General features: G+C 62.8%; 108 protein-coding genes and 2 pseudogenes (2 of these 110 running past the window's edge). 41 read left to right on the top strand and 69 right to left on the bottom strand.

Translation table 11 applies throughout. The annotated features are described in order from the left end of the window. Positions 1 to 47, bottom strand: the beginning of a protein-coding gene (locus AYK65_RS23765; protein WP_046117368.1) for an MFS transporter. Its footprint begins 1126 nt before the window's first position; the window shows 47 of its 1173 coding nt (coding positions 1–47); the start codon lies at positions 45 to 47; its stop codon lies beyond the left edge, outside the window. A gap of 48 nt (positions 48 to 95) precedes the next feature. Here AYK65_RS23765 and AYK65_RS23760 point away from each other — a divergent pair, with 48 nt between their 5' ends. Then, entirely contained in the window at positions 96 to 626 is a 531-nt protein-coding gene (locus AYK65_RS23760; protein WP_026615651.1) for an Lrp/AsnC family transcriptional regulator, read from the top strand. A 99-nt stretch (positions 627 to 725) separates the two neighbouring features. Here the strand turns inward: AYK65_RS23760 and AYK65_RS23755 are convergent, their stop codons facing one another. From AYK65_RS23755 to AYK65_RS23740, 4 genes are all read right to left on the bottom strand, one after another. Beyond that, entirely contained in the window at positions 726 to 1688 is a 963-nt protein-coding gene (locus AYK65_RS23755; protein ID WP_046117369.1) for a dihydrodipicolinate synthase family protein, read from the bottom strand. Between the two features lie 114 nt (positions 1689 to 1802). Further along, positions 1803 to 2507, bottom strand: coding sequence for a GntR family transcriptional regulator (locus AYK65_RS23750; RefSeq protein WP_046117370.1), 705 nt, complete (start codon positions 2505 to 2507; stop codon positions 1803 to 1805). A gap of 101 nt (positions 2508 to 2608) precedes the next feature. After that, positions 2609 to 3190, bottom strand: coding sequence for an alpha-ketoglutarate-dependent dioxygenase AlkB (locus AYK65_RS23745; RefSeq protein ID WP_046117770.1), 582 nt, complete (start codon positions 3188 to 3190; stop codon positions 2609 to 2611). Between the two features lie 91 nt (positions 3191 to 3281). Continuing rightward, positions 3282 to 4199, bottom strand: a complete 918-nt coding sequence (locus tag AYK65_RS23740) for a LysR family transcriptional regulator (RefSeq protein WP_081161266.1) — start codon at positions 4197 to 4199, stop codon at positions 3282 to 3284. A gap of 123 nt (positions 4200 to 4322) precedes the next feature. Here AYK65_RS23740 and AYK65_RS23735 point away from each other — a divergent pair, with 123 nt between their 5' ends. The 4 genes from AYK65_RS23735 to AYK65_RS23720 all read left to right on the top strand — a co-directional run bounded on the left by AYK65_RS23735 (position 4323) and on the right by AYK65_RS23720 (position 8445). Further along, entirely contained in the window at positions 4323 to 4934 is a 612-nt protein-coding gene (locus AYK65_RS23735) for a glutathione S-transferase family protein (protein ID WP_046117372.1), read from the top strand. Positions 4935 to 4946: 12 nt separating this feature from the next. After that, the gene (locus tag AYK65_RS23730) at positions 4947 to 5891 is read left to right on the top strand and encodes a pyridoxamine 5'-phosphate oxidase family protein (RefSeq protein WP_081161264.1); all 945 of its coding nucleotides are present in this window, start codon (positions 4947 to 4949) and stop codon (positions 5889 to 5891) included. A gap of 179 nt (positions 5892 to 6070) precedes the next feature. After that, the gene (ftsH, locus tag AYK65_RS23725) at positions 6071 to 7915 is read left to right on the top strand and encodes an ATP-dependent zinc metalloprotease FtsH (RefSeq protein ID WP_081161261.1); all 1845 of its coding nucleotides are present in this window, start codon (positions 6071 to 6073) and stop codon (positions 7913 to 7915) included. 167 nt (positions 7916 to 8082) lie between these two features. Further along, positions 8083 to 8445 carry an SPW repeat protein gene (locus AYK65_RS23720; RefSeq protein ID WP_046117374.1) on the top strand — a complete coding sequence of 121 codons (363 nt, stop codon included), beginning with the start codon at positions 8083 to 8085 and terminating at the stop codon, positions 8443 to 8445. 220 nt (positions 8446 to 8665) lie between these two features. Here the strand turns inward: AYK65_RS23720 and AYK65_RS23715 are convergent, their stop codons facing one another. Then, positions 8666 to 9382: a Crp/Fnr family transcriptional regulator gene (locus AYK65_RS23715; RefSeq protein ID WP_026615659.1), complete on the bottom strand. Its 717-nt coding sequence runs from the start codon at positions 9380 to 9382 to the stop codon at positions 8666 to 8668. Positions 9383 to 9687: 305 nt separating this feature from the next. Between AYK65_RS23715 and AYK65_RS23710 the strand changes: the two genes are divergently transcribed. Further along, the gene (locus tag AYK65_RS23710; protein WP_046117375.1) at positions 9688 to 9894 is read left to right on the top strand and encodes a hypothetical protein; all 207 of its coding nucleotides are present in this window, start codon (positions 9688 to 9690) and stop codon (positions 9892 to 9894) included. Positions 9895 to 10033: 139 nt separating this feature from the next. On the opposite strand, the gene AYK65_RS23705 is transcribed toward AYK65_RS23710, so the two are convergent. The 3 genes from AYK65_RS23705 to AYK65_RS23695 are packed head-to-tail and all read right to left on the bottom strand — an operon-like array spanning position 10034 to position 14162. Further along, entirely contained in the window at positions 10034 to 12274 is a 2241-nt protein-coding gene (locus AYK65_RS23705; RefSeq protein ID WP_081161258.1) for a xanthine dehydrogenase family protein molybdopterin-binding subunit, read from the bottom strand. Continuing rightward, entirely contained in the window at positions 12274 to 12774 is a 501-nt protein-coding gene (locus AYK65_RS23700; RefSeq protein ID WP_026615662.1) for a (2Fe-2S)-binding protein, read from the bottom strand. The genes AYK65_RS23705 and AYK65_RS23700 overlap by 1 nt, the downstream gene beginning before the upstream one ends. Further along, the gene (locus AYK65_RS23695; RefSeq protein WP_081161256.1) at positions 12774 to 14162 is read right to left on the bottom strand and encodes a c-type cytochrome; all 1389 of its coding nucleotides are present in this window, start codon (positions 14160 to 14162) and stop codon (positions 12774 to 12776) included. Before AYK65_RS23695 ends, AYK65_RS23700 begins: the two co-directional genes overlap by 1 nt. Positions 14163 to 14360: 198 nt before the next feature. Between AYK65_RS23695 and AYK65_RS23690 the strand changes: the two genes are divergently transcribed. Continuing rightward, on the top strand, positions 14361 to 15161 hold the full coding sequence (locus tag AYK65_RS23690) for a class I SAM-dependent methyltransferase (protein WP_081161253.1): 801 nt from the start codon (positions 14361 to 14363) through the stop codon (positions 15159 to 15161). A 35-nt stretch (positions 15162 to 15196) separates the two neighbouring features. Here the strand turns inward: AYK65_RS23690 and AYK65_RS23685 are convergent, their stop codons facing one another. Genes AYK65_RS23685 through AYK65_RS23660 form a run of 6 tightly spaced genes read right to left on the bottom strand, consistent with a single transcriptional unit; the run spans position 15197 to position 21875 of the window. Next, positions 15197 to 15577 (bottom strand): hypothetical protein, encoded by a 381-nt coding sequence (locus AYK65_RS23685; protein WP_081161251.1) that lies wholly within the window; start codon positions 15575 to 15577, stop codon positions 15197 to 15199. A 7-nt stretch (positions 15578 to 15584) separates the two neighbouring features. Beyond that, positions 15585 to 18107, bottom strand: coding sequence for a cytochrome c oxidase subunit I (gene ctaD, locus AYK65_RS23680; protein ID WP_081161249.1), 2523 nt, complete (start codon positions 18105 to 18107; stop codon positions 15585 to 15587). Further along, the gene (locus AYK65_RS23675; protein ID WP_081161246.1) at positions 18107 to 19180 is read right to left on the bottom strand and encodes a sodium:calcium antiporter; all 1074 of its coding nucleotides are present in this window, start codon (positions 19178 to 19180) and stop codon (positions 18107 to 18109) included. Before AYK65_RS23675 ends, ctaD begins: the two co-directional genes overlap by 1 nt. Before the next feature lie 6 nt (positions 19181 to 19186). Further along, positions 19187 to 20173, bottom strand: a complete 987-nt coding sequence (locus tag AYK65_RS23670) for a cytochrome c oxidase subunit II (RefSeq protein ID WP_081161244.1) — start codon at positions 20171 to 20173, stop codon at positions 19187 to 19189. Next, the gene (locus AYK65_RS23665; protein WP_081161241.1) at positions 20170 to 21297 is read right to left on the bottom strand and encodes a c-type cytochrome; all 1128 of its coding nucleotides are present in this window, start codon (positions 21295 to 21297) and stop codon (positions 20170 to 20172) included. Before AYK65_RS23665 ends, AYK65_RS23670 begins: the two co-directional genes overlap by 4 nt. Next, positions 21288 to 21875 carry a cytochrome c oxidase assembly protein gene (locus tag AYK65_RS23660; protein ID WP_081161239.1) on the bottom strand — a complete coding sequence of 196 codons (588 nt, stop codon included), beginning with the start codon at positions 21873 to 21875 and terminating at the stop codon, positions 21288 to 21290. Before AYK65_RS23660 ends, AYK65_RS23665 begins: the two co-directional genes overlap by 10 nt. 261 nt (positions 21876 to 22136) lie before the next feature. Here AYK65_RS23660 and AYK65_RS23655 point away from each other — a divergent pair, with 261 nt between their 5' ends. The 4 genes from AYK65_RS23655 to AYK65_RS23640 all read left to right on the top strand — a co-directional run bounded on the left by AYK65_RS23655 (position 22137) and on the right by AYK65_RS23640 (position 25241). Then, on the top strand, positions 22137 to 22586 hold the full coding sequence (locus tag AYK65_RS23655; RefSeq protein WP_046117385.1) for a DUF2231 domain-containing protein: 450 nt from the start codon (positions 22137 to 22139) through the stop codon (positions 22584 to 22586). Then, entirely contained in the window at positions 22583 to 24118 is a 1536-nt protein-coding gene (locus AYK65_RS23650; protein WP_081161236.1) for a PQQ-dependent sugar dehydrogenase, read from the top strand. Before AYK65_RS23655 ends, AYK65_RS23650 begins: the two co-directional genes overlap by 4 nt. Before the next feature lie 101 nt (positions 24119 to 24219). Next, positions 24220 to 24720: a hypothetical protein gene (locus tag AYK65_RS23645; RefSeq protein WP_026615672.1), complete on the top strand. Its 501-nt coding sequence runs from the start codon at positions 24220 to 24222 to the stop codon at positions 24718 to 24720. 68 nt (positions 24721 to 24788) lie between these two features. After that, positions 24789 to 25241, top strand: a complete 453-nt coding sequence (locus AYK65_RS23640; RefSeq protein ID WP_081161234.1) for a DUF421 domain-containing protein — start codon at positions 24789 to 24791, stop codon at positions 25239 to 25241. Between the two features lie 68 nt (positions 25242 to 25309). Here AYK65_RS23640 and AYK65_RS23635 read toward each other — a convergent pair whose 3' ends face one another. After that, complete coding sequence (locus AYK65_RS23635; protein WP_081161231.1) at positions 25310 to 26557, bottom strand: arginine deiminase; 1248 nt, start codon at positions 26555 to 26557, stop codon at positions 25310 to 25312. Positions 26558 to 26578: 21 nt separating this feature from the next. After that, the gene (locus tag AYK65_RS23630) at positions 26579 to 28006 is read right to left on the bottom strand and encodes a basic amino acid/polyamine antiporter (protein ID WP_081161229.1); all 1428 of its coding nucleotides are present in this window, start codon (positions 28004 to 28006) and stop codon (positions 26579 to 26581) included. Positions 28007 to 28253: 247 nt separating this feature from the next. Here AYK65_RS23630 and AYK65_RS23625 point away from each other — a divergent pair, with 247 nt between their 5' ends. Both AYK65_RS23625 and AYK65_RS32595 read left to right on the top strand, forming a co-directional pair. Then, positions 28254 to 28967, top strand: a complete 714-nt coding sequence (locus tag AYK65_RS23625; protein ID WP_046117394.1) for a DUF6065 family protein — start codon at positions 28254 to 28256, stop codon at positions 28965 to 28967. 154 nt (positions 28968 to 29121) lie between these two features. Beyond that, a complete protein-coding gene (locus AYK65_RS32595; RefSeq protein ID WP_046117395.1) occupies positions 29122 to 29538 on the top strand; it encodes a hypothetical protein in 417 nt (138 codons plus the stop codon). Here AYK65_RS32595 and AYK65_RS23615 read toward each other — a convergent pair. Next, a complete protein-coding gene (locus tag AYK65_RS23615; RefSeq protein WP_046117396.1) occupies positions 29528 to 30310 on the bottom strand; it encodes an anti-sigma factor family protein in 783 nt (260 codons plus the stop codon). The two genes, AYK65_RS32595 and AYK65_RS23615, sit on opposite strands and share 11 nt — an antisense overlap. Beyond that, positions 30307 to 30849, bottom strand: coding sequence for an RNA polymerase sigma factor (locus AYK65_RS23610; RefSeq protein WP_026615679.1), 543 nt, complete (start codon positions 30847 to 30849; stop codon positions 30307 to 30309). The genes AYK65_RS23615 and AYK65_RS23610 overlap by 4 nt, the downstream gene beginning before the upstream one ends. 139 nt (positions 30850 to 30988) lie before the next feature. Between AYK65_RS23610 and AYK65_RS23605 the strand changes: the two genes are divergently transcribed. From AYK65_RS23605 to AYK65_RS23590, 4 genes are all read left to right on the top strand, one after another. Next, positions 30989 to 32368: a S8 family serine peptidase gene (locus AYK65_RS23605; protein ID WP_081161224.1), complete on the top strand. Its 1380-nt coding sequence runs from the start codon at positions 30989 to 30991 to the stop codon at positions 32366 to 32368. Positions 32369 to 32556: 188 nt separating this feature from the next. Next, entirely contained in the window at positions 32557 to 33543 is a 987-nt protein-coding gene (gene nuoH / locus AYK65_RS23600) for an NADH-quinone oxidoreductase subunit NuoH (protein WP_081161221.1), read from the top strand. 52 nt (positions 33544 to 33595) lie between these two features. Beyond that, positions 33596 to 34162, top strand: coding sequence for an NADH-quinone oxidoreductase subunit I (locus tag AYK65_RS23595; RefSeq protein WP_081161219.1), 567 nt, complete (start codon positions 33596 to 33598; stop codon positions 34160 to 34162). Positions 34163 to 34207: 45 nt separating this feature from the next. Beyond that, positions 34208 to 34648, top strand: coding sequence for a CBS domain-containing protein (locus tag AYK65_RS23590; RefSeq protein WP_026615683.1), 441 nt, complete (start codon positions 34208 to 34210; stop codon positions 34646 to 34648). Positions 34649 to 34659: 11 nt separating this feature from the next. On the opposite strand, the gene nuoG is transcribed toward AYK65_RS23590, so the two are convergent. The 15 genes from nuoG to AYK65_RS23515 all read right to left on the bottom strand — a co-directional run bounded on the left by nuoG (position 34660) and on the right by AYK65_RS23515 (position 51077). Next, entirely contained in the window at positions 34660 to 37257 is a 2598-nt protein-coding gene (gene nuoG, locus AYK65_RS23585; protein WP_081161216.1) for an NADH-quinone oxidoreductase subunit NuoG, read from the bottom strand. Between the two features lie 32 nt (positions 37258 to 37289). Continuing rightward, complete coding sequence (nuoF, locus tag AYK65_RS23580; protein ID WP_026615685.1) at positions 37290 to 38555, bottom strand: NADH-quinone oxidoreductase subunit NuoF; 1266 nt, start codon at positions 38553 to 38555, stop codon at positions 37290 to 37292. 4 nt (positions 38556 to 38559) lie between these two features. Further along, positions 38560 to 39072, bottom strand: coding sequence for an NADH-quinone oxidoreductase subunit NuoE (gene nuoE / locus AYK65_RS23575; RefSeq protein ID WP_081161215.1), 513 nt, complete (start codon positions 39070 to 39072; stop codon positions 38560 to 38562). Between the two features lie 17 nt (positions 39073 to 39089). Next, the gene (nuoD, locus tag AYK65_RS23570) at positions 39090 to 40304 is read right to left on the bottom strand and encodes an NADH dehydrogenase (quinone) subunit D (RefSeq protein ID WP_026615687.1); all 1215 of its coding nucleotides are present in this window, start codon (positions 40302 to 40304) and stop codon (positions 39090 to 39092) included. Between the two features lie 28 nt (positions 40305 to 40332). After that, positions 40333 to 40869: an NADH-quinone oxidoreductase subunit C gene (locus AYK65_RS23565; RefSeq protein WP_026615688.1), complete on the bottom strand. Its 537-nt coding sequence runs from the start codon at positions 40867 to 40869 to the stop codon at positions 40333 to 40335. After that, positions 40866 to 41369 (bottom strand): NuoB/complex I 20 kDa subunit family protein, encoded by a 504-nt coding sequence (locus AYK65_RS23560; RefSeq protein ID WP_026615689.1) that lies wholly within the window; start codon positions 41367 to 41369, stop codon positions 40866 to 40868. The genes AYK65_RS23565 and AYK65_RS23560 overlap by 4 nt, the downstream gene beginning before the upstream one ends. After that, positions 41357 to 41722, bottom strand: coding sequence for an NADH-quinone oxidoreductase subunit A (locus tag AYK65_RS23555; RefSeq protein ID WP_081161212.1), 366 nt, complete (start codon positions 41720 to 41722; stop codon positions 41357 to 41359). Before AYK65_RS23555 ends, AYK65_RS23560 begins: the two co-directional genes overlap by 13 nt. Positions 41723 to 41919: 197 nt before the next feature. Further along, the gene (locus AYK65_RS23550) at positions 41920 to 43707 is read right to left on the bottom strand and encodes a methyl-accepting chemotaxis protein (protein WP_081161210.1); all 1788 of its coding nucleotides are present in this window, start codon (positions 43705 to 43707) and stop codon (positions 41920 to 41922) included. Between the two features lie 174 nt (positions 43708 to 43881). Beyond that, the gene (locus AYK65_RS23545) at positions 43882 to 45321 is read right to left on the bottom strand and encodes an NADH-quinone oxidoreductase subunit N (RefSeq protein ID WP_081161207.1); all 1440 of its coding nucleotides are present in this window, start codon (positions 45319 to 45321) and stop codon (positions 43882 to 43884) included. Then, positions 45318 to 46793, bottom strand: coding sequence for an NADH-quinone oxidoreductase subunit M (locus AYK65_RS23540; RefSeq protein WP_026615693.1), 1476 nt, complete (start codon positions 46791 to 46793; stop codon positions 45318 to 45320). The genes AYK65_RS23545 and AYK65_RS23540 overlap by 4 nt, the downstream gene beginning before the upstream one ends. Before the next feature lie 9 nt (positions 46794 to 46802). Then, a complete protein-coding gene (locus tag AYK65_RS23535) occupies positions 46803 to 48563 on the bottom strand; it encodes a Na(+)/H(+) antiporter subunit D (protein ID WP_081161206.1) in 1761 nt (586 codons plus the stop codon). Continuing rightward, on the bottom strand, positions 48556 to 48810 hold the full coding sequence (locus AYK65_RS23530; RefSeq protein ID WP_026615695.1) for a hypothetical protein: 255 nt from the start codon (positions 48808 to 48810) through the stop codon (positions 48556 to 48558). The genes AYK65_RS23535 and AYK65_RS23530 overlap by 8 nt, the downstream gene beginning before the upstream one ends. After that, complete coding sequence (locus AYK65_RS23525; protein ID WP_046117402.1) at positions 48807 to 50270, bottom strand: monovalent cation/H+ antiporter subunit D family protein; 1464 nt, start codon at positions 50268 to 50270, stop codon at positions 48807 to 48809. Before AYK65_RS23525 ends, AYK65_RS23530 begins: the two co-directional genes overlap by 4 nt. A gap of 4 nt (positions 50271 to 50274) precedes the next feature. After that, positions 50275 to 50577 (bottom strand): NADH-quinone oxidoreductase subunit NuoK, encoded by a 303-nt coding sequence (nuoK, locus tag AYK65_RS23520; RefSeq protein WP_081161203.1) that lies wholly within the window; start codon positions 50575 to 50577, stop codon positions 50275 to 50277. Then, entirely contained in the window at positions 50577 to 51077 is a 501-nt protein-coding gene (locus tag AYK65_RS23515) for an NADH-quinone oxidoreductase subunit J family protein (protein ID WP_026615698.1), read from the bottom strand. Before AYK65_RS23515 ends, nuoK begins: the two co-directional genes overlap by 1 nt. 292 nt (positions 51078 to 51369) lie before the next feature. On the opposite strand from AYK65_RS23515, the gene AYK65_RS23510 reads away from it, so the two are divergent. Further along, positions 51370 to 52095: a class I SAM-dependent DNA methyltransferase gene (locus AYK65_RS23510; protein WP_081161201.1), complete on the top strand. Its 726-nt coding sequence runs from the start codon at positions 51370 to 51372 to the stop codon at positions 52093 to 52095. Positions 52096 to 52159: 64 nt separating this feature from the next. Here AYK65_RS23510 and AYK65_RS23505 read toward each other — a convergent pair whose 3' ends face one another. After that, entirely contained in the window at positions 52160 to 53326 is a 1167-nt protein-coding gene (locus tag AYK65_RS23505; RefSeq protein ID WP_081161198.1) for an acyl-CoA dehydrogenase family protein, read from the bottom strand. A 176-nt stretch (positions 53327 to 53502) separates the two neighbouring features. Between AYK65_RS23505 and AYK65_RS23500 the strand changes: the two genes are divergently transcribed. From AYK65_RS23500 to AYK65_RS23490, 3 genes are all read left to right on the top strand, one after another. After that, positions 53503 to 54195, top strand: a complete 693-nt coding sequence (locus AYK65_RS23500; RefSeq protein ID WP_026615701.1) for a winged helix-turn-helix transcriptional regulator — start codon at positions 53503 to 53505, stop codon at positions 54193 to 54195. 243 nt (positions 54196 to 54438) lie between these two features. Continuing rightward, complete coding sequence (locus AYK65_RS23495; protein ID WP_081161196.1) at positions 54439 to 55176, top strand: response regulator; 738 nt, start codon at positions 54439 to 54441, stop codon at positions 55174 to 55176. Then, on the top strand, positions 55176 to 56495 hold the full coding sequence (locus tag AYK65_RS23490) for an ATP-binding protein (protein WP_026615703.1): 1320 nt from the start codon (positions 55176 to 55178) through the stop codon (positions 56493 to 56495). Before AYK65_RS23495 ends, AYK65_RS23490 begins: the two co-directional genes overlap by 1 nt. 170 nt (positions 56496 to 56665) lie before the next feature. On the opposite strand, the gene AYK65_RS23485 is transcribed toward AYK65_RS23490, so the two are convergent. From AYK65_RS23485 to AYK65_RS33725, 7 genes and pseudogenes are all read right to left on the bottom strand, one after another. Further along, positions 56666 to 57331, bottom strand: a complete 666-nt coding sequence (locus tag AYK65_RS23485; RefSeq protein ID WP_081161193.1) for a VOC family protein — start codon at positions 57329 to 57331, stop codon at positions 56666 to 56668. Between the two features lie 137 nt (positions 57332 to 57468). Beyond that, positions 57469 to 57885 (bottom strand): organic hydroperoxide resistance protein, encoded by a 417-nt coding sequence (locus AYK65_RS23480; protein WP_081161190.1) that lies wholly within the window; start codon positions 57883 to 57885, stop codon positions 57469 to 57471. Positions 57886 to 58243: 358 nt separating this feature from the next. Next, entirely contained in the window at positions 58244 to 59290 is a 1047-nt protein-coding gene (locus AYK65_RS23475) for an alpha/beta fold hydrolase (protein ID WP_081161188.1), read from the bottom strand. 151 nt (positions 59291 to 59441) lie between these two features. Continuing rightward, positions 59442 to 60389, bottom strand: a complete 948-nt coding sequence (locus AYK65_RS23470; RefSeq protein ID WP_081161379.1) for a GlxA family transcriptional regulator — start codon at positions 60387 to 60389, stop codon at positions 59442 to 59444. 123 nt (positions 60390 to 60512) lie between these two features. Continuing rightward, a complete protein-coding gene (locus tag AYK65_RS23465) occupies positions 60513 to 61313 on the bottom strand; it encodes an SDR family NAD(P)-dependent oxidoreductase (RefSeq protein ID WP_081161376.1) in 801 nt (266 codons plus the stop codon). Between the two features lie 355 nt (positions 61314 to 61668). Beyond that, positions 61669 to 63438, bottom strand: coding sequence for a cytochrome c biogenesis protein DipZ (locus AYK65_RS23455; RefSeq protein WP_081161185.1), 1770 nt, complete (start codon positions 63436 to 63438; stop codon positions 61669 to 61671). Positions 63439 to 63628: 190 nt separating this feature from the next. Continuing rightward, positions 63629 to 63724 (bottom strand): annotated as a pseudogene (locus tag AYK65_RS33725) (type 1 glutamine amidotransferase domain-containing protein); the annotation flags it as partial. A 4-nt stretch (positions 63725 to 63728) separates the two neighbouring features. On the opposite strand from AYK65_RS33725, the pseudogene AYK65_RS23445 reads away from it, so the two are divergent. Together AYK65_RS23445 and AYK65_RS23440 are read left to right on the top strand one after the other, a co-directional pair. Next, positions 63729 to 63967: pseudogene (locus AYK65_RS23445) on the top strand (hypothetical protein); the annotation flags it as partial. A 52-nt stretch (positions 63968 to 64019) separates the two neighbouring features. Beyond that, positions 64020 to 64394, top strand: a complete 375-nt coding sequence (locus AYK65_RS23440; RefSeq protein ID WP_026615711.1) for a YbaN family protein — start codon at positions 64020 to 64022, stop codon at positions 64392 to 64394. A gap of 27 nt (positions 64395 to 64421) precedes the next feature. Here AYK65_RS23440 and AYK65_RS23435 read toward each other — a convergent pair whose 3' ends face one another. From AYK65_RS23435 to AYK65_RS23370, 14 genes are all read right to left on the bottom strand, one after another. After that, positions 64422 to 65954, bottom strand: a complete 1533-nt coding sequence (locus AYK65_RS23435; protein ID WP_210190423.1) for an amidase — start codon at positions 65952 to 65954, stop codon at positions 64422 to 64424. Between the two features lie 132 nt (positions 65955 to 66086). Beyond that, positions 66087 to 67079 (bottom strand): YihY/virulence factor BrkB family protein, encoded by a 993-nt coding sequence (locus tag AYK65_RS23430; RefSeq protein WP_026615712.1) that lies wholly within the window; start codon positions 67077 to 67079, stop codon positions 66087 to 66089. Between the two features lie 231 nt (positions 67080 to 67310). Further along, the gene (locus tag AYK65_RS23425) at positions 67311 to 69320 is read right to left on the bottom strand and encodes an AI-2E family transporter (protein WP_051440551.1); all 2010 of its coding nucleotides are present in this window, start codon (positions 69318 to 69320) and stop codon (positions 67311 to 67313) included. Between the two features lie 346 nt (positions 69321 to 69666). After that, a complete protein-coding gene (locus AYK65_RS23420) occupies positions 69667 to 70944 on the bottom strand; it encodes an L-fuconate dehydratase (protein WP_026615713.1) in 1278 nt (425 codons plus the stop codon). A 26-nt stretch (positions 70945 to 70970) separates the two neighbouring features. Continuing rightward, the gene (locus tag AYK65_RS23415; protein ID WP_026615714.1) at positions 70971 to 71816 is read right to left on the bottom strand and encodes a fumarylacetoacetate hydrolase family protein; all 846 of its coding nucleotides are present in this window, start codon (positions 71814 to 71816) and stop codon (positions 70971 to 70973) included. Between the two features lie 21 nt (positions 71817 to 71837). Then, complete coding sequence (locus AYK65_RS23410) at positions 71838 to 72572, bottom strand: SDR family oxidoreductase (RefSeq protein WP_081161176.1); 735 nt, start codon at positions 72570 to 72572, stop codon at positions 71838 to 71840. 23 nt (positions 72573 to 72595) lie between these two features. Next, positions 72596 to 73048 (bottom strand): MaoC family dehydratase, encoded by a 453-nt coding sequence (locus tag AYK65_RS23405; protein ID WP_046117411.1) that lies wholly within the window; start codon positions 73046 to 73048, stop codon positions 72596 to 72598. Between the two features lie 19 nt (positions 73049 to 73067). Continuing rightward, positions 73068 to 74141 (bottom strand): Gfo/Idh/MocA family protein, encoded by a 1074-nt coding sequence (locus AYK65_RS23400; protein WP_046117412.1) that lies wholly within the window; start codon positions 74139 to 74141, stop codon positions 73068 to 73070. Beyond that, positions 74134 to 74463: an L-rhamnose mutarotase gene (locus AYK65_RS23395; protein WP_081161174.1), complete on the bottom strand. Its 330-nt coding sequence runs from the start codon at positions 74461 to 74463 to the stop codon at positions 74134 to 74136. Before AYK65_RS23395 ends, AYK65_RS23400 begins: the two co-directional genes overlap by 8 nt. A gap of 11 nt (positions 74464 to 74474) precedes the next feature. Further along, complete coding sequence (locus AYK65_RS23390) at positions 74475 to 75584, bottom strand: mandelate racemase/muconate lactonizing enzyme family protein (RefSeq protein ID WP_081161172.1); 1110 nt, start codon at positions 75582 to 75584, stop codon at positions 74475 to 74477. A gap of 1 nt (position 75585) precedes the next feature. After that, the gene (locus AYK65_RS23385) at positions 75586 to 76683 is read right to left on the bottom strand and encodes an ABC transporter ATP-binding protein (protein WP_081161169.1); all 1098 of its coding nucleotides are present in this window, start codon (positions 76681 to 76683) and stop codon (positions 75586 to 75588) included. Between the two features lie 3 nt (positions 76684 to 76686). Then, positions 76687 to 77553 carry a carbohydrate ABC transporter permease gene (locus AYK65_RS23380; protein ID WP_081161167.1) on the bottom strand — a complete coding sequence of 289 codons (867 nt, stop codon included), beginning with the start codon at positions 77551 to 77553 and terminating at the stop codon, positions 76687 to 76689. Between the two features lies 1 nt (position 77554). After that, positions 77555 to 78460 carry a carbohydrate ABC transporter permease gene (locus AYK65_RS23375; RefSeq protein WP_081161164.1) on the bottom strand — a complete coding sequence of 302 codons (906 nt, stop codon included), beginning with the start codon at positions 78458 to 78460 and terminating at the stop codon, positions 77555 to 77557. A gap of 120 nt (positions 78461 to 78580) precedes the next feature. Beyond that, complete coding sequence (locus AYK65_RS23370; protein WP_081161161.1) at positions 78581 to 79897, bottom strand: ABC transporter substrate-binding protein; 1317 nt, start codon at positions 79895 to 79897, stop codon at positions 78581 to 78583. Positions 79898 to 80044: 147 nt separating this feature from the next. On the opposite strand from AYK65_RS23370, the gene AYK65_RS23365 reads away from it, so the two are divergent. Both AYK65_RS23365 and AYK65_RS23360 read left to right on the top strand, forming a co-directional pair. Continuing rightward, the gene (locus AYK65_RS23365) at positions 80045 to 80830 is read left to right on the top strand and encodes an IclR family transcriptional regulator (RefSeq protein ID WP_026615724.1); all 786 of its coding nucleotides are present in this window, start codon (positions 80045 to 80047) and stop codon (positions 80828 to 80830) included. A gap of 72 nt (positions 80831 to 80902) precedes the next feature. Then, the gene (locus AYK65_RS23360; RefSeq protein ID WP_081161159.1) at positions 80903 to 81739 is read left to right on the top strand and encodes an amidohydrolase family protein; all 837 of its coding nucleotides are present in this window, start codon (positions 80903 to 80905) and stop codon (positions 81737 to 81739) included. Positions 81740 to 81771: 32 nt separating this feature from the next. On the opposite strand, the gene AYK65_RS23355 is transcribed toward AYK65_RS23360, so the two are convergent. Beyond that, positions 81772 to 82911 (bottom strand): extracellular solute-binding protein, encoded by a 1140-nt coding sequence (locus AYK65_RS23355; RefSeq protein WP_081161156.1) that lies wholly within the window; start codon positions 82909 to 82911, stop codon positions 81772 to 81774. Beyond that, positions 82908 to 84068, bottom strand: coding sequence for a CaiB/BaiF CoA transferase family protein (locus tag AYK65_RS23350; protein ID WP_081161153.1), 1161 nt, complete (start codon positions 84066 to 84068; stop codon positions 82908 to 82910). Before AYK65_RS23350 ends, AYK65_RS23355 begins: the two co-directional genes overlap by 4 nt. A 193-nt stretch (positions 84069 to 84261) precedes the next feature. Between AYK65_RS23350 and AYK65_RS32065 the strand changes: the two genes are divergently transcribed. After that, positions 84262 to 84438 carry a hypothetical protein gene (locus AYK65_RS32065; RefSeq protein WP_139793324.1) on the top strand — a complete coding sequence of 59 codons (177 nt, stop codon included), beginning with the start codon at positions 84262 to 84264 and terminating at the stop codon, positions 84436 to 84438. 360 nt (positions 84439 to 84798) lie between these two features. Here the strand turns inward: AYK65_RS32065 and AYK65_RS23345 are convergent, their stop codons facing one another. Then, positions 84799 to 85818 (bottom strand): Gfo/Idh/MocA family protein, encoded by a 1020-nt coding sequence (locus tag AYK65_RS23345; RefSeq protein ID WP_081161151.1) that lies wholly within the window; start codon positions 85816 to 85818, stop codon positions 84799 to 84801. Positions 85819 to 86008: 190 nt separating this feature from the next. Here AYK65_RS23345 and uxaC point away from each other — a divergent pair, with 190 nt between their 5' ends. The 8 genes from uxaC to AYK65_RS23305 are packed head-to-tail and all read left to right on the top strand — an operon-like array spanning position 86009 to position 93081. Beyond that, the gene (uxaC, locus tag AYK65_RS23340) at positions 86009 to 87418 is read left to right on the top strand and encodes a glucuronate isomerase (protein ID WP_026615728.1); all 1410 of its coding nucleotides are present in this window, start codon (positions 86009 to 86011) and stop codon (positions 87416 to 87418) included. Positions 87419 to 87448: 30 nt separating this feature from the next. Then, positions 87449 to 88426, top strand: coding sequence for a TRAP transporter substrate-binding protein (locus AYK65_RS23335; protein ID WP_081161149.1), 978 nt, complete (start codon positions 87449 to 87451; stop codon positions 88424 to 88426). A 52-nt stretch (positions 88427 to 88478) separates the two neighbouring features. Then, the gene (locus tag AYK65_RS23330; RefSeq protein ID WP_026615730.1) at positions 88479 to 89039 is read left to right on the top strand and encodes a TRAP transporter small permease; all 561 of its coding nucleotides are present in this window, start codon (positions 88479 to 88481) and stop codon (positions 89037 to 89039) included. A gap of 4 nt (positions 89040 to 89043) precedes the next feature. Further along, the gene (locus AYK65_RS23325; protein ID WP_081161146.1) at positions 89044 to 90327 is read left to right on the top strand and encodes a TRAP transporter large permease; all 1284 of its coding nucleotides are present in this window, start codon (positions 89044 to 89046) and stop codon (positions 90325 to 90327) included. 7 nt (positions 90328 to 90334) lie between these two features. After that, entirely contained in the window at positions 90335 to 91096 is a 762-nt protein-coding gene (locus tag AYK65_RS23320; RefSeq protein ID WP_026615732.1) for a FadR/GntR family transcriptional regulator, read from the top strand. 29 nt (positions 91097 to 91125) lie between these two features. Next, on the top strand, positions 91126 to 91974 hold the full coding sequence (kduI, locus tag AYK65_RS23315) for a 5-dehydro-4-deoxy-D-glucuronate isomerase (RefSeq protein WP_081161143.1): 849 nt from the start codon (positions 91126 to 91128) through the stop codon (positions 91972 to 91974). Beyond that, positions 91971 to 92735: a 2-dehydro-3-deoxy-D-gluconate 5-dehydrogenase KduD gene (gene kduD, locus AYK65_RS23310; protein ID WP_081161141.1), complete on the top strand. Its 765-nt coding sequence runs from the start codon at positions 91971 to 91973 to the stop codon at positions 92733 to 92735. Before kduI ends, kduD begins: the two co-directional genes overlap by 4 nt. Positions 92736 to 92742: 7 nt before the next feature. After that, positions 92743 to 93081, top strand: a complete 339-nt coding sequence (locus tag AYK65_RS23305; RefSeq protein ID WP_026615735.1) for a cupin domain-containing protein — start codon at positions 92743 to 92745, stop codon at positions 93079 to 93081. 338 nt (positions 93082 to 93419) lie between these two features. On the opposite strand, the gene AYK65_RS33275 is transcribed toward AYK65_RS23305, so the two are convergent. The 8 genes from AYK65_RS33275 to AYK65_RS23265 form a co-directional block, all read right to left on the bottom strand. Then, positions 93420 to 94217 carry a helicase gene (locus tag AYK65_RS33275; protein WP_077068139.1) on the bottom strand — a complete coding sequence of 266 codons (798 nt, stop codon included), beginning with the start codon at positions 94215 to 94217 and terminating at the stop codon, positions 93420 to 93422. 54 nt (positions 94218 to 94271) lie between these two features. Further along, positions 94272 to 95510: a coiled-coil domain-containing protein gene (locus AYK65_RS23295; RefSeq protein WP_244560096.1), complete on the bottom strand. Its 1239-nt coding sequence runs from the start codon at positions 95508 to 95510 to the stop codon at positions 94272 to 94274. A gap of 881 nt (positions 95511 to 96391) precedes the next feature. Further along, positions 96392 to 97360: a zinc-dependent alcohol dehydrogenase family protein gene (locus AYK65_RS23290; RefSeq protein WP_081161139.1), complete on the bottom strand. Its 969-nt coding sequence runs from the start codon at positions 97358 to 97360 to the stop codon at positions 96392 to 96394. 14 nt (positions 97361 to 97374) lie between these two features. Beyond that, on the bottom strand, positions 97375 to 97827 hold the full coding sequence (locus AYK65_RS23285; protein ID WP_172402063.1) for a cyclophilin-like fold protein: 453 nt from the start codon (positions 97825 to 97827) through the stop codon (positions 97375 to 97377). Then, positions 97824 to 99014, bottom strand: coding sequence for an MFS transporter (locus AYK65_RS23280; protein ID WP_081161137.1), 1191 nt, complete (start codon positions 99012 to 99014; stop codon positions 97824 to 97826). The genes AYK65_RS23285 and AYK65_RS23280 overlap by 4 nt, the downstream gene beginning before the upstream one ends. 219 nt (positions 99015 to 99233) lie before the next feature. Next, complete coding sequence (locus AYK65_RS23275; protein WP_244560097.1) at positions 99234 to 99599, bottom strand: c-type cytochrome; 366 nt, start codon at positions 99597 to 99599, stop codon at positions 99234 to 99236. 5 nt (positions 99600 to 99604) lie between these two features. Then, positions 99605 to 101845 carry a xanthine dehydrogenase family protein molybdopterin-binding subunit gene (locus AYK65_RS23270; RefSeq protein WP_139793323.1) on the bottom strand — a complete coding sequence of 747 codons (2241 nt, stop codon included), beginning with the start codon at positions 101843 to 101845 and terminating at the stop codon, positions 99605 to 99607. Between the two features lie 15 nt (positions 101846 to 101860). Next, on the bottom strand, positions 101861 to 102307 hold the full coding sequence (locus tag AYK65_RS23265; protein WP_081161131.1) for a (2Fe-2S)-binding protein: 447 nt from the start codon (positions 102305 to 102307) through the stop codon (positions 101861 to 101863). Between the two features lie 159 nt (positions 102308 to 102466). On the opposite strand from AYK65_RS23265, the gene AYK65_RS23260 reads away from it, so the two are divergent. The 4 genes from AYK65_RS23260 to paoC all read left to right on the top strand — a co-directional run bounded on the left by AYK65_RS23260 (position 102467) and on the right by paoC (position 107436). Beyond that, positions 102467 to 103363, top strand: a complete 897-nt coding sequence (locus tag AYK65_RS23260; protein ID WP_026615744.1) for a LysR family transcriptional regulator — start codon at positions 102467 to 102469, stop codon at positions 103361 to 103363. A 284-nt stretch (positions 103364 to 103647) separates the two neighbouring features. Continuing rightward, positions 103648 to 104283 (top strand): aldehyde dehydrogenase iron-sulfur subunit PaoA, encoded by a 636-nt coding sequence (gene paoA / locus AYK65_RS23255; protein WP_026615745.1) that lies wholly within the window; start codon positions 103648 to 103650, stop codon positions 104281 to 104283. After that, the gene (locus tag AYK65_RS23250) at positions 104280 to 105230 is read left to right on the top strand and encodes an FAD binding domain-containing protein (RefSeq protein WP_081161129.1); all 951 of its coding nucleotides are present in this window, start codon (positions 104280 to 104282) and stop codon (positions 105228 to 105230) included. Before paoA ends, AYK65_RS23250 begins: the two co-directional genes overlap by 4 nt. Before the next feature lie 4 nt (positions 105231 to 105234). Continuing rightward, complete coding sequence (paoC, locus tag AYK65_RS23245; RefSeq protein WP_081161128.1) at positions 105235 to 107436, top strand: aldehyde oxidoreductase molybdenum-binding subunit PaoC; 2202 nt, start codon at positions 105235 to 105237, stop codon at positions 107434 to 107436. Positions 107437 to 107509: 73 nt separating this feature from the next. On the opposite strand, the gene otsA is transcribed toward paoC, so the two are convergent. Together otsA and otsB are read right to left on the bottom strand one after the other, a co-directional pair. Beyond that, a complete protein-coding gene (gene otsA, locus AYK65_RS23240) occupies positions 107510 to 108895 on the bottom strand; it encodes an alpha,alpha-trehalose-phosphate synthase (UDP-forming) (RefSeq protein ID WP_026615747.1) in 1386 nt (461 codons plus the stop codon). Then, on the bottom strand, positions 108888 to 109664 hold the full coding sequence (otsB, locus tag AYK65_RS23235) for a trehalose-phosphatase (protein WP_046117778.1): 777 nt from the start codon (positions 109662 to 109664) through the stop codon (positions 108888 to 108890). The genes otsA and otsB overlap by 8 nt, the downstream gene beginning before the upstream one ends. 339 nt (positions 109665 to 110003) lie before the next feature. Here otsB and AYK65_RS23230 point away from each other — a divergent pair, with 339 nt between their 5' ends. The 3 genes from AYK65_RS23230 to AYK65_RS23220 all read left to right on the top strand — a co-directional run. After that, the gene (locus AYK65_RS23230) at positions 110004 to 111104 is read left to right on the top strand and encodes a glycosyltransferase family 4 protein (protein WP_026615749.1); all 1101 of its coding nucleotides are present in this window, start codon (positions 110004 to 110006) and stop codon (positions 111102 to 111104) included. Between the two features lie 25 nt (positions 111105 to 111129). Next, complete coding sequence (locus AYK65_RS23225) at positions 111130 to 113343, top strand: amylo-alpha-1,6-glucosidase (RefSeq protein ID WP_026615750.1); 2214 nt, start codon at positions 111130 to 111132, stop codon at positions 113341 to 113343. Between the two features lie 144 nt (positions 113344 to 113487). Then, on the top strand, positions 113488 to 113745 hold the 5' portion of the coding sequence (locus AYK65_RS23220) for a hypothetical protein (protein WP_026615751.1). The gene runs 48 nt beyond the window's last position; only the first 258 of its 306 coding nucleotides appear in the window; it begins with the start codon at positions 113488 to 113490; its stop codon lies off the right edge, out of view.

Genomic DNA, 113745 nt, shown 5'->3' with positions numbered 1-113745 from the left:
GCCCTCTTGGCAGATACGGTCGGAATGGATTGATCTATGTTCGTCATTTCTGCATAATTGCAGAATTACATTCGGCAACAAGAGGAAATATCGGAATGGATCAAAATACAGATGACGTTCGGCGGAAGCGCCCGTCCGACCGTGACCTAGACGCGATGGACCGAAAGCTATTAGGCGTCTTGGTAGAGGATGCAACCACGAGCTATGCCGAACTCGGCGAACGGGTCGGGCTTTCGCCGCCGGCCGCGCACGAGCGCGTGAAGCGCCTCAGGCGCTCCGGCGCGATCCGTCGCGTAGCGGCGCTGGTCGATCCCGATATCCTCGGGAAAACGCTCCTCGCCTTCGTTCACGTCGACACCACCGGCTGGGGCAAGACGCCGGCTCTGCTTGCGGTCGAGGAGTACCCGGAAGTGGAGGAGATCCACTCGGTCGCGGGCGACACCTGCATGCTACTCAAGGTCCGCACTGAAAGCACCCATGCACTCGAAGGGCTGTTGGCGCGCCTTTATGATACGCCCGGCGTCAAGGCGACGCGCAGCTACGTCGTATTGTCGACCTACCTGGAACGACCGGTGCAGCCGGGCACGACGAGCGAATGGCCGACCCTGGTGAAGGGTCATGAATGAAGCCACAAAAGCGGCTCCCTGGACCCGACATCAGATTTCGAGACTGGGGCCTATTAAGCAGAAGGCCCTCCGGCGGGAGGGCCTTCTACTTCGACGTGATTAGGCCTTATACTTCTCAACGGCGCCGGGGAGCTTGCTCCACTCAGCATACCAGGTGTTGAAGAGCTTGAACTGCGCCTCGACATAGCCGCGCTGGCTTTCGGTGAGCGCATCGGTTTCGTTGAAATGGAGCGTGTATTCCTTGTCTCCCTTCAGCACCATCATGTGCTTGAAGTAGAGAACGAGGTCCGGACCCTCGTCGAAGGAGGAGAGGACGGCAAGGGCCTGTTCCAGCTCCTGGGCGCGCTGGCGCGCATCGACATCGCCGCGGGCGGCAGCCTGCGACAGATTGCAGAGGTGGATCACCTCCTTCGGCAGCACATTGCCGATGCCGGTGATTGCGCCGGTCGCGCCGCAGTTGACGAAGCCGTGGAAGACGGCGGTGTCGACGCCGATCATTAGCGACACGCCGTCGTCACGGCTCGTAATGTTCTCGGCCGCGTAGCGCATGTCGGCCGGGCCGCCGAATTCCTTGAAGCCTACGAGGTTCGGATGCTCGGCGCGCAGCGCGAAAAACAGATCGGCGCGGGTGGCGAAGCCATAGTAGGGGCTGTTGTAGATCACTGCCGGAAGATCCGGCGCGGCCGACAGGATCGCCTTGAAATGCGCCTTCTGCGCAATGAGGGAAGGTCCGCGCGACAAGACCCGCGGAATCACCATGAGGCCCTGAGCGCCGACTTTGTGGGCATGCGCCGCATGGGCGACGGCTGAAGCGCTGTTGATAGCGCCAGTGCCGACGATGACCGGCACGCCGGCCTTCACCAGGCGCTCCACTCCTTCCATGCGCTGCGCGTCGGTCAGGAGCGGCCAGTCGCCCATGGAGCCGCAATAAACGACTGCCGACATACCGTCGGCGATCAGCTCCTTGCCTTTGCGGACAAGAGCATCGAAGTCGGGGCTGCGGTCTTCCTTGCAAGGGGTCATCAGCGCGGGGATCACGCCGGAGAAAATCTTGGCCTTCATGTCAAACTCCTGTTGGCCTGTGGGTCGGACAGAGACGCCGCGCCATCGCCGAGTCTCTGATCTCGACCTATAATACTCGTTGTATTTTATTTGTCGACAATAATCGACAGCAAATCACAGGGCGATATCCAGCCGCCTGTCGCGGGAGAAAAGCATCTGAATCTGATGCACGATCTGCTCGGCATGCACCCTTGCCAGGCGATCCGCTTCTTCGGCATCGCGAGCCGCAATGGCGGCAATCATATCCTCGTGCTCATCGACGAAGCGCTGCGGCAACCGGTCGTCATAGGACTGGTAATAGAGCCGGAGAATCCGCCGACCCTCGTCGAGAAGCCGCTTGAACAGGCCCGTGAAATAGGAATTGCGGCCCGCTTCGGCGATCGCCAGGTGCAGCGCCGCATTGGTGGCGATCATCGCCAGCGCATCCTGCGCCTGGACCGCGGCGGCGAACTCGGCCTGACGGGCCCGGATCACCTGCAGATCCTCAGTGCGGTGATGTTGAGCCGCGAGCCGCGTGGTGACTCGATACATGAGCACCAGTGCGTCGAAATAAGTGTTCATGTTGATGAAATCGATATTCGACACCATGGTCGATCGGTTCGGCAGCGTGTCGATCAGCCCCTCGCCCGCAAGCCGCACCAGCGCCTCGCGGATCGGCGTGCGCGACATCTTGAAACGTTCGGCTAGTTGCGCCTCGTCGATCGGGCTGCCGGGAGGCAGGACCAGATCGAGGATCTCGTCGCGCAGAAGGTCGTAGACCATCTTCACGCCGGAGCCTCGCTTGCGTTCTGGAATGGAACTGTTGTCGGTATCGGTCATCTGGCAATCCTCTTGTCGACAAGAGAAATACTTCCCCCCGCTAATCGGATCAACAGTTTCCCGAAACCCGTCGCGTCAGAGCGCGGAAAAGCCGACGCAAGTCATCGCCTGCCCTCTTTTGTGCGCAACTCCCGAAATGTAATTGAATATCTCAGCCGATCCACCGGCGGAATGGAATGTTCCCATTCGGTTCTGGCAGGACCGGAGAGGAGATATGCCGAGCCAGGCTGAAGCACGATCGAGGCGCGCTCCCATTTTGCGGCGACCTTTCGGCGCAGCCGGAACGTACAAGAGGAAAGAAGCGAGACTCCGATGACGGCGCCGAAAACCGCTTTATCCCTGTGCCAACCGATCGGCGCGCCCTTTTCATATTCGGTGACCAGCGCCTGTTCGAGCCTCTCCGTCGGCAAGCCGGCGAAATCGGCCGCAAGCTCGCGCAGAGGCAGGAGCATCGGCGGAATGGCGTCCCCCTTGCGAAGCGACTCGGTGCTGAAGTCATACTTCCAGCCGAAGGAGATCACCCGTCTCTTGCCTTGGAAGCCGTGGAAATCGAAGGCCTTGAAGGGAAGCTGCGGTATCGCCTCAAGAAGTGCCTCTTGAAGCTTAAGCGGTACGATATCCGGCGCGTAGCGAAAACCCTGAGGCAGATTACCCGCCGGTTTTCCGAACAGATCTTCCTGCATGAGCACCTCGCCAACGCTGTCGGCCTCTTGGGCGTCGACCCGACCTCGTCCGAAACGGCAACGGGTGGCCACAGGTTCCTGATGATCGCGTTCACGCGCCTTGCCAAAGCTGCGCATTCACACCCGCGCGGCGCCGAAGGCGCTCGGCGGCGAAATCGACGAAGGCGCGCACCCGGGCCGAAACCATGCGACCTTCCGCGTGCACGATGTGGATCGGCACCGGCTCACGCTCGTAGTCTGCAAGCACGATCTTCAGCCGCCCGGCCTCGATGTCCGGTGCTACCTGATAGGATTGGAAACGGGAAAGGCCCCAGCCGGCAACCGCGGCGGCGATGGCCGCGTCATTGGTATTGCAGATGAGACGGGCGCTGATCGGGACGCGAATACTGCTGTCGCGCCCGAAGAGCCATTCCGAATGGCCGTAGAGACCTTCACGTCCGATCATGCGGTGATGGACGAGATCCTCGGGAGCCTCAGGCTCGCCGAAACGGGCGAAATAATCCGGCGAACCGCAGAGCACCTGCCTTATCGAGCCGACACGGCGGGCAATGAGACCGGACGCGGGGAGCGCCGCGATACGTATCGCCACGTCGAGGCCTTCCTCGACCAGGTTCGTCACACGATCGAGGAAGACGGTCTTCACCTGCATCTCCGGGTAGTGGTGAAGAAAGTCGAGAACGACCGGAAGCACATGGATGCGCCCGAAGAGCGCAGGCGCCGTGACCGTGAGCAAGCCCGCGGGCTTGGTGAAGCTGCCCGCCGCGTTGTCCTCCGCCTCCGCGATCTCCGCGAGAATGCGCCGGCAATCGGCCACGTAGCCTTCGCCCGCCGCCGTCATTTTCAGCGAACGGGTGGTGCGAACGAGGAGCCGCGTGCCGATCATCTCCTCCAGCTTTGCGATCGCCCGCGTGACCGATGGAGGGCTCATATGCAGCACCTTGGCGGCAGATGCAAACCCGCCGCTTTCCACCACCTGCACGAAGATCCGCATCGCCTGCCAGCGATCCATCGAGCCCTCCGATGGAAGCATTATTGCGTCATGTGAAATGGTCTAGTGTATCCAGAGAGGCTTATCAAGCGCTGAAGCAATAATCATTCTTGCGGCTGTTCCAATCTTCTGCAGGAGGCAAGAATGAAGCTCTACTATCATCCCCTGTCCGGCCATGCGCATCGCGCCCGGCTCTTTCTCTCGCTGCTCGCGATCGAGCATGAGCTCGTACTCGTCGATCTTGCCAAGAGAGAGCACAAGCAAGCGACGTTCCTCAAGCTTAACCCCTTCGGCCAGGTTCCCGTGCTCGATGACGCCGGCACGATCATCTGCGATTCCAACGCCATTCTCGTCTATCTCGCGAAGAAGACGGGCCGCACGGACTGGCTGCCGGAAGACGCCGAAGGCGCGGCGGCTGTTCAGCGCTGGCTGTCGGTTGCCGCGGGCCAGATTGCCCATGGCCCGGCGCAGGCGCGCCTCATCAACGTGTTCAAGGCGCCCTACCGGCCGGAAGAGGTCATTCCGCGTTCCCATGCGATCCTGGAGCTGATCGAGGCGGCGCTGGAAAACCGAAGCTGGATCGCCGCCGACCGGCCCACGATCGCCGACGTCGCGCTTTATAGCTACGTCGCGCGTGCCCCCGAAGGCGACGTCGATCTTCAGCGTTATCCGAATATTCGCGGCTGGCTCGAGCGCATCGAGGCGCTGCCGGGCTTTGTCGATTTCCAGAAGACCGCGGTCGGTTTGGCAGCCTGAGGAGGCATTGTCATGGACGCTCCCGCTCCTTCGCCCTGGCATCAGGGCGAGATTGCCCTGCAAAGGCTGCTCGGTGTCGATGTTCGCATGGACGAGGTCGGGCGCCGAGTCCTGCGCGATCACCTGATCGATCAGCATCGGGAGTTCTATCCCCTTCTGCCGATGGTGGTGCTGGGGGCGGTGGACCGGGAGGGCGATGTCTGGGCGACGCTAAGGGCGGGACGTCCCGGCTTCCTCCATGCGCCGGATGCTCTGAGGCTCACCGTCGAGCTAGCGCGGGAACCGTCAGATCCTGCCGAGGCGGGTATGGAGGATGGCGCCTCCCTCGCCCTCCTCGGCATCGATCTCGGCACGCGTCGCCGCAATCGGCTGAACGGCACGCTCAGCCGCCATGCGCGCGGTTTCGATCTCGAAGTGCACCAGAGCTTCGGCAACTGTCCGAAATATATCCAGCTCCGGCAGGTCCGTGTCGTGCGCGATCCGTCGGAGCCGCCGGCGATGCCTCCGATCGTGAGCAGGGGACTCGACGACGCCCAGCGCGCGCTCATCGAACAGGCGGACACGTTCTTCGTCGCCACCTATGCCGACCTCCCCGGTGGGCGACAGGTGGACGTCTCCCACCGCGGTGGCCGCGCGGGATTCGTGCATGTCGGCGAAGACGGCTGGCTGACGATCCCGGATTTCCTTGGCAACCGCTTCTTCAACACGCTCGGCAATATCGCACTCAATCCACGCGCCGGGCTTGTCTTCCCAGACTTCTCGACGGGTGGCCTTCTGCAAATGACCGGAGAGGTCGAACTCCTGTCCGATCGACCGGAAGGCAAGCACCTCGAAGGCGCCGAACGCTACTGGCGCTTCCGCCCGCACCGGATCGTCTGGCGCTCCGACGCGCTGCCGATCCGCTACGATTTCACCGAGTGGTCACCCTTTGCACTCGCGACCGGCACTTGGCGGTAAGTCACTAGAAAGAGCGTCGGCGAAGGGCCCGCATCGCTCGCGCCCTTCGCCGGCAGAACACGACATCACTTAAGGGAACTGCCTGGAGCCGGCGGCGTTCTTCCGTGGGGAAGCAGATGGCTTTTTGGGACTGGAACCGCTGAGACGGCGGCCGCCGCCAGCCAGACACGGTCGTTACGATGAACAAGCTGACGAAGTTCAACATCTGGTACTGGGTCGCGGCCTTTTTCGTCCTGATGCTGTTCCAATATATCTTTACGACCGCAACCCAGGTCGCGCAAATACCTTACAGCCAGTTCGAAACCTACCTCGCCGAAGGCAAGATCGCGGAGGTCGCGGTCTCCGACCGCTTCATCCAGGGCACCTTCAAGAGCCCGCAGGACGGCAAGCCGATGTTCATCACCACCCGCGTCGAGCCGGACCTTGCCCGGCAATTGCAGGAGCGCGGCGTCGTCGTCACGGGGCAGATCGAGAACACCTTACTGCGCGACCTCCTCTCCTGGGTGCTTCCGGCGATCATCTTCATTGGCCTCTGGATGTTCATGCTGCGGCGCATGGCGGGCGGGATGGGCGGCGGCCTGATGCAGATCGGCAAGTCGAAGGCGAGAATCTATGTCCAGATCGATACCGGCGTGACGTTCAAGGATGTGGCCGGGGTTGACGAGGCCAAGGACGAACTGAAGGAGATCGTCGACTTCCTGAAGGAGCCGAAAAGCTATGGCCGGCTCGGCGGCCGCATGCCGAAGGGCGTGCTGCTCGTGGGGCCGCCCGGCACCGGCAAGACCCTGCTTGCGAGAGCCGTCGCCGGTGAAGCCGGAGTGCCGTTCTTCTCCATCTCCGGTTCGGAGTTCGTCGAGATGTTCGTCGGCGTCGGCGCCGCGCGCGTGCGCGATCTCTTCGAACAGGCTCGGGCGAAAGCACCCGCGATCATCTTCATCGATGAACTCGACGCGCTCGGTCGCGCCCGCGGCATCGGTCCGATGGCGGGCGGACACGACGAGAAGGAGCAGACGCTCAACCAGTTGCTGGTCGAGCTCGACGGGTTCGACCCCTCGACCGGGCTTGTGCTCATTGCCGCCACCAACCGGCCGGAGATCCTCGATCCGGCGCTGTTGCGCGCCGGACGCTTCGATCGCCAGGTCCTTGTCGACCGCCCCGACAAGCAGGGACGCGTCCAGATCCTGAACGTGCATCTTAGAAGGGCCAAGCTCGCGCACGATGTGCAGCCGGAGCAGATCGCAGCGCTCACCCCCGGCTTCACCGGAGCGGATCTCGCCAATCTCGTCAATGAGGCGGCGCTGCTTGCGACGAGGCGCAGGGCCGATGCCGTGACCATGGACGACTTCAACAACGCCATCGAGCGCATCATTGCGGGATTGGAGAAGCGCAACCGGCTGCTCAATCCGCGGGAGCGCGAGATCGTCGCCTATCACGAAATGGGCCATGCGCTCGTGGCGATGGCGCTGCCGGGGGCCGACGCGGTGCACAAGGTCTCGATTATCCCGCGCGGCATCGGCTCGCTCGGTTATACGATCCAACGGCCGACGGAGGACCGGTTCCTGATGACGAAGGAGGAACTGGAGAGCAAAATGGCCGTGCTGCTCGGCGGGCGCGCCGCCGAATGGATCGTCTTCGGCCATCTTTCGACGGGAGCCGCCGACGACCTCGTCAAGGTCACCGACATCGCGCGTGCGATCGTCGCGCGTTACGGAATGACCGAGAAGCTCGGCCATGTCGCACTCGAGCGGGATCGCCGATCGATGCTGACGCCCGATCCGCTCTACTATGGGCCGAGCGAGCGCGACTATTCCGAAGACACCGCCGCGATCCTCGATGAGGAAGTGCGCCGGATCGTCGACGACGCGTTCGAGCGTACCGTCGCCCTGCTCAAGGACCGCCGGCCCATCCTCGAGCAATCGGCGAAGCTTCTTCTGGAGCGGGAGACGATCACCGAAGCCGAGTTGCGCGCCATAGTCGAAGACCGCGAGCGCGACACCCCCAAGACCGCCGCGCGTCGGACCTGAGCGGCCGCGCCCTATCCACTCCTCCACTGACGAAAGCCGTCCCCCTTTTCACTAAAGGAGCCTCTATGCGTTTGCGCCCGGGTATTGAACGTCACTATGCTTTAATTATCTGAATCTGGCGCGCATCGCGCGCATGCTTTGTTCAAGCTTCATCCGTGGAGGTTGTCATGGCAAATGCGCTGATGGAAAACAAGAAACCGCAAGACTGGATGAACCTCATCCTCGCCGTCGCTCTTTTCGTCTCGCCTTGGCTTCTGGGCTTTGCGACGGAGTCCGTGCCCGCCTGGAGCGCGTGGATTGGCGCCGTTGTCCTGGGTGCCTTGGCACTCGCGACGCTGACCGTGTTCTCGGAGTGGGAGGAATGGGCGAACATGGTGTTCGGGATGTGGCTTGTCGTTGCGCCTTGGCTGCTTGATTTCGCCACCAATGTCAACGCCCGATGGACACATGTCGTCCTGGGTCTGCTGGTTGCAGCGATATCCGCTTGGGCCTTGTGGGACGAACGACAAAATCCTCATGTCCAGGCCTGACGGGACCGATGCCCGCCGCACTGACGGCGGGCAAAGGACAAGCGAGAGCTAGGAGCGTTTCGTCCGCTATCGTACGCAAATGTGAGGCGGCTGGATCAATCGGCACGGCCGCCCTATCCTCGCAACCCCGCACTTACGTGGCTTGCACATCAAGGCTTGGCTCCTCCTCTTGCAATCGCCTGGAGGGGCCTTCTTTTTTTGCGAGAGCGAGACCTCACGCTCAGAAGAGCCCAGTCATCAGCCGCCGGTATTCCTGCTCGGGCTTGCCGTAAGCATCCCGAGCGAATTCCTCGAGAGCCTCCCTGTTGCGGATGGTGATGTGCCCCCTTACCGAGCGGATGAACCCGTTTCCTTCGAGAACATGCAGCGATGTCGTGACACTTGGGCGGCGAACGGCGAGCATCAGGGAAATGAACTCGTGCGTCAGAGGAATGTGGTTGCCTTCTACCCGGTCGTGGCACATCAGCAACCAACGGGCGAGTCTCTCGTCCACCCCGTGCACCGCATTCGAAACCGCGGTGTAGGTGAGCTGAATCGAGAAGGCCTCGATGCATCGGATCATCACCCTTCCAAAACTCCTGTTCTCATCCATCCACTTCCGGAATGCACCGAATGCCATCCGGTAAGCGTCTCCGTCGATCTGCATGATAACGTCGTAGACGCTGAGCTCGACACCCATTGCAGCGGACGTCGGGACGTAACCTTCATTCCCGAAGATGCCAGCCTCGGCTTTGTTGCCCTCGGGTGTGGAGGCGACAAGGGAGCCTATGCCGGACGTGAGGTAGTAGACATGCTCTATCGCTTCATCGGCTTTGGCCAGGAGCAATCCCCTTGGCAGCTCGACATATTCGAGGTCAGGCGCGATCTGCCGATAGTCGGCCTCAGGGAGGATCGCCAGCAACTGATTGCGCACGGAGCTCGGAAAAGAAACGGCCACAGGCTTCCTCCTGCGAAATGAGCAAGAGGACCCCTCGACCCTCTCTCCGACCGCTCCGGCATGTGCGGCCAGCCAGTCACAATAGCACAAGCAACAATTCAGGTCGTTCTAATATGAGTGATCCGAACCCGCTTGCGACGAAGGAGATTGTCGTGCTCGGAAGATCACCGCTGTCGCGGACATGCTTCGTACGGTATCAGACCCACAGTCCCTTCGCCGCTGTAATGACTCGCCATCTCCATCAAGCAGCGTAGATTTCTCTCCGTGGAGCTGGACCTGGCGCTGTCCGGCAAGGAAGGAACCTCATGAGCCCCGTCAAAGACTTCAAATGGGATCCAATCGGTCCCGACGAACTGGAGATGATCCAACGGGTCTTCCAGAGCGAGTTGCGAATACGCGCCTTGTCGTCGAAGTGTGAAGAAGCTGAAGCGCTGGCCGCAAAGTTGATTAGCGCCTACCAGTCTGGAACGCGCGACGCCGCAGGCTTAGCCGCAGTGGCGAAACGGCTTTGACGCACACTCAAGCTCGGCGCCACGAGCGAGCCCCGGGGCGTATTTCCCATGTCTCGATGGTTTCGATTAATCGCGCTATAGACCCCCGCCGGAAAACTGCGCCCGAGCATACCGGCGTGTTCCCGTCGGCTAGCCGCGATCAAGCGTGTCCGACGGCGCTTCGCACTCGATCTCTGGTAAACGGCAAATCGTAGAGCCGTTTGCCGATAGCGTTTCGGATCCCATTGGCGACAGCCGCGGCCGCAGGGCCTTGGGCCGCCTCGCCGGTGCCGAGGAAAGGTTCACCGGGGCGCTCGATGATATGCACTTCGACACTGTCGGGAACACTCGCGAAACGAAGGATCGGATAGCTCGACCAATCGGTGCTGGTGATCCTCGTCCTGTCGAAGGCCACCGCCTCGTAAAGCGTCCAGCTTATCGATTGCAGGATGCCGCCTTCCGTCTGGTTGCGGATTCCGTCCGGGTTGACGATCTCGCCGCTGTCGATGGCCGAGACGGCGCGCACCACGCGCACACGTCCGGTTTCCCGCTCGACTTCCACTTCCATCGCCACCGCCAGATAGGCGGCGAGATTCTTGTAGCGGGCAAAACCGAAGCCACGCCCGCGATTCTTCGGCATTTGCGGGCCGTTCCAGCCGAAGCGCTCGGCAGCCAGTTCGATGACGGCACGCGCGCGCGGATCCTCCATGTGGTGCAGCCGGAACTCGACCGGATCGACCGCCGCCATCAACGCCAATTCATCGATCGTGCTCTCGATGGCGAAGACATTCGCATAGGCGCCCAGCGCCCTCAAGGCCGAGACGCGGAGCGGCATGTCGGGCAGGAAATGCCAGAGCACACGCTTGTTCGCGATGGCGTAGAGCGGATTGGCGTTCCGGTCACCGTTGCCCGACGGGGTGATGTTGAGCTCGGGCGGCTTCGGCTGGAAAGGCTGCGACTTGTGGCGTGCGGCGAGAAGCGCGCCGGCACCGCCGGGGCGGGTCGAGTGGGTATTGCTCCAGACGTCGTAGGCCCAGCTCGCTATCCTGCCCGCACGGTCGAGCGACGCATTGACCTTCATGAGCATCGCCGGGCCATAGGGCTCCCAGCTATGCTCTTGCTCCCGCATCCATTGGACGCGAATGGGTCTGCCCGGAACCTTGGTCGCAATGAGGGCGGCATCCGCCGCCGCATCGTCGGCGCCGTTGTGTCCGTAGCATCCCGATCCCTCCATGTGGATGACATGGACCTTCTCTTCCGGCATCGCCAGCATCTCGGCGATCGCGGCGCGGTCGGGATAAACGCCCTGCGTGTGGGACCAGACGTCCAAGCTTCCATCGGCTTTCATCTGAGCGACCGCGCAGGAGGGCCCGATCGAGCCGTGGATCTGATAGGGCCGCATAAAGGTCGCCTCGAATTGATTGTCCCCGGACGAGAGCACGCCGGCTTCCGCTACGGTCCCGACCTCGCGTTCCAGCCTTTGCAGCTCCGCCGGCAGATCGGTCTGGTCCGGAAGCGACTCCCTTTCCTGCCATCTTGCCGTCGCCGCCAGAGTGCGCATGGCGTTCACCGTCTGAAATTCCTTCTCCGCAACGACGGCGAGGAAATTGCCGTCGCGCACGACCGAGACGACACCCGGCATCGCCTCGGCAGCACTCGCATCGACTTCGCTGAGCTCCGCCGCCGGGCTCGGCGGCAGCACGACACGCGCATGCAGCATGCCGTCGAGGCGCAGATCGTGCACATAAGCCTGACCGCCCGTCACCTTCGCCGGTATGTCGACGCGAGGCAGGGACTTGCCCATGACCCGCAACGCACCAGGATCTTTCAGCGTCGATTGCGGCTGAGCTTCCACGTGCAGCATCAATTCCGAGACGAGCTCGCCATAGGTCAGGCTTCTCCCGTCCTTTGCCAGCACGGTCCTGTTTTCGCTCTTGAGCTCCGCGGGAGCCACGGCGAAGCGCTTCGCCGCTTCCGAAAGCAGCAGCGCGCGAACCTGCGCGGCGGCGTTCCTGATGGCAGTGCCACTGTTCTGCATGGATTGGCTGCCGGCGGTGAAGCCTTCGTTCGGCGTACGGCCGGTATCGGCCGTGACGAGCACGATATCCTCGGGCTTCACGTCCAGCTCTTCGGCAGCGACTTGCAGAAGTGCCGTGCGGATGCCCTGGCCGAGCTCCGCCTTGCCGGTGAAGACGGTTATCGAATTGTCGGCATCGATCCGGATCCAGGAATCGAGGAAACGTTCATCGTCCAGGCTTCCCGGCAAGGTCACGGGTGGCGTCAAAGGTGTCGCCGGCGGCAGGTCCTGAGCAAATGCGCGGGCGAGTGAGAAGCTGACGACGAGCGCCCCGGTACCGGCGATCACACCACGACGGGTGACCTCTTCTTGAAGAATGCTCATCAGCCTGTCCTCCCTTCATCGGGACCGGGCAAAGAGGCGGCCCGCATCAGCTCTCCAGCTCGGCGGATGGCCGCCAGGATCCGCATATGGGTTCCGCATCGACAGAGATTGGTCGTCAGCGCTTCCCGGATCTCTTCCTCGCTCGGCTGCGCCTTTCTGCGCAACAGGGCATGGGCGCTCATCATCATGCCTGGAATGCAGTAGCCGCATTGCGCCGCCTGCAGCTCGATAAACGCCTGCTGTAACGGGCCGGGCTCGTCGATGGTGCCCAGACCCTCGACCGTGGTGACCTCGCGCCCTTCAAGGAGCATGATCGGCACCATGCAGGAAAGCACGGCTTCGCCATCGACCACGACTGTGCAGGAGCCGCACTGCCCGAGGCCGCACCCGTATTTGGCGCCGTTCAAGCCCAGGTCATCGCGCAAGACGTAGAGCAGAGGTGTCGCCGGATCCGCGTCGATCGCATGCGAGCTGCCGTTGACCGTCAGCGATATGGTCATCACTCCTCCTCGGCGCCGACATTGTGCGGCGCCCTCTCTATGCCGTCCGACGGCCGGATTGTTACCTTGTACGCGCCGGAACGGGTGTTCGCGACCTGCTCGACGAGCCCGCTCCAGGCCGGCTCATCGGAAAAACTTTCGCGCATGTAAGCGAGCAGGTCGGCCAACTGCTGGTCGCTGAGGATATGCCGGAACGCAGGCATCACCGCGCTCGCCTCGCCGTCGGCAGGCGGCAGCCCGAACAGCACGACATTCACGATGTTCTGCGGGTTCGGCGCATTGACGGCAGTGCTGAGCTCGAAGTTAAGGCCTCCGAATGGCTGCCGCCGCGCGCCCTGGTGGCAATTTGCACAGGCGGCCAGATAGAGCGTCTCTCCGGCCTGGCCGCCGGAGGCAAGCGCAACGGAACTCTGGCTGTCGGCTGTCTGCTCCAGCCGATCCGCTTCGAACTGCTCGCGCAATTCTGCTGCTCTTTGCGCCCGCTCGGGCGTCGGATCTCCCATGACCGAAACGACGTAGGTGGCGATCGCCGCGATGTCGCTGTCCGGAAGGAGCGAAAGATTGCCGGTTACCTCGGCCATCGGTCCGCGGGAAACGCCGTGGAACTCGTGCCAGCCGTTGCGAAGATAGAAGGCGAGGCTCTGCTCATCCCACGGTATCGGAGCCTTGGAATCCGGATTGATCGCATAGGCTTGCCAGCCTTCGGCCTCGCCGCCGCCGAAGTGCCGATCCCGGTCTTCGGCACCGAACGCATTGCGCGGCGTATGACACGCGCCGCAATGGCCGAGACCCTCGACGAGATAGCGCCCGCGGTTCCATTCCTCGCTCCGAGCCGCTTCCGGCTCCACCTCGCCCTGGCGAAGGAAAAGCAGTTTCCACCCTGCGAGGAGAGGACGAAATTCTAACGGGAATGGCAGCTCGTTTTCCGTAGCCTCCGCCTTGACGGCTGCGCGGGTCATCAGGAATGCGTAAAGTGCGCGATTGTCCTGCGCGGTGACGCGGGTGAAGTGATCATAGGGAAAGGCCGGATAGAGGTGGTTTCCCGCCCGGTCCACCCCTTCGCGCATTGCCCGCTCGAATGCAGCCTCGTTCCAGCCGCCAATGCCGGTGTCCCGATCGGGGGTAATGTTGGTGGAGTATATGGTGCCGAAGGGCGTCGGCACTGCGAGGCCTCCGGAAAACGCGGGTTTGCCGGGCACGGTATGGCAGGCTATGCAATTGCCGACCGCCGCCAACTGCGCGCCCCTCGCGACAAGCTCAGGAGCGAAACTCGCTTCTCCAGCCGTAGCATCTTCGGGAATTTCTGATCTCCAGGCGAAGACCAAGAAAGCGCCCGCGGCCAGAAAAATGGCCGCCACGAAAACGATCGCCGCCTTCAAGGCCCACATCGCAGATCTCCGCCCGTCACGCAAAACGCCGCAATTGCCGATCTGTTCCAAGCTGGGAGCGACGTCGCATTATGCGCACGGTCCGAAAGTTGGGCCTCCGTCCGGCAAGGCTGATCCGGCGATCGCGTCCGTTCTCGTGCCTTGGCAAGAACCACCACGCGATCTACTCTAGGATGCGCTGAGCTCAGGGAGGCTTCGATGACGTCAAGCTTCAACGTCCACAATGCGGCAGGCTATGAGCAGCTGATGGGCCGCTGGAGTCAAAGGTTAGCAACCCCGTTCATCGACTTCGCCGGGCTTGCCGATGGCGAGAAGATCCTCGACGTCGGCTGCGGTACCGGCAGCCTGACCTTCGCGCTCGCCAAGGCCGCCGATCTCAGCGAGGTCGCCGCGATCGACTATTCGCCCGTCTTTGTCGAGGAGGCGACCCGGCGCAACACCGATCCGCGCATTAACATCCGCCAGGCGGATGCCTGCGCCTTGCCCTTCGCGGACGGCGCGTTCGACCGCGCCTTGGCGCTGCTGGTGCTGCACTTCGTGCCGGAGGCGGGCAAGGCCGTGGCCGAAATGCGCCGCGTCGTGCGGCCGGGCGGCGTGGTCGCCGCGGCCGTGTGGGATCATCTCGGCGGCATGCCCGGCATGCGCATGATGGTCGACACGGTGGCGGCACTCAGCGAAGGAGGGCGGCAACTGCGCGCCCGCTATTGTTTTCAACCGATGATGCGACCGGGCGAAATGAAGCGGACTTTTGTCGAAGAGGGTCTCGCGGACGTCACGGAGACGCAGTTGATGATCCGCATGGACTACCGGAACTTCGACGACTACTGGGCGCCGATTGCCGCCGGCGAAGGGCCGCTCGGCAAATATGTGGCGACGCTCGATGCCGCCGGGCGCGCCCGCGTCGACGCTGCCATGCGCGACGCGTACGAGGCCGGCCAGCCCGACGGCCCGAGATCCTTTGCGAATGTCGCCTGGGCTTGCCGGGGGATCGTTCCCTGACCCGATGGCGGGCGCCGGAGAAGCCGCTCAATTCTTCATCGCAGCCGGCCGCATGCGTCGAGCGCAAATGCCGCCGAGCCGGTCCACAGGACACCCGTGAGCGACAGGACGCTCAGCAGCCGCGAGACGGCTCTCAAGAAGGTCTGGTTCTCGCCTCTTTCGGATCGATACCGCGTGAGCCTCCCGGGAGCCCATATGGCGACGAGGAGGACCATCGCCGCGACAAGCGTCGCCAGGGCAACAAATGCCGGAATGACCGTTGCCGCCGACGGGAACGCGCCGATGGCGCATGTCACCGACTGAAACGCATAGACGAGCGTCAGATGTCCCGCCCAAAGAATCGGTCCGGTCAGCAGGAACAGAATGGCGCTGGCGACCGGCGGTTCCCTGACAGGCTGTGGGGCGGGTTCCTTCATGATGCACCTATCCGATCAGCCGCGGAAAACCATGGATCAGCCCAAGCCCCAGCAAAGACTGGGCGACGGTGTAGTGATAAAGCAGCATGTAGTTGTCGAAGGTCACGCGGCGTACCGCATCGAGCTTGCCGGCCACATGCCGTGCTATGGTGAACGGCCCCATGACCACCAGAGCGAGGACGAGCTGTCCGAAAAGGACGACGCCGAGGTAGACCATCGCGCCATAGGCATTGTCACCGGGGCGCAGGCCCGTCGTCAGATGCCCCTCGACCTCGAGCGCAAGCGAAGCAACCAGGCAGGCGAGCGACAGAAGGAGCACAGCCGCGACCAAAACGCGCGAGGCGGCGACCTTCTCCAGCTTTTGGCTGACGAGCCATACGATCCCCGATCCCGCGAGCAGCAGAGCGCCCGCAGAAAGCGGCCATCGACTAGATGGCGGCGACGGAGACCCGGCCGGTGCCCAGACCTCCGGCGACACGACCCAGAGGAACAGGTAGGAGAAGATGTAGGCAATATAGAGGGACCCTGCCACGAACATCAGAACGACCATGGCCCACCAGGAATGCGATGTCGGTCCACTCATATAGGTTGGCAGGCGTACGCCTTTGGCGACCTGGATCACGCCCTTTGAGGGCCCGGGGTCCAGGCCCCAGGCCCAGACGAGACAGAACACGACGGCAATCACCCCGCAAATCGTCGCGATCGTGACTAGCTTCACGGTCAGCAGCAGGAAACAGGCGGCCGTGAAGATTGCGGCGAGGAAGGGCGGCCAGCCCGGTCCCGGCATCTGGATGACATATTGCGGGCGGGCATGGATCGGCGAGGTGACGATGGTCTCTCGCCCGCCGGTCGGAGCATTGGGCAGGTAATGATGCCCCTCCTGCACCTCCTGGGGCAGGCTCGGCCTGTCCCAGAGGGGCTCACGACTGGTGACATAGGGAATGCTGCGGGTGGAGTAGACGTCGTTCGGGAGCCATTCCAGCGTCCCCGCCCCCCACGGATTTTCGACGCCGCCTTTCCCGATGCGGAAGTTCGCGGCCAGGTCGATCAGGAAAAGCAGGACTCCCGCCCCCAGCACGAAGCTCCCTGCGGTGGAAACGGCGTTCAACAGATCCCAGCCTAATTCACCCGGATAAGTCCAGACGCGCCGCGGCATGCCCCTGAGCCCCGTCAGGTGCATCGGCAGGAAGGCGAGGTTGAAGCCGATGAACATCAGCCAGAAGACCCACCGGCCGAGCCTCTCGGAGAGGGGCCTCCGGCTGAAGAGCGGCGCCCAGTAGTAGAAGGTGGCGAACAGCGGGAACACGAACCCGCCGATCAGCACATAGTGGAAATGCGCGACGACGAAATAGGTGTCGTGCACCTGATAGTCGAACGGCACCATCGCCACCATGACGCCGGTGAGCCCGCCGAGCGTGAAGATGAACAGAAAGCCGAGAACAAACAGCGACGCCGTCGTCATGCGGAGCCCCTCTCGGCCGGCTGCGATCGTCGCGATCCAGGCGAAGACCTGAATCCCCGAGGGAATGGCGACCGTCATGCTGGCCGCCGAAAAGAAGGCAAGGCTCAGCGCCGGAATGCCGGTCGTGAACATGTGATGCACCCACAGCCCGAAGCTGAAAAATCCGATGCCGATCAGCGCCACGACAATCAGCCGATAGCCGACCAGAGGCGTGCGCGCCATGGTCGGCACGATCATCGAGACGAGCCCCGCGGCCGGAAGGAAGATGATATAGACCTCCGGATGCCCGAAGAACCAGAAGAGGTGCTGCCAGAGCAGCGGATCGCCGCCGAGCGCGGCGGTGAAGAAGGGCCAGCCGAACGCCCGCTCCATCTCGAGCATCATCGTCGCGAGGATCACCGCGGGAAAGGCGAACATGATCATGCTGGCGAAGATCAGCATCGTCCAGGCGAAGATCGGCATCTTGGAAAGCGACATGCCCGGCGGCCGGGTTCTGAGCGCGCCGACGACGATCTCGATCGCACCGGCAATGGCCGATATCTCGATGAAGCCGATACCGAGCAACCAGAAATCGGCGTTGTCGCCCGGGGAATATTCCGTGAGCGTCAGCGGCGGATACATGAACCAGCCGCCTTTCGGCGCAAGATCGTAGAAAATGGTCGAGAAGAAGACCAGGCCACCGACCACATAGGCCCAGATCGCAAAGGCGCTGAGACGCGGAAAGGGCAGGTCGCGAGCGGCGAGCATCTGCGGCAGCAACATGACGCCGAGCGCCTCCATCGCCGGCACCGCGAACAGGAACATCATCGTCGTTCCGTGAACGGTGAACATCTGATTGTAGAGGTCTTGGCCGATGAGGCGATTGTCGCCGACCGCCAATTGCGTGCGCATGATAAGCGCCAGCACGCCCGCCATCAGGAAGAAGAGGAACGCCACGCCGAGATAGAGGAGGCCGATGATCGTGTTGTTCACGGCCGTGACCAACCGCCAGCCGCGCGGCGTCGCCCATATGCGCTCGAGCTCGCGGACCTCTCCCTCAGGCCGGGGATCGGGGTTGGGAAGCTCCATCATCCGCCTCCGCCGCTCGTGTCACGCAGGAAATAGAGGGCCACCAGGCCGGCCAGATAGATGATGAGGACCGCGAAAGAATCGTAGCCCATCCTCAAAACCGTGCGGTCCCGCCGCTCGACCAAGCCGATGAAGAAGATCGCCGTCACGGTGATTGCGATCAGCGCGGCGAAAGCCTCGAAGCGACCTGCGCCGTTCATGACCGCATCGGCGCCGCCGGTGATATCGATAACGAAAAGGAAGGAGAGATCGATGAGGTTCGTGCCGAAAATGTCGGACATCGCCATGGTGTAGAGGCCCGCCCGCGTGGCGGCGAAGACTGTGCTCACTTCGGGAAGCGACGTTGCGATCGCCACGAGCACCGCGCCGACGAAGCTCTGGCCGAGGCCGCTCACTTCGGCGATCGCGTCGCCCGTGCGCGACAGCAGGTAGCCTGCGACCACGATGACGCCGCCGCAGACGACCGCGGCCGAAGCCGCCGTGCTCAGGGATTGCGTCTTGCTCTCCTTGGCCTCCTGCCGCGCTCGCTCCTCCTCGTTTTCCCGCGTCACCTCCTCGTCATTGGCGATCCAGGGCCTGCCGTGCTGCGCCCGCGACAGGACCCATAGCGCGAGGCCGGTCACCGTGGCGAGCAGCCACATCCAAAGGCCGGTGGACAGAACCGCAACATCGCCGACCACGATCGAGGCGGTGACGATCGACAGGAGCAGGATCTTGAAACCGCCCTGCAGCATCACGACCGGATCGGGAATGACGGACGTCAGAGCCTTCCGGCCGATCAGGGCGTCGGCGAGTGCAAGGATCGCCACCTGCATGGCGATGCCGCCGAGGATGCTGTTGACGGCGAGGCTGGCGTCGCCGCTGAGCGAGGAAGTCACCGCCACCGCCAGTTCCGGCAAAGACGTGATGCCGCCCAGAAGCGCGACGCCGATGAATGCCTGCCCGACGCCTGTCTTCTCGCTGATGACATTGGCATGACCCGTGATACGGACGCCCGCCATCCAGACCGAGACAGCCGCTCCGGCGAAAATCGGCAGGTTCAGCCACAGGCCAAGGCCGGTGAAATCAAGCATCGGCTGTCACCTCAGTTGGTCCAGATAGGAAGAGAGCTGCGCCAGCTCGGCTTCCGTGAAGATGTCGTATGGCGGCATGAGGTTTTCCGGCTTCACGTGCTCACCGTCGCGGATCCAGCGGGCAAAGGCCGAGACGTCGTTCTCCAGTGTTGCGGCGGCCAGTGAATGCCGGCTGCCGACATGCGTCAGGTCCGGGCCTATCGTGCCCCGCGCCTCGGTTCCGCGCACGCTGTGGCATGCGATGCAGCCCGACGACAGGAACAACGTCTGCCCCGCGGTCTCGTCCGCGCCGGTCGGAATCTGTGCGTCGCCTGCCTCCTGCTCGAGCCAGGCGGCGAATTGGTCTTCGGGCATTGCGATCACATAGAAGGACATGAAGGCATGCGCCCCGCCGCAATACTCGGCGCATTGGCCACGGCTGATTCCCGCCTTCGTCGCTTGAAGCGTCAGGCTGTTGGTTCGGCCCGGGATCATGTCGAGCTTGCCGGCGAGGCGCGGGACCCAGAAGCTGTGGATCACATCGGCCGAGGTCAGTTCGACTCCTACCGGCCGCCCAACGGGCAGGCGGATCTCGTTGGCGCTTTCTACCCGTCGACCGCTCTCGTCGACATAGGTCACGCGCCACCACCAGCGTTCGCCCACGACCTCGACCCGCAATCGCCCGTCCGCCCGTCCCGCCGGCGAGCCGGGTCCCATCAGGTAGAAGCCGTAGCTGAGGAGAATGCTGAGGACCAGGATCGGAAGAACCAGACCGCCTCCGATCACCAGCCTTTCGCCGGAAATGCGGGCGCGCCAGCGCTCGCTGCCGAAAAGCGCACCGGCCGTGATGAGGCAGACCGCAACGAGAACCGCGACCGACGACAGGATCAACAGCCAGCTTAAGACGTTGATGCGCTCGGCCTCCGCGCCGGATGGATCGAAGGCCGACTGGACGCCGGCGCAATCTTGGAGCGTGAGAAGGGCGAGCGGGGCGAACGGCCTGGCGCACCTCATCGGCTCACCTCCGCCATCGGTTCCGGAGGCGCAGCACCCGGAGGCAGGGACGCCAGATAGGCGGCGACGTCCTCGATCTGCTCGGCGCTCAGAGCCCCGGCGACTACCGCCATGATTCTTCCGTAAGCCGTGCCGACGCGACCTCCTCGCTGCCAGAGCCGCAATTGCTCGGCGATATAGGCGGCATGCTGGCCAGCGAGCGTCGGAAAATAGGATGACTGCCGCCCGGAATGACAAGTCAGGCAGGCCGGCACCCCATGTCGCGGAATACCGCGTATGGCGATGGCTTCTCCGCGCCGAAGCCGCTCCGGGTCGGGCGCGACGGTCGTTTTGGGCGCAACCGGCCGAAGCGCCGAATAGTACGCCGCGAGCTCCCGCATCCGGCCGTCATCCAAGAGGTCGGCGACCGGCTCCATGGCGCCGCTCGCGCGGGTTCGCTCGGCATATTCCCGCAGACTGCGAAGCAGATAGGCTTCAGGTAGTCCCGCAAGTCGGGGGATGCGATTGCCATTGGTGCCTGTGCCCTCGCTTTCATGACAGCGGCCACAACGGGTGAAGGTGCGGCCGTTCGCCAGCCCTTCGTGCTTGTCGCCGCCGCCCCGGGCGAGGCCCGCAAAGTCCGGGTAACCGCTTACCGCGCCCGGAAGGGTGGCGAGGAATGCCGTGACCGCCCAAACCTCGTCGTCGCGCCCGGTATTCGGCCATGCCGGCATCCCGGTATATTTGAGGCCATGCATGACGATCCAGAAGATTTCCTCCGGAGGGCGCCGCTTGCCGACCTCGGTCAAATTCGGCGGCGGGGGCAGCATGCCGCTCACGATCGGGTTCATTTCCTCGCCCGGCCGGCCGTGACAGGGCACGCAGCCGCCTTCGTAATGGGCGGCGCCGAGGCGGATCATCCCATCATCGTCGATCGGCGGAACCTCGATCGGAAAGCTCCGCATGTCGATCGAACGCTCGCGGACCATGGCGAGGAGCCAGGTCGTGATCCGAAAATGGCCGCTGGAGGCAGCGACATTGTAGATGCCGGACGACACGAAAATGGTGCCGGCGAGTACGAGCCCCGCGGCACCCATGCCGAGCACCGCCGCAACCGTCGTCCAGTGCAGCTTCTTCAACTCCACGCTTCTTCACCCGGGTTGACGTCCGGCTGGGGCTTGCCGGTTTCCATCGCAAAGAGCCATCGCGCGCCGATGGCGATAGCGGCCAGGACGTAAGTTGCCGGGCAGGCGGCCAGCATGATGAGCCCCGCGAGCTGCTGGTCAGCCAAGATTGCGTTCAAAACCGGAGCGCCGTCGCTCGGATGGGCGTGGGCGATGTTCGGATAAAGCGCTCTCGGCGCGAAGACGAAAAGCACGGCCAGCAAGCAATAAAGCTTGCTGGTGATGAGGAGAGCAACGATCGGCTGCCAGCAGCGCTCCCGACGGAAGCGGAAGACCGTCCACCAGAACAGGACAGCAGTGAGAAACAGGCTGCCATACATCAGCAAATGGACCGAAGGGAATTCGAGCGCCCGGTTAAGGAGGGGCGGTGCATGCCAGGTCCAGAGGGCGAGGAGCTGCGCAAGGGTCGCAAGCCACAGCATGGATGCAGCGACCTCCTGCCCCTCCTGCCGAATTCGCGATGTTCCGAGTGCCGTCAGCGGCGCGACGAGGTTCATCAGCAGGATGTGCACGCCCATGTGCATCGCCAACGGCCCCATCGTTCCTCCCTACCCTCTGAGCGGCGGAGCTGCTCCGTTATGATCCCATGGTCGCGGCCGCGAGCGGTTCCGGCCGGCGCAACGATCTATACGGTGCTCGGCATCAACCTGCTGCGTCGAACCTGAAACTGATTGGACGCCCCATGGTTCCAGTCCGCCACCTCCTCTGGGTTGCGGGGCCCCTCGTCTCGCCGGAGAATTCGGTGAAGGAACAAATGCGCGAGCCCGAGGTTTCAAGCCGCGACCGAATAGGAGGCACCGATGAGCCTGAACTCTCCGTCGACTGCCGCGACCGTCACCAGCCCGATCCATTCGTTGTTCGCGCCGTTCCCAGTCGTCTGCTTCACGCTCGCCCTTCTGACCGACATCGCCTTTTGGCAGACCGGATATGGCATGTGGCAGAACTTCTCTGCCTGGCTGCTCTTCGCCGGAATGGTTTTCGGCGTCGTAGCGGCCCTGGCCGGCGTGGCGGAATTCCTGTTTCGATCGAAGCGTCGCGCGCCGGCGGCGATTTGGCTCCACACGGTCGGCTATGTGGTCGTCCTTGGCCTCGCCTTCGTCAACAATCTCGTCCATGCCGCCGACGGCTGGAGGGCAGTCGTCCCCTACGGGCTGATCCTCTCCGCGGCGACGGTGCTTCTCATCATCCTCATCGCTTTGCTTGACCGCGCGATGCTCCATCGAACGCATGTCGGAGGGGGATACTTATGAGCAGCTCCGCCTTGTTTCGTGCAGCCGCCCTCGCCGGAAGCTGCCTCCTTCTCCTGGCGCTTGCCGCCTGCAGCGACGACGGCACCGATTTCGACATCTCCCAGCAGATCGGCCCCGATCCGGTCTTGCCGGAGCCCATCTCGGAGCTTTTGCCCGACATGAAAGTCGCCGAGGTCGTCGGCTGGAGGGACGGCGAGACGCCAACCGTGCCCGAAGACCTCACCGTTACCGCCTATGCGACGGACCTCGCCAATCCACGCACGGTCCATACGCTGCCGAACGGCGACGTGCTCGTCGTCCAGTCGCGCGAGCCTCCGGGCAAGCCGATCTCGCGGCCCAAGGACTTGATCCGCGGCTGGATCATGTCGATGGCCCGTAGCGGCGGCGACGAACCGGAGAAGGAGAGCAATCTCATTACGCTGTTGCGCGACACCAATCGTGACGGGCAGGTCGACGAACGCCGTGATCTTCTGACCGGTCTCAACTCGCCCTTCGGAGTCGCGTGGTACGGCGGAACGCTCTACGTGGCGGCCGCCGACGCGATCCTTGCCTATCCTTATCCGCTCGGGCAAACGGAGATCACGGCGCAACCGACCGTGCTGACGCCGCTTCCCGGCGGTCCGATCAACCATCATTGGACCAAGGACCTCGCGCTCAGCCCCGACGGGCGATATCTCTACGCCTCGGTCGGCTCCAACTCCAATGTCGCAGAACATGGACTCGAAGCCGAAAAGGGCCGCGCGGCCATATGGCAGGTGGACCGGGAAACGGGCGCTGCCCGCGTCTTTGCATCGGGCCTGCGCAATCCGAACGGTCTGATCTTCCATCCCGAGAGCGGCGCCCTCTGGACCGTCGTCAACGAGCGGGACGAACTTGGGCCAAACCTCGTGCCGGACTACATGACCTCGGTGCAGGAAGGCGGTTTCTACGGCTGGCCGTGGAGCTACTTTGGCGATCATGTGGACGAACGGGTCCACCCGCCCCGCCCGGACATGGTGGAGAAGGCGATCGCCCCCGACTACGCGCTTTCGAGCCATGTCGCCGCACTCGGCCTCGTCTTCTCGAACGGCTCCGCCCTGCCGGCGCCCTATGCCAACGGCGCCTTTATCGGCGAGCACGGCAGTTGGAACCGCGATGAATTCAATGGCTACAAGGTTGTCTATGTGCCGTTCGAGAACGGCAGGCCAGCCGGAAAGGCTCAAGACGTGGTGACCGGCTTCATCGAGGGTGACCAGGCGCGTGGCCGACCGGTCGGCGTTGCGATCGACGGCACCGGCGCACTCCTCATTGCCGACGACGCCGGCAACACCGTATGGCGCGTCGCGGCCGCCGATGGTTCGGTGACGCCAGGCCCGATCGGCACGGACGGACAGAGAAGTCCGGCGATCACCAGCGATGCCGGCCAAGCGCCACGTCCGGCCGGAGCCGTGGCCGGTGAGCCGGCCCCCTCCCCCGCCGGCGGCTCGCAGCCTCCGAGGCCATCGCAGATGGAGATCGCACCGGTAGTCGGACCCGGTGACGCGCCGCAGTGAGGGGAGCGCGCGAGCGGCCCGGCCGGAGTCGTCGAGCCTCCGTACGAACTGGAACATTCCTCCGATCCGAAACGTTGAACCATGCTTCATGGAGGTACGCCTTGGATCAACCGCCGGTTCGCGACGATGGACTGCAACTTGAGGAGCATCGAGAGTTCCAGGAGTCGTTCTGGAGGGTGGAACGGATCGCCTGGATCGGCTTCGGCTGTATTCTCCTTCTGGCAGTTCTCGGCCTGACCGGCTCCAGTGGTTACTTCGCCCGACAGGCGCTCGCCTTTGAAGGCGGCCTCGTCGAGATTCCTCGATTCAGCCGCTGGCAAGCATCGGACACGCTGCACGTGTCGCTGGCGGCAGGCGATGGAGACAAACGTCTTGCTTTGACCTCCGCGTTCTTCCAGACCTTCCAAGTGGAAGACATCGAGCCGCCGCCACTCTTTACCGAAGGAGAGGGCGACGGGACCGTTTACCACTTCAAGTCCCCTACGCCGCAACCCCTCGCTCTGACCGTTCACGTGCGCTCCCAACGGCCCGGCAGCGTTGTCTACAAGGTCAGCGTCAACGGGGAGCCAATGCGATCAGTGCGAACGATCGTCTGGCCCTAGCCGAGTTGAGGAAAGGACATGCGCGCTGCCTTCCGGCCCGAAATCATCATGACTGAGGGAGGAATTCGATGGAATCCGTAGCTCGCGGCATCGCCGTCTACTTCGTCCTGCTGATCGTTCTGCGCCTCTCCGGAAGGCGGACGGTCGGGCAGATGACGCCTTTCGATTTCGTGCTGTTGCTGATCATCGCCGAAACGACCCAGCAAGCGCTGCTCGGCGACGATTTTTCGATCGTCAACGCCACACTGCTCATCCTCACCTTGTTCAGCGTCGATATCGTGCTTTCCTACTTCAAACAACGGTCGCCCAAGGTCGCACTGCTCCTCGACGGCACACCGACCGTTCTCATTGCGGACGGCGAAATCGATGATCAGGCGCTAAGAAGAGCGAGGGTGAGCATAGACGACATATTGGTCGCCGCGAGAGAGCAACAGGGTCTCGCCCGCCTTGAAGAGATCAAGTTTGCGGTTCTCGAGGCTGATGGCGGAATAAGCATCATACCACGACGAGACACAGCCTGAGGAAACGACAGCGCCTCGTGGAGGCTTGCTTCGGGTGACAATGCAACGAGAACAGCGCGTCCGCTTCATCAGTAGTCGACGGCGTCCCGCACGATGGGGCAGGTCATGCAATGGCCACCGCCGCGGCCACGCCCCAGTTCCGCACCGGATATGGTGATCACTTCGATGCCCTGCTTTCGCAACAGCGTGTTTGCATAGGTGTTGCGATCATAGGCGAAGACGACGCCGGGCGAAGCGCAGACGAGATTCGCACCGCTGTCCCATTGCGTTCTCTCGCGCATGTAGTCGGTACCTCCCGTCTCGACCACGCGCATCTCTTTGAGGCCGAGCGCATCTCGAACGGTTTCAACGAAGCTGCCTTCGTCCTTGTGTAGGTCCACCGTTCCCGGCTTTGATCCGGGGCGGTAGGAGAAGGCTGAAATGGCGTTGACGATATCGGGATAGATCAACACGCAGTCCCGGTCGGCAAAGGTGAAGATCGTATCGAGATGCATGGCGGCGCGCAGCTTCGGCATGGCCGCGACGATGACCCGTTCGGCGGCACCCTGCGCGAAGAGCCGGGCGGCGAGCTGGCTGATCGCCTGCCGGGACGTTCGCTCGCTCATGCCGATCAGAACGACGCCCTTGCCGATCGGCATGACGTCTCCGCCCTCCAGCGTGGCAAGGCCCCAGTCCTGGGTGGGGTCCCCCCACCAGACCTTGACCTTTCCCGCGAAGTCCGGGTGAAAGCGATAGATCGCGCTGGCGAGCAATGTCTCTTCGTGTCGCGCCGGCCAGTAGAGCGGGTTCAGCGTGACGCCACCGTAAATCCAGCAGGTGGTGTCGCGCGTATAGAGCGTGTTTGGCAGGGGCGGTAGCAGATATTCCGCGACTCCAGCCGCCTCCCTTATCAGCCTGAGCGTCTCTCCGCCGATGGCGTCGGGGAACTCGAGCGTGGAAAGGCCGCCAATGAGCGTCTCGGCAAGCTCCCGGTCGGGCAGCCCTTCGAGATAGCTTCGGATCTCCGCGACGAGTTCGAGACCGACCTGGTTGGGAACGACCTGCTGATCGAGAATCCATGCCCTCGCTTCCGGAATGGCCACGGTCTGGGCAAGCAGGTTGTGCATCTCGAGGACCTCGATGCCGCGATCACGCATCTTGTTCATGAAATCGAAGTGATCGCGCTTCGCGTTGTCCACCCACAGGACATCGTCGAAGAGAAGAGCGTCGCAATTGCTTGGTGTCAGACGCTGATGGGCGCGGCCGGGCGCGCACACCATCACCTTTCGCAACTGACCGACTTCAGAATGAACACCGAGTTCTTGTGAGGACGACATGGTGTACCCCCTTTTCACGGTTCAGATGACAATGCTGCCGGATGCCAATCCGTATATGCCGAAGATGCAACCGGCGACCGCGGCGACAAAAATCACGAGCTCCACGGGTGTGAAGAGTTTTTCCCCGCGCTCGCGGCGGGCCCAGATGTAGAGGATTGTCCCCGGCGCATAGAGAATCGCCGAGAGGAGGACGAACTTCAGCCCTCCGGCGATGATCATGAAGAGCGTGTAGGCGGTCGCAATCCCGGCCATCACCAGATCGCGCCGCCTTTCTTTCGGCCGCACCTCGTAGCTCTCGCCCCGCCTCGCGATCAGCACGGCGAAAGCTGCGACGAGGAGATACGGGATAAGCGACATCGAGCTGGTCAGATTGATCATCAACGCGAAGGCGTCCTGCGACCAGTAGGTGGAAATAACGAAGAGCTGGACGATGATATTGGTGAGCCAAAGCGCGGCGACCGGAACGCGGTTGGCGTTCTCCTGGGCGAATACGCGCGGCATGTCGTCCGTCTTCGCCGCGGTGAAGAGCACTTCCGCGCAGATGAGTTGCCAGGCGAGATAGGCGCCAAGCACCGATATGAGCAGGCCGAGGCTGACGAAGACCGATCCCCACGGTCCGACGACCGCCTCGAGCACGGAAGCCATGGAAGGCTGTCGCATACCGGCAATCTCAGCGCGCGGCAGGCCCGCGAAGGGGAGCAGCGTCACGAGCACCATCAGTCCTGTGACGCCAGTGAAACCCAGGATGGTCGCCCTGCCGACGTCTGAGCGCCTTTCGGCATAGCGGGAGTAGACGCTCGCTCCCTCGATCCCGAGAAAGACGAAGACCGTAACCAGCATGGTTGCCCGCACCTGTTCGACGAGGCTCGTCTCCGGCATCCCTGTGCCGCCCCAGAAGTTCTCCTGGAACTGTGACAGCTCGAAGGTGAAGATCAGGATGAGGATGAAGACGATAATCGGAACGATCTTCGCAATCGTGACGATGGTGTTGACCCCCGCGGCCTGCTGGATGCCCCTGAGGATCATGAAATGGAAGAGCCAGATGCCCACGGATGCGACGGCAATCGCCACCACCGTATTGCCGTCGCCGAAAACCGGAAAGAAGGCTCCGAGCGTCGATTTGATGAGCACCCAGTAGGAGACATTGCCGATGCAACTGCCGATCCAATAACCAAAGGCGGAAAGAAAGCCGGGGTAGTTGCCGAAGCCCGCCTTGGCATAGGCATAGACGCCTGCGTCGAGATCGGGCTTGCGTTCGGCGAGCGCCTGGAAGACGCGGGCGAGCGCATACATCCCCCCGCCGGCGACACACCACGCGATAATGGCCCCGAAGGGGCCTGTGGCGGCACCAAAGGTCCGGGGAAGCGAAAATATGCCCGCTCCGACCATGGAGCCGACCACTAGCGCGGAGAGCGAAACGAGCGAAAGTTTCTGAGCAGTGCTGGTCATGCGGCCTCCGACTGGGAACGGTTGCCTCGGCGATCGAAAAGCACTTACTGATTAGCCCACCTTGAGTAGTGGCGCGGAAACCTTGCACCCTTTGTATTAAAACTTCAAGCTGTAAGCTTGTAGGGGCTGTGACAACCCCGGCCCCCGGTCCTGCGCGCCTCTACCGAATCCCTCGCAATCGCAGTCGCGGACGGAATAGAAGTCGCGCCGGCCCGTTTCTCCCGTGCCATTCAAGAGGAGAACCGGGATGTTTCATTTTCTGCAGAAAGAACCGCGGGCGATCCGCTTTCTCTGCCAGCCGGAGGATAGCGGCGTCATCGCGCCGCCGGTCCCGGCGAAGGCGGTCCTGCCGGACTGGTTCCGCAAGCTGCCCGCTGTCGATCAAGCGCACCTGTCTACCACCAACAACGGCCTGACGGTCAAACGCTGCATGCCCTTTCTCGACGCAATGACGACCGGCTGGATCCTGCCGATCGCCGCAACCGTGAGGCTGGAAATCAAGGACAACGGCCGCAGTGTCGAGGCGGGCTGGGAGTTCGACAGGGTCATGGTCAGCAACCACGGCGCCCACCAGGTGGCTGGAAATCCGAGGGAGCCCGCCCCGCCCTGCAAGTTTCATAACTATTGGTCGATCCGCACGCCGCCAGGCTGGAGCTGCCTGTTTCTGCCGCCGCTCAACCGTCCGGGGCAGCCGTTTGAATGCGTTGCAGGCATCGTCGATACCGATACCTATGCCGCGCATATCCATTTTCCATTTTTCGCGACGGCGCCGGATGGCCTCTATAGCGTCGAGAAGGGCACGCCGCTCGTGCAGGTCATACCGTTCCGCCGCGATGCTGCGGCCGTCACCGCGGAGATTCGCGCCGAGACGCGCATGGAAGCCACGGAACGCGAGGCGGTCCATCGCAACACGATTGCCGGCCAGGGCTGGTACCGCAAGGTGGCACGCGCTTCTCGCTGAAGCTCCGCAAGGCGCAAAAAGAGCGGGGGCCGGATCGACGTCCGGCCCCCGCTTCATTTCGCTAGATCATTTCATTATATCATTGAAACGGCCTCAGCGTGTGCGCCACAGGCTGCCGGCACGATAGCTCCGGTCGGAGCCGTTCGAGCTCGAGTTGGATGAACTGTTCGAGGACGAGTTCGAGCTCGAGTTCGAAGAGCTGTTGGAAGATGAGTTCGAGCTCGAATTCGAGGAACTGTTCGAAGACGAATTGGAACTGGAATTACTCGACGAGTTGGAGCTCGAGTTAGACGAACTGTTCCCGGCCACGATGATCTCGCCATCGCTGCGCCCGGTCGTCCGGACCGATTGTTTGGACAATCTCTCCCCATCAGCTAACGAGGGGTGTTCCCTTGCCTCGGCGGCGGAGCCTACGAATGCCGCGAGACCCGCTGCAAGGGCTGTAGTCATCCACTTCTTCGTCATGCCAATTACTCCTCTTCAAAACCGGACCTGTTCTTCGGTCCGGTGGAGTAACGGACGATGCGCGACTCTATTCCATCATGAGGATTGCGTCAGCGTCATTGCCTGACTTCGCGGAGATCGGCCAGGGCCTTCGCCTCTTCCCCGGCCTCGAGCGGCGGCCCGGCGTCGATCGCCGTCAGGTAAGCGTCGAGCGTTTCGGTCGAGGACGCTGGGGCATAGCCGCCGCTGCCGCCGGGCGCAGCGACAGCGAAGGTCACGCGCCATTCGGATCCGGCACGGCAGGCAACCGAAACGACGGTCGAGCGGTCGGCCGAGTCCAGTTCGAATTCACGGCAGAGCGCCTGCGCACTGTCCCGAAAAGTCGCGATCGCCCGAAAGCGCTGGTTGGAAGCCAGCAATTGTCTTTCCTCGCCGGAGGCAACGGTCGCTAGCGCCTCGGCAAGCGCAGGGCTGCTGACGGCCGCGAGCGGCAAGGCGCCCCCGGACGGCGGCTCTCCGCGTCCGCCCAACCAATACCCGCCGAGGCCGGCGAAGACGGCCGCAAGCGAGGCGGCGGCAACGAGCCAGCGGCTTGCCCGTCGATCGTTCGCGGCGCGCCGCGGGAAGGCCAGAACGCTGGCGCTGGGCGCACTCTGGGCAGACGTCTTCTCGGCGACCATTCTTCCGACGGCCGCCTCGAGCTCCGCCGGCAGCGGTTCATCGAGAAGCGACTGCATGGCCGCCTTCGCGGCCTGACGCGTTTCAATGAAGAGCCCCACGCGCGAGACCAGCTCGTCGTCCGTCTCCATTGCCCGCTCGATCTCGGCGGAGGTCTCGGCATCGAGCTCGCCGTCGGCGAAGCGCATCAGTATGTCGTCGGAGAAATCCGCTCTGGTCATTCATTCACGCCCTTCATCACCTGAGAACGTCCCGTCGCCCCCGTTATTCCCGTGGCCTCGGCCAGGCTCTTGCGCGCCCGCGCCAGCCGGCTCATGACCGTTCCGATAGGCACGTCGAGCACATCGGCCGCCTCGCGATAGGACAGCTCCTCGACGCAAACGAGAAGCAGCACCTCACGCTGCTCGTCCGGCAAATGGTCGATCGCGTCGGCCACGGTCTTGAGGGTCAACCGCGCTTCGGCTTCGCGGTCGCCGGATGCGCCGGCGATGTCGTGACGTTCGGAAATGTCGTCCTGCACGCCCGCGGTCTTCTGCCTGCGCACCTGGTCGATCCAGAGGTTGCGGAGAATGCGGAACATCCATGCATCGAAGCGCGTGCCCGGCTCGAAGCGCTCGGCACTGGCGAGCGCCCGTTCGCAAGCCGCCTGCACGAGATCGTCGGCGATGTCGCGCGTGCGGCACAGCGAGATGGCGAAGCGGCGAAGATTGGGCAGGAACGCTATCAGGCGTTCGCCGACCTCTTTTACCGCATCGCTCATGCCCCAAAACTCCGCAATTTGAGCTAGAAATGAATAAGTGGACGACTCGACCGTTTCCGTCCAGTCTACAGGCACTCGCCAGTGCGTCCAAGGAATGCTCCGCGGTCCCTGGCACGGCCAAGCCGATCGAGGTTCTCAGATGGCGACCACGCTCAGACTTGCCCTGATTGGACCCCTTGCTGCAATCGCGCTCGTGGCGGGCGACATCCTTGTCCCCCGAAACACGATCTCGCCTGAACTGCTGGGCGCGAGCGAAGCTTTCGCCGACGATGACGACGATGATGGCGGCGGCTCCTCCTCCGGGCGCTCCGGCTCCTACGGCGCCGGAGCGGGATGGCGCGGCGGCAGGAGCCTGTTCCCGTTCCGGGCGCTGCTGCCGCGTCGAAGCACTCCGCGGCGCTCACAGGCCGTCGCGCCCGCGCCGATCCGGGCACGCGACGAGATCGTTGGACTGGGCCTCGGCCCGGCACAGATCGAGCAACTCACGGCGTCGGGCTTCGAAGTCCTCGAACGCGCCACGATGGCGACCTTCAATTCCGAAGTCGTCAAGCTCCGCATCCCCGCGGGAGTGACACTCGACGCTGCGAGGGAGCAGGCAAGAACTGTCGCACCTGAGGCAACCATCGACTTCAATCATTATTTCCGGCCGGAACAACGCGCTGAGACGCCCTGCCCCGGGACCGACTGCCTGGCCCGCAGCGTGATCGGCTGGCCCGCCGCGCAAGACTGGGCGGGCGCCTGCACCGGCGGCACGACGATCGGTCTCGTCGATACGGCGATCAACCCCGAACACGATGCCTTCGAAGGCAGCAGCATCGAGATCATCCGCCTCAGCGATAGAAAATTGCCCGAATCCGGCAAGCAGCACGGCACTGCCGTCGCGGCCCTGCTCGTGGGCTCCGCGACTAGCCGCACGCCGGGCCTGATCCCCGGCGGCAAACTGATCGCCGTCGACACGTTTCACCGCGCCGGCCGGCAAGACGACCGCTCCGGTGCCTTTGATCTCGTGCGCGCGCTCGACCTCCTCTCCAACCGTCAGGTACAGGTCATCAATCTCAGTCTTGCCGGCCCGCCCAATCTGCTCCTCGAAGAGACCGTCAAGAAGCTCGGCGGAGGCGGCATCATCATGGTTGCAGCCGCCGGCAATGACGGACCCAAGGCCGAGCCGGTCTATCCGGCGGCCTATGAAGAGGTGATCGCCGTCACCGCGACCGACAAGCGCAAGCGGCCCTACCGACGCGCCGGGCGCGGCGAGCACATCGATTTCGCGGCGCCGGGCGTCGCGGTCTGGACCGCGGCCTCGATCAGCGGCGCGCGTCCGAAGACGGGCACATCGTTCGCCGCGCCTTTCGTGACCGCGGCAGTGGCGCTGATGAAAGCGTCGGAACCGGCGCTCGCGCCCGAGCAGATCCGCAATGCGCTGACCGGAAATGCGGAAGACCTCGGCGATCCAGGCAAGGACCCGATATTCGGCTGGGGCCTCTTGAACGCGCGATCGATCTGCAAGACCGAACCGTGAAGCGCAGGGACCGCCCGAACTTCACGCGGCATTGCAAGCGGCGCGTCACCGCTGTACCGTGAAACATCGACTAAGCACACGAAGTGCCTAGATCATAAGAAGTTAGAGCGGGATGCGGGCGGAAAACGCGCACACTCTTCCTCATCCCGCTCTAATGGTTTCAAACCGTTGCATAAGCAGCGTGGATCATGGAACTTATCGTCGCCCTCGGCCTCATCGTCTTCAAGGTCGCGTTGCTGATCGCGATCTTGCTGCTGCTGCCGTTGCCGCTAACCTGGCTGGAACGCAAGATCGCCGGGCACATGCAGCAGCGGATGGGGCCGATGCGTGTGGGCTGGCACGGGCTGCTGCAGCCGGTGGCGGATGGCATCAAGCTCTTGACCAAAGAGGACCACATCCCGGCCGACGCCGATCGCTTCCTGTTCAAACTGGCGCCTATTCTGGCGCTCGCGCCGCCCTTTGTGGTGTTCGTCGCGATCCCCTTCGGCGAGTCCGTTTCGGTCCTCGGGAACGAGATCACGCTCTACGTCTCCGATATGAATGTGGCGCTCCTTTTCGTCTTCGCGGTGATCGGGATCGAGGTTTATGGCGTCATCTTTGGCGGCTGGGCCGCCAACAGCAAATACTCTCTGCTCGGCAGCCTTAGGACCTGCGCGCAGATGATCAGCTACGAGATCCCGATGGGTTTCGCGGTCATCGGCGTGGTCATATTGGCGCAATCCATGAGCCTGCTCGACATCGTGCGGGCGCAGGCCGATGTCTGGAACATTGTCTACCAGCCCGTCGGCTTCTTCGTGTTCTTCGTCGCCGGGCTGGCCGAGGCCCAGCGCATTCCCTTCGATCTGGCGGAAGCGGAAGGCGATTTGGGGGCCGGGTTCCATACCGAATACAGCGGCATCCGCTTCGCGTTCTTCATGGTCAGCGAATATGTCATCATGGTGCTGGTGTCGGTCCTCACGGTGATCCTTTTCTTCGGCGGCTGGAACGGCGTGCTGATCCCCCTGCCGCCGGTCCTCTGGTTCCTGCTCAAGGTCGCCTTCTTCGTCTATTTGTTCATGTGGTTCCGCTTCACTTTCCCCCGCTACCGCTACGATCAGCTGATGGCAATCGGATGGAAAGTCTTGCTTCCTCTGTCGCTGGCGAACATAATCATAACCGGAATTGCTTTCTCCTAGTGCATGTCGCCCAAAAGTGTGGAGAACGACGTGCGTGGAAAGCGGGGCGGCGATGTCGCGCGCATTTGATAGAATCGGAACATGGATCGGTTGGGCGTTCTTCGCCGATCTGGCGAGTGGCTTGACTCTGACCTTCGGTTACATGTTCTCCAGACCCGTGACCATGGAGTATCCGGACAAGGAGAAATGGCTGCCCTATTCGCGCTACCGCGGGCATCACTTCCTGAAGCGCGACGCAGAGGGCGAGATCAAGTGCGTGGCCTGCGAACTCTGCGCGCGGATTTGTCCCTGCGACTGTATCGAGGTCGTCCCCTACGAGGACGAGAAGGGCAACCGTCGCCCAGCCAAATTCGAGATCGACACGGCCCGATGCCTGTTCTGCGGCCTATGCGAGGACGCCTGCCCGGCGGATGCCATTGCGCTTGGCCAGCAGTACGAGTTCTCGAGTTTTTCCTCCCGCGATCTGGTGATCGGGCGGGACGACCTGCTTGGTAAGCCGGGCAAGGCGACAACCGGCGGCGGCGTGGTGGCCGCGCGCCTCAACACGAAGAAAGACGTGCTGGTCGAGACGAACGAGCCGCAGGGCTATAACTGGTGGCGCAATATTCGGCGAACGTGAACGCGCGCCAGCTGTCAAACCGAGCGCTCGGGATAGGAGGCTTAGATGTTTGTCGGCGAAATCGTGAAGAACAAAGGTGTCGGAGTCATCGCGGTCAGTCCCGATCTGACAATGGTGGAAGTCCTGCGGCTGTTTCGTGAGAACAATATCGGCTTCGTGGTCGTCAGTGGTTCGCCAGGCATGTATCTGGGCACTCTGTCGGAGCGGGACTGCTGCAATGCGGTGGCGGAATATGGGGCCGAGGCGGCGGCGATGCGAGCTTCCGATATCATGAACCGCGGTGTGCCCACCTGTTCGACCGAGGATCTGCTGCCAGTGGCGATGGCGATCATGACGGAGCGGCGCACGCGCCATGTGCTTGTCAAGGATGGCGATTCCGTTATCGGCGTGGTCAGCATCGGCGACGTCGTCAAGCACAGGCTCGAGGAGGCACAACGCACGGAGCAGGATTTGCACGATTACATTTGCGGGACCCATTATCACTAAGCCGAACGAGATCACGCCGGCGGCATGCCTTGGCCGAGGCCATCAGCTCTCGCCGCGGAACCGTTGAACGGGCCGACTTCGTCGGTCGCTCTGGCTTTGTGAACCTCCACCGGACATGGATATTCACCCCGCCGCATCAGGCTGTTGAGGCGGAGCGCTTTGTAGTTTTCGGGAACGAAAACGAGGCCCTTGGGAAAGCGCCTGTTGACCTTGAGCTTCGCCGTCAGCTCGCCCTGAGCGGATCGCACGACGACGTGCTCGCTGTCTGAAACACCAAGCCTGGCGGCATCCTGCATGCTCATCTCGACATAAGGGTCTTCTGCGACGGTATTCAGTATCTCCGAGTGTTCGGACAGATACCCGTTGTGGAAAAGACAGTTGCCTGTGACCAACAGGAGCGCATTTGTTGCACTGGCAACAGGCGGAGCAGCGAAGAACTCGCCGGCCGGTGGCGAAAGGGCCGCCGTGGTGAATGCGCCGTCGGGACCAAGCTCTTCCTGCTTCAATCCTTGGTAAGCGGGAATCAGCCGGGCAATCTCGTCGAAAATCTCGCCTTGAGTGGATGGCTGCTGCGCCTCGCCGCAGAGCGCTGCGACGAAGTCGAAGATCGCCAGATTGCCCCGCGCCTCGAAGACGGGCTCGCGGAATTTGCGGACCTTCTGGGCCCGGCCCTCGTTGTTGGTGAAGATGCCGGTTTCCTCGCCGTAACCGGCCGCAGGCAACACAACATCGGCCAAGCCCGCCGTGTCCGTGAGGAACGCGTCCTGCACGATCAGGAGATCGGCAGCCTTCAGCGCCCGCTCGACAAATTCCCGGTCGGGATAGGACAGAAGCGGATCAGTTCCGACGACATAGAGCGCGCCCATCCGCCCGTTGACGCAAAGTTGCAGCATGGCGTCGAGATCAGCGCCGGGTTCTGAGGGGATTTCGGCGCCCCAGGCCTGTGCGAAAGCTGCGCGGGTCTGAGCATCGACGACCGGACGCGGGCCCGGCAGAGCTCCCGCCATTACACCCATGTCCCAGGCGCCCATCTGGTTGGCACGGTCGAAGAGGAACTGCAGCGCCGGGGCCTTGCCGAGCACGTATAGAATTTGCAGCAGGTTGCTGAGCTGCTGCAACGTCGCGCGCGCCAGCGGCGATCTGAGGACGTCGACGCTGACGAGCAAGGTGACGCTTCGGCCCTCCATCAGCGCGGCGGCCAGAGCGTTCGATTGGTCGCTGTCGGTCGCTGCTGGCAGCCGCCCGATATCCGCAAAAAGGTCGCCGGGCAAAACCGGGCCAGCCGCCGACACGAGCCCGGCAGCCACCGCCGCAAGGCTCGCCGCTTCTCCGCCCGGCGGCACGCGAACGACCGCCCGGGCATCGGAGTCCAGACGGGACGGCCGCGCCGAGAGCATAAGCAAGCCTGTCTGCTGCCGCCGCGCTGCGTCACGCAGCAGATACTCGGTGACTGGATTTTCCTCGGTTACATTGCCCCCAATGACCAGCACGCAATCTCTGCCGATCACTTCCTGGAGGGGTGCGCGGGTGTGGAAGCTGGCCAAGAGCGGGCCTAGCGCGTCGACAGGCGTGGACCAGCGCGACGAGCAGTCGATGTTGTTGGTGCGGAGTACCGTGCGCATCAACTTCTGGAACTGATAAAGCACCTCGTTAGGCAGCCGCGGCGAGATGAGCCCGCCCGCGACCTTGCCCTTCACTGCCGACAGGCGCCGGCTGAGATAGTCGCCCGCCTCCTCCCAGGAAACCGGCGTGAGCGCGCCGTCGCGGCGGATCATCGGCCGTTTGATGCGATCCCGGCTCTCGATGAAGTCTAGGCCGAAGCGGCCCCGCACGCAGAGCGTCTCTCGGTTGACTCCATGCTCCCAGTCCGAGCGGACCCGCATGAACTCGCCCTTGCGCGCTCCAACGGTGAGTTGACAGCCGGTACCGCAATGCGGGCAGATCGTGTCGGTTTCGTTGAGGTCCCAGGGGCGTGCCTTGTAGCGATAGGGGAAACTCATCAGCGCCCCGACCGGACAGACCTCGATGCAGTTGCCGCACTGGTCGCAGCTTGCCAGGCTACCCTCGAAACCGGTGACGGCGGTATCCATGCCCTTCTCGACCGTACCCAAGGCAACCGCGCCGACGACCTCCTCGCACATCCGCACACAGCGTTGACACTGGATGCAGCGGTTGACGTTCATGATGACGACCGGGCTCAGGCGAATATCCTTCGAGTGGAAAACACGCTTGGCGTCGCGGAACCCGCTTTCGCGCGGACCATATGCCATCACCATGTCCTGAAGCTCGCACTCGCCGCCCTTGTCGCAGATCGGGCAATCGAGCGGGTGGTTGGCAAGCAGCATGTCGAGCATGGACGAACGCGTTTCCTCGATCAGCGGCGTATTCGTCCTGACCACCATGCCCTCCGCAACAGCCGTGGCGCAGGCGGGCTGCAGCCTCCGCAGCCCCTCGATCTCCACCAGGCACATGCGACAGGAGGCAAGTGGCGGCAGCCGCTTCCAATAGCAGAAGGTCGGGATCTCGATGCCCAGGCGCTCGGCGGCGGCGAGCACCGTGGAGCCAGCCTCGACTTCCAGCTTATGTTCGTCGATCGTGACGCTAACCATACTTCCTCCCAGCCCGTCTCGAATGCAGGTTTTCAGTGAAACGGGCACCTCCGCTCCTCGATATGGGCGACGAATTCGTCGCGGAAATGCTTGAGTGCGGCCCGCAAGCCCATCGCGGCGCCGTCACCCAGGGCGCAAAAGGTGTTCCCGAAAATGCCCTTGCAGAGCATGTCCAATTGCTCCAGATCGCCGGGTGCGCCCTCGCCGGCCTCGACCCGGCGCAGCACCTTCACGGCCCAGTTCAGTCCTTCCCGGCATGGCGTGCACTTGCCGCAGGATTCATGGTGGAAGAACTCGATGATCCGGGTGGCGACCTTGACCATGCAGGTCGAGTCGTCGATCACGATCACGCCCGCCGAACCGAGCATCGAGCCGGCTGCGGCGAGCGAGTCGAAATCCATCCCGATCTCAAGCCCGGGCTCCGGGATGACCGGTGCCGAGACGCCGCCCGGGATCACCGCCTTGACCTTTCGTCCCGGCAGCGGACCGCCGGCGTGATCCTCGACCAATTCACGCAGCGGTATGCCCATCGGCAATTCGTAGAGGCCGGGTTTGCGTACCTGCCCGCTCACGCAGTAGAGCTTCGGACCGGGGCTTTTGTCGGGCCCGATGCCGCGGAACCAGGCCGGACCCCGCATGACGATATGCGGCACGCAGGCAAGCGTCTCGACATTGTTGATCACCGTGGGGCTGGCGTAGAGCCCGGCCACGGCCGGGAACGGCGGCTTCAATCGCGGCTGCGCCCGCTTGCCCTCGAGCGACTCGAGCATCGCGGTTTCCTCGCCGCAGATATAGGCGCCGGCGCCGCAGTGAATATGCACGGCGAAATTGAAATCAGAGCCGAGAACGCCTGTTCCGAGATAGCCCTTTTCGTGCGCCTCGGCGATCGCCTGCTCCAGGCGGCGGATTGCCGTCACATATTCTCCGCGGACGTAAACATAGGCGACTTCGGCCCCGATCGCGTAGCCGCTCACCGCCAGCGCCTCAATGAGCTGGTGCGGGTCACGCTCCATGATGATCCTGTCCTTGAAGGTGCCCGGCTCACCCTCATCGGCGTTGCAGCACAGATATTTCGGCCTGTCGGTCCGCTTCGGTACGAAACTCCATTTCATGCCGGTAGGAAATCCGGCGCCGCCACGGCCGCGCAGGTTGGACTGCTTGACGAGCTCGACGACCTCGTCGGGCGTGCATTCGCCGAGCACCTTCCTGAGCGCCTGATAGCCGCCGCCGGCTTCGTAACTCGACAGCAGATGACCGTCCGGCAAGTCGACATTCTTGAGGAGTACCGGCTCGAACATGGCGCTACTCTCCAGGCTGTGGTGCGGAAGCGTGCTCGACCCTCGCAAACCGCCCCGCCGCAGCGCGGAGACTGTCCAGGAGCGCGTCTAGCCGCACGACATCGAGGTTGCCGTGGTAATCGTCGCCCACCTGCATCACCGGAGCCATTTCGCAGGCCCCGAGGCACTCGACAGTCGAAAGGGTGAACAGCCCGTCCGGGGTGGTCTCGCCCTTCTTTATCCCGAGCCTCGCTTCCAGATGCGTCAGCAGGTCCTCGGATCCGCACAGCATGCAGGAGACATTGTCGCAGAGCTGCAGGTGGAACATGCCTATGGGCTCGGTATGGAACAGCGTGTAGAAGGTCGCGAGCTCATAGACCCAGATCCGCTCGACGCCGAGAATATCGGCAACCTCCTCCAGCACCGGACCCGGCAGATGGCCGTGCTCCCTCTGCGCGATCAGCAGCGCGGGCATGAGCGCCGAACGCCGGTCGGGATACCGTGCCGCCGCCGCCTCGATCTCTTCGCGCATGGTCATCGCGTCCGAACCTCCTCTTATTTATCCACCTCGGCCATCACGGGATCGAGGCTGCCGAGCACAGCGATCATGTCGGCCAGGTACCGTGCATTGCTCACCCCGAACAGCGCCTGGAGGTTCACGAACGAGGGTGCCCGCACTTTCATGCGGAACGGTTTCGGCGATCCGTCGCTAATGATGTAGAACCCCAATTCACCCTTCGGCGCCTCGATCGCCGAATAGACCTCGCCCGCGGGCACATCGAAGCCGTAGGCCGACAGGTCGAAATGCTGGATCAGCGCCTCCATCGAACAATGCACTTTGTCCTTGTCCACGGGGAACGCGATCGTCGGCATGTCGATCTGGAACGGTCCTTCCGGCATCTGCTCCATGCATTGTTCGATGATGCGGATGCTTTCGCGCATCTCGTCGACCCGACACTGCCAGCGGGCGAAACAATCGCCCTCTTGGCGGGTGATGACGTTGAACTCGAGCCGGTCGTAAATTTCGTAGGGTTCGTCGCGCCGTATGTCCCAGTCGACACCGGAAGCACGCAGGTTGGGACCGCTCAATCCGAGATCGATGGCGTCCGCGGGGGAGATCACGCCGATTCCTTGTGTGCGATTCAGGAACACCCGGTTGTTATCGAGTAGGCGCTCGTAGTCGCGGATCCGGTTGGGGAAGACCTCGCAGAACTCCCTAATCTTGGGGAAGAATTCGTCCGGCAGGTCCTCGCGCACCCCGCCAACCCTGCAGTAGGACGTGTGCATGCGCGCGCCGGTGATCATTTCCAACAGGTCCATGATCATCTCGCGCTCGCGCATGACGTAAAGCAGCGCGGTCATGGCGCCGAGATCCATTGGCAGCGCGCCGGTGATCAGGAGATGACCGGAAATCCGTGCGAGTTCCGCCATCATCACACGGATATATTGCGCCCGGATCGGCGCCTCTATGCCGAGGAGCTTCTCCACCGCCAGAGCGAAGGCCAGGTTGTTTGACGGCGGACAGAGATAGTCGAGCCGGTCCGTGAGCGGGAAGATCTGAGTATAGGTGAAGCTCTCCGCGAGTTTCTCGGTGCCGCGGTGGAGATAGCCGATATGCGGGTCCACGCGCTCGACATATTCGCCGTCGAGCTCGAGGACGAGCCGAAGAACCCCATGGGTGCTGGGATGTTGCGGGCCGAGGTTGAGAAGCACTTCCTTGGTATTGAGCGCTTCGCCTTCCGGCCTCGTGAGCTCGGTGACTTCGGTCATCTCGACTCTCCAGCGTCAACGGCCTCCTTTAAGGAATCTCCCTCGTGGCGAGGTCGGGCTGCGTCGGCGGCGGACCTTCGGCACCGAAGGGATTGAGCTTGTCCTTGTAGCCCCTCAAGGGGAAGTCCTTGCGCTGGGGAAAGCCCTCGAAGCCTTCCCACATGTAGATGCGGCGCAGATCCGGGTGACCTTCGAAGCGGATGCCGTACATGTCCCAGGCCTCGCGCTCATGCCAGTTGGCCGTGCGCCAAACGCCCGTGACCGAGGGCACCTCGGGGGGATCGCCAAGCCGACACTTGATGCGTAGCCGCCATTTGTTGGGCAGCGAATAGAGATGGTACACCGCCTCGAAACGCGGCATTTCGGGATAATGATCGACACCGCAGATATCCGAGAGAAAATTGAACTCAAGCGCCGGATGTTCTTTCAGGAAGCGGCAGAATTCGACGATCCTCTCCGGCGGAACAGCAAAGGCGCGAATGCCGTGCGCGGCGCCGAGGTCCTCGACCGCTTCGCCGAAGCGCTCGATGATCCGGACTGGATCGAAAAGCCGCTCCACGGTCATGACGCTGCAATCCGATCGAGAGGCGTTCCGGCGAGCGCGCGGGACCTCTTGATCTTCTCCTGAAGCAGCAGAAAGCCGTGCATCAGCGCCTCGGGCCGCGGCGGACAGCCGGGCACATGCACGTCGACGGGCACGAAGGTCTCCGATCCCTGAACCACGGCATAGGTGTTGTAGACACCGCCCGAAATAGCGCAGGTGCCCATTGCGATCACCCAGCGCGGTTCCGGCATCTGGTCATAGAGCCGCCGCACCACGGGCGCGAATTTCCTGGTCACTGTACCGGCGATGATCATCACGTCGGACTGCCGCGGCGAAGGGCGGAACACCACGCCGAACCGGTCGAGGTCATAGCGCGCGCAGCCGGCCGAGATCATCTCGATGGCGCAGCAGGCAATGCCGAAGGTCTCCGGCCACAAGGCCGACCTCCGGCTCCAACTGATGACGCTATCGGCGGTGGTGAACAAAACGCTGTCGCGGATCGCGTCGTTTACTCCTCCCATTCCAACGCTCCCTTCAGCCAGGCGTAGGCGAAACCCACGAGCAGCAGCACCATGAAGACGAACATTTCGATATAGCCGATGAGCCCGATCTCTTTCAGCACGACGGCCCAGGGAAAGAGGAACATCGCCTCGACATCGAAGACAACCAAAAGGATCGCGAGAATGAAGAACGGCACCCGGAAGCGCCCGCCGGCGGCCTCGCCCGCAGGGTCCATGCCGCATTCATAGGGCATGTTCTTCGCGCGATAAGGGTTGGACGGGCGCAGAAGCGAGGAGACGAAAAGCGTCGCCACTGCCACCAAGACTATCCCGGCGACCATGATAAGAACCGGCAGGAACTCCATTGCCATCATGTCGTAACGCCCCGGCACGCAACAAGGGCTTTGCTCAGGTCGCCACCAAACCAGTTCGGGGCCGAAGAAGCCGTCGCCCCGAGAAGCGACTTGGGCAATCCTTTTCTGAACTCAGACTCTATTCCGTTGAACGGATCATTGCAAATCCAATCAATTAGAGCCTTTCATAACGCCGTTGCCATAGGGGAGCGCCGCGATCAGAAGTCTTCCCATTCACTGGCGGCGATCGCGGCGTTGCCGTGAAAGGCCGCAGCCGCTTTCGTTGTCCGGGCCGCGGCCGCGACGGGCGTTGAACCAGCGCTTGCGGCGGCGGCATGCATTTTGCCCGATACCGTGCCCTTTCCTATGTTGAACTGACCGAGCAATCTAAACAGTGCTTCGGCCTCCCTCGCGAGGCTGTGAGCAGCGGCTGTTGATTCTTCGACCATGGCTGCATTCTGCTGCGTGCCCTGATCCATGGTGTTGATCGCCTCGTTAATTTCCTTGATCCCCGTCGCCTGCTCTCGAGCGGCCTCCACGATCGCCTCGACATTCCCGTTGACCTGCTGGACCTGCGACACGATGGTGTCGAGCGCACTGCCAGTCTGGCCAACCAGAGTCACGCCATCCTTTACGTGAGCGTTTGAATCGGTGATCAGATCCTTGATCTCCTTCGCAGCCTTGGCCGAGCGCTGCGCGAGTTCCCGCACTTCCTGCGCGACGACGGCAAAGCCCTTTCCGGCCTCGCCTGCGCGTGCTGCCTCGACTCCCGCGTTCAGTGCCAGAAGGTTGGTCTGGAAGGCGATCTCGTCGATGACGCCGATAATCTTGGATATCTCCAAGGACGAATTCTCGATTTTGCCCATAGCCTCGATGGCGCTGCGCACAACCGCACCGGAGTGCTCGGCATTCTCGCGCGTCTTGCGGACAAGTTGCCCTGCCTCTTCCGCACGGTGGCTGGAGTCGGCCAGCGTTGTGGTGATCTCTTCAAGGGCGGCGGCTGTTTCTTCCACCGAGGCGGCTTGCTGCTCGGTTCGTTTCGACAGATCGTCAGACGCCGACCGTATCTGTTGCGCACCGGCGGCGATGGCGCCGGCATTCTCGGCCACCGCCTGCATGGCTTCACGCAGCTTTTCGCTTGCGCCGTTGAAGTCGGTGCGAAGCTTTTCCAGCGTGGGAATGAACGGAGGGTTCAGCTTCTGCGTCAGATCACCATCCGATAGTTTATTCAGCGCATCTGCCAGGCGATCTACGTTGTTCACCCGAGCGGTGACGTCGGTCGCGAACTTGACGACCTTGAAGACCTTGCCGCTCATATCGAAGATCGGATTGTAGGAAGCTTGGATGTAGACCCGTTTCCCGCCCTTGCCGATGCGCAGGAATTCGTCAGTCACGAACTCGCCGCCAGAGAGACGCTGCCAGAAGCGTCGGTAATCGTCGCTCGCCGTATAGGCAGTCTCACAAAACATCGAATGGTGGCGGCCTTGGATTTCCGACAGCTGATAGCCAAGGGTCGAGAGGAAGTTCTGGTTCGCCGTCAGGATGTCACCGTTTGGCGTGAATTCGATGACCGCCTGGGCGCGGGAAAGTGCATCGAGTTTCCCGGCATCCTCAGCGCTCTTCAGCTTTTGCTCTGTGATGTCGGTTGCGAACTTGACAACCTTGAAGGGCTTTCCTCGCCTGAATACCGGATTGTAAGACGCTTCAATCCATATCTCCCTGCCGCCTTTGCCGATGCGCTTGTACTGGCGTCGGTCGAACTCACCCCGACCGAGCAGTGCCCAGAACTCATGATACTCGCGCGAGGACGCTTCGGCTGGGTCGACGAACATGCGGTGGTGCTGGCCCACGATCTCCGATGTGTCGTAGCCGAGAGCGCGACAAAAATTGGCGTTGGCCGTCAGGATCCTGCCAGAAAGATCGAATTCGATAATCGCCTGTGATCTGCTCATCGCGGACAGGATCGCCCTGGCGTCGAGACCAAGGCCGAATACAATTCCCTTCATCTGTTCCCCCCTGACGCATGAGGCCGAGAGTGCCTGCCACTCGCCATCCGCGCTCACTTGAATGATTAAAGTAAGAATGTTCTAAATTGCTTAAGTATGCATTAACCGCGTCGGTCTCTGGCTTGGTCCCGCCGCACATGATTGCGCCCAGGGCTTTGCACCGGACTGAGCGCTTCAGCCACCAAACACCGAACTGTGAGCAAGCCTCAGAAACCACGCCGGAAACAGGCCGATGCCGATAGTGCCGGCGGCGGTGAAGGCGAGTGTGGCGCGGACCGAGGGCGTCAGCGCCGGCTCGAACACCCGCTGCGGCTCGCGCATATAGATCACCATGACGACGCGGATGTAGAAATAGGCGGCGACGGCGCTCAAGAGCACGGCGATCACCGCCAACGCGACGAAGCCCCGCTCGACCAGCGCGCTGAGCACATAGAACTTGGCGAAGAATCCGGCTGTCGGCGGAATGCCGGCCAGCGAGAACAGATAGAGCAGCATGAGAAGCGCGAGCACCGGATGCGGCTTGGCGAAACCGGCGTAGTCATCGATAACCTCGCCCGAGGAATTGCCGTTCCGCATCATGATGACGGCGCCGAAAATGCCGAGATTCATGAAAGCGTAGATCAGCAGGTAGAACATCACGCTGGCGATCCCGTCCTCGCCGCCGGCCACCACGCCCAGAATGGCAAACCCCGCGTGCGCAATGCTGGAATAGGCGAGGAGCCGCTTGAAATTGTCCTGCACCAGCGCGACGAAACTGCCGAGCGCCATCGTCACCACCGCAATGACCGCGACGACGATCCAGGCGTCCGAGGCGGCGACCAGCGGGTTCAGGAACACCCTGAGGATCACCGCGAACCCCGCCGCCTTGGGCCCCACCGACATGAAGGCGGTGACCGTCGTCGGCGCGCCTTCATAGACGTCCGGCACCCACATATGGAACGGCACCGCGCCGATCTTGAAGACGAGCCCCGCGACGATGAAGACCACCGCCAGCAGCAGCCCCGGATCGAGCCGATCGCCGGTCACCGCCTGAGCCATCGCGTTGAGTTGCGTCGTGCCGGTGAGGCCATAGACCAGCGAAACGCCGTAAAGGAAGATCCCGGTCGAGACGGCGCCGAGGATCACATATTTCAGCGCCGCTTCATTCGATCGCCGCTCCTTGCGCAGGAAGCCGGTCAGCACATAGGTGCAGAGCACCATCAGTTCGAGGCCCACATAGATCGACAGGAGATCGGTCGCCGAGGCCATGATCATCATGCCCGAAAGCGTAAAGAGCAGCAGCACATAGTATTCGCTGCTCCCGATCCCTTCGATGTCGGCATACTTCCGCGAAAGGAGGAATGTCAGGATGGTGGCGAGGTAAAACACGAACTTGAAGAAGACCGCGAAACGGTCGGCGACGAACATGCCCGTATAGGCCGGCCGCACCTCACCTGCGAGCAGGAGCGTCGCCAAGGCGGCACTCAGGACGACCGCGATGGAAGCCCAGACAAGAAGATGTTCCTGTCCCTTGCGCACGAACTCTCCGAGGATCAGCAGGATGCAGGCTCCGGTGATCACCAGGATCTCGGGCAGGCTCGCGAGGACCGACTGGAGGAGTGCGGCGGCGGTCATTGGCTGCCCTCCTTGCCATGTACCTGCACCAGCAGATGCTTCACCGAGGCGTCGATGATCTCGAGAAAGGGTTTCGGATAGAGCCCCACCCAAAGCACGAAGAGGGCAAGCGGCAGGATCGCAACCATCTCGCGGGCATTCACGTCGCGTATCTTGTACCGGGCGCCGACCGTGGCCGGACCAAGCGCGACTCTCCTGTACATGCCGAGCAGATAGGCTGCGCTCAGCAATGCGCCCAATACGGCGGCAGCGCCAAGGGCGAGGTTCGCCGCAAACCCGCCCGAGAGCACCAGCAACTCGCCCACGAAGGAATTCGTCCCCGGCAGCGCCATCGACGACAAGGTGAACAGCGCGAGAAACGATGTATAAACCGGCGCCACCTTCATCAGCCCGCCATAGTCCGCAATGCTGCGGCTATGCGTCCGCTCGTAGATGAGGCCGACGAAGAGGAACAGTGCGCCCGTCGTGACGCCATGGTTGAACATTTGCAGGATGCTGCCCTGAAGCCCGCGCAGGTTCAGCGCGAAGATCCCCAGCGTCACGAAACCCATGTGGCTGATGCTGGAATAGGCGACCAGCTTCTTCAGGTCGTCCTGCGCCAGCGCGAGCAAGCCTCCATAGACGATCGCCAGCGCCGAAAGCATGAGCATCAGCGTCGAAAAATAGACCGACGCCTCCGGCAGCATCGGCAGCGAAAACCGCAGGAATCCGTAGGCGCCCATCTTCAAAAGGACGCCGGCGAGGATGATGCTGCCCGCCGTCGGCGCCTGCACGTGGGCGTCCGGCAGCCAGGTATGGACCGGGACCATCGGCACCTTGACGGCGAAGGCGATCAGGAAGGCGAAGAACAGCCAGGACTGTACCGGGAAAGGCAGATCCTGCGCTGTCAGGGCAAGAATGTCGAAGGTCTCGCCACCCTGGAAATAGAGCACGATGACGCCGATCAGGAACAGGAGGCTGCCCGCCAGCGTGTAGAGGAAGAACTTGAACGCCGCATAGACCCGCCCGTCGCCGCCCCAGACGCCGATGATCAGGTACATCGGGATCAGCATCGCCTCCCAGAAGACGTAGAACAGGAAGAGGTCGAGCGCGCAGAAGACTCCCAGCATCAGTGCCTGCATGACCAGGAGACTGATCATGAACTCCTTAACTTTGCTCTCGATCGCGGTCCATGAGGCGAGCACCGATGTCGAGCCCAACAGCGCCGTCAGGAACACGAAGAGTGCGCTTATCCCGTCGACGCCGAGCGCATAGGTGATGCCGAGCGCCGGCACCCATGGACGCCTCTCGGTGAATTGCATTTCGTGAGTGGTGGTGTCGAAGCCGACCAGCATGACGATTGAGAGAGCGAGATCGAGGCCGGTAATGCCGAGCGCCGTCCACCGCACCGCATCTTCGCTGCGGAGAAACATCAGAACCACCGCCCCGGCGGCGGGCAGGAGAACGATGAGGCTCAGCAGCGGGACCGACATCCTTGTTCCTCACCGCCACACCACGGCGAAAACGACGATTGCCGCGGTCAGACCGGCGATCATCGCTAGCGCGTAATGAGTGACCACACCGGTCTGCAACCGCCGCAGCACCCCGCCGCCGTCGAGGATCGAACGGGCAATCCCGTTCACGATACCATCGACACCCCCGAGATCGAGCCTTAGCCCCGCCCGTGCCGACCCGTGCAGGAAGGGCAGCACAGCAGTATCGGAGACGCCGCTCACCGCCTTCTCGTAGCGCGCAAGCGGTCTTTCGGCGAGCCACATGAAGTACCGCGCACCTTTGCGATAGAACCAGTCGGTGTCGATGCTGATCGTGTTTTCGGGATCGAGCGCTCTCAAGAAAATGACAAAGCCCAATGCGGTGAACATCAGGATTCCGAGGCTTTCGGTGATGTGGGCACCCGTATAGGGCTCGAACGCGACCGGATAAGGCAGAAGCGCATAGAGCGGCCCGGGGAACACCCCGATCGCGATGCAGAGCGCCGCCGCCATGCCCATCGCTACCAGCATGTTGCCGGGCGGCTCGCGCGCCGCGAGCCCCCGGTCGGTGCCATAGAACATGTAATAGGGCAGCTTGAGCCCAGTGTGTAGGAAGGTCCCCGACGAGGCCATGGTCAGCGCCAGCATCACCAATGCCCGATGATCCTGGCCGGCGGCCGCGACCACCATCGACTTGCTGACAAAGCCCGAGAAGAACGGAAATGCGGATATCGCGAAGGCGCCGATCATATAGAGCGCCACGGTGATCGGCATGGACTTGTAGAGTCCGCCGAGCTCGGTGAGCTTGCGCCGGCCGGTGACATAGATCACCGCCCCGGCGCCCATGAACAGAAGCGCCTTGTAAAGGATATGAGCGAAGGCATGACTGGTCGATCCGTTCACCGCCAGCTCGGTGCCGATGCCGACGCCCGCCACCATGTAGCCGACCTGGCTGACGATGTGATAGGCAAGCAGCCGCCGACAGTCGTTTTCCAACACCGCGTAGAGGACGCCGTAGAGCGCCATCACGGTGCCGAGCCACACCAGAAGCTCGACACCCGGAAACGCCCGCGCCAGCACATAGACGGCGGTCTTGGTGGTGAAAGCGCTCATGAACACCGCACCGGTGACGGTCGCCTCCGGATAGGCATCGGTCAACCATGCATTGAGCGGCGGCACCGCCGCGTTGAGCAGGAACCCGGCGAGGATCAGATAGGTGCCCGCACCCATTCCCCCCTCGATGGGGCCGAAAAGCAGCGAGCCGGTAGCGGTTCCATGGAGAAGGATACCGCCGAGCAGGGCTAGGCCGCCGGTGATGTGGACCATCAGATAGCGGAAGGCCGCGCGGATCGCCTGCCCTCCGCCTTGGGCAAAGACCAGATAGGCAGAGGCGAACGCCATGCCTTCCCAGAACAGGTAGAGCGTCAGGTAGTCGCCGGCGAACACCACACCGAGCGCGCTGCCGACATAGACGAAGGCCGCCACGTGTTGGCCGGCTTCCCTCAGGTGCAGCGCATAGACCGTGCCGATCAGCGCCATCATGGTGAAGACGGTGGCGAAGACGATGCTCAGCTTGTCGACCTTCGCAATCTGGAGGTTCTGGCCGATGAACTCCATCGAGCCGTAGCTGCCCGGCTGCATCGTGAGTACCGCGAGGATCGCCAGCGACGGGACGACCACCAGATAAGCCTTGCGGATCGTGCCTGAAAGAAAGGGGATCGGCAGCGCGCCGAGAATGAAGATCAGGGCCGGATGGACGAAGTCAGTCATAATAGTCCTCGCGCCGCATCAACCCGCCCTGATGGCCGAGGAACTTGGAAACGAAGATGAGCAGCACGCAGGAACCGAAGCCGTAGACGGCCGACCAGCCCGGCAGGCGCTCCCACAGATATTCGACGTGCTCGCGCGGGACCGCGAAGTCGGCGGCGACGATCAGAATGAGCACCAGGTAGAACAGCCGGTGGCGCTGCCTCGCATATTCCTCGTCACCAAAGAAGTCGACGACATGCTTGATCATCTGACCACTCCATCCGCGAGCGTGAGAAAATAGCCGGGGAAGATGCCCATCAGCACCGACAGGATGGCGGTCGCCACCAGCGGGATCGTGACCATCGGGATTTCGTGGACCGCCGCCCGGCTCTCCTCAGGCTCCGCCTCGAAAAAGGCGGCATAGCTGACCGGCAGGAAATAGGCGGCGTTCAGGATGGAACTCGTAAGCAGCACGGCGAGGAACGCCACCTGCCCCGCCTCCACCGAGCCCTGCGCCAGATACCACTTGCTAACGAAGCCCGCGGTCGGCGGGATCCCGATCATGCTGAGCGAAGCGACGAAAAATGCGCCCATCGTCCAGGGCAGTCTGCGGCCAATGCCTGCCATGTCGCTGATGTTGCGCTTTCCCGACGCGCAATAGATCGAGCCGGCGCAAAAAAAGAGCGTGATCTTCGAGAATGCATGCGCCGCAATGTGGATGATCCCGCCGATCATCGCGACCGGCGACAACAGAACCGCACCGAGCACGATGTAGGAGAGCTGGCTGACGGTCGAATAGGCGAGCCTTGCCTTGAGGTCGTCCCGCGTGAGCGCGTAGATCGACGCCATAAGGATCGTGAAGGAGACCAGATAGGCCGTGGCTATGCCGAGACCAAGCTTCCCGACCAGTCCGACGCCGAAGACATCGAACACGACTCTCAGAACGCAGAACACCCCCATCTTGACGACGGCCACTGCATGTAAGAGCGCGCTTACCGGTGTCGGCGCCACCATCGCGGCAGGGAGCCACGCGTGCATCGGCATCACCGCGGCCTTGGCGAAGCCGAAGAGATAGCAGAAGTAGACGACCGTCAGCAGCGCCGCCGAGGCATCGACGTCTGCAAGCAGCCCCCCGGCCACGAAATCGAGCGACCCGGCGATCTGGTAGGTCAGTGCGAGCGCAGCGAGAAGCGCGCTCTTCGAGGCGCCCATCAAATAGACGAGATATTTGCGGCTGCCGCTCCAACCCTCCTCGTCCTCGTGGTGGTAGACGAGCGGATAGGTAACGAGGCTGAGCACCTCGTAGAATATGACCAGCGTGAACAGATTGGCGGCGAAGGCGCCCCCGACGGCGGCCGCGAGGCTCGTGGCGAAGCAGGCGAAGAACCGTGTCTGCGCGTGCTCGTGCAAGTGCCGCATGTAGCCGATGGAATAGACCGCGGCCACGATCCATAGAAGCGACGAGACGGTGGCGAACACCATGCCGAGCGCATCGGCCCTGAAGGCGAAATCGACGCCCGGCAGGATCTCGAACAGGCGCAAATCGACGGTCCCGCCCGAAAGCACAGTGGGCGCCATCGAGGCGACAATCGCGAACATGACGATCGCCGCCACCGGCGAGACGAGATCGCGGAGCTTCTCGCGGTTGTGTAGGAGGAGAATTGTCAGTGCCGCCAGACCCGCGACGGCGATGGCAAGCAGCGGCCGGATTGATGTCACCGGGTCCAAGCCGCTATCCTTTCATCATGGTCACGTCGTCGACCTTGAGGGTGGATTTGTTCCTCACGAGGGCGACTAGGATGCCGAGGGCGACGGCAACCTCCGCCGCAGTGATTGCAATGACGAAGATCGCGATAATCTGCCCGCGGAAATCGTCATAGTGACGCCCGAAGGCGATGAAGTTGATGTTGACCGAGTTGAGCAGCAGCTCCAGCGACATCAGCACGACCAAAATATTGCGCCTAAGCAGCACGCCTGCCGCTCCGATCACGAAGAGGACCACGCCGAGCAGGATGTACGACCAGAGCGGGACCATCACCCGGACTCCTTCCGTGCCAGCACGATGGCGCCGACGAGGGCTGCCAGCAGGATGACGGATGCGACTTCAAATGGCAGGAGATAGTCGGCGAAAAGCGTCGTGCTGAGCGCCCTGATCTGATCGCCGCCGCTGACGGCAACGGGTTGCGTCGCCGAGAAGCGGTCGCTCCAGAACACCAGAACGAACATCTCGACCCCGAGCACGACCAGCAGCACCAGAGCCGGCAGGTTGCCACCTGGCAGGAACCGCTGCAAAACCGCTTCGCGCACGTCGATCATCATGATCACGAACAGGAACAGGACCATGATCGCGCCGACATAGACGAAGATCTGGATGACCGCGAGCAACGGCGCGTCGAGCAGGACGAAGATTGCGGATATCTGCAGGAAACACGCCATCAACGCCAATGCGCTGTGAACCGGATTGCGCGCCACGACAACCGTCACGGCGGTGATCACGGACACCGTAGCGAACAGAAGAAAGAACCCCTGATCCATCGACGCCGACCCCTCCCACGCGAACTGTCACTCGGCGCGAGGCGGCCGGATACGAGCTAGTTCCGCACTTCGGGTGCAGTTATAAATTGTGCCCTAGTATCGGATTTTTCACAAGATTATTGTCGGAGGGGGAGCAAAGCCAGGCCGGTGTGAACACGGCGGAAGCAGTCCGCGAAGCGGGTTCTATCGGTTGTGCCCGGTGGACTTACGCAACATGCAGGAAATGTGTACTTGTACATCTGATCTATTGGAGATTGTACACCTGAGCGCCGCCGCCTGATTGGGAAGTCATATGCCTGATCGCCACTACGAAGATCCCTCACTCGCCGAGATTTACGACCTCACCAGTGGTTGGTCGATCGACCGCGACTTTTATCTCGCCCTCGCCGGCGGCTCTCCTAAGCGGATTCTCGATCTCGGCTGCGGGACCGGGCTCCTGTGCGATGCCTACGCCGCACTCGGTCACGACGTCACCGGCGTGGACCCGGCAAAGGCCATGCTCGATGTCGCCAAGCGCAAGCCGCATGGTTCCGAGGTTGAATGGATCGAGGCCAGCGCTCAAGAATTCCGATCGGAGAAGGAGTTCGACCTGATCATCATGACGGGCAACGCCTTTCAGGTCTTTCTGACCGACGCCGACATCCTGGCGACGTTCGCGACCATGCGGGCGCACCTCGCCGAGGATGGATTGATCGCCTTCGAGAGCCGAAACCCGGCCATTGACTGGCCGGCGAGATGGAACCGGGATTTCGAGCTCAGAACAGGTGACACGATCATTCATCAGTCCCGCCGGGTGTTGAAGAAGGAGGGCGATCGTATTGCGTTCGAGACGTATTACCTGTTCCCCGACAAGAAGCTCGTTTCCTACAGTGAGCTCCGCTTCCTGACACGATCGGAGGTCGAGGACCGCCTGCTGCGAAGCGGCCTGGAGGTGGAGGCAGTTTACGGCGATTGGGAGTCGCGGCCATTTGATGGGGCGACATCCGACGACATGATCTTTCTCGTCAGATCGGTCTAGCCGCGATCGACTCCCCGGTCTCCGTCTGGCTGCCGGCGCCAGCGTCAGCCGGCAGCCCTATGGTTCAGAATATCTCCGCGACGGATTGTCCGAGCGCCATCGCCCCGGCATAGCGCGCCTGTGCGGCCGGTTGAAGCGGATGGTAGCGGGCGCCCTGAATGTCGCGAAAGCGCCGCTCGAGCCCGGCGGAGCGATAGAAGGCCGCGCCGCCGGCGAGTTCCATCGCCAGCTCCGTCGCCTCTATCGCGTGGCGAGCGACCAGTGCCCGGCCGATCATCACCTCGTTGACGCTATCGGCCGACGGTTCGTTCCGTTGAGCGGTCATGATCATCCAGCGATGGGCAAGCTGCGCCGCCCGCAGGCTCGTGTCCATGCGGCCGGCAAGATGCAGCAAATGCTCCGCCGCGGGTCGCTTGCGGGCCATCTCAATCGCGATGTCACGGGCGCTTTCCGCAATCCCCAGATAGACCGCGTAAATCAAAGGAAAGGCGATCGTCGCGATGATCTGAAACACCGGATGCCACTCGCCGGCCGTCCTCGAAAACGCAACGCTGCCGTCGGCGACGAACAGCTTGTCGATGACCACGTCGTTCGAGCCTGTGCCGCGCATGCCCAGCGTGCGCCAGGTGTTCTCTATCCTTACCTCCGGCGCGGTCATCGGCACGCCGAAATGGATGACCTTACGTTGGCCGTCCTCATCTTCGTAAATCGCCCCGGTCATCAGGATGTTGCCGGCCTCCGCTCCCGAGGTAAATGCCTTTCGCGCGGTGATGCGGTAGCCGCCATCGACCTTTTCGGCGCGGCCGGAGCCGCCGATCCAGTCCGATCCGCCGCTGGAAAGAAGGAGGATGCGTTCCTGCGCCACCCTTTTGAGGAGCGGTTCGACCGCGGCGACACCCTGATGCCGCCACCGCCAAGCCGGAATGGCGACCTGATGGGTGTGCATGGCGAAGGCGAGCGCCGTCGATCCGCAGGCGTGCGCGAGCGTCCTGAGCATGGCCGCCAGCTCTTCGATATCCGCGCCGCCCCCGCCGAGTTCGCCGGGAACTCCCGCCTCTACGAGGCCGGATTCCTTCAGCAGCGCATAGTTTTCGCGCACGAAGTCGTCCTTCTCGTCTGCCGATGATGCGTTTCCTGCAAGGGTCGGGACCAGCCGGCTGGCGATCTTGACGGAGCGTAAGCTGCCGTGATCGTCCTCCACGACGGGTGCGGCATTTGTCGACGCGTGCATGTTCACTCCTCCATTTGCACCTGACGATCGCCAGTGTGCATGATGTCGGATGCGCCCACTAGTTCAGGAAATGTACCGGCGCCAAGAAGCGTATGATATCGCCGCGCCGTGCAATTGGCGGCCCGGTCGATCTGGAATATAGTGCCGTACGATTAGGGGAAAATGGGAACGCGGACATGCAGGACCGCGGCGGTTATGGGCAGTTTTGCCCCGTATCCATGGCTTCCGAGATACTCTGCTCACGATGGACCACACTGATCGTGAGGGAATTGCTGTGCGGCTCGACGCACTTCAACGAACTTCGCCGCGGGCTTCCAAAGATCTCGCCGGCCCTTCTTTCCAAGCGGCTGAAGGAACTCCAGCAGGCCGGCGTCATTGCCGTCGAACGGTTGAACAACGGCGCTACCCGATATCGCCTTTCGGAAGCGGGCGAAGAGCTCAGGCCGGTGATCATCGGGCTGGGCAACTGGGCGCAGCGCTGGATCGAATCGCGGCTCTCGCTCAAGAATCTCGATCCCTCGCTGCTGATGTGGGACATCCGCCGCAATGTCCAGACCGATCATCTGCCCCGGCGGCGCTCAGCGATTCAGTTTCTGTATCCAGAGTTGCCTGCCGGCCGGCGGGCGTGGTGGTTGGTGGTCGAAGACGGCACCGTGGACGTCTGCAATTTCGATCCGGGTTATGAAATCGATCTCGTCGTCACGACTTCACTGCGCACCATGACGGCGATCTGGATGGGCCTCACGACCGTCAAGGACGAGGTCGCGGCCGGCACCTTGGATGTGGAGGGCGATCGCAAGATAGCGGAACCGATGCAGGATTGGCTCGGCCTCAGCATCTTCGCCAAGGTCCCCCGCCGCGTTCAATGACGACTTGCGCTGGGGCGCCCCACATCCCACGTCTCTCCAAGATTTTCGCTACCGCCTACTCGCTCGAGCATGAACCCGGCGCGCATTTGTATCGAAGTGTATCCGACCGGGCAGCGGTTACGTTCAAATACAGATCCGGATGACTTACGACATACGAAGGCTACATCGGCGGGACATCGCTTGCCGAAGGCCGCTAATTGTTTTTGATAATCGATTTACAATTCAGAGCGAGGAGATCGCGAAATGGAGCACATCGACCACATCTTGATCGTCGATGACGACCGCGAAATCCGAGAGCTCGTTTCGGCTTATCTGAAAAAGAATGGTCTGCGCGTCACCGCTGTGGCCGACGGCCGGCAGATGCGCGCGTTTCTCGAGGCCAACGCCGTCGACCTTATCATCCTCGACATCATGATGCCGGGCGACGACGGTCTTGTGTTGAGCCGCGAGCTGCGCGCGGGCAGGCACAAGGCCACGCCGATCGTCATGCTGACCGCCCGCACGGACGAGATGGACCGCATCATCGGTCTCGAAATGGGTGCCGACGACTATCTCGCCAAGCCGTTTTCGGCACGCGAGCTGCTTGCCCGCATCAAGGCCGTTCTCCGCCGCACGCGGATGCTGCCGCCAAACTTGCAGATCTCGGAGGCCGGTCAGTTGCTGCGTTTCGGCAGATGGAAACTCGACACGACGGCACGGCATCTCATCAATGCCGACGGCACGGTGATTGCGCTCAGCGGCGCAGAATACCGCCTTCTGCGCGTCTTCATCGACCACCCCCAACGCGTGCTCAACCGGGATCAGCTCCTCAACCTGACGCAAGGACGCGATGCCGAGCTCTTCGACCGCTCCATCGATCTCCTCGTCAGTCGGGTCCGTCAGCGCCTCGGCGACGATGCCCGCGAGCCCACCTATATCAAGACTGTCCGCAGCGAAGGCTATGTTTTTTCGATGCCGGTGGAAATCGTGGAGCCGCGCTGATGGCAACGGCCGCACCGATCAAAGGAATTCATTGGCCGCGCACACTCAGGGCGCGGCTATTCATTATTCTTCTTGCCGGCCTGGCGATGGCGCACGCCATGTCGTTTGCAGTGCTGTTTTCCGAGCGCTACCTGGCGGCCAGATCGGTGATGTTCAATACGCTCGAAACCGACGTCGCGACATCGATCGCCATCCTCGACCGGCTCCCCGCGGCCGAACGGGCAGCCTGGCTCCATCGACTTGCTCGCGGCTCTTACCGGTTCGTTCTGGGGCCGGGCCTCCCCGGCAATCCTGAACTTGAGCCGGCCGACGCCGAGGTCGCCTCCAAGATCCAGGCAGCAATAGGCGCAAAATACCCGATCAAGGTTGAATCGATCCCGGGAGCAGCCCGCCATCTTCAGGCGCATCTTCGCTTGAGCGACGGCGAACCACTGACTATTGACGTCACGCCACGGGGTGTCATGCCGGTGGCCGACTGGCTGCCTTACGTGCTCGTTGCGCAGCTGTTCCTGTTGGTATTGTGCAGTTGGTTCGCCATGCGCCAGGCCATCCGTCCTCTTGCCAACTTGGCGAGAGCCGCCGACACGCTTGACCCGAACAGCAACACGCCGCGTCTCAGCGAGACCGGGCCGACGGAAGTGGCCTATGCGGCAACGGCGTTCAATGCGATGCGGGATCGCATCGCACAATACCTCGAAGAGCGCGTACAGATCCTCGCCGCGATTTCACATGATCTGCAAACGCCGATCACACGCATGAAGCTCCGCGCAGAAATGGCCGAAGATTCCATCGATAGGGACAAGCTGGTTCAGGACCTCGGCGAGGTCGAACGTCTCGTCAAGGAAGGGGTCGCCTACGCACGTAGCGCCCACGGCAATCACGAACAAGCCTCACGCATCGACCTCGCCTCGTTCATCGAGAGTCTTGCCTATGACTACCAGGATACCGGCAAGGCCGTTACGATCGAAGAATTGGGAGACGGCGCAATTGTGACCCGGCCGCACGCGTTGAGGCGGATTCTCACCAATCTGATCGACAATGCGCTGAAATTTGCCGGCAGTGCGGAAATCGAAGTTCAGCGCCAGGAAAGCGCCGTGTTCATAAGAGTGCTCGATCGCGGTCCGGGCATCCCGAACAGCCAGTTGCAGGCGGTCCTGCAACCCTTCTTCCGCCTGGAGCAGTCGCGCAACCGCGACACGGGCGGGACGGGTCTCGGCCTCGCGATCGCCCAACAGCTCGCGACCGCGATCGGCGCCACGCTCACCTTGCGCAACCGCGTTGGCGGCGGCCTTGTGGCGGAAATCGCGCTGCGCCAATAGTGCATGTCGCCCAAAAGTGTGCAGCCGTTTTGGGACAACGACATGCACAAAAACAAGGACCCTAAAGGGCGTCGCATGAATTCGATTGAACGCGACGCGCTTTAGTGCCCCCAAACATAGCAGGGCAGCCCCGGCTGCCCTGCTATGGCATGCATTTATGCGGTGGCCGCTCACGCCGCCTGGGGCTCGCCGGTCTGCTCGCGGATCATGTACTCGGCGTACCAGGTGGGCCAGTCCTCATCGCGATGACCCAACTGCTTTTCGTATTCGCCATGGGCGGCTTCGGCACGACGAAACGCGCTAGCGAGATCAGCCGCCGACGCGAACGTCGTGGCGCTCGCGTCGATCCGCCCGGGCAATCGCGTGGTGACCTCCTGGAAAAGCCATCCGTTGCCATCCGGATCGCTGAACGATGCGTAGGAACGGTAGCTGCGACGCTCGGGATCAGCACCGCCAACCCGGAGCCGACCAAACAAATAGGGCTCGTCGTCGCCGGCCTGTACGTCGCCCGCATGGAACACTTCGCTGATGTCCACGCCGCGGCCACGCAAGTCCTTGCGGGCGGCCTCTATATCGGAAACGATGAGGTACAGCCCCTGCGCGGAGCCCGGTTCCGCGTCGGTCACATTCTTTCCGAAGATAACCGAGGCGCCGGAACCGGGCGGAGTGAACTGGATCACGCGGTAGCCGTCATCTCCGGCAAAATCGGCATCGAGCCGCCAGCCGAGGCTTGCGTAGAATTCCTTGGCGCGGTCGACATCCGACACCGGGACGACGATAACCTCGAGCTTCATGTCGATCGGCCGCGCTTTTTCGCTGTTGATTGCAGTGGTCATGCTTTTCTCCCTGAGTTTGGAGGCGCAATGCGCCGGTGCAAATTGGCGTGCCGTGATCTGAACGCTGCCTTGGGAGCGAAAATCGCCGGCTGTCCGCCCCGACCGAAATTCGTCCGGGCGAGGCATCTTCTTCAGTGTCAGACGACGTTGATCGCGACCTCGATATTGCCGCGCGTCGCCTTGGAATAAGGGCAGGTCTGATGCGCCCTCTCGACGAGCGCCTGTGCCGTGTCGCGGTCGATGCCTGGCATACTCACATTGAGCCGTGCCTGCAGCGAATAGGCGCCGGCGCCGTGGCGAAGATCCACTTCGGCATCCACCGCCAGATCGGTCGGAAGTGTTATCTTCCGCTCGCTGGCCGCCAGTCCGATCGCCCCGATGAAGCAGGCCGACCAGCCGGCTGCGAAGAGCTGCTCCGGGTTTGTCCCGGGCTTCGAACTTCCGGGTGAGGAAAGCTTGATGTCCAGGCGCCCGTCAGAACTGCGGGATGCGCCTTCACGGCCACCGGTGGTGTGCGTCTTGCCGGTGTAGAGTACCTTCTCGATCTCGGTCATGGTGTCCTTCCTTCGACAGAGTTGATGACGCCGAGGCCCAATTGGCTTGTCCGACTGTCGAGGCATACATGCCGCTCCGCACGTGTATGGAATGTTTCGTGACCGGGCGAAAAAGTAAGCGAATGCCGGCAGAACGCGGAACGGACACACTGCGATACGAAAGCGCTGTCAGAAGCGACGCGTGAAAGCGCAGAGCAAAGCGCATGTGGCGCGAAAGGGCGTCGCGCTTTGAACACGAGATGCATGAAAACAAAATCGAAAGCGCGCCGCGCATTTGATGAACGCTGACGCGCTTTAGAAGTCTACTGCGATCCTGGTGCGCCTGAAAGGAGGCGACCGTGCTGCGTGGCAAAAGTGATCAGAAACGATCGACGTCAATCACCGCCTGGGCAAAGGCCTGCGGCGCTTCCTGGGGCAGGTTGTGGCCGATGCCGCCCGTGATCAGCCGATGCTCGTATTTGCCCGAGAACTTTTTGGCATAGGCTGCTGGCTCCGGATGCGGGGCTCCATTGGCGTCGCCCTCCAGCGTGATCGTCGGCACGGCGATGAGCGGGAACATGGCGAGCCGCTCTTCCAGCTCGTCGTATTTTCGCTCGCCGTCAGCGAGGCTGATCCGCCAGCGGTAGTTGTGGATCGTGACATCGACGTGATCCGGGTTCTCGAAGGCTGCGGCGCTGCGATCGAACGTGGCGTCGTCGAAATTCCATTTCGGCGATGCGAGCTGCCAGATGAGTCTCGCGAATTCATTGCGGTTCTGTTCGTAACCCGCGCGCCCGCGTTCCGTGGCGAAATAGAACTGGTACCACCAGGCAAGTTCGGCCTTCGGCGGCAAGGGCTTCTTGTTGGCGTCACGGCTGCCGATCAGATAGCCGCTCACGGAGGCCATGGCCTTGCAGCGCTCCGGCCAGAGCGCTGCAATGATGTTGGCGGTCCGCGCGCCCCAGTCGCATCCGGCGATGACCGCCTTCTCGATCCCGAGCGCGTCCATCAAGGCGATGATGTCGGCGGCAATCGCCGACTGCTGGCCATTGCGCGGCGCGTCGGGCGAAAGGAAGCGCGTCGTGCCATAGCCGCGCAGATAGGGAACGATAACGCGATAGCCCGCCGCCGCGAGCAGCGGCGCCACATCGACGTAGGTGTGGATGTCGTAAGGCCAGCCGTGCAGCAGGACGACCACAGGCGCATCGCCCGCACCCAGCTCGGCGTAACCGACGTTCAGGACACCCGCGTCGACCTGCCTGATGGAGGCGAAAGATGTGTTCGTCCCCGGCGTGATCGCCGGAATGCGGACCTCGTTGGCCGATTGGGCGCGGGCTGCGCCCATCGTACCGAGTTGCGCGACAGCGACCGTCAACGCCGCCATTCCCATGAACCGCCGCCGCGGCAGATTGATTTTCCCAGTCATCGATCGTCTCCGGACTATGTGAAACACAATCCTGGAATGCGATGTTCATGTATCACCACTGTGAAACCACTCGCCGGGAATTGCAACCGCGTGTAGAAACGCCGGCGCTGGATACAATTAGTTACAATTCCCCAGCGCTAGCCTTCAACCTTCATGGCGCGGACGCGCTCTCACGCGCATTTCGCCGGATCGTTTGCGGGGGCTGTCCGAGTGTGCGAAGAAAGGCCCGGCGCATGCGATCGGGATCGGCAAAACCGGTTTCCTCCGCGATCACGTCCATGGAATGGCGCCCCTGCTCCATCATCAGCCGCGCCGCCTCCACGCGGAGGTTCTCCACTGCCTTGGCGGGCGACTGTCCCGTTTCAGCCCGAAACGCCCGGCTGAACTGGCGCGCGCTCAAGCCCGCCGCATCCGCCAGCTCTTCCACCGACAACACGCCGCGAAGGTTTGCCTTGGCATAGTCGATCGATCTCTGTATCCGGTCCGACTTCGGCTCGAGCTCGAGCAACGCGGAAAACTGCGATTGGCCGCCGGCACGCCGGTGATAGACGACGAGCTTGCGGGCGACCGCGCGAGCAACGTTCTGGCCGTGGTCCTTCTCGATCATCGCGAGCGCAAGGTCGATGCTCGCCGTCATCCCAGCCGACGTCCACACGCTGCCGTCGACAATGAAGATGCGGTCTTCCTCCACCTTCACGGCCGGGAATCGCTCCTGCAATTGACGCGCAAAGGCCCAATGCGTCGTCGCCCGGCGCCCGTCGAGCAGGCCCGATTGCGCGAGGACGAAGGCACCGGTACATGCCGCTGCCACCCGCCGCGAGGTTCCAAGCGCGTGGCGCGCGAATTCGATCAATCCCGCCGTCATCGGCTCGATCGTCGCGCCGGCCCCGAACATCACGGTGTCGTAGCAGGTGTCGTCAAACGCTTTCGTGATCACGCCGAAACCGGCGGACGACTTGACCTCGCCGCCAAACTCCGAAAGGAGCTCTACCTCGTAAGCCGGCTCTCCGAGCGCCAAATTGGCCATCTCGAAGGCGGTAACTGCGGCGAAGCCCATCAGTTGGAATTTTGGAAATACGACAAAGCCGATCATATGCATGGGGAAAATCCCTGTCCGGAATTGCTGGGTATAGGATATTTGCGCCATGACATAAATCCCGATGATGCTCAGGCGGGACGCGCCCGAGGGCGCGTGCCGCCTGACTGCTCTTCGAGAGCAGCATTACTGTGCGACCCGATATCTCGCGGCGGGTGCGCTCAGGGAGAGGTGCGGGATGAGCTTCTGTCGCGCCGCTTCGTAAGCCTGCCAATCGGCTGCGTCCGGGAGCGAGGGAATGGTGATCTGTTCACCGAAATCGAAGCCGGCGAGTGCGGCGTCCACCATGTCCTCGGCGGGCATGACGATCTCACTCGGCACATGCTCCAGGGGCGTACCGGCAGTGCCCCAGAAGTCGGTCGCCGTCGCACCCGGGAGAACGGCTTGGATGCGGATGTTCCTGTCGGCGAGCTCCTTCTGCAGCGACAGGGTGAAGGCGAGCACGAAGGCCTTGCTGCCGCCGTAGACCCCGTTCAGCACTTCCGGCGCGATACCGACGATCGAAGCGATGTTGATGATCGCGCCGCTCCCGCGCGAAACGAAGCCGGGGACCGCTGCGTAGGTAAGCCGCGTCAGCGCGTTGACGTTCAGCGTGATCATCTCTTCCATCTTGTCGACGTCGGATGCGAGCAGCGGAGCGGTCGCGCCGACACCGGCATTGTTGACCAGCATGGTGATGCTGGCGTCAGTCTGAAGCACCTTCTCGATGCGGCGGAGATCGGCTTTGTCGCCGAGATCCGCCGCAACGACTTCGATGGCGCGGCCGGTATCGTCGGTAAGGCGCTTGGCCAGTTCATTGAGGCGGGCCTGGTTGCGGGCGACGAGGATCAGATCATATCCCCTGCGCGCCAGGCGATCGGCATAGATCGCACCAATGCCGGAGGAAGCGCCGGTAATCAGCGCGGTACCTTTCGAGTGTTGGGTCATGAGAGGCTCCATTCCGTTGGATTTGGAGCCTCCATACTAGAGTGAAACCGCTATGTCTCAAATGTCGCATATCCGTCATTTTAGGACATTCCGGTCATTCAGGGCAGCGGGGCTGGTGTGTCCAACGCCGGCGCAACCTGAGCGGAGTACGCATCAGCCGGAGCCATCGGCTCGGCGAAGAGTGCCGCAATTGCGGGTGGCTCCCGTGGATCCCTGTCACAGGCGCAGGGCGCAGCGGCGAGCGCGACCATTGCAACGAACGTCATGAAGATGCGCATCGAACTCTCCTTTTTTCTGCCGGCAATCCGGCTGCGATCCCGGACCGTGTCAGACGGCGTATTGTTCGCGCGCCCGCTCATCCGAATGTGAAAACAAAGGCTTCGACGCCTGGATCAAGGAAGCGTATCTCGAACGTCCGCTCCCGCACCTCTCCTGACTGGCGCACAAACTGATAGAGGCGCGTCTCAGTCACCGTTCCGTTGCCGCCGGCGTCGATGTCCGAACCGTGATCCGGACCCGGAGCGACTCCGTCAACCGTAACTTGGAAGCGCACCTTGCCGCCTTTTGCTCCCGGTCCAAGAACCAGGTGCAGGTCGCGCGCGCTGAACCGGTAGGTGACTGCTCCGCCAGCCTGATTGAGCGTTGCCTGCTCGGCTCCGATTGTCCAGTTGCCGGCGAGACCCCATTGGTTGAGCCGCGGCCTTCCGACGGTATAGTCGCGCGCTTCATCGGCGGCGACACCCTCGGGCGACGCGAAGTTTCCGGCACGCATGTAGCCGACATAATCCTCGCCGGACTGGAGATTGGCGAAATCAGGAGCGGCTTCGGCGCCCTTCGCGTTGGGCTTAACAACACCGCCGTCACCCCTGCGGCTGCCTGCCCCTTCCGCCAGCAGTTCCTGAATGACGCGCTCGGATGTCTCGTAATCACCCTCACCGAAGTGATGGTGCCTGATCCGTCCTTCTACATCGATGAGATAATGGGCCGGCCAGTAACTGTTGCCGAAAGCGCGCCAGATCGCGAAGTCGTTGTCGATCGCGACCGGATAGCCGATTTCAAAATCCTGTACCGCCCGCTTCACGTTGTCGATCCGCTTCTCGAAAGCGAATTCGGGCGCATGGACGCCGATCACGACCAGGCCCTGATCCCGGTACTTTTCCGCCCAGGCGCGAACATAGGGGATCGTTCGGATGCAATTGATACAGGAGTAGGTCCAGAAATCGACGAGCACGACCTTGCCGCGTAGCTGCTCCACCGACAGCGGCGCGGAATTGAGCCACTCCACGGCGCCGTCGAGCGGCGGGAAGGTGCCCTCCACCGGCAGGCTGCTCTTGTACGCTCGCGGCGCATCATTGGCGGCGGGCGTCACGCGGTAAATCGTCGCGGCGCCGGCCGTTCCGGCGGAATTGCGGCTTAGGCGGTCCAGAAGCGACTGCTCGATGGTCGTTGTGCCCGCAAAGGACAGTCTCGCGAGAAACCCTGTGTCGAGGCCGAGCGCAATCGCAGCGACGCCCGCAAGGACGGCGACACCGAGGCCCTGCCGCAGACGCTCGCCAACCCCGAGCGATCGCTTCATCGCCGCGAACGCCCTTCCCCCGGCGAGTACCGCAATCGCCAGCGAGGTTGCCGCGCCCGCGGCGTAGGCCGTGAGCAGGAGCGTCGTTCCGACATTGGCACCGTGGAGCGCGGCGCCGGTCAGGACCAGCCCCAGAATCGGACCCGCGCAGGGTGCCCAAAGAAGCCCGGTCGCAGCGCCGAGAAGCAGAGATGCTCCGACACTCGCCTTCTGCCCGGCCGCCCTTTGCGAGAGCCGGATGCCAAGCGCGACTGCCGGACGGGTGACCATGGCCGCGACCCGAGTCGAAAGCAGAGCAACGCCGAAGACGGCGAGCAGTGCGATCGCCGCATGGCGGCCGAACTCATTCGCCCGCACGGCCCAGTCTCCGCCCAAGGCGGCGAGCGTTGCGACGGCCGCGAATGTCACGACCATGCCGAGAAGCATCGGAAGGACGCTTGTCGTGAATGGCTGGCCGGCCCGAGAAAAGACGAAAGGCAGGACAGGAAGGATGCAGGGGCTGACAATGGTCAGGGCACCCGCGATGTAGGCAATAGTGAAAAGGATCATCGTCGTCCCTCTGCAGTGGACCAACGCGTTTTGCTCCGTTGGTCGCGCTTGATGTGCGCGGCATGGGACCAGAGAGAGGTATCTCCCTTGTGTCCTCTCCCAAAGGGATCTGTATCAAAGTGCAGGAGGCCCGCGGGGCCTCCCGGCGTTGTCGTGGAGTTGCGCGACGAACCGGCGGCGCCGGAGAGAGCTACTGCAGAAGCTTGAGTAGTTCCCTCGCGGCAGAAGTGGACGAGGACGGGTTCTGGCCCGTGATCAGCCGGCCGTCGACGACGCTGAAATCGGCCAGTCATGGCCCGGCCGTCCTGCGCGAAGTAACCTATCGGGGAAAGCCCATCGCCAAGGGAAAGCGTGTCCCGGCTTCACCAATTCCGAGGAGGACGCGGTGCAATTGACCGACGTCGTGCCGTTCCTCGTCGAGGACGAGTTGAAGCGTCTCGGCGGCCGCTATGAAAAGGCTGGCGACTTGGCCGAGGTAATGCCTCCCCCGGCTCGGTGGATCTGTTTACAGGCGCATGCTATTTCGTAATTGCCTTGGGCCGAAATCTCCCGGGTTCCTCTTTATCCCGAGGAGAGGGTAAGTGAACCTTTCCATGCGCCTCGTTCTTCTCGGTCTCGCCTGGACGATGGTCGGTCTCGGAATCGCCGGCATTTTTCTGCCGCTGCTGCCGACGACACCCTTTCTGCTTCTCGCCGCATGGCTGTTTTCCCGCTGCTCGCCGCGCCTCGAACGATGGCTGATCGACCACCCGCTATTCGGACGTCCGCTGCGGGACTGGCGCCAGCATGGTGCGATATCCCGGCGCGCCAAGCGATGGGCGATATCACTCATGGGTCTTGGTTTCGCGCTCTTTTGGCTCCGGCTGGCGCCGTCGGCGTCAATGGCAACCGCGGTGGCGGCGATCATGCTCGCCACCGGCGCCTTCATCGTCTCTCGGCCTGAACCGCCCAAATAGGGCGACCTTGCGAAGGCCGAACGAGCATCAAGACAGCCCCGCCAGGGTGCCGGCGTCAGGCGTTATCGGAGCAGCACAAGCCGGCGGCTTGCGATGGACCCAAGGGTTTGCCTTTTCAAGCTGTCCAGCCAATCGAAACAGGGTCGCCTCGCCAGCAAAACGCCCGACGAAATGCATTCCGATCGGCAGGCCGCCCGCCGACCAGAACAGCGGCACCGACATGGCGGGTTGACCGGTCACGTTGAAGACGGGAGTCCAAGGGATGAAGCCGAACGTCTCCGCGGCGAGGCGTCTGGCGATGCCCAGCTTTTTCAAAAGCCACCCGGCCCTCACGCGTCCGATCACGCGGATGAGCCGCTTTTCGCTTGCGGTCGGCTGAAACGCTCCTATCGGGGGAGGGACACGGGAGAGCACCGGCGTCATCAGCACGTCATAGCTCGCAAAGAATGCCGATACGCCTCTGGCCGCGAGCTTCAGATTGCGCAGCGCGGCCGCGAGTTCGCCTGCCGATGATGCCTGTCCGAGCAGCCCCATGCCGAATGTCGAAGCGTCGAAATCTTCGACGCGGATCGGGACCCCCGCAGTCCTGGCCGCTTCCTCGATATCGACCCGCATTTCCGCAGCCAGCACCGTCAGGAATGACAGCGAGAACGCCTCGGCCTCGATCGGCGGTGCTGCCTCGACCAGTTCGTGCCCAAGTTCCTCTAATAGCCTTGCAGCATCGGAAAAGGCCGAAAGGACCTCGACTTCGACTTTTCCGCCGAGCATAGGGGCCGCCGATACCGCTATTCGCAGTTTCTCCGGCGGCCGTCCGACCGCTTCGAGAAAGGACCCTGAAAAGGACGGCAGATAATGGGGCGCGCCGACATCCGCGCCCTGGGTGAGGTCCAGCAAAGCGGCAGAATCGCGGACGGAGCGGGTAAGAACATGCTCTACGGCGAAGCCCGCCCAGGGCTCTCCGGTAAACGGTCCGGCGGGGGTGCGGCCGCGTGTCGGCTTCATGCCGAAGAGCCCGCAAGCGGAGGCAGGAATGCGGATGGAGCCGCCGCCATCGCCCGCCGAGGCAATCGGCACCATGCGCGCTGCGACCGCCGCGGCCGAACCGCCGCTGGAACCGCCGGGCGTCCGGGCGATATCCCAAGGGTTTCGCGTCGGTCCGAAGCTTTCGGGTTCGGTATAGGGCGTCAGCCCGAACTCGGGAGTGTTGGTCTTCCCCAGGATGATCAGTCCGGCCTTTTTCCACCGCCTGACGAGCTCGGAATCCCCCGCCGCTGGCCGCTTCGCCAAAAGACGATTGCCGCTCGAGGTCGGAACGCCGGCCACCGTAGCGAGCAAGTCTTTCAAGAGAAAGGGAACGCCTGCAAATGGAGCGCGGACATCGGCTTCAAGCGCCGCCTGTCTCGCGTCATCGAACATGGTCAAGATGACCGCATTCAGCGCCGGGTTCCGCTCCACGATTCTCGAAATGGCCGTTTCGACGAGCTCCAGCGGTGACGCCAAACGCGCCCGTACCAGCTCTGCCAGCCCCAGACCGTCAAGATCGTCGTACTCAGTGATCAACGGCAACCCTCCGAGCCCAGGAGACAGTCTTCTCCGGAGCGAGGGGCAATAATGCAATCAACGGGACGATCGCGCTATGGTCTTTCTCCGCGCGAGGGAACAACTGCGTAGGCGCCTTGTCGAACCCATCTTTTATTCCACCGCCTTGCCGACCGTGTCAGCCACGTGGGCACCCCGCTCACCCATCGGCAATGGTTTTCCGGTCGTGGAATCGACGGCCGTCTGGTGTTCGAGTTCGGCGTTGAGAAGCGCACCTATGATGAGGATCATCACCGAGATCCACACCCACATCATGAGACCGACGACCGCACCGAGCGCGCCGTAGGTGGCGTTATAGTTGGCAAAATGCTCGAGGTAGAAGGAGAACAGCCACGAAGCTGCGATCCACAGCAATGCGCTGAAGACGGCGCCCCAGTTCAGCCACCGCAGTTTCGCGCGCTCCCGGCTCGGTCCAAACCGATAGATGAGCACGGTGCCAATGACCGCAAGGAACAGAATGGCCGGCCACCTCGCCACCCTGGTCACGATCTCGACCCAACGATCCAGCCACAGATAGGCAAGCACAGCCGGAACAACGCCGACCGCCACGATCAGCGCCACCGAAAACAGCAGCGCTGCGAAAGTGAAGGCAAGGCACAGCAACGTTCTCGACACGATACCCCTCTTCTCCCTTTCTCCGTAAGCAACGTTCATCGCGTCGAAGAGCGCGGCAATGCCGTTGGCCGCGCTCCACAGCGAGACCAGCAAACTCACGAAGAAGCCGATACTGAGCGCGGAAGCCTTCTGAGTTGTCAGCGCAGTCAATTGATCCATGATCAGCTTGTAGGATTCGGGCGGCAGCAGCGCGCCCACGGTCCCCATATGCGTCCCGATCTCGGAGGGGTCCGCGACAATTCCGTAGACGGAGACCAGCGCAGCCAGCGCGGGAAACAGCGCCAGGAGAAGATAAAAGCTCACTCCTGCCGCAATGAGCGGCACCCGCTCCTCGGAGATTTCGGCGATTATTCGCCAGAAAACATCCCGCATGCCCTTCGCCGGTATCTCCCCCGGCGTGGTGGCATCTCGCCCTCTTTCCGGCTCTGCGGCCTTCAGCCTTTCCGCAGGATCGGCCTCGTTCGCGCTCATGTTCTGCGTCCGGGGACGTCTCTGTCCCTTGAGCAAGCGCCCGCCTTCAGCGCGGGCGCATAACCAACGCCGCGAAATTCCACTTGTTCCGGCACCGCTCGATAAGTGCTGCGCAAACAGCTCGGCCAACCGGACGGCTAGAGCGGGATACGCTCCATCCCTTCGCGCCGCCGCTCCATCCCTTCCTGCATTTGTGCTACGTCAGGTGATGCCACGTGACTGCAAAATGCTCTAGCCGGCGGTCTCGCCTGCCGGCGTTTTGCCCCCCTTCTCGTTGCGCCTGCTTCTGCGCGCGGGAGTACGGCGGCCGATCTTCGGATGCCCGAGTTTCAATGGCCGGGGAGCCTCGTCCGAGAGGGCCTCCCGAACCGCCTCGACCATCGCAGACACTAGGAAATCCGCCTGCAGCTCGTCCGCGAGGCGAGCGCCCGCCTCGGTTTCCGGCTGACGGCTTTCCTGCCAAAGCGCGATACCGATCCGCGCCTGAGGAGCGACACGCTTGAGCCGACGCACGATGAACTTGGCGTGTCGCATGGAGTCTCTATCGAGAAAGGCTACGACTATTGCATTGCGTCCTTCGACCGCCAGACTTCTGATGTTGCCCGGCTTGAGTGCCTCGTGACCGGCGAACGCGACCTCCGCGCCCTGGATCCAGATGATCTGGGACAGCATGGTTGCGGTCACATCGTCGAGCTCGGATCGCCCACCAATGCAAAGGACGGATCTCCCCTCTCCAAGCGGCAGATCATATCCATCGGCCTCGTCTTGATCCGCGGCTTCGGCGGCCGGATCCTCGTCTTCCCCTTCCTCCTCGCCGGCGATTTCCTCGAGATTGGCGACGAGCGTGCCCGCGCTCTCCGCAAGCTGGACCGCCTGGGTATCGGTCAGAGCGCCCCTTGCGCGGTCCCTTTCTGCAAGGAGCAGGGCGGGGACGGCAACCGTGTCATAGAACTCGACGAGGTATTTCTCCTCGAGCATCTCCTCCGCAATGTCCGTCGCCTCTTCCGGATCACCGGCGAGCAGACGCTGGTAAAGGCGCTCCTTCGGGTCAAGAACCGGCTCATTGCCCAACAGGATCTCCAGGAACTCGAACTGCGGCACATGACGGCCGAGAACGACGAGGCAAACGGTGAGCGGCGTCGACATCACCAAACCGGCCGGTCCCCATAGCCAGGTCCAGAAAATCGCCGAGACGATGATCGCAAGCGGCGACAGGCCGGTGCGCGAGCCGTAGAGCAAAGGCTCGACGACATTGTTGCTGAGAAGCTCGAGGACTATGAACAAGGCCCCCGTCCAAACCAGAAGGCTCCAACCCGGAGCCACCGCAAAGGCGAGGAACAGCGGCAGAGCGGCTGCGATGACCGGACCGATATAGGGGACGAAGCGGAGTACGATGGCGAGCATCCCCCAAAGGGTCGCATAGGGTATTCCGAGCAGCCAGAGGCCGATCGCAAGCGGAACACCGTAGGTGACATTCACCACGAGCTGCATGAGCAGATATCGGCCGACGCGAACGCCCGCATCCTGCAGGGCTTCGGTGGTGCGGTGCATGTCACCGTAACCAACCAGCCGGATGAAGCGGTCGCGCAACTCCTCCCTTTCGAAAAGCATGAAGATGACAACTACGATGACGAGACCTGTCGTCGCCAAAGGACCGAGCAGCGGATTGACGATGTTCTTCAAGGTTTCGATCGGTCGCTCGGGAGAAAATATCTCGACGAGAACGGGTCGCCGCTCCGGTTCCGGTTCCGGTGAGACGCGCGCTTCGGGCTCGGGGCGGCTGATTTCCGCACTGATCCTCTCCATGACGCGGCTGATGCGCTCGAGCACCTGGTTTTCCGAACCCGCCTCCTTCAAGGTCCTGACCTTCTCGACGATGTTGTACTGGTAGGTCGGCAGGTTTTGCGCCACCTCGCTGATCTGCATGGCGACAATGACGCTGAAGGCGGAGAGGAACAGAAAGGCCATCGTTACGGTGCCGATGACGGCAACCGAGCGGGGACAGCCCGCCCTGCGCAGTCTCGAAACCACCGGCGCGAGCGCGAAAGTGAGCAGAATGGCAAGAGCGAGCGGCAGGAAGACTTCGTGGGCCAAATAGAGAACAGCGACCGTGAGGGCCGTTGCTGCGAGCGTCGGAAGCCTCGAAGGCTGCGCTCTCGCCGCCGGCGCGAGCGAGATTTGCGGCAACCCGCTGGTGGATTCGGCCCGATTGTCGTTAGCTTTCCGCGCAAACCTCAGCATCGTAGCCCCACGCCGCAAACGTCTCGGTCCTGGCTCGCGACGTTGCCCGTCAAGCCTCCTCCGCCAGCAGTGATCGGCGTGAGCCGATTTCGGAAGAGTCCTGATAAGCAAGTAGGGCAGCGCTTGAAGGAGCCTAGCGCGGGATGAGGAAAAGTGTGTGCGGTTTTCCGCCGGCATCCCGCGCCAACTAGAGTCGATCACGATCCTGATGTCAGGTCGATCCGACCCGACATCATCGTGATCTAGAGACTGCAGCGCGAGCGCGTGACCACGCGTTGCGTAGGAGCCCGGAGAATGCACATTGCACCCTCCCCCGCGATGCTTGTCGAGCCTCGAAGCAGAAGCGCTAAGCCGCGAACGTATGGGCCACGATCGATTCCGGCTTCATCTCGATCGAGAAGCCCGGCATCGACGGCGGCATATAGGCGGCGTTCTCGATGCGGCACGGGTCGAGGAAGTGTTCGTGCAGATGGTCGACATATTCAATGACCCTGCCCTCCTTGGTGCCCGAAACGGCGAGATAGTCGATCATCGACAGGTGCTGGACATATTCGCATAGCCCGACGCCGCCGGCATGCGGCCAGACCGGCAGTCGGTATTTCGCGGCCATGAGGAGGACGGCAAGCACCTCGTTCAGTCCGCCCATGCGGCAACTGTCGATCTGCACGATATCGATCGCTCCGCCGGCGATCATCTGCTTGAAGATGATGCGGTTCTGGCACATCTCACCGGTCGCCACCTTGACGGGGGCAATCGCCTCGCGGATCGCCCTGTGGCCCGCCACGTCGTCGGGACTCGTCGGCTCCTCGATGAAGAAGGGCTCGTAGACGGAGAGTTCCTTCACCCAGTCGATTGCCTGGCCCACTTCCCAGACCTGGTTGGCGTCGATCATCAGGAAGCGATCGTCGCCGATCACCTCGCGCGCGATCCTCAGACGCCGCTTGTCATCCTCGAGGTCGCGGCCGACCTTCATCTTGATGTGCTTGAAACCCTCATCCACCGCTTCCTTGCAGAGGCGGCGGAGCTTCGCGTCGTCATAGCCGAGCCAGCCGGCCGAGGTCGTGTAGCAGGCATAGCCCTCCTTCTCGAGGATGGCTATGCGCTCCGCCTTGCCAGCCTCGGCGCGTTTCAAGATGGCGAGCGCCTCCTCGGGCGTGATGGCATCGGTCAGGTAGCGGAAATCGACGATCGACAGGATCTCCTCCGGGCTCATCTCCGCGACGAGCCGCCAGACCGGCTTGCCGGCTTCCTTGGCGAGCAGATCCCATACGGCGTTGACGACTGCACCGGTGGCAAGATGCATGGCGCCCTTGTCCGGGCCGATCCAGCGCAACTGACTGTCGCCAGTGACATGCCGCCAGAAGCGGCCCGGATTTTCCCTCACCCAATCGAGATCCAGACCCACGACCAGATGCTTCATCGCCTCGATCGCCGCGCAGCAGATGTCGTTGCCGCGACCGATCGTGAAGGTCAGCCCGTGTCCATCGAGGCCCGCCTTGTCGGTGCCGAGGACGACATAGGCAGCCGAATAATCGGGATCGGGATTCATGGCGTCCGAACCGTCGAGGCTCGCCGATGTGGGAAAGCGCAGGTCGATGGAACGCAAGCTGGTGATCTTGGTCATGGGTCTTGGTTCTTCTTCACTATTGTTCAGGCGTCGGCGCGGAAGGTCTGCTTCTGTGTGCCCAGCGTCTCGATGCCGAGCTCGACGATGTCGCCGGGCTTCAGATAGCGCGGCGGTTTCATGCCGAGCCCCACACCGGGCGGCGTTCCGGTCGAGATTATGTCACCGGGGTGGAGCGACATGAACTGGCTGAGATAGGAAACGAGATAGGCAACGCCGAAGACCATCGTCTTCGACGAGCCGTTCTGCATCGTCTCGCCGTTCACCTTCAGCCACATGCCCAGGTTCTGCGGGTCCGAAATTTCATCCTTGGTGACGAGCCAGGGACCGATCGGGCCGAACGTGTCGCAGGACTTGCCCTTGGTCCATTGGCCTGAGCGCTCGGTCTGGAAGGCGCGCTCGGAGACATCGTGCGCGACACAATATCCGGCGACATAGTCGAGCGCTTCCGCTTCGGTGACGTATTTCGCCGTCTTGCCGATCACGACGCCGAGTTCCACTTCCCAATCCGTCTTCTCCGAGCCGCGCGGAATGAGCACGTCGTCATTGGGTCCGCAGATGGCGGAGGTCGCCTTCATGAAGATCACCGGCTCCGGCGGCACAGCCAGGCCGGACTCGGCCGCATGGTCGGAATAGTTGAGGCCGATGCAGATGAACTTGCCCGTCCCGGCGACACAGGCGCCGATACGCGTGTCTGCCGGCACGACCGGCAGGCCGGCAATGTCGATATCCGCTATCCTGGCGAGACCGTCGGGAGAAATCGCCGCGCCGCCTATATCGGCGACGTGGGCGGAGAGGTCCCGGATCTTGCCGTCCTTGTCGAGGACGGCCGGCTTTTCCTGGCCAAGCGGGCCGACGCGCATCAGCTTCATGAATCAAATCCTTCCAGTGTTTTAGATGGTCCAGCCGCCGTCGATGGCATAGGCCTGGCCGGTCGTATAGCTGGCGGTGGCGAGGTGCAAGGCGAGTTCTGCAATCTCCTCGGGTGTGCCGAGCCGCCCCATCGGCTGGCGGGCGATGAAGGCCGCACGGGCCGTCTCGTAGTCGCCTTGCGCCTTCATGCGCTCCTGCAGCGAGGGGCTCTCGACCGTGCCGGGGCAAATGGCGTTGCAGCGTATGCCCTTGCCGACATAATCGGCGGCAACGGATTTGGTGAGGCCGATCACGGCCGCCTTGGTAACCCCATAGGCGCAGCGGTTCGGCACGCCTTTGATGCTCGAGGCGACCGACGCCATGTTGATGATGGCGCCGCCTCCCCGTTCGATCATTCCCGGCAACACCGCCCGTATCGTGCGGATCATCGCGCGCACATTGAGATCGAAGGCGAAGTCGAGATCCTTGTCGGACATTTCGAGGACGGAGCCGGCATGGACGAAACCGGCGCAGTTGAAGAGCACGTCGAAAGGCCCGGTCTCGGCGACCGTGGCGGCGACCGCGTCGTCCTTCAAGACATCGAGGACACGGGTCTTGATGCCCGCTTCGCCGTCCAGGGTCTTCAGCGTATCGGGATTGATATCGGTCGCGAGCACTTCGGCGCCGGCGCGGGCGAAGGCGAGTGCGCTTGCCCGGCCGATGCCCTGGCCGGCGGCAGTGACCAGCACCCGCTTGCTGTCTAGAGGCAGAGACATGGAACTCCTTTCCTAATCAATACTCAGGCAGCCTTCGGCCTGCGCTCGACGATATGGATGTGATCGGCGGCAAGCACGACCTCACCTTTCTGATTGATGACCTCGGTGCGCTCGACGACACGACCGACGCCCTCACGCTTTGGGTCGTTTTCCTTCGAATGAATGGTGACGCGTGTGCGGATCGTATCGCCGATGAAGACGGGTCTTATGAACCGCAACCTATCATAGCCATAGGAAAAGGCAGCCGGGTTGATGACGCTGGCGGTAAGACCGACCCCGATAGAAAACACCATCGTGCCGTGGGCGATTCGCTCTCCGAAGGGCGTCGTCTTAGCGAACTCGGCATCCATGTGATGCGGGAAGAAATCGCCCGTGTGGCCGGCATGGACGATGAAATCGGTCTCCGTGATGGTGCGGCCGGTCGTCACGCGCTCTTCGCCCACCACATAGTCCTCGAAATATCTGATCTGCTCCATCGGCGAATCCTTTGCCCCGTCACGGCATTTTTGCAAGCGGCGTCGCCGGGGCGGCGCTCGATTGGTACAGCGCTTCCACCAGCGCCATGGTCATCCACGCATCCTCCACGGAGGAGACGAGCTCGCTGTCCTCGCCCGCCACGTAGCGCTGCAGGTTTGCCATCCGCCCGACGAAGGCGTCCGGGAACCATGTGCCTTCTAGCGGGACGCTCACCCAATCGCTGCCGCCCTTCGGATAAATCTCGAGGATGTCCGGTTCTCCATGCGGGTAGTCGAGATTGACGCCGAGCTGCACATAGGCGGCACCTTCCGTGCCTGAGACCCGGAACTCGCAGGCCTGGTGGCGGCGGCTGAACTTATGGTCGTGATTGATCGAGATCGCGCAGCGCACGCGATCGCCATAATCGAGAATGGCGGTAGTGCGGGTCTGCGCCATCTTATGGTTCGGATGGCCGATCGATCTGGCGTGAACACCCTTCGGATCGCCGAGCACCTGCCGGATCAGATCGAGATAGTGGATCGAATGCATCGTGATCTCGATGCGCGGCAGGCCTTCGAGGAAGGACCAGAGCTGCCAGGGCGTATCGAGTGCGAGATGAACTTCGAAATCGACCACTTCGCCGAGCATGCCCCTGGCGATCGCATCCTTCAGCGCCAGCATCATTGGCGCGAAGCGGAGCTGGAAATTCACGGCGGCTTTGAGTTTCTTTTTCCGGCAGAGCTCCAGGATTTCCGTCGCGGCGGCGAGATCGCTTCCCATCGGCTTCTGGATGAGCACCGCAGCACCGTCGGGAAGAGCGGCAAGCACCCGGGCATGAGCGACGGGCGGCGTCGCGAGATCGAAGATCGCATCCTTGACGGATGCCGCCTCCTCTATTGTCGCATAGGCCGTGACGCCCCATTTTTCCGCAAGCGCCCTCGCCTTTTCCTGATCCGGATCATAGAGCCCGGCGATCGGGAAGCCGCCCTTCCTGTAGGCCGGATAATGCGCGTCGCCTACGATGGACCCGGCACCGAAGGTCACGATCGGCCGGGGGCTCGCCGGCAAGGGCCAGGATTGCGCCAATGTCCCGGGGTCGAATGCTTCAGGCATGGAAGAACACCTCTTCCATCGTCGCCCACCACTCGCCCTTCTTGCGTGTGTCGAGCGGCGCCTGACAGGGCATGCAGACGGACCACCATTCCTGCGTCTTCGGATCGGCAGCCATCTTCGCCATGTCGGCGGCATAGTCGTTGCCGTGATATTCGAAGAACGAGAAGAGCAGGTTTTCCGGCTCCTTCAGGAAGATCGAGTAGTTCCTGATATTGCAGGCGGAAATCATCGAGAGCACCTCCGGCCAGACCGCCGCGTGCAGGCGCTTGTATTCCGCGATCTTCTCCGGCCTCACGCCGATCACCATGCCGATGCGTTGCATGTTCGCCTCCCCTATCGAATGTCCCGGCTGAACTCGGCGAGAACGCGGCTCGTGATCGCGTCCCAGTCCCACTCGATGCCGAGGCCGGGCGTCATCGGCGCCAATGCCATGCCGTCCTCGACGGCAAGGCGCGACGTCGTAATGTCGTCGAGCTGCGGGATATATTCGACATATTTGCCGTTCGGCACGGCGCAGGTCAGGCTGACATGCAGTTCCATCAGGAAATGCGGGCAGACCGGCATGTCGAATGCCTCAGCGGCGTGAGCGACCTTGAGCCAGGGGGTGATGCCGCCGATGCGGCCGACATCGACCTGCACGATCGAGCAGGCCCCTTTTTGCATATACTCCCGGAAATGCCGGATCGAATAGAGCGACTCGCCAATGGCGACGGGCGTCGCCGTCGAGCGGTTGAGCCGCACGTGTCCGTCGATGTCGTCGGCGGGCAGCGGCTCCTCGATCCAGGCGAGGTCGAGCTCTTTCAACCGCTCGGCGCGGCGGATCGCCTCGTCTACCGTAAAGCCCTGATTGGCATCCGTCATGATCTCATAGCCATCGCCGACAGCCTTGCGCACGGCCGAGAGCCGGGCAAGGTCCTCCGAGCCGTGGCGCTTGCCGATCTTGACCTTGGAGCCGGAGAAGCCCTTCGACTGCGCTTCGAGCGCGTCCTCGACGAGGGCCTCTACCGATATGTGCAGCCAACCGCCCTCGGTGGTGTAGAGCGGGCAGCGGTCCTTGGCCCCGCCGGCGAGCTTCCAGAGCGGCAGGCTCTGCTTTCTCGCGCGCAGATCCCAGAGCGCGGTGTCGATGGCGGCAAGGGCGATCGAGGTGATCGCGCCGATCGTCGTCGCATGCGTGGCGAACTCGAGTTCATGCCAGATCGCTTCGATCTGGTCAGCATCGCGGCCGATCAGGCGCGGCGCCAGGTGATCGGCGAGGAGCCGCATCACCGACGATCCGCCGGTGCCGATCGTGTAGCTGTAGCCGGTGCCGCTCGCGCCGTCGCTGTCGGTGATCGTCACGAGCGGCGTTTCCTGGCTGACGAAGCTCTGGATCGCGTCGGTCCGAAGCACCTTCGGGCGAAGGTCGATCATCCTCAGTTCAATGCGTTCTATCCTCGCCATGTCAGCCCCGCAACGTCCTGCCTGTCTCGCGGTCGAAGAGATGCGCCTGCGAGAGGTCGAAACAGAAGGGTAGCGTTTCGCCGGCACGTAACCGGCGCGGATTGAGCATGCGCCCGACCCACTCGGCGCCGCCGTGTTCGGAAAAGACCAGCGTCTCGTTGCCGAGCGGCTCGGTGATCGAGACGCGGAGGTCCGCCTTGTGCACGTCGGCTTCCTGACCCGAATGGATGCCGTGGCCGGCCGGGTAGAGATCATCTGGCCTGAGGCCGAAGGTCACTTTGCGGCCGGCAGTCACGCGATCGGCGAAGCGCCGCGGCAAAGGCAAGCTGTCGCCGTTGACGAAGACCACCCGCCCGTCAGCGATCTCGGCGTCCTTGAGGTTCATCGGCGGTGAACCGATGAAGCCGGCCACGAACTTCGAGGCAGGGCGCTGGAAGACTTCCTCGGGCGTTCCAACCTGCTCGATATGGCCGTCGCGCATGATCACGATCCGGTCGGCGAGCGTCATCGCCTCCACCTGGTCGTGGGTGACGTAGATCACCGTCGACTGCACCTTGGCATGCAGCTTCTTGATTTCGGTGCGCAACTGGGTGCGCAGCTTCGCATCGAGATTGGAGAGCGGCTCGTCGAACAGGAAGACGTCCGGATTGCGCACGATGGCGCGCCCCATGGCAACGCGCTGGCGCTGACCGCCGGAAAGCTGCGAAGGACGGCGGTCGAGAAGATGAGTGAGGTCGAGCGTGCGCGCCGCCTCCTCGACACGCGGGGCGATCTCCTCGGACTTCATCCCGGCGATCTTCAGCGAGAAGCCCATGTTCTCGCGCACCGTCATATGCGGGTAGAGCGCATAGGACTGGAACACCATCGAGATGTTGCGCGCGCGCGGCGGCAGGTCGTTGACGATGCGGCCGCCGATCTTGAGATTGCCGCCGGAGATCGGTTCGAGGCCGGCGATCATTCTGAGCGTCGTCGACTTGCCGCAGCCGGAGGGCCCGACGAGCGCGATGAATTCGCGATCGGCAACCTCTAGGTCAATGCCATGGACGATTTCGAGCGCGCCGTAGCGCTTCACCAGTTTCTGGAGGGACACGGTTGCCATGGGCTATCCTTTGACTGCGCCGGAGGTGAGGCCGGAGACCAGATGCTTCTGCACGATGAAGGTCAGGACCAGAGCCGGAATGATCATCACCACGGCGAGTGCGCACATGCCGCGCCAGTCGATGGTGAACTCGGCGGTGTAGTCGAGAAGGCCGACCGGCAGGGTCTTGGAGTTGATGGAACGGGTGAGCTGCGAGGCGAGCGCGAACTCGTTCCACGACGTGAGGAAGGCGAAGATGCCGGCGGACGCGATGCCGGGACCGGCAAGCGGAAACTCGACCTGCCAGAAGGCCTGCCAGCGCGTACAGCCGTCGATCTGCGCAGCTTCGGCCAGGTCCTTCGGGACCTGCCGGAAGAAGCCGTCAATCAGCCAGATTGTGAAGGGAACGTTGAGCGCCACATAGGCGAGGATCAGGCCGAAGTGGGTGTCGATGATCCCGAGCTTCGAATAGACGAAGAACAGCGGCAACGACAGCGCAATGCCGGGCACCGTCCGGGTCAGCATCAGCCCGAGGAAGATCGACGACTTTGCCCTAAAGCGGAAGCGCGCGAAGGCGTAGCCGCCGGCCATGCCGATTGCGAGCGAAATCACCGTCGAGGTGATGGAGACGATCAGCGAATTGCTGAAGTAGTCGATAACGGGGATGCCGCCCTGCCCGACGCCGGAGAACATCGCGACATAGGCGTCGAGCGACAGGTCCTGGGGGATCCAGACCGGCGGCTTCGCCATGATCTCGACCGTCGGACGGAAAGAGGCGAGCACGATCCAGAGTCCCGGCAGGCAGATGATCGCCATGGCGATGAAGAGGCCGAGCTTGTGTGCGAGCGACAGGAGGTTGCCCGCAAGACGGGCCTTGGCGTTCTCGTTCATCTCACCACTCCGCGCCGATCTGCGTCCGAGCCGCCGCAAGCTTGCGGAAGAAATAGACGGTAAAGAGGATGGACAGGAAGATGGCGAAATAGGCCATGGCGTTGGCAAGCCCCATGCGGGCGTCGGCATAGGCCGTGCGCGAGATCAGCGTCCAGAGCAGCTCGGTCCGCTTGGCGGGTCCGCCATCGGTCATGATCTTGACGATGTCATAGGCGCGGGCGACGTCGAGCGAGCGGATCGTCATGGCGATATAGGCGAAGGGCATGACGAAGGGCCAGGTCACGTAGCGAAAGGTCTGCCAAGGCGTGCAGCCATCGACGCGCGCCGCCTCGATCGGCTCCTTCGGCATGGCGAGCAGCCCTGCAAGGATCAGGATCGCGAAGATCGAGGTGGACGACCATACCTCAGCGACGACAATCGCCCAGAAGGCGAGCGTTCCGTCGATCAGCCACGGGATCGCCTGATCCGTCAGCCCCAGCGACTGCAGGGCGTTGTTGATGAGGCCGATATTGTCGTTGAACATGAACTTGAACTGGAAGCCGACGAGGATCGGCGAGAACATCATCGGAAACATCATGATCGTGCGCAGCAGGCGCTGACCGGCAGTCGCCTTTTCGACCAGCATGGCGAGCCCGAGCCCGAGCAGCATCTCGGCATTGAGCGCGACGGTCAGAAGCAGCACGGTGCGGCCGAAGGCGGTCCAGAATTCGACGTCGGTCAGAATGCGCCCGTAATTGCGGAAACCGACGAAATTGAAAAGCGAGGCCGGCTGCGTCAGCCGGAACGGCGTGAAGCTCGAATAGAACGACAGGAGCAGTGGCACGACGACGACCGCCGCCAGCACGACGATCGCCGGCAGCAGAAGCAGAAACGGCGTCGATGGCCTCAACCGCTTCAAAGCGCCCATGAATCCGCTTCTCCGGTATTCCATGCCAGCAGTCGCCCCGGCCAGATCAGATGGCATCTTGGTTCTCATCGGTCAGAGGGTACGGGAAGGCGCCGGGGTCATCCGGCGCCTCGCCAATGATCAAAGCTCGCCAGCATCCTCGAGGATCTGGGTCGCCTTGGCGGCAGCGTCGTCGAGCGCCTGCTTCGAGGTCTTGTCGCCGAGGATCGCCGCCTGCAATTCAGGATAGACGGCGTTCGAAATCTCGATCCATGACGGGGTCTGCGGAACCGGGAAGGCGTGCTGCGCGGCCTGCTGGAAGGCGGATAGCACTTCCTTTTTGTAGGCGTCGTTCTGGGCCTCATTGATTGCCCATTCCCAGACCGCGGTCCGGGTCGGCAGCGGCCCGGCGGACGCTTCCAGCTTCTGGCTGTCCTCGTTCGTCAGGAACCAGATGAGCGAGGCCGCGGCCTCCTTGTTGGCGCAGCTCTCGGTGACCGAGAAGCCGTGATGACCCGACCAGCCGGTGTGCTTGCCGGAGGAGCCCGCCGGCTGCACCTTCACGCCGACATTGCCGGCGATCTTCGACGACTTGGGGTCGTTGAAGAAGCTCGCCCAGCCGGGCCAGTCGAGATTGACCGCGATGGTGCCGGAGGCAAAGCCCTGGCCGAGGTCGTCCCAGAGATAATTCGTGGTGCCGGCCGGAACGGCTTTGGCTTTATAGAGGTTGACGAACCAGTCGAGCGCGCGCACGCCGGCTTCCGAGTTGAAGGCGGGCTTGCCGTCCGCGTCGAGATATTCGCCGCCCTCCGCGACCAGCATCTCATAGAAGCGGCCGTTGATCGCCTCTTCCTTGCCGGCAAATTGCGTTCCGTAGAAGTCCGGCGGGTTGGAGAAGAACGCGGCCTGGTCTGCGACCTGCTGCCAGGTGTCCGGCGGCGCAAGCTCGTAACCATATTTTTCCTTGAACGCCTGCTTCTTGGCTTCGTCGGCGTAGAGGCTTTTCTGATAGTAAAGTGCCGAGACGTCGAACTGGGCGCGAGGCAGCATCACCAGCTTGCCGCCGAGCGTCGAGGCCTCGATGTTCGTCGGCACGAAGCCTTCGATCTCCTCCTTCGGGATCAGCGCCGAGAGGTCCGTATAAACATCCGGATATTGCGGGGCGAAGGACGAGTGGTTCGAGCCTACGCACCAGGTGATGTTGCCCGTGGCAATGTCCGACTTGATCTCCTTGTCGAGCTCAAAGTGGTTCTTCTTGGAAAGAACGTTCACCTTAGCGCCGGTCGCCCTTTCCCATTCGGCGATGCGCGCGTAGAGCGCCTCATACTGCTGCCCACCGATCAGCTTGGCGTCGACGGTGACGCCTTCGAACTTGCCCGGCAATTCCGCCGCAGCGGCATGGCCCGCCCATGCGCATAAAATCGCGCCGGCTGCGACACCGGCCAGTAATCTCGACATCTTCTCCTCCCGTTGGCTCTCGCCAGCCCTCACCAATAAGAGCTTCATTCATATACAAACCGATAATACCCTGGCCGTCAAGCTCGAACCCTTGTCTGGCGTTCTGCTTGCGTATATGAAGATGGTTATTCATTGGGGAGAGAGCCCTTGACGGACGAGGAAAATGACCGCTACCGCGCGCCGGCGCTCGACAAGGGCCTCGACATCCTAGAACTCCTCGCAGGGGTCGACGGGGGGCTAACTCAGGCGGAAATTGCCAAGCGCCTCGAACGCAGTCCGAACGAATTCTATCGGATGCTCGACCGGCTGGTGAAACGCGGTTACGTGACGAAAATCGACGGCGACCGCTTTTCCCTGACGCTGAAGCTCTTCGGGCTCGCCCAGTTGCACGCGCCGGTGAGGCGCCTCGTCTCCTTCGCCGTACCGCTGATGCGCGAACTCGCCGAGATCTCCCGGCAGGCCAACCAGCTCGTGGTGTTCGACCGCGGCAACCCGGTGGTCATCGCCCAACAGGAAGCGCCCGGCTACTGGGGAATTTCCATCCGGGTTGGTTCGCGCATCGGCCTTTTCGACACCGGTTCGGGCCATGTGCTGCTGGCCTTCCGTTCGCCGGAGGAGCGCGAGCGGATGATCGCCGAGAATCTCGGCAGCTCTGGCGACGACGGGAGGGTGACGCCTGAATTCCTGGCGCGCCTCGACCTCATCCGCTCGCGCGGCTACGAGATGATGCCCAGCGCCCAGACCGCAGGGGTCATCAATCTTTCCGCGCCGGTTCTCGGGGCGGACGGAAAGGCGATCGCCGCCCTGACGGTGCCCTACATCACCCTCATCAATACGCCGGCTCCGGATATTTCCTCGACCATCCAGCTCATTGTCGACACGACGCGAACATTGTCCGAGATGGCTGGGGCGGGCTTCAAGAGCGAGACGTGACGGCGTCTGATTCGTATTTGAATAGTCCATTTTCATGTGCCAGTGTCCAGCCATCGTGGAGGAGAACCCGATATGATCATCGACACCCACCTGCATCTCATCTACCGGCAGCGGCTTTCTTATCCGTGGCTCGCCGACGTGCCCCCGCTGAACGCGGATTTCACATACGAAACCTATGCGCGGGAAGCTCGCCGGCTCGGCATCTCGGCGGCGTTGCACATGGAAGTCGATGTGGCCGAGGCCGACATCGAAGCCGAAACCGTGATGGTCGAGGAATTGGGGAAGGCGCCGGGAAGCTTGCTGGTCGGCGCCATCGCCGCCTGCCGGCCGGAATCGCCCGACTTTCCCGCCTATCTGGACCGCGTCAGGGCCAATCCTTTCGTGCTCGGCTTCCGCCGCGTTCTGCATGTGGAGCCGGACGAGCTTTCCGAAGGACCGCTCTTCCGTGAGAACATCCGCCGCCTCGGCGGCACCGGACTGAACTTCGATCTCTGCGTGCTGCCGCACCAGATCGAAAAGGCGATCGCGCTTGCCGATCTCGCCCCCGACGTCTCCTTCGTGCTCGACCACTGCGGCGTGCCGGACGTCAAAAGCGGCGGCTACGACGCTTGGAAAGGCCCTGTGGCCGAAATAGCGCGCCGGCCGAACGTGACCGTGAAGCTCTCCGGGCTCCCGGCCTACGGCGCGGAAAACTGGACGCTCGAGGATATGAAACCCTATTTCGCTCACGTCGTCGAAAGTTTCGGCTTCTCCCGCATGGTCTGGGGCAGCGACTGGCCGGTTTGCACGCTCGGCGGCGGGCTCTCGACCTGGGTCGGAGCCACACAGGCGCTGCTCTCTGGCGTCAGCCCCGACGACACGACGCGGGTACTTGCCGGCAATGCCCGCCGCCTCTGGAAGCTTGCCTGAGCGAAGCGATTTCCTTGGCCAAGCGGGCCTTCTCAGTCGGCGAAGCTCGCAACGAACTTTTCGTTCAGCGTCTCGATGGCGGCTGCAACCGGGACGGTCCTCGTCACGACGTCATTGATGATGTACGACGCCGCCTCCTGGAAGCGCATATACCCGTTGTGCCGCGGCCTTAGCCAAGCGCCTTCGAGCGTTCGCCGCGTATTGCGGTAGAAATCGAGGGTCGCGGCGTTCGCGCCATCGTCCTCCCAGCCGGCCGCGTGTCCCGGCTGCCCACCCGAGCGCCAATAGCTGTCCGACTGCACGGCATTACTCGCCACAAAATAAGCGAAATCGCAGGCCGCTTCTCGTTGCGCCGAGAAGGCTGAGACGGCAATGCCCGTCCCGCCGAGCGCCGATCCGACCGGCTGATCGTGACCGATCGTGGGCATATCCGCAAATGCGACGCGGTTCTTGCCGAAGCCTTCGAGCGAATAGCTGACATAACCATAGATCAGCGGCGACAGGCTGATCGGCGACCCCTCATCGGCCATACGGTCGAGGACGGTGATGGGGTCCATAGCAAGACAGGCAGGGTCGACGAGCGCCGCGAGTTCGCGGATCGCCTCGAGTGCTTGGCGCCCCACCTCCGGATCGGCAAAGGGGCGATCCCGCTCGACCGAACAGGGCCGCCCGAGATTGCCGCAAAGGGTGAAGAAGCTCATCAGCGAGTGCGGCGGGCGCAACGGAATGAGCACCTCGCCGCTTCTGGCGATCTCCAGCACGTCGCTCCATCTCGTCGGCGGGCCGTCGAGCCTGTCGGGACGCCAGGCGAGCACCTGCGTCGCCGCATCGATCGGAAGCGCCCATTGGCGCCCCTGCCAATTGTAGCTTCGGAAGGATGCGCCGACGCTTGCCGAGGCAAGTGCGGCGAGTTCGGCTTCCCGGGCGGGCAGGTCGAGCGGCGCCAGGCAGTTCTCCGCGGTAATCTGACCGACATGCGGATGATCGATGACGATGAGGTCGTAGCCGCGCGCAAGCTCCTCGACCGGGAAGCTTTCGAAATCCTGCAGCGAACGCCGGTCCCAGTCGACGGCGACGCCGGTCCTTTCCCGCCAGATCGCCGAACAGGCGACCATCGGGTCGTAGCCGCGCGGATGGCTCCAGGTCATGCCCTTCAGCCGGATCGTGCTCATCGGTCGAACTCCGCGCGGATACGCACCGTATGCTCGCCGACGACCGGCGCCGCGCGCTCAGTCTTCGGACGCAGGCCGTCGATGCGGACGGGGCAGCGCGTCGTGCCGATCGAGACGTCGTCCTCCCGCGTAACGGTCTGCAGCATGTCGAGGATGTGGAAGCCCTCGCTCGACAAGAGTTCGGGCCAGTCCAGGACCTTCGAGCACCAGACATCCGCCGCCTCCAGTATCGCGAGCCAGTGGTCGACGCCTTCGGTGGTGATCCGGTCGGCAATGATGCGCTTTATCTCGTCCCGGTGCGCGAACCAGGCCTTGCCGTCGTCGCGATAGGGGGCGAGCGCCTCGATCCCGAGGAGATCCTGGAGCCTACCGATCGGCGTCATCGCAATTGCCAGATAGCCGTCCTTGGCCGGATAGACGCCGTAAGGCGCGGAAAGATAGGCATGGGCACTGCGGAAGCCCGAGCGTTGCGGCTTGCGGCGGCCGTCATTCAGATGCGTCGTCAGCACCTCGAATTGCAGGTCGACCAGGCTTTCCAGCAGACTCGTCTGAATATGGGCGCCTTTGCCCGAAATCCCACGGCGCACGAGAGCGGCGAGAATGCCTTGGCAGGCATTGGCGCCGGCCAGCATGTCGGCCACCGCCAGGCCGAAGGGCACAGGCCCCTGCTCCTCATCGCCGTTCAACCACATGACGCCGGAGCGCGCCTGAGCGAGCAGATCCTGCCCCGGTCGCATCACCCAAGGACCTTCTTCGCCGTAACCGCTGATCGAGGCATAGACGATCGAAGGATTGATCGCCTTGACGGACTCGTAATCGAGCCCCAGCCGCTCGATGACCCCCGGGCGGAAGTTCTGGATCAAAACATCGGCCCCGGCGAGGAGCTTGCGCAGGAACGCGAGGTCGTCGGCGTTCTTCAGGTCGACGGCGAGGCTTTCCTTGCCCCGGTTGATCGCATGGAAGAGCGTCGAATCGCCCCCCACCTCCGTGTCGCTGAGATAGAGCCGGCGCGAGAGATCGCCGCCATCCGGCCGCTCGATCTTGATCACCCGCGCACCAAGGTCGAGCAGTCGCAGCGAGCAATAAGGTCCGGAGAGAAACTGGCTCATGTCGACCACCGTCAGTCCGGCGAGCAGCGATCCTGCTTTTTCTTGCATCCATATCCTCCCACCGCCTCCGTCTCGGACGGCGCTTACATTCGTATTTGAATTACTCTTTCATATACGAGTTCACCTGACAAGGTGATTTGACGCGCTCAGAAGGCCGTTTGCGTGCCACAGCGATAAATCGGAACAGACGAGCTTGCCCGTGGTTAAGGAGGCATTCCCAAGAGATGAAAGAGAGTTCGAAATGAGTAAGACCGACAGCGAGGAAGTCGAAGCCAAAGCTCGGAAGCAGGCGGAGAGGACAAGCGGCGGCGGTCATCTGGGCGGCACCTATTACGGCCAGGAGCCGGACGCAAAGACGGCCACCACCGTGAAAAAGAAGAAGGGCGACAAGACGCAGCCGAATGACGTGCGAAACTAGAGCGGGTCGCCCAGGCGTGCACGTAGACCTAATGCATGTCGCCAAAGTGTGCAGCGGTTATGGGACAACGACACGCACGAAAACAAGGACCTAAAGCGCGCCGCTTCGTGAGCACTCACAGTAAGCGTCACTAATCTAAGTGGGTTCGGCGGACGCTTTTTTCGCCCTCATCCCCGTGCTTGTCACAGGGATGCAGCAGCGCCGCATCTGCGGCGCGGAAGAGTCTCTCCAGCCCAAAGACTTGGGCTGGATTTCTGTGACAAGCACAGGGATGAGGATCGGAGGAAACCCTTGCCTTACCGCAATCGACGAGGCGCAGCGGCTGCTGTCGTGTACTGCGGTAAGCGCTTTCAACTTCCTTCAAGGGCGTCGCGGCTCGCCGCTTGCGGCAGCACTCAGAATTGCGTCGATCAAACGGTGGACCTTCAGCGCCTCGCGGCCGTTGACCCGCGGCTCGCGGCCGTCCTCGACCGAGCCAAGGAAATCGGTAAGCACGGCGCGGTGATGGTGGTGCGGGAACGCCATGGGATCGGCGCCGGCGCCGCCGGCCGCCTCGTCTTCGATCGACAATTCCGTTCCGTCGTGGAAGGAGGCCACAAGGCTTCGCCCGCCGAGGCGCACCATGCCGCGAGTGCCGATGATGTCGATCTCATCCGGATGACCGGGATAGGCACAGGTGGTCGCGCTCACAGTGCCGATCGCTCCGCTTGGAAAGCGGATGGCCGCCATCGCCAGATCTTCGGTCTCCATGCGGTGCACCTTGCTGGTCGCCGCATAGGCTCTAACCTCCTCCGGAAGGCCGGCAAGCGAAACCATGAGATCAAGGGTGTGAATGGCCTGGGTGAGAAGCACGCCGCCGCCATCGCGCGCCCGCGTGCCGCGTCCCGGCTGATCGTAATAGCTTTGCGGCCGCCAATTGTGGAGGCGGGCCGAGGCACTGACGATCTCGCCGAGGCGCCCTTCGCTGATCAGCCCGGCAAGTGCCTCGCTGACCGGACGAAAGCGATGCTGAAGCACGATGCCGAGCTTCACGCCGGCACGCTCCGCCGCCTCGACCAGCGCCCTGGCCCGCACCTCAGCGATCTCCAGCGGTTTTTCGAGGAGCACATGCTTGCCCGCTTCGGCTGCCCGCCGTGTGAGATCGAGATGCGTGTTGGGCGGCGTCAGTATCATGACGGCGGTGATCGACGGATCATCGAAGATCGTTTCGGCGGAGTCACAGACCGGGAAACCGTAAGCCTCCGAAAACGCCTTCCGCCTCGCTGGCGTCGGGCTGTAGGCGGCAGCGACTTCGACCCTGTCCTTGAGATCAAGCAGGCTTTTGGCATGCGGCGCCGATGCCATGCCGAGCCCGATCACGCCGATACGCAGCTTCGCCATCTCGCTCCTCCTCAGCCGCAGGTCCTGAAGGTGCACATGCCTTCTCCCCGCCTGCCATCTCCCATGTCCTGCCTACACTGAACGTCTGCTCCGAGCAATAAATTCATCATACAACTTCATCAATTTTGTATGTTGACATTATATTTTACAGGTTCTAGCCATAAGGAACCTGTTGGAGGAGCGGGCTAGAATGGCGGGGCTGATCGATCCAGATCTTCTGTTTCCGGGGGAAAAGAGCGCGCGCAGTCTTGCTCGCAGCCTCTATGCCGAGGTGAAAAGCCTGCCGATCGTGAGCCCGCATGGGCATACCGATCCCCGCTGGTATGCGCTTGACGAGCCGTTCCCGGATCCCGCGCAACTGCTGATCGTGCCGGATCACTATGTGTTCCGCATGTTGTTCAGCCAGGGTGTGAGGTTGGAAGACCTCGGTGTTCCGACACTCGATGGCTCGCCGGTCGAGAAAGATGGCCGCGCGATCTGGCGGCGTTTCTCAGAGAACTATCATCTGTTCCGCGGGACACCGACACGGCTCTGGTTCGATTACACGCTTTCCAATCTCTTCGGCATCGATGAGCTCCCATCGGCCGCCAATTCCGACCGGCTCTACGACCGCATCGCTGAAAATCTCGCACGCTCCGATTTTCGCCCTCGCGCGCTTTATGACCGCTTCGACATAGAGGTGATCTCCACCACCGACGGCGCGCTGGATGATTTGGCCTGGCACGCAAAAATCCGCGAAAGCGGCTGGACGGGGCGGGTCGTTCCTGCCTACCGGCCGGACGCGGTCGTCGACCCGGATTTCGAGGGTTTTTCAGCCAATCTCGACAAGCTCGGTGAGATCACCGGCGCCGATACGGGGACGTGGAAAGGCTACCTCGATGCGCATCGCGCCCGGCGCGCCTATTTCAAGGAGTTCGGCGCGACCTCCACGGATCACGGCCATGCCACGGCGGATACGGCCAACCTTTCGGAAGCAGAGGCCGCGGCCCTCTTCGACAAGGTGCGCTCCTGCAAGGCGGATGCGGACGAGCGGCGGCTGTTCCGCGCTCAGATGCTGACCGAAATGGCGAAGATGAGCCTCGATGACGGGCTCGTCATGCAGATTCATCCGGGCTCCTTCCGCAATCATTCGCCTGCCATCATGGCGAAGTTCGGCCGCGACAAGGGCTTCGACATTCCGACGCGCACGGATTACGTGACGGCGCTGAAGCCGTTGCTCGATGCCGTCGGGGTCGAGCCCGACCTGACCGTCATTCTCTTCACCCTGGACGAAACGAGCTATGCGCGCGAGCTCGCGCCGCTCGCCGGCGTCTATCCGGCATTGAGACTCGGCCCCGCCTGGTGGTTCCACGACAGTCCGGAAGGCATGCGCCGCTTCCGCGAGATGACCACCGAGACGGCCGGTTTCTACAACACCGTCGGCTTCAACGACGACACCAGGGCGTTCCCGTCGATCCCCGCGCGCCACGACATCGCCCGCCGGGTCGACTGTGCATTTCTCGCGCGACTCGTCGCGGAACACCGCCTCAAGGATGAAGAGGCGTACGAGCTCGCTCGAGACCTTGCCTATGGCCTCGCGAAGAAGGCCTACCGGCTCTGATCCATCAATCGTGCGAAACGGGAGGAAAGCATGAAAATTCTAGCCAAACTGGCGGCAGGTCTACTGGTCGCCGCTTCATTCATGGCCGGCGCGGCCAATGCCCAGACGGTGCTGCGCTCGTCCGACACGCATCCGGACGGCTATCCGACCGTCGAGGCGGTCAAGTATTTCGGTGAGCTGGTCAAGGAGCGTACCGGCGGCCGCTATGCCGTCGAGGTCTACCATTCCGCGCAGCTCGGTGAGGAGAAGGACACCATCGAGCAGGTGCGCTCCGGCGTCATCGAGCTGAACCGCGTTTCCATGGCACCGTTCAACGGCACGGTGAAGGAATCGATCGTTCCGGCGCTGCCCTATCTCTTCCGTTCGGAAGACCACATGCACAAGGTGATGGACGGCGCGATCGGCGACCAGATCAAGAAGGCCTTCGAAGGAGCCGGGCTGGTCGTACTTGCCTACTACGACGCCGGCTCGCGTTCCTTCTACAACAAGCAGAAGCCGATCACTTCGGTCGCCGACATGAAGGGCCTCAAGTTCCGCGTCATCCAGTCCGACATCTTCGTCGACATGGTGGCCGCACTCGGGGCCAATGCCACGCCGATGCCTTACGGCGAAGTCTATTCGGCGATCGAGACGGGCGTCATCGACGGCGCGGAGAACAACTTCCCGAGCTACGATACCGCCAAGCATTTCGAGGTGGCCAAGAACTACTCGCTCGACGAGCACACCATTCTTCCGGAAGTGTTCGTGATGAACAAGGCCGCCTTCGACAAGCTCACCCCGGAAGACCAGGAGCTCTTCAGGCAGGCAGCCAAGGACAGCGTCGCCAAGCAGCGCGAGCTCTGGACGGCCAAGGTCAACGAGTCGCGCGCGAAGGTCGAGGCAGCCGGCGCGAAGATCACCACGCCCGAAAAGCAGGGTTTCATCGACGCGATGAAGCCGGTCTATGAAAAGCACGTCACGGACCCGGTCCTCAAAAAGATGGTCGAGGACGTGCGCGCGGTTCAGTAACCAATCCGACGGGCAGGCCAAGCCTGCCCGTCCCTTCGAGGAAATGACAATCGTGCCTATCAGTCTCGTGAAAACAGGCCGCGCATTGTCCCGGCTGAGCACGCTCTCGCTCTGGCTCGCGGGCGCCGGCCTCGTCGCAATGACGGCCATCGTCGCATGGCAGGTATTCTGCCGCTACGTGCTGAACGATTCGCCGAGTTGGACCGAGCCCGGTGCCGTCATGCTGATGAGCTGGTTCATCTTCCTGGGCGCTGCGGTCGGGGTGCGCGAGAACTATCATCTCGGCTTCGACGTGCTGCTCTACGTGGTGCCGAAAGGAGGCAAGAAGTGGCTGCGCATGATCTCCGATATCGTCGCACTCGCCTTCGGCATCGGCATGATCTGGTACGGGATCGAGCTTGTCCGCCTCACCTGGAACACCACCCTACCCTCGCTGCAAATCTCCGGTGGCTGGAGCTACGTGCCGCTGGTCGCAGGTGGTGTTCTCATCAGCCTGTTCGCGTTGGAGCGCATCGTTCTGCGCCTTGCCGGCGAACCCATCGACGATCTGCTCGACGAAATGCCGCCGGCTGAAGTTGCCGCCGAACTCGACACTGCGAATGTAAAGGCGTGATCAGATGGATATGATGATCCTCTTCGGCGTATTCACACTGCTGATGCTGATCGGCACGCCGATCGCCTTCTGCCTCGGCGTCGCATCTTTCGCGACCGTGCTCTATCTGGGCCTGCCGCCGCTCGTCATCTTTCAGCGGCTGAATTCCGGCATGAGCGTGTTTTCGCTACTCGCCATCCCCTTCTTCATCTATGCCGGCGACCTGATGGTGCGCGGCGGCATCGCCCAGAAGATCGTCGCCTTCGCCGCCTCATTGGTCGGCCATGTCCGCGGGGGGTTAGGGCAGGTCAATATCGTCACCGCGACGCTCTTCGGCGGCATTTCCGGCTCCGCAGTCGCGGAGGCCGCCGCGGTCGGCGGGCTCATGATCCCGCAGATGAAGGAGCGCGGCTACGGCGCCGATTATGCCGTCAACGTCACCTCCATGGCGGCCTTAATCGCGCTGATGTTGCCGCCCTCGCACAACATGATCATCTATTCGATCTCGGCAGGGGGAAAGATCTCGATCGCGGATCTCTTCACCGCCGGCATCGTCCCCGGCCTCCTCTATGCGGCGGCGCTGATGATGACCGCCTATTTTGTCGCGCGCAGCCGCGGCTATCCCACCGAGTCCTTCCCCGGCTTCGCCAGGGTCGGCCGCTTCCTGCTGATCTCGACCCCCGGCCTGCTGCTCATCGGCATCATCTTCGGCGGCGTTCGGTCAGGCGTGTTCACTGCGACCGAGAGCTCCTGTATCGCGGTTCTCTACGCGCTTGCGGTGACGGTCTTCGTCTACCGGCAGATGAGCTGGCAGGATTTCGTCCACGCGACCTTCGGCGCTGTGCGCACGACGGCGATGGTCCTGCTCATCATCGGCATGGCTGCCGCGTTCTCCTGGCTGATGGCGTTTTTGAAGGTGCCCGCGGCGCTGATCGACTGGATGAACACGATCTCCGAGAACCCGATCATCGTGCTCCTCCTGATCAACGTCCTGATGCTGTTCCTCGGCACTTTCATGGACATGGGTCCGACCATCATCATCTGCACCCCGATCTTCCTGCCGGTGGCGATGGCCTATGGAGTCGACCCGGTACACTTCGGGGTCATCATGATCCTGAACTTCGGCATCGGCCTCAACACACCTCCCGTCGGCGCCGTGCAATTCGTGGCCTGCGCGGTCGGCAAGATCTCGGTCTGGGAGGCGATGCGCAGCATCTGGCCCTTCTATCTGGCGGGGTTGATCGTCCTCGGGCTCGTCACCTATGTTCCGGCCCTTTCGCTCTGGCTGCCGGCCGTATTCAAAGGGTGATGGCGTCATGGAATTCCTGCCCGAATTCAAGATCGAGCGCAAACCAAAGCTTTCCGAACGCGTCGCAAGTGCGATCAGGCAGCAGGTTCTGAAGGGCGAAATTCCGCCCGGCGAGAAGCTGCCGACGGAGAGCCGGATGAGCGAGTTCTTCGGCGTCAGCCGCACCGTCGTCCGCGAGGCGATAGCCACTCTTGCCGCCGACGGCCTCGTCGAGGCGCGGCAGGGCGCAGGCGTCTTCGTCAAGGATCACCCGACGCTTGCCTTCGGCTCGATCAGCCTCGATGTCGGCAACAAGATTTCCCATGCGCTGAACGTGATCGAGGTGCGCATGGGGCTCGAGATAGAGAGTGCGGGCCTTGCGGCACTCCGGCGCAACGCCGCCCAGGAGGCGCAGATCCAGGAAGCCTTCTTCGAATTCGACCGGCTGCTCGAGCGCGGCGAGGCGACCGGCAAGAGCGATTTCGCCTTCCACCGGGCGATCGCGGCCGCGACCAACAATCCCTATTACGTGGAGGTGCTCGACGCGCTCGGCACGCGGGCCATCCCATGCGACATCGCCTCGCCCTGGGGTACGGACAGCGTGCTCTCGCGTGAATATCAGGAAAGCCTGCAGCGCGAGCATCTGGCAATCCTGAAGGCGATTTCCGCCAGCGACCCGGAAGCTGCCCGTGCCGCCATGCGCGCCCACCTGACCGCCAGCCAGGAACGCTATCGCGCCCGGCTGAGCGGGCAGCAGGCCGAGTGGGGCACCGACAGGCGCAGGGTCTGATCTTCTTTTCTTCAATCCGAGGGCAGCCGATGACCGCAAGCCATATCGACTACACGATCCGCCACGCCATCGACCCGGCATCAGCCGCGCGCATGGATACCGATGCGCTGCGCGCGAACTTTCACATTTCGGGGCTGTTCCGGCCGGGCCGCATCGCCCTCACCTATAGCCATTACGATCGCATGATCGTCGGCGGCGCGATGCCGACCGACGCCCCTCTGCTGCTCGAGGCCATTCGTCCGACCGGCACGCCTCGCTTCCTCGACCGGCGCGAACTCATCGCCGTCAATGTCGGTGGCGCAGGCCGCGTCGAGATCAGCGGCGAGAGCTTCCGGCTCGAGCCGCGCGACATGGTCTATGCGGGGATGGGAACGGAGATCGCCTTCTCATCTGAAGACCCGGCGGTCCCTGCCAAATTCTACCTGCTGAGTGCGCCCGCCCACCAGGCGCTGCCGATCCGCCAAATTCGCATCGGCGATGCCAAGCGCATCGACCTCGGCAGTGCAGCGACCTCGAACGAGCGCTCGATCTTCCAGTTCATCCACCCGGAAGGCGTGAAAACCTGCCAACTCGTCGTCGGGATGACGCAGCTTGCCCCGGGCTCGGTCTGGAACACCATGCCCTGCCACGTGCATGACCGGCGCATGGAAGCCTATCTCTATTTCGACCTTGCCGACGGCGCACGCGTTCTGCATCTGATGGGTGAGCCGACCGAAACGCGTCACATCGTGATGTCGAAAGAAGAGGCCGTGCTTTCGCCGCCGTGGTCCATCCATTCCGGTTGCGGAACCTCGAGCTACGCCTTCATCTGGGCCATGGCCGGCGACAATGTCGACTATACCGATGTGGAGATGGTGCCGATGGAGGCGCTTCGATGAGCGTGCCGTCGGCCTTCAGCCTAGCCGGCCGCCGCATCGCCGTCACCGGTGCCAATACGGGAATCGGGCAGGGTATCGCCATCGCGATCGCCCGCGCCGGCGGCATGGTGATCGGCGTCGGCCGCTCCGCCATGGACGAGACCGAAGAGAAGATTGCCGAGGCTGGCGGAAGCTTCATTTGGGCCCGTGCCGATCTTTCCGATCGCGAAGCGGCGCGCGCTCTGATCGAGGAATTGTGGAGCGAGCACGGTCCACTGGACGGCCTCGTCAACAACGCCGGGATCATTCGCCGCGCCGATGCGGTGGAATTCAGCGAGTCCGACTGGGACGACGTAATCGACATCAACCTCAAATCCCTGTTCTTCCTCAGTCAGGGCTTTGGCCGCCGTGTGATTGCCGAGGAAAGACGGGGCAAGATCGTCAACATCGCCTCGCTGCTTTCCTTCCAGGGTGGTATACGCGTTGCCTCCTATACGGCGTCCAAACACGGCGCTCTGGGTATCACCCGGCTTCTCGCCTGCGAATGGGCCGCCAAGGGCATTAACGTGAATGCTGTGGCGCCCGGCTATATCATCACCAACAACACCGAGGCGCTCCGCGCCGACGAGAAGCGCAGCGCCGCTATTCTGGAGCGGATTCCGGCCGGCCGCTGGGGCACGCCGGATGACATCGGCGACGCGGCGGTGTTCCTGCTCGCCCCGGCTTCGGACTACATGCATGGAGCCGTCATTCCGGTCGACGGTGGCTGGCTCGCGAGATGAGGAGACGATGATGGATGCGAAGCTTTTCGCCCGTGGCAACGAAGGTGAATGGACCGATCTCGGACAGGGCAACCGGCGGCGGGTGATCCTGCACACAGACGAGCTGATGATGGTCGAATTCGCGTTCGAAAAAGGCGGCATCGGCGCGCCGCACTCCCATCCGCACGTTCAGGCGAGTTACGTCGCGGAGGGCAAGTTCGAAGTCACCGTCGACGGTCATAGCGAAATTCTCTCGGCCGGCGACAGTTTCATCGCGCCCTCGAACGTGGTCCATGGCGTCAAGGCGCTAGAGGCAGGCCGCCTGATCGACAGCTTCACTCCGCACCGCGCCGATTTCTTGAAATAGACGCCGAAGTGCGACGTACCTTTTGCGATTAATGAACAGAGCGTCTCTCCGCTGATCCGCCGTCAGTACCGCGGGAATCCCTCGTGCGCCGAACTTCCAAATGCGTTGGGCGTGCGCTGTATTCGGCTGCTGTTTTCATGCAGCGCTCCATGAAGTCGTGCCAGGACGGGCCGTACACTTGCCTCTGCGGTACGGCCGCGGATGAGATGCTTGGCCGCATGGGGGCGCCTTCCTTTAGCCTAGCTACGTCCGAGCATCCTAATGCGGATCAGAATTTTCCTCCTGAGTACATGCAGCGGCCTTATCGGGAGGATCGTCATGTGGACGAACGGAGCGGCTTAAATCACCGCAACGACCCTGCCGGACGAGTCGAGGTGGCACCTGATTCGCGCCTGACGGATCTCGACGCCGCCTTGCCCCGCATACTCTATACGCACGGCGAGCGGGGCCGTAAGCGCGCCTCGGCGATTCCGGTGCAGAGGACCGGCGCTTGCCGCGCGCACACGCACGGCGCCAAAAGGTGACGCAGCCGACGCTATTGCTTGGCGGCAGACTCGAACTACGGCGCGTGCGGTATCCGAAATTGCTGCAGTTGGCGCCGGAAGACGTGAGGGATAGTCCCGACTATCGTATTTGGCGCGCGTAGCTGACGGCCAAAGGTTGCGCGGCAGGGCGACGGTTGGTCGTGCGCCCTTTGCGGGAGCAATGCCGGCGATCGTGCTGACACCACCACCTACCAGTGATCCGGTGCCCGCGGCCGAACCTCTTAAAGCACCGCCGGGACCAGTACTCGCTCCCGCTCCTTTTGCTCCGCCGACTCCGCCGCCGCGCGCGGAACTCTCTGCCGAGGCGCCATTCTTGCCGGAGCCCACACGTGCACCGCCCCCCACACCACCGACTTTGCCCCCGGCGCCAAGGCTTGACCCCCCCTTCCTGCCGACCGAGGCTCCAGCTTTTCCTTTGCCTACTCCGCCGCCTCGCGCGGAAATCCCTGCCGAGGCGCCATTCTTGCCAGTCCCCACACTGGCACTGACCCCAATACCGCCGGCTTTGGCACCGACGCTGAGGCCCAGAGCCGACGTCGGCCCGATCGCTATTGCGATCAACAACGTGGTGGCAGCTAGGTACTTGCGCATTCGTCCCTCATCTCTGGACAAAGCAAACCTCGAAAAAATGCCTTTCCACCCTCCTTACCAACGGCCAGGCGCCCGCGACCACCTGGGCAGGAGCGCGTAGGGCAGCACAATCGTCACCGATCGAACGGCTGGCGTTGGCTTGCGGGCCTTCACCCTGCCAATCTCCCGCGACCCCGAATAACCGACCGATCGAGCACCTGTCCGTACAGCGGCCTTTGAACGTTCCCTTGCGCGGTTATCGGCGCGCGCCTTTGGTACATCCGCGGTATCCTCCATGCGGCGCTCAGTTCGGGCCTTGAGGTTTTGCTTTTTCTTGCGCGCCGCCGCTGGGTCGCGGCCATTCGCCCGGTCGCTCTCGTCCTCCAACGCCGTGCGCCGCGCCGCTAAGACCCGGGTCAATTCCTCTTTTGCGAGGTCGCGTTCCCGCCGAGCGGTGTCGAGGTCGCGCGCGAGCGACCTTCCCTTCTCGAGCTCCAATGCGAGTGCTGCGCCAGCCCTCATTGCCGCAGCCTCTGCGACCTTTCGAGCTTGCACCGCGGCAGCCAACTCTGCCGCGGCCAGCTTGGCCCGAGCCTCGGCGGCAGCGGTCGATTGGCGGGCTTCGGCGAGGTCGCGTTTGTAGGCCCCAAGCTTGCGCCGCTCCTCATCAAACGCCCGTTTCGCATCGGCCAGGGACAGCTCCGCAGCGTGTCGCGCTCGCAGCGCAGCGGCCTTTGATCTCATCGCTCCAGCCGCTTTGGCCCTCAAATCTTCCATCTCGCGCAGAACTACTGTTAGGTCGCGGGCAAATCCTTCGGCTCTTTGACGCTGCTCTTGCAGGGCTCGTTCACGTTCTGCCGTCGTCTCGGCAATTCTTCGCGCCTGCGCGCCTGCGTCATCGGCAGCGCGCCGCATCGCATCGAGGTCCCTTCTGGCCGCCGCCAGGTCCCGGCGGAGAATTTCCTCACGCTCACTACCGGCCATTTGCGCACTGTTCTTGATTCCGTCGAGATCCTTGCGCGCCGCGAGGAGTTTTTGCTCCAGGGCGGCGCTCTTGGCGCGTTCGCGCGCGGCTATCTCATTAGCCTCATTGACCGCGGCTTCTGCAGCCTCCCTCGCTTGCACCGCCGCATTCGCTGCCTGCTCGAATTGAACGCTCATGGCCTTGAGATCGGCCCACGCAGCACTGAGTTCCTGCGTTAAGGTGGCGCTCAGTTGACGCTCCGCCGCGACACCCTGTTTGTAGCGGAGCGCATCGTTTTGAGCGGCCTGACGCGCCGCACGCCCTTCTTGGCGAGCCGCTTCGAGCTCCATCCGGGCGGCCGCCAGGTCACGAAGCAAAGCTTCCACCCTGGACCGCTCGCGTTCCAGGGCTTGCGATAGCTCAGTCGCCGAGGGCTCTACCACGCGCGGTTGTTCCCCTGGCGGGTGCCCCTCGACATGTTTGGGCAATGACTGCTCTTCTGGTGGCCGCGTCGCTTGCTGGACAGCCTGGACAGGACTTTCCTGACTGCCGCTTCTGGCTTGCAGGCGGTCGGCTATCAGCTTCGCCGGTTCCCCCGCACGTAGACCCGCGGCTGGCAGGTGCCTGAGGTCGGGAATTTCGAGCGTCCCATCTGTCCCAATCATAAAAACGTCGTGAAGCGGCGCCGCCTCGGCTACGCCGCCAAACGAGGCGCGCCATCCAGAGATGCGTATCTCCGCGTCTTGCGGGGCAAGTCTGTCGTCCGTTGCCGACTGACTTATTGCGGGAGATCCAAGCAGCATAACGAGGCAGAATGGAATGAAGCCGAGGGTCGCACTAACGGACCTCTGGCGAGTGAGATACCCCGGAACTGCCGTGGTTCGGCCGTCCCCACAGCGCAAAGCAGGGCTGTTGCACGTCGGCCCGGACTTATGATCCCTGACGGATCCTCCGGCCAGCCGCGACTGCACGAAAGTTATGCGCGCACAGCGCTGATGATCCTCAAGCATACCGTTCAGTGTAGCACGGGGAGTTCGTATCGGTGCGCTTCACAAAGGGTTAGGGGTATCCGCCAATTTGATTAATTCATCCTCATTACCTGACCTGAGCCGACATATTCGATAGCCCGCAAAGAATGAGCGCATCGGAACCAGAGCGTGCCCGCAATAGACGCCGAAGTGCGGCGGAAGCGACGATATCGTTCAAGCCGAACGCGGCGCTCCGCCCCCTATCAAACCCTAAGTAGCGTCTTGATTGCCCTGCACTCGTTCATTGCGCGATACCCTTCGGCGACGTCGGTCAGCGGCACCTGGAGATCGAAGACCTTGCCGGGATTGATCTCCCGGTTCAGCACCAGTTCCATCAGATAGGCCATATAACGTCGTACCGGAGCGGGACCGCCCAACAGGTTTTTCCGGGCGAAGAACAGGTACTGACCGTCCAGTTGCACGCCGTGCGGCACCCCAACGAAGCCGATGTGACCGCCGGGTTGGGCCCAGTTGATCGCCTGCATCATCGATTCCTGCGTTCCGACGCATTCAAGCACCGACTCTGCGCCGACGCCGCCTGTCAGTTCCTTGATCCGGGCAACGCCCTCATCGCCCCGTTCCGAGATGATGTGCGTGGCGCCGAACTCGAGCGCGAGGTCCTGGCGGCTCTTGTGGCGGCTCATCGCAATGATCTTCTCGGCCCCCATCTGCTTGGCCGACAGAACGCCCATGAGGCCGACGGCGCCATCACCGACGACGACGGCGGTCGAACCAGGCTGGACGCGTGCTGCGTCGGCGGCATACCACCCGGTGCCGAGCACATCCGATACCGCCAGAAGACTGGGAATGAGATCGTCCGAAGGCATCTCCGGGGTCGCAACGAGCGTGCCGTCGGCCAGCGGCACGCGCGCATAAGGCGCCTGCGCTGTCGACATGAACTCGCGTTGTTCACAGGAGGATTGGAAGCCGAAGCGGCAGTGCGGGCACGTATTGTCGGAAATGCAGAAGGATCCCACCACGAATTGGCCCGGGTTCACGGTCTTGACCTCGTCGCCGACCTCGACGACCACACCGCAATATTCATGACCCATATGCGCCGGCCCATCCATCGGCTGGAGCCCGCGATAGGGCCAGAGGTCGGAGCCGCAAATGCAGGAAGCCGACAATTTGATGATGGCGTCGGTGGGTTTCAGGATCTTCGGCTCCGCCACTTTTCAATGGGATGTCAGGTGAGGTGCTCGATGCGAAGCGGAAACTTACCGCGTGTGAGCAAGGGTTCGACGACGCCATCCAGGCGGCCAAGCCGTATGAGACCGCTCGAGTAACGATAGCCGGCGTAAAAGAACGCCAGATTGCCCCACGGCGAATAGTAGCAGAGGTCGCCCGGAGCTTCGTTGGGGAACGGCCCGCTGCCTTCCTCGGTGAGCTTTCGCGGCAGATAGGCGATCTTCTCGTTATTCGCATAGTCGTCGATCGTCAGATCGAGCGGAAGCATGGACGCGAAGTCGCGAGCTGATGGGTTGTCGTACAGCGTGGCGGTGAAGTCGTGACTGGCAAAGGCGATTCGTATCTTCATCTTCGTATCCTTCTGAGCCCATGCCAGACGCGGCATGCCGGCCAGAGTGACGGCTGCCCCGACGAGGGCTCGGCGTGTGAACACTGGCGATCGCTGCGTCATTTTGCATGCTCCCAATCGACCCAGGCTGCCGCGCCGGCCACGGCGGATCCAAGCAACAGCACGGCGGCGAAGGCGAACGAACTCCACCATCCTGCCCAATCGAACAGCAGGCCACCGCCGGCTGCACCGATTGTGATGGCAAACTGAATGACGGCAACCTGGAGGCCGCCGCCGGCCTCCGCATCGTCGCGCAGAACCCGGCTCAGCCAGGTTCCCCAACCGACCGGCGCCGCAGTTCCGAAAAAGCCCCACGCGATCAACAAGCCAGCGATCGGAAGCTTGCTAGAACCGAATGCAATCAGCAGAAGGGCGATCGCGGCCATCACGAGCGGAATGAAAATCACGGCCGGGTAGAGGTGCGTCGAAAGCACCCGGCTGATGCTCCAGGTCCCCGCGACACCGGCCAGTCCCATCAGCAAAAGAACCACGGACAGCGCGGTGACGGAATAGCCCGAGACGGACTCGAGGAACGGCCGAAGATAGGTGAACAGAGCAAACTGTCCCATGAACAGCAACAGGATCGCTGTCATGCCAAGAGCGACCTGTCGGCGTCCCAGAAGGCGAAAAACGTTGCCTCTTGCCCTGCGCCGGCGCGGCGGAAGGGACGGTATGTTCAACCATTGCCAGATGAGCGCAAGCAGCGCCAAAGGCACGACCAGAAAAAACGCGCCCCGCCACCCAACGTAATCACCCAGAAAGCTGCCAAGCGGTGCCGAGATCGTGGCAGCGATGGCGTTGCCGGCATTCAGCATAGCAAGCCCCTTCGGCACGTCTCTTTCCGGCAGAAGGCGCATGACGACGGCGGTGGACATCGACCAGAAGCCACCGATCGCGACGCCGAGCAAGGCGCGGCCGGTCATAAGTGCCGCATGATTTGGCGCGAAGGTGACGATCAGACCGGAGACGATCAGCAGGAGCGAGAACGAAGACAGGAGGATCTTGCGATCGATGTTCCGCGTGAGCCCGGCTATGGAGAGACTGGTCAACACCGCGAACAGACCCGAAATCGAGATCGCCTGTCCGGCCTGCCCCTCGCTCATGCCAAGGTCGCCGGCGATCGGCGTCAAGAGACTGACCGGCATGAACTCCGAAGCAATCAGGACCGCTACGCAAAGCGCCATGGACGCGATCGCGCCCCAAGCAGCAACGGATTTGGTCAAAGTCTCATCGAATGTCGCCTGCACCATATGTCTATCTTCCTTGAAGGCGAGGCCGGGAGTTTGCCTCGCGCTTCCATGTATCAGACATGCATTGAGCGGATTAGCCGCCATAATCCGCAAGGATTTATCGATATGGCGCATAAGTTCAGGGGTGAGAGCAGCATCTGAACATATTGATCCGTGATCCGCATGTGCCGGCGCCGACAGGGAACGACCACCGCCACCAAGCAGGTCAGTCCGACAGACCTACTGCGTTCCGAGAAACTCGATGATCGTCCGCCGTTCTTCAACATTGTTGTAACGCTGCGTCATCCGCGTGCCACGGACCATGGCAGTAGGATTGCTTAGGAAGGTCTCCAGCTGTTCGGGTGTCCAGGTGATCCCGGAGTCCCGAAGCGCAGCAGAGTACCTAAATCCCTCGACGGTGCCGGCTGCGCGACCGACCACGCCCTGCAGATTGGGGCCAACGCCGTTTCGTGGCGTTGCGATCTGATGGCAGGCACCGCAACGTTGCTGAAACAGCCTCTGACCCGGCGCGGCGTCCGCCTCCTGAGAGAAGGCAGGCGCCGCAACGGCTATGGAAAGAAGAGAGCCCAGAAGCGCTATAACCACGTATTTCAACCGTCGACTCCCTTGAGATCGAGTTTGGAGAGCGGCAGGCTCCGGGCGCGCTTACCTGCGAGAACGGAGACGGCATTTGCGACGGCCGGCGGTACGCCCGGCAAGCCGGGTTCGCCGATGCCGCCCATCGGGGCACCGCTTTCCACGATCCGCACGTGGACCCGCGGCATGCGATCCGGCGTGAGGATCGGATAGCCGTCGTAGTTGCGGGCCTGCGGCACGCCGTCGACATAGACGACCTCCTCGAGGAGAGCGGAGGAAAGGCCAAGGGCAACGGCCGAATTCACCTGCGCCTCGATGATCGCGGGATTGACGATGCTTCCCGGATCGATCGCCACCCAGACGTCGTGCACGATGATCTCGCCCTGCCGCTGGGACACTTCGGCAATCGTCGCGACCTCGCTGCCAAAGGGTGAGGCCATGGCCACGCCACGGGCGCGGCGCGTGCCGTCCTCAGCCGTGAAGGGTCCACGCTTCCAGCCTCCGGAGAGTTCCGCGACGGCTTCCAGCAGCGTTCTGTGCCGCGGGCTCTCGGCCAGAAGGCGATGCCGCAGTTCATAAGGATCCTGCTGACCCGCATCGGCCATCTCGTCGAAGAAGGTCTCGTAGAAGAAGTCGTTCATCGAGTGGCCGACGGAGCGCCAGAAGCCGATGATTGCCGGATCGTCCACGTGAATATGGGCGACACGCCGATTGGGGATGGCATAGACTTTGCCGGCAATGCCCTCGACGGCAGAACTGTCGACCTTGTCCGGCTGGCGACCGAACCAGCGGCCCGTCGGCCCTTCTCCGGCCGCGACGGCGGCGAGTGCTATCGGCATACCGTTGCCGTCCAATCCGGCGCGGAAGCGCACCGCAGCCATGGGCCTCAATGCGTCGCGCAGGAACTCCTCCTCGCGGCTCCAGATCAGTTTGATCGGGCGGCCAACAGCCTTGGCGAGCTGGATGGCCTGAGGGAAAGGATTGGCCGTCTGATAGAGGAAATGCCGCCCGAAGAAGCCGCCGAGCATCGGCGAATGGATGATGACCTTCTCAGGCGCGATCCCCGCCAGCTTCGCCGCCTCGGCCTGGAACATCTCGGGTGCCTGGTTGGGAATCCAGAGCTCGAGCGACCCGTCTTCCTTCCAACGTGCCAGCGCCGATGGCGGCTCGAGCTGTCCATGAACCAGATAGGGCGCGTCATAGGCAGCCTCCACCACCCGCGCGGCGCTTGTTAGCGCGCTCTGAACATCTCCCTCCGTTTCATAGGCGACGCCGTTGCCGGTCGCCGCCTTCAACTTCGCCATGTGCGCCTCGGTGGAGAAGTCGGCCGGCATCGCATGCGCTGTTCCGACGGCATCGGTCCAGGTCACCTGCAAGGCTTCGACCGCCATGCGGGCACGCCACCAGCTGTTGGCGACCACGGCAACGGCGCCCTGCAGCCTGTGAATGGAGTGGACGCCGGGCATTCCGCGCACGTCGGCTTCGTTCTGCAACGCACCCGGCTCGCCACCGAGACGAGGGCTGTGCTGCACGGCCGCATAGAGCATGCCATCAACCTTCAGGTCGATCGCGTATTGAGCCTTACCCGTCGACTTGTCGCGCACATCGAGTCGTTCGACCGGCTTGCCGATCCAGCGGAAGTCGGCGCGATCACGCAGTGCGACCTCGGTCGCGACGGGCAGCCCGGCGGCCGCATCCGCGATCTCACCGTATGGGATGGTCCGGCCCGAAGCGGCGTGCACCACGCGGCCGGGCTCGGTCGACAGCTCAGACACGGGCACGCCAAGCTGTGCCGCGGCGGCCTGCAACAACATCTGACGCGCCGATGCCCCGAGCCGGCGCATTGTCTCATAGCTCATGCGGACCGACATGCTGCCACCGGTAAATCGTCCGCCGCCGGTGAGGAGATAATCGGGACCGGGAGGTGCGCCCTCGACGACAAAATTGGCCGGATCGACGTCCAGTTCTTCCCCGACGATCTGGGCCATGGCCGTGAAGATGCCCTGCCCTCCCTCTATGAAAGCACTGCGGAAGAGGACAGTGCTGTCGGGGCGGATTTCCAGAAAAGCCGCAACACGCGTGCCGGGCGTGATGGTTGCGGCGGCTGCCTGCGCCCTGGCTCTCCCGGCCGGCAGAGTGACGCCGAGCACGAGCGCGCCGAGCGAGGCGCCGAGAAAGCCGCGCCGCGACAGCTTGAACGGCTTGCCCAATTCACTGGACATAATTTCGGAGGCAATGGGAGTCATCTCGTTCATGGCGCCGCTCTTCAATCAAGCCTGAGCAGCCTGCCGGACGGCAGCCGCGATCGCGTTGTAGGTCCCACAGCGACAGAGATTGACCATCGCTCCTGCGATGTCCTCATCGGTCGGTTGAGGGCTCTGCTTCAGGAGTGCCGTTGCCGCCATTACCTGGCCCGACTGGCAGTAGCCGCATTGCGCAACGTGATTGGCGACCCATGCCTCGACGACCTTCTGGCCAACGGAGTCTTCTGTGATGGCTTCGATGGTCATGATCTCGGAACCCGCAACGCTCTCTACCGGCGTGACACAGGAGCGCGTCGCCTGTCCGTCGACGAGCACGGTGCAGGCGCCACACTGCGCCAGTCCGCAACCGTACTTGGTGCCGGTCATCCCGAGTTCGTCACGAAGAACCCAGAGCAACGGCGTATCCGGCTCGATGTCGACCTGGTGCTTCGTCCCATTGATGGTGAGTTCCATGGCGGTGTCCCAAATCCAGTTTACGCGAAAACGGGTCTCGAAACAGGGAGCGGACTGTTTCAGCGGGGGACGCTAGCAAAAGCGATTCCTATGGATTAGTGGCCTCGTTTCTCTTAGATTTATCGATGAGAGCCATAAATCGAATAGCGAGTTCCGGCGATGGCGAAGGAAGACTTCAATGACCTGCTATGGTTCTTGGCCGTGGCAGAGGAACGGAGTTTCACGAAGGCGGCTGCCAAGCTCGGCGTAACCCAATCGACGCTCAGTCACACGATCAAGCGCCTGGAAACGCGCATGGGCCTCAGGCTGTTGGCCCGGACCACCCGCAGCGTCGCATTGACGGAAGCTGGCGAGCGCTTGCTTCAATCGCTAGCGCCTCGGGTATCCGCCATACGCGATGATCTCGCGGCGCTGACCGCGCTTCGTGACAAGCCGTCCGGCACGGTCAGGATCACGCTGTCTGATCACGCTCTAGAGCGCATAGTCTGGCCCAAACTGGAGCCGGTCCTCTCGCAATATCCCGACGTCAAGCTTGAACTTAGCGCGGACAATGGTTTGCGGAATATCGTGGAAGATGGGTTCGACGCCGGCGTCCGCCTTGGCGAGAGCATCGAAAAGGACATGATCGCGGTCCGGATCGGGCCGGACTGGCGCCTTCTGGCAGTCGCCTCGCCGCAATATTTGGCAAATCGCCCGTTACCGCGGCATCCGCAGGAATTGATCCAGCACAACTGCATCAACCAGCGCCAGACGACAGGGGGAGGGCTTTATGTCTGGGAGTTCGAGAAGGACGGACAAGAGCTGCGCGTCAGGGTCGACGGACAATTAACCTTCAACAGCTCCTACTCCATAGTCGACGCGGCCGTGAAAGGTCACGGCATAGGTTATGTGCCGGACGACCTTGTCAAGGAACACATCACGGCGGGGCGCTTGGTCCCCCTGCTCGAGGCCTGGTCGCCTCCTTTCGCCGGTTACTTCATCTATTATCCAAGCCGACATCAGAACTCCCCGGCATTCAAGGTCGTGGTCGATGCGCTGCGGTACCACGCCGCCTGATTTCCGGAAAAAGCGAATTTGCCGCCCGTCCCAAGGCGACATCCTGCAAAATCGGCCGTTCTGCCTGCCGCCAGCTTTCCGAAGCGAAAACAGAGTAGCATCGGCATTTATTGAACAGGGCGATAAGGCTTATCGGTCGGCGCCTACTAATCGCCCCTACTCAGCGCCCTAGCTGAACCGAACGCACAGGTGGAACGTTTCGCCGCTTCGAGGATTCGGCGTTTGCGGCTTGTTGGACAGCCGCGCCGCCCTTGACCTTCCATCATCAAGACATGGAGCTGGATATGCAAAGTCCTGGCGCACTCGAAATCTCGCGGCGCGACCTACTGGTCGCCTCCGCCGCTACCGTCACGGTGGCGAGCGCATCCTCGCTCGGTCACGCCCAGACGAATCCCCCCGCCGCATCTCAGAGCACGACAGTCGGCTTCACGGTAAACGGTGAGCGCCGCGAGCTCCGGCTCGACAACCGAACGACGCTTCTCGACGCGCTTCGGGAGCACCTGCATCTGACAGGCACCAAGAAAGGATGCGATCACGGGCAATGTGGAGCGTGCACGGTTCTCATCGACGGACGCCGGGTCAATGCCTGTCTGACGCTCGCCGTCATGCATGAAGGCGACACTATCACCACGATCGAGGGAGTGGGGCAGCCCGGTAACCTCCACCCAATGCAGGCCGCTTTTGTCAATCACGACGGTTTCCAATGCGGCTACTGCACGCCCGGCCAGATCTGTTCCTCCATCGCAATGCTCGAGGAGATCGCGGCCAATATTCCGAGCCATGTGACGAGCGACCTGACGGCGCCCGCCGAGATCACCGCCGCCGAGATCCGGGAACGCATGAGCGGCAACATCTGTCGGTGCGGCGCCTATTCGAACATCGTCGAAGCCATCACCGAAGTTGCGGGGAGGAAGGCATGAGAGCTTTCAGCTACGAGCGCGCATCTACGACCGAAGCGGCTGCAAAGGCCGCTGCCACCAAGGAAGGCGCGAAATTCATCGCCGGCGGCACCAATCTCCTGGATCTGATGAAGCTGGAGATCGAGACGCCGACCCATCTGATCGATGTCAACGAGCTCGGATTGGACCAAATCGAACCGACGCCGGAAGGCGGCCTCAGGATCGGCGCCCTCGTCCGCAATACGGATCTTGCTGCCGACGAAAGGATTCGCCGCGACTATCAACTTCTATCACGGGCCCTGCTTGCGGGAGCGTCTGGTCAGTTGCGCAACAGGGCTACGACCGCAGGCAACCTGCTGCAGCGCACGCGCTGTCCGTATTTCTACGACACCAACCAGCCCTGCAACAAAAGGCAGCCCGGCAGCGGCTGCGCAGCGCTTGCCGGCTTCAGCCGCCAGCTTGCGGTGGTCGGCGTCAGCGATGCATGCATCGCTAACCACCCGAGCGACATGGCGGTGGCGATGCGCGCGCTCGACGCCGTCGTAGAGACCGTTCAGCCGGACGGCACGCCACGCAGCGTTCCTATTGCCGATCTCCATCGCCTTCCAGGCGACACGCCGCATATCGAGCACGTCCTTGAACGGGGCGAGCTGATCACCGCAGTCGTCCTTCCTAAGCCGGTTGGCGGCAAGCAGATTTACCGCAAGGTCCGTGACCGCGCCTCCTACGCCTTCGCGCTGGTCTCCGTCGGGGCCGTCATTCAGCCGGATGGCACCGGTCGCGTGGCGGTCGGCGGCATCGCACCCAAACCCTGGCGCGACGAAGCTGCCGATGGAGAGCTTCCGAACGGAGCGAAAGCGGTCACCGCCAAGCTTCTCACAGACGCCCGTCCAACGGAGCAGAACGCCTTCAAGCTCACGCTCGTCGAGCGCACGCTGAGTGCGGTTCTCGCCGAGGCAAGGGGGTAAGACAATGAAGTTCGACACACCAGCAACGACGAACCCGATCGACCAGCTCAAGGTCGTCGGCCAGCCCATCCACCGCATCGACGGCCCACTCAAGACCACCGGCAGAGCGATTTATGCCTACGAGTGGCATGATCCGAACACCCGCTATGCCTATGGCCATGTCGTCGGCTCGGCGATCGCCAAGGGGCGGATCAGGTCCATGGACGTCACCGCCGCAAGAAGCGCTCCCGGCGTGATCGCCGTCGTCACTTCCGACGGCATAGGGGAACTGAAGAAGGGCGAGTTCAACACCGCCAAGCTCTTCGGCGGTACGGAGATCCAGCACTACCACCAGGCCATTGCCGTCGTGGTCGCTGAAACCTTCGAGGAGGCCCGCGCCGCCGCTCAACTCGTCAAGGTCGACTATGCCGAAGAGAAGGGTGTCTTCGATCTGGCGGCGGCAAGGGATACCGCCGTCAAACCTGAGGAGGACGAACCGGATTCCGCAGTGGGCGACTTCGATGGGGCCTTTTCCGCAGCAGTCGTCAAGCTCGACCAGACCTACACCACTCCCGACCAATCGCATGCGATGATGGAGCCGCATGCCTCAATCGCCGCATGGAACGGCGACGAACTGACGGTCTGGACGTCGAGCCAGATGATCGACTGGTGGCGAACCGATCTCGCGACGACGCTCGGGATCGACAAGGAGAAGGTCCACATCATGTCGCCCTTCATCGGCGGCGGGTTTGGTGTGAAGCTCTTTCTTCGCTCCGACGCGGTGCTGGCGGCGCTTGCGGCGCGCGAAGCCAAGCGTCCGGTGAAGGTCGCCTTGCCCCGCCCGTTCCTGATGAACAACACCACGCACCGCCCGGCGACGATCCAGAGAATTCGGATCGGCGCGGGGCGCGACGGCAAGATCACCGCGATTGCGCATGAAAGCTGGTCCGGCGATCTTCCGGGCGGTGGCCCCGAAGTTGCCGTTCAGCAGACACGCCTGCTTTATGCCGGTGAAAACCGGATGACCGCGATGCGCCTTGCGACGCTCGACCTTCCGGAAGGCAATGCCATGCGGGCTCCGGGCGAGGCGCCGGGCATGATGGCGCTGGAGATCGCGATGGACGAGATGGCCGAGAAGCTCGGTCTCGATCCGGTCGAGTTTCGCATCATCAACGACACGCAGGTCGATCCCGAGAAGCCGGAGCGGCCATTCTCGCACCGCGATCTCGTCGGCTGCCTGCGTACGGGCGCGGAGCGCTTCGGCTGGCAGGAGCGAAACAAACAGCCGGGCGGCCGCCGCGATGGAAATTGGCTCGTCGGGCTGGGTGTCGCATCGGCATTCCGCAACAATCTTCTGGTTCCCTCCGGAGCCCGAGTCCGCCTCGACCGTGAGGGTGTCGTCAGCGTCGAGACCGACATGACCGACATCGGCACGGGCAGTTACACGATCATCGCCCAGACCGCAGCGGAGATGCTTGGCGTGCCGGTCGACAAGGTTGCGGTCAGCCTGGGCGACTCGCGCTTCCCGGTTTCATCCGGCTCGGGCGGGCAGTTCGGAGGAAACTGCTCCACGGCGGGCGTTTACGCAGCCTGCGTCAAGCTGCGCGAGGCCGCGGCGCAAAAGCTCGGTTTCAACAACGCCGACGATCTCATCTTCGCAGATGGCGAGGTGAGGTCCGGAGACCGCCGCATGCCCCTTACGGAAGCTGCCGGCGATGAAGGGCTCGTGGCCGAGGACAGCATCGAGTTCGGCAAGCTCGCCGAGACACATCAGCAGTCCACCTTCGGCGCCCATTTCGTCGAGGTCGGCGTAGACGTGGCGACCGGCGAGACGCGAATCCGGCGGATGCTCGCCGTCTGTGCTGCAGGCCGCATTCTCAATCCGATCACCGCACGCAGTCAGGTGATCGGAGCGATGACGATGGGCGTTGGCGGTGCTCTTTCGGAGGAGCTCGTCGTAGACAAGGAACGCGGCTTCTTCGTCAACCATGACCTCGCCGCCTACGAGGTGCCGGTGCATGCCGACATCCCGCACCAGGAGGTCATCTTCCTCGACGAGACCGATCCGACGTCGTCGCCGATGAAAGCCAAGGGCATTGCCGAGCTCGGGCTCTGCGGCGTCGCGGCGGCCGTCGCGAATGCGATCTACAATGCAACCGGCGTGCGGGTACGGGATTATCCGATCACGCTCGACAAGCTGATCAAGGACCTTCCGGAACTCAGCTAGATTATGATGGTTCTGGTCGGATCGCCGCCATGCGTCCGCGCCTGGCGGCCCCGGCCGTCGACTGCCCGCGGCTTCAAGCCTGTCGCAGCCCCGAGAGAAACTCGTCGCACCAGCGATAGACGTCGTGCTCGCGAAGCCGGGTCATCATTGCGTTCCAGCGTTCCACCCGCGCATCCAGCGGCATGACGAGGGCCCTTTCGATGGCATTGGCCACGGCCTCAGGATCATAGGGATTGACGAGGATCGCTCCGTCCAATTCCCTGGCCGCGCCGGCAAAGCGTGAGAGGATGAGAACGCCGGGATCCTGCGGATGTTGCGCGGCTACATATTCCTTCGCCACGAGGTTCATGCCGTCGCGGAGCGGCGTCACCAGCCCGACGCGCGCCATGCGGTAGAGGCCGGCCAGTTCCCTGCGCTCGAGGGACTGGTTGATGTAATGCACGGGCATCCAGTCGATGGTTCCGAGTTCGCCGTTGACGCGGCCGGTCAGTTCGGCGATGTCCTTCTGCATCGCCATATATTCCGGAACTTCCGTGCGGGATTTCGGGGTGATCTGCAGCAGAAGCGTCTTACCGACGCGATGAGCGTTGGCGTGCAGGAACCGGCGGAAAGCCTCGACGCGTTGGTCGATGCCCTTGGAATAATCGAGGCGATCGACACCGATCGCGACGTCATAGCCTTCGATCCTCCTGTAGGTCATCCGCAGTGCCTTGTCGCTCGCGGATTGTTCGGCCAAAGTCTCGAATTCGGCAGTGTCGATGCTGATCGGAAAGACGCCGCAGCGGAAGACCCGCCCGTAGGCACGGCAGTAACCGCCTTCGAGCAGGTCGCCGCAGCCTTCGCGGCGCAGGCACTCGGCAAAATTGCTCAGGTCGTAATCGGTATGGAAGCCGACGAGGTCATAGGACGAAAGCCCGCGCAGCAAGGTATCGTAGATCGGCACGGTGAAGAGGATGTCCGCAGGCGGCCACGGGATGTGCAGGAAAAAGCCGATGCGATTGCGGCAGCCGCGCTTGCGCAGTTCTTCCGCCAACGGAATCAGGTGGTAGTCGTGCACCCAGATGACGTCGTCCTCCTGAAGAAGCGGCATCAGGAGGTCCGCGAAGAGGCGGTTGACGCGATAATAGCCGGACATCTCATGCCTGGCATATTCGGCCAGATCGACACGGCAATGGAAAATCGGCCAGAGGACCCTGTTGGCAAAGCCGTTGTAGTATTCGTCGAGATCCTTCTGGGCGAGATCGGTGAGCGCATAGGTGATGCCGCCGGCCTCCCGCACGCTCAGCCTCGGGGGCTCATCTTCCTTTTCTTCAGGCTTGACCTCTCCCGACCAGCCGATCCACAGGCCGTCTTGCCGCTTGAGCGCGGCGTTCAACGCAATGGCCATTCCACCCGGCGGAGGGGAGCCGTCCTTGTCGGGCAGCGGAACCCGGTTCGAGACCACGATCAGTCTAGCCATGGCCGTTCCCTGGCGGCCGGCACGCGACCGAGGCGAGAAGCCGACGCAACTCCGTCGGCGAGCCGAGCCGCGCCCTCGCGGCCGTCGGAGCGGCATCGTCCCCGATACGGATCGCCACGCCGCCGGCCGCGGTCGCCACCGCAAACATTCCTTCATCCGTCAGATCGTCGCCGATGGCGATCGGGCGCCGTCCACGGAAGGGTGCGATGGACATGAATTCCTCAAGGGCCCTGCCCTTGCCGGACTGCACAGGCTTCAGCTCGACGACCATCTTGCCCTGCTGCAGGATCCAGCCGCCGCCGGTGCTCACGGCCGCCTCTTCCATCAAGGCGTCGACCTCGGCCTTGCGATAAGGGGCGAGGCGATAGTGCAGGGCGATGGCCGCGCCCTTGTCCTCGAAAACCACGCCTTCAAGGCTCTCCGCGCGGGCATGCAGCTCTTCTTTCACGGCAAGGAAATCGGCAGAAACCGTCGCTTCGATAAATCGGCCGTCGGGCAACCGCATTTCGGCGCCATGAAGGCCGGCGACGGGAAAAAGATGCGGCTGCAGCAAGGCGTCGACGCGGGCGATGCTGCGGCCGGTGACCAGTGCTACGGCTCCGTCGAGTTTGGCGGCAAGCTCCGCCAGCTGGTTCGGGAGCTCGGGCGGGACGACGATCGCCTCCGGCGTCGGAGCAATGTCGAGAAGCGTGCCGTCGATGTCGAGATAGAGGGCCGAGCGGCCGGGTTCCCGCTCGATCATGGAGAGGATTTCCACGGCCGCCGCCATGGGCCCGGGGGCTGACGGCCGGTCCGGGCGTGCCGCTTCGCTCTCATCTTCCGTGCTCATCGCAAGCGATATAGGGCGCGTTCTTCGCAACGGCAACCGTCCCGGCATCGATTGCGCCGGTCGGCGGATTGCTCTTGAAGCGGTCGAAGCAAGGACTAGATCATAACTGTTGCGCCCCGGCCGCACTTTCCGCGGCGCAGGGGCATCGCACCCGGACGCGTGGCAGGTTCCTCTCCTTTTTGGCTCCGGTCCGGGGCCGGCGGCTTTTTGAAGCGCCGGGGATGTGCGGCCGGCGTGTCGTTGATCGTCTGAACTTCGCTTGATCAAAGGAGTTTGTTCATGAAGATCGCGCAAATTGCACCGCTATTCGAAAGTGTGCCACCGAAGCTCTATGGAGGAACCGAGCGGGTCGTCTACAGCCTTACGGAAGAGCTCGTTCGGCAGGGCCATGATGTTACGCTCTTTGCGAGCGGCGACTCGATCACATCGGCAAAGCTCGTTCGTTGCTCGAACATGGCCTTCCGGTTGAACCCTGCGGTTCAGGATCCGATCCCCTACCACATGGTGATGCTCGAAGACGTCCGCAGGCAGGCGGCTAATTTCGACATCCTGCACTTCCATATCGATCTTTTGCACTTCCCGCTCGTTCGAAGCTTGGCCAGCAAGTCCGTGACGACGCTGCACGGGCGGCTCGATCTGCCCGATCTCAAGCCTTTCTACGCCTCCTTTCCGGATGTTCCCCTGGTTTCCATTTCGGACGACCAGCGAAAGCCGATGCCGCCCGTCAATTGGGTCGGCACGGTATATCACGGGCTGGCGCCGGATGCCCTTCCGTTCACCAGGCACCCGAAAGGCGATTACCTCGCCTTCCTCGGTCGCATCTCGCCGGAAAAGCGGCCCGACGTCGCGATCGAAATTGCTGCTCGCGTCGACATGCCGTTAAGGATTGCCGCCAAGATCGACAGGGTCGACGAGGAATATTGGAGCCGTGCGATCGAACCGCTTGTCAAACGGCATTCGAACGTCGAGTTCATCGGAGAGATCAGCGAGCATCAGAAGGCCGAATTCCTCGGAAATGCGCGCGCACTCCTCTTTCCCATCGACTGGCCGGAGCCCTTTGGACTGGTGATGATCGAGGCCATGGCCTGCGGCACGCCGGTGATCGCTTTCCGCTGCGGCTCCGTGACCGAAGTTCTCGACCACGGCATTTCCGGCTTCATCGTCGACAGCACTGAGGAGGCGGTGAACGCGGTCCGCGATCTCGATAAGCTCGATCGACGAACGGTCCGGGCGACCTTCGAGGAGCGCTTCACCGCACGGCGCATGGCGAACGACTATCTCGATATCTATCGTAGCCTCGTCGGCGGCCGTCAAAAGGTCATGCCGATCACTGCAACGAACGGAAGCGGAACCCTCACCGCCTTCACCAGGATCGCCTGAAGAGGATGCGACGGAGACGGAAGCTATGAACGCCAAGCTTGCCAAGGCTTCGCAAGGGCCGGCCGAAGCCGCCCCCGACGAAGCGAATACGGGAAACCTCGTGCCTGCAACGGCCTCGCGCTACGAGCGAAGCTCCAGGTCATTGAAACACGGCGACACCTTCGCCGTGTTCGACCATAACGGCGATGCGCTCGCCTCTCCGGGCAATCCCGAAGGAATCTTCCACCGCGACACCCGCCATCTCTCGCACTTCGCGCTGACATTGAACGGTGCTCGGCCGTTGCTGCTGAGCTCCACCCTGCGAGACGACAACGCCACGCTCGACTGCGATCTCACCAATCCGGCTCTGGTGCTCGATCCCGGCGGCGAGAAGCTGAAGCACGACCTCATTCACGTGCGGCGCACCCGTTTCCTGTGGCAGGACGCCTGCTATGAGCGTCTCATGCTGCGAAACTATGATGAAGTGCAGAGGACGCTGAAGGTCGAGATAGCGTTCGCCGCCGACTTCGCCGACCTCTTCGAAGTGCGCGGCACCCCCCGGCAGCGCCGCGGCACGCATCATACTCCACTTGTCGGCAACGACCGGGTCCTGCTGGTCTATGACGGGCTCGACGGCCGAACCCGCAGCACGGCCCTGCGCCTCGACCCGGAGCCGCAGACGCTCTCTGGCCAGAAGGCGAGCTTCATCGTCACGCTCGCGCCCCACCAGGCGCAATCGATTTTCATCGAGATCGTCTGCGATGGCCGCCAGGAGAGTCGGAACCCGCCGTCCTTCACCTTCTTTCTGGCGCTTCGCGACGCCAGAAGAGCGCTGCGCTACACGTCCTCGCGGGCCGCCGCGATCGTCACCTCCAACGCCGTGTTCAACGAGGCGGTGAGACGCAGCGTCACTGATCTCCATGTGCTGCTCACCGAGACGCCGGAAGGCCCCTACCCTTACGCCGGCATCCCCTGGTTCAGCACCGCTTTCGGCCGCGACGCGCTCATCACCGCGCTCGAGACCCTGTGGCTCGACCCGGAAATAGCGAAAGGCGTGCTCAGACATCTCGCAGCCAACCAGGCGACCGACTTCGATCCCGCCGCCGATGCGGAGCCCGGCAAGATCCTGCATGAGATACGCTATGGCGAAATGGCGGAACTCGGCGAAGTGCCTTTCCGGCGCTATTACGGCAGCGTCGATTCGACCCCCCTCTTCATCATTCTTGCCGGCGCCTATCTCGATCGCACTGGCGATCTGCAGACGGTGCGAAACCTCTGGCCACACCTGCTTGCGGCGCTCGACTGGATCGACCGCTTCGGTGACCGCGACGGGGACGGCTTCGTCGAGTATGGAAGCCGGACCGCGAAGGGCCTCGTGAACCAGGGCTGGAAGGACAGCCACGACTCGGTCTTTCACGCGGACGGTAGACTGGCCCACGGACCGATCGCGCTTGCCGAGGTACAGGCCTATGTCTACGGCGCCTGGCAGGCGGCCGCCCGTCTCTCGCGCAAGCTCGGCCATGTCGAGGACTCGCTGAGGTTCGAGCAACGAGCCGACAATCTGCGCATCCACTTCGACAAGGTCTTCTTCGACGAGGAGCTCGCGACCTACGTGCTGGCGCTCGACGGCGAGAAGAAGCCCTGCCGCGTCCACTCCTCCAATGCAGGCCATGCGCTATTCACCGGCATCGCCTTCCCCGAACGCGCCGGAAAGATCGTCTCGACGCTGATGGCGCAATCATCCTTCTGCGGCTGGGGCGTGCGCACGATTGCCGCTTCGGAGGCGCGCTACAACCCGATGAGCTACCACAACGGCTCCGTCTGGCCGCACGACAATGCACTGATCGCAGCAGGCTTCGTGCGCTATGGCTTCCGCGCCGAGGCGGCCAGCATCTTCGAGGGCCTGTTCTCGGCGTCGACCTATATCGACTTGAGACGTTTGCCGGAGCTCTTCTGCGGTTTCGCGCGGCAGCGCGCCCGCGGTCCGACCTTCTATCCGGTTTCCTGCGTGCCGCAGGCCTGGGCGGCGGCCGCGCCGCTCTATCTGCTGCAGTCGATGATCGGCCTCGGCTTCGATCCGGACAAGGGGCACGTGACCCTCAACGAGCCGACGCTCCCGCCCTTCCTCGACGAGGTCGTACTGAAACGGCTGCGGATCGGACCGGGACTGGCCGACATAGCGCTCCGGCGTTCAAGGTCTCAAGTGGTCGTCGACGTCCTGGAACGCAAGGGAGGGGTGAAGGTGCTGACGACGAACTGACGGTCGCAGCACCGGCCTGGGACTCGTGTCCCCCACGCGCACCAGGCGAGATAGGTCAAGTTGTACGCTTTTTCTGCACGGCCATTTAAACCGTCTCGGCTACCGTGCTGCGCATCAGGTCCCGGAACCCAAGGAGTTCTAGCCGTGAAAGCGCAAACAAAGATTTTGACAGGGCTGTTCGGCGGCCGCAACGGCGCCGGGCAATACATTCTCGCTCTGTTCCTTGCGGCGATGGTGTCGGGATGTTCGTCGACGACTGTCGAGCGCGTCGAGACCTCTTCCGTGACCAGGCAGGTCGGCTATGCGGCACCGAGCAAGACGCTTGCGCCGAACAAGCCGGCCGCGACCCAAAGGGCGGTCAAGCTCGTGCGCGAGAGCTATCTCGGCCGCGCCCCCTATATC

The organism is Ensifer aridi, assembly GCF_002078505.1.
Taxonomy (GTDB): Bacteria; Pseudomonadota; Alphaproteobacteria; order Rhizobiales; family Rhizobiaceae; genus Sinorhizobium; species Sinorhizobium aridi.
This window is presented reverse-complemented; position numbering and strand designations above follow the sequence as displayed.

Coding starts and splice junctions, on each gene's coding strand:
- AYK65_RS23760 (WP_026615651.1), top strand. CDS start 96: ATGGATCAAAATACAGATGACGTTCGGCGGAAGCGCCCGTCCGACCGT.
- AYK65_RS23755 (WP_046117369.1), bottom strand. CDS start 1,688: ATGAAGGCCAAGATTTTCTCCGGCGTGATCCCCGCGCTGATGACCCCT.
- AYK65_RS23750 (WP_046117370.1), bottom strand. CDS start 2,507: ATGACCGATACCGACAACAGTTCCATTCCAGAACGCAAGCGAGGCTCC.
- AYK65_RS23745 (WP_046117770.1), bottom strand. CDS start 3,190: ATGCAGGAAGATCTGTTCGGAAAACCGGCGGGTAATCTGCCTCAGGGT.
- AYK65_RS23740 (WP_081161266.1), bottom strand. CDS start 4,199: ATGGATCGCTGGCAGGCGATGCGGATCTTCGTGCAGGTGGTGGAAAGC.
- AYK65_RS23735 (WP_046117372.1), top strand. CDS start 4,323: ATGAAGCTCTACTATCATCCCCTGTCCGGCCATGCGCATCGCGCCCGG.
- AYK65_RS23730 (WP_081161264.1), top strand. CDS start 4,947: ATGGACGCTCCCGCTCCTTCGCCCTGGCATCAGGGCGAGATTGCCCTG.
- ftsH (WP_081161261.1), top strand. CDS start 6,071: ATGAACAAGCTGACGAAGTTCAACATCTGGTACTGGGTCGCGGCCTTT.
- AYK65_RS23720 (WP_046117374.1), top strand. CDS start 8,083: ATGGCAAATGCGCTGATGGAAAACAAGAAACCGCAAGACTGGATGAAC.
- AYK65_RS23710 (WP_046117375.1), top strand. CDS start 9,688: ATGAGCCCCGTCAAAGACTTCAAATGGGATCCAATCGGTCCCGACGAA.
- AYK65_RS23705 (WP_081161258.1), bottom strand. CDS start 12,274: ATGAGCATTCTTCAAGAAGAGGTCACCCGTCGTGGTGTGATCGCCGGT.
- AYK65_RS23700 (WP_026615662.1), bottom strand. CDS start 12,774: ATGACCATATCGCTGACGGTCAACGGCAGCTCGCATGCGATCGACGCG.
- AYK65_RS23695 (WP_081161256.1), bottom strand. CDS start 14,162: ATGTGGGCCTTGAAGGCGGCGATCGTTTTCGTGGCGGCCATTTTTCTG.
- AYK65_RS23690 (WP_081161253.1), top strand. CDS start 14,361: ATGACGTCAAGCTTCAACGTCCACAATGCGGCAGGCTATGAGCAGCTG.
- AYK65_RS23685 (WP_081161251.1), bottom strand. CDS start 15,577: ATGAAGGAACCCGCCCCACAGCCTGTCAGGGAACCGCCGGTCGCCAGC.
- ctaD (WP_081161249.1), bottom strand. CDS start 18,107: ATGGAGCTTCCCAACCCCGATCCCCGGCCTGAGGGAGAGGTCCGCGAG.
- AYK65_RS23675 (WP_081161246.1), bottom strand. CDS start 19,180: ATGCTTGATTTCACCGGCCTTGGCCTGTGGCTGAACCTGCCGATTTTC.
- AYK65_RS23670 (WP_081161244.1), bottom strand. CDS start 20,173: ATGAGGTGCGCCAGGCCGTTCGCCCCGCTCGCCCTTCTCACGCTCCAA.
- AYK65_RS23660 (WP_081161239.1), bottom strand. CDS start 21,875: ATGGGGCCGTTGGCGATGCACATGGGCGTGCACATCCTGCTGATGAAC.
- AYK65_RS23655 (WP_046117385.1), top strand. CDS start 22,137: ATGAGCCTGAACTCTCCGTCGACTGCCGCGACCGTCACCAGCCCGATC.
- AYK65_RS23650 (WP_081161236.1), top strand. CDS start 22,583: ATGAGCAGCTCCGCCTTGTTTCGTGCAGCCGCCCTCGCCGGAAGCTGC.
- AYK65_RS23640 (WP_081161234.1), top strand. CDS start 24,789: ATGGAATCCGTAGCTCGCGGCATCGCCGTCTACTTCGTCCTGCTGATC.
- AYK65_RS23635 (WP_081161231.1), bottom strand. CDS start 26,557: ATGTCGTCCTCACAAGAACTCGGTGTTCATTCTGAAGTCGGTCAGTTG.
- AYK65_RS23630 (WP_081161229.1), bottom strand. CDS start 28,006: ATGACCAGCACTGCTCAGAAACTTTCGCTCGTTTCGCTCTCCGCGCTA.
- AYK65_RS23625 (WP_046117394.1), top strand. CDS start 28,254: ATGTTTCATTTTCTGCAGAAAGAACCGCGGGCGATCCGCTTTCTCTGC.
- AYK65_RS23615 (WP_046117396.1), bottom strand. CDS start 30,310: ATGACCAGAGCGGATTTCTCCGACGACATACTGATGCGCTTCGCCGAC.
- AYK65_RS23610 (WP_026615679.1), bottom strand. CDS start 30,849: ATGAGCGATGCGGTAAAAGAGGTCGGCGAACGCCTGATAGCGTTCCTG.
- AYK65_RS23605 (WP_081161224.1), top strand. CDS start 30,989: ATGGCGACCACGCTCAGACTTGCCCTGATTGGACCCCTTGCTGCAATC.
- nuoH (WP_081161221.1), top strand. CDS start 32,557: ATGGAACTTATCGTCGCCCTCGGCCTCATCGTCTTCAAGGTCGCGTTG.
- AYK65_RS23595 (WP_081161219.1), top strand. CDS start 33,596: ATGTCGCGCGCATTTGATAGAATCGGAACATGGATCGGTTGGGCGTTC.
- AYK65_RS23590 (WP_026615683.1), top strand. CDS start 34,208: ATGTTTGTCGGCGAAATCGTGAAGAACAAAGGTGTCGGAGTCATCGCG.
- nuoG (WP_081161216.1), bottom strand. CDS start 37,257: ATGGTTAGCGTCACGATCGACGAACATAAGCTGGAAGTCGAGGCTGGC.
- nuoF (WP_026615685.1), bottom strand. CDS start 38,555: ATGTTCGAGCCGGTACTCCTCAAGAATGTCGACTTGCCGGACGGTCAT.
- nuoE (WP_081161215.1), bottom strand. CDS start 39,072: ATGACCATGCGCGAAGAGATCGAGGCGGCGGCGGCACGGTATCCCGAC.
- nuoD (WP_026615687.1), bottom strand. CDS start 40,304: ATGACCGAAGTCACCGAGCTCACGAGGCCGGAAGGCGAAGCGCTCAAT.
- AYK65_RS23565 (WP_026615688.1), bottom strand. CDS start 40,869: ATGACCGTGGAGCGGCTTTTCGATCCAGTCCGGATCATCGAGCGCTTC.
- AYK65_RS23560 (WP_026615689.1), bottom strand. CDS start 41,369: ATGGGAGGAGTAAACGACGCGATCCGCGACAGCGTTTTGTTCACCACC.
- AYK65_RS23555 (WP_081161212.1), bottom strand. CDS start 41,722: ATGATGGCAATGGAGTTCCTGCCGGTTCTTATCATGGTCGCCGGGATA.
- AYK65_RS23550 (WP_081161210.1), bottom strand. CDS start 43,707: ATGAAGGGAATTGTATTCGGCCTTGGTCTCGACGCCAGGGCGATCCTG.
- AYK65_RS23545 (WP_081161207.1), bottom strand. CDS start 45,321: ATGACCGCCGCCGCACTCCTCCAGTCGGTCCTCGCGAGCCTGCCCGAG.
- AYK65_RS23540 (WP_026615693.1), bottom strand. CDS start 46,793: ATGTCGGTCCCGCTGCTGAGCCTCATCGTTCTCCTGCCCGCCGCCGGG.
- AYK65_RS23535 (WP_081161206.1), bottom strand. CDS start 48,563: ATGACTGACTTCGTCCATCCGGCCCTGATCTTCATTCTCGGCGCGCTG.
- AYK65_RS23530 (WP_026615695.1), bottom strand. CDS start 48,810: ATGATCAAGCATGTCGTCGACTTCTTTGGTGACGAGGAATATGCGAGG.
- nuoK (WP_081161203.1), bottom strand. CDS start 50,577: ATGGTCCCGCTCTGGTCGTACATCCTGCTCGGCGTGGTCCTCTTCGTG.
- AYK65_RS23515 (WP_026615698.1), bottom strand. CDS start 51,077: ATGGATCAGGGGTTCTTTCTTCTGTTCGCTACGGTGTCCGTGATCACC.
- AYK65_RS23510 (WP_081161201.1), top strand. CDS start 51,370: ATGCCTGATCGCCACTACGAAGATCCCTCACTCGCCGAGATTTACGAC.
- AYK65_RS23505 (WP_081161198.1), bottom strand. CDS start 53,326: ATGCACGCGTCGACAAATGCCGCACCCGTCGTGGAGGACGATCACGGC.
- AYK65_RS23500 (WP_026615701.1), top strand. CDS start 53,503: ATGCAGGACCGCGGCGGTTATGGGCAGTTTTGCCCCGTATCCATGGCT.
- AYK65_RS23495 (WP_081161196.1), top strand. CDS start 54,439: ATGGAGCACATCGACCACATCTTGATCGTCGATGACGACCGCGAAATC.
- AYK65_RS23490 (WP_026615703.1), top strand. CDS start 55,176: ATGGCAACGGCCGCACCGATCAAAGGAATTCATTGGCCGCGCACACTC.
- AYK65_RS23485 (WP_081161193.1), bottom strand. CDS start 57,331: ATGACCACTGCAATCAACAGCGAAAAAGCGCGGCCGATCGACATGAAG.
- AYK65_RS23480 (WP_081161190.1), bottom strand. CDS start 57,885: ATGACCGAGATCGAGAAGGTACTCTACACCGGCAAGACGCACACCACC.
- AYK65_RS23475 (WP_081161188.1), bottom strand. CDS start 59,290: ATGACTGGGAAAATCAATCTGCCGCGGCGGCGGTTCATGGGAATGGCG.
- AYK65_RS23470 (WP_081161379.1), bottom strand. CDS start 60,389: ATGCATATGATCGGCTTTGTCGTATTTCCAAAATTCCAACTGATGGGC.
- AYK65_RS23465 (WP_081161376.1), bottom strand. CDS start 61,313: ATGACCCAACACTCGAAAGGTACCGCGCTGATTACCGGCGCTTCCTCC.
- AYK65_RS23455 (WP_081161185.1), bottom strand. CDS start 63,438: ATGATCCTTTTCACTATTGCCTACATCGCGGGTGCCCTGACCATTGTC.
- AYK65_RS23430 (WP_026615712.1), bottom strand. CDS start 67,079: ATGAGCGCGAACGAGGCCGATCCTGCGGAAAGGCTGAAGGCCGCAGAG.
- AYK65_RS23425 (WP_051440551.1), bottom strand. CDS start 69,320: ATGCTGAGGTTTGCGCGGAAAGCTAACGACAATCGGGCCGAATCCACC.
- AYK65_RS23420 (WP_026615713.1), bottom strand. CDS start 70,944: ATGACCAAGATCACCAGCTTGCGTTCCATCGACCTGCGCTTTCCCACA.
- AYK65_RS23415 (WP_026615714.1), bottom strand. CDS start 71,816: ATGAAGCTGATGCGCGTCGGCCCGCTTGGCCAGGAAAAGCCGGCCGTC.
- AYK65_RS23410 (WP_081161176.1), bottom strand. CDS start 72,572: ATGTCTCTGCCTCTAGACAGCAAGCGGGTGCTGGTCACTGCCGCCGGC.
- AYK65_RS23405 (WP_046117411.1), bottom strand. CDS start 73,048: ATGGAGCAGATCAGATATTTCGAGGACTATGTGGTGGGCGAAGAGCGC.
- AYK65_RS23400 (WP_046117412.1), bottom strand. CDS start 74,141: ATGCCTGAAGCATTCGACCCCGGGACATTGGCGCAATCCTGGCCCTTG.
- AYK65_RS23395 (WP_081161174.1), bottom strand. CDS start 74,463: ATGCAACGCATCGGCATGGTGATCGGCGTGAGGCCGGAGAAGATCGCG.
- AYK65_RS23390 (WP_081161172.1), bottom strand. CDS start 75,584: ATGGCGAGGATAGAACGCATTGAACTGAGGATGATCGACCTTCGCCCG.
- AYK65_RS23385 (WP_081161169.1), bottom strand. CDS start 76,683: ATGGCAACCGTGTCCCTCCAGAAACTGGTGAAGCGCTACGGCGCGCTC.
- AYK65_RS23380 (WP_081161167.1), bottom strand. CDS start 77,553: ATGAACGAGAACGCCAAGGCCCGTCTTGCGGGCAACCTCCTGTCGCTC.
- AYK65_RS23375 (WP_081161164.1), bottom strand. CDS start 78,460: ATGGGCGCTTTGAAGCGGTTGAGGCCATCGACGCCGTTTCTGCTTCTG.
- AYK65_RS23370 (WP_081161161.1), bottom strand. CDS start 79,897: ATGTCGAGATTACTGGCCGGTGTCGCAGCCGGCGCGATTTTATGCGCA.
- AYK65_RS23360 (WP_081161159.1), top strand. CDS start 80,903: ATGATCATCGACACCCACCTGCATCTCATCTACCGGCAGCGGCTTTCT.
- AYK65_RS23355 (WP_081161156.1), bottom strand. CDS start 82,911: ATGAGCACGATCCGGCTGAAGGGCATGACCTGGAGCCATCCGCGCGGC.
- AYK65_RS23350 (WP_081161153.1), bottom strand. CDS start 84,068: ATGCAAGAAAAAGCAGGATCGCTGCTCGCCGGACTGACGGTGGTCGAC.
- AYK65_RS32065 (WP_139793324.1), top strand. CDS start 84,262: ATGAGTAAGACCGACAGCGAGGAAGTCGAAGCCAAAGCTCGGAAGCAG.
- AYK65_RS23345 (WP_081161151.1), bottom strand. CDS start 85,818: ATGGCGAAGCTGCGTATCGGCGTGATCGGGCTCGGCATGGCATCGGCG.
- uxaC (WP_026615728.1), top strand. CDS start 86,009: ATGGCGGGGCTGATCGATCCAGATCTTCTGTTTCCGGGGGAAAAGAGC.
- AYK65_RS23335 (WP_081161149.1), top strand. CDS start 87,449: ATGAAAATTCTAGCCAAACTGGCGGCAGGTCTACTGGTCGCCGCTTCA.
- AYK65_RS23325 (WP_081161146.1), top strand. CDS start 89,044: ATGGATATGATGATCCTCTTCGGCGTATTCACACTGCTGATGCTGATC.
- AYK65_RS23320 (WP_026615732.1), top strand. CDS start 90,335: ATGGAATTCCTGCCCGAATTCAAGATCGAGCGCAAACCAAAGCTTTCC.
- kduI (WP_081161143.1), top strand. CDS start 91,126: ATGACCGCAAGCCATATCGACTACACGATCCGCCACGCCATCGACCCG.
- kduD (WP_081161141.1), top strand. CDS start 91,971: ATGAGCGTGCCGTCGGCCTTCAGCCTAGCCGGCCGCCGCATCGCCGTC.
- AYK65_RS23305 (WP_026615735.1), top strand. CDS start 92,743: ATGATGGATGCGAAGCTTTTCGCCCGTGGCAACGAAGGTGAATGGACC.
- AYK65_RS33275 (WP_077068139.1), bottom strand. CDS start 94,217: ATGCGCAAGTACCTAGCTGCCACCACGTTGTTGATCGCAATAGCGATC.
- AYK65_RS23295 (WP_244560096.1), bottom strand. CDS start 95,510: ATGGAGCTCGAAGCGGCTCGCCAAGAAGGGCGTGCGGCGCGTCAGGCC.
- AYK65_RS23285 (WP_172402063.1), bottom strand. CDS start 97,827: ATGACGCAGCGATCGCCAGTGTTCACACGCCGAGCCCTCGTCGGGGCA.
- AYK65_RS23280 (WP_081161137.1), bottom strand. CDS start 99,014: ATGGTGCAGGCGACATTCGATGAGACTTTGACCAAATCCGTTGCTGCT.
- AYK65_RS23270 (WP_139793323.1), bottom strand. CDS start 101,845: ATGAACGAGATGACTCCCATTGCCTCCGAAATTATGTCCAGTGAATTG.
- AYK65_RS23265 (WP_081161131.1), bottom strand. CDS start 102,307: ATGGAACTCACCATCAATGGGACGAAGCACCAGGTCGACATCGAGCCG.
- AYK65_RS23260 (WP_026615744.1), top strand. CDS start 102,467: ATGGCGAAGGAAGACTTCAATGACCTGCTATGGTTCTTGGCCGTGGCA.
- paoA (WP_026615745.1), top strand. CDS start 103,648: ATGCAAAGTCCTGGCGCACTCGAAATCTCGCGGCGCGACCTACTGGTC.
- AYK65_RS23250 (WP_081161129.1), top strand. CDS start 104,280: ATGAGAGCTTTCAGCTACGAGCGCGCATCTACGACCGAAGCGGCTGCA.
- paoC (WP_081161128.1), top strand. CDS start 105,235: ATGAAGTTCGACACACCAGCAACGACGAACCCGATCGACCAGCTCAAG.
- otsA (WP_026615747.1), bottom strand. CDS start 108,895: ATGGCTAGACTGATCGTGGTCTCGAACCGGGTTCCGCTGCCCGACAAG.
- otsB (WP_046117778.1), bottom strand. CDS start 109,664: ATGGCGGCGGCCGTGGAAATCCTCTCCATGATCGAGCGGGAACCCGGC.
- AYK65_RS23230 (WP_026615749.1), top strand. CDS start 110,004: ATGAAGATCGCGCAAATTGCACCGCTATTCGAAAGTGTGCCACCGAAG.
- AYK65_RS23225 (WP_026615750.1), top strand. CDS start 111,130: ATGAACGCCAAGCTTGCCAAGGCTTCGCAAGGGCCGGCCGAAGCCGCC.